This window comes from Pedobacter sp. GW460-11-11-14-TSB4 (assembly GCF_059423705.1).
This window is the reverse complement of the sequence record NZ_JBWKYI010000001.1, coordinates 448,255-563,597: the sequence shown is the minus strand read 5'-3', so window position 1 is coordinate 563,597 and position 115,343 is coordinate 448,255. Positions and strand designations below refer to the sequence as shown.

Sequence of the window (115,343 nt, the reverse complement as noted above, 5' to 3'; positions counted from 1 at the left end):
GGCGTGAATGTCGTCATCAATTACGATACATGTTAATTTCATTAGGTGTGTTTTAAGGTTAAGCGAAATTATAGCTTGCGTTTTAAATAAAGAAATTATTTTGGACCTGTAATCATGTTTAGTTGGTTTTTGTAGTAAATATGATACGTATATGTTTTTTCCTGCAAGAATTAAAATCAGTAAAATACAATGACAGCGCTTTTTACAAAATGAAATAAAACAAATTGATTTAATTGCTTGTATAACAATATATTGTATTTTGAAACGTAGTTATTAATGGATATATTTATTAACCAAAATAATCATCCCTAATTATCTAAAACAATATCCCATGAAAAATAGAATTCGCACCACCAATAGATTAAACGTGTCTATAACTAAAAAGGTTATTGAGCTGCAGGAGCAGGGTTACGACTGCGATTTTCTGCTGCTGGCCAATGGCAGTTTGCAATGCATGCAAACTAACTTAAATTACCCGCTAAGTACGGTGGCGATAAAACAAAGGGAACATGGTTACGATTTCTTCAGCCATTCGTACAAACACGTACATACCATAGAGACAGGTAACGGGGAAAGGGGAGTATTACTTACCGAAAAAGCATTTTAACCGATTGCTTTATGCGGCTGATCTATAATTAAATTTACCAGGTTTAATAGTAAGTATTTTTGATCTATGCGCAATTCCAATAGGAATAGCAGGCCATGCATTTAGGGTATTTAGTGAAAAAAACTTTTTCATTTTCTTTTTGTTTAGATTTTATTGAATATATTTAAACAAAATAATGAATTACTCCATTTCAGATCTTGAACAGCTTTCGGGCATTCATTCTCATACCATCAGGATCTGGGAGCAACGATACAATGCGCTGAATCCGATGCGATCTCAGGGTAATACACGTTTATATGATGATAAGCAGCTCAGAAAGCTATTAAACATCGTTAGTTTAAATAAAAGCGGCTTAAAAATTTCTAAAATCTGCAGTCTCTCTGATGCGGAGATGGATCAACTTATTGATCAACAGTTTTCATATTCAGCTGATGATGAGCAGGCCGATCATTATGTTTCTCAACTGATCAGTCATGGTTTAGCCTTTGATGAGCGCGCCTTTAATCAGTTAATAGATCAAGGCATTGATCAGTTAGGACTTTCAGACTGCTACCGGAAAATTATTTATCCATTGCTGGTTCGCTTGGGATTAATGTGGCAAAAAGATGATGTTTGCCCCGCTCACGAGCATTTTTTATCCAATATTATCCGTCAAAAAATATTTAGCCATATCAATAATCTTCCCTTAACAAGGCATTCTGGTGAAAGCTGGCTTCTTTTTTTACCAGAAGACGAAGATCATGATATCGGGCTGCTTTTTGCCAGTTATATGCTGAGGCTGCATCACCATCAGGTTATTTTTTTAGGTAGCAAAGTTCCGTTGGATTCGATCAAGCGCGTATTTTCTACCTTAAATGTAGGTCATGTGTTGCTTTTTATGATAAAATCCAGATTAGTGCCTGCCGCTCAAAAATATATAGATCAATTGTCTGAAATATGCTCATCCACTAAAATCCATCTTGCTGGAAACAGCCAGGTTATCGGTAAACTCAAGAATATCGATCACATCAACTGGTTTAAAACGCTCGATGAATTTGAAAAAACAATACAATATCCCGTTTTACATGAAAGAAATATTTGATCAACTATCTGCCGATTGTAGCCGGCTTACCACTAAGTTATATAGTACCAGCTTCTCTTATGGTATTTATTTTCTTGGTAAAGAACTGCGCCAACCTATACATGCTATTTATGGGTTTGTACGTTTAGCTGATGAAATTGTAGATAGTTTCCATCATTATGACAAGAAATTTTTATTAGATAAATTTAAACTCGATACTTTCGAGGCCCTCAACCTGGGCATTAGTTTAAACCCCATCTTAAATTCCTTTCAAAAGGTTGTCAATCAATACCAGATAGATCAGGAACTGATTGTTCTTTTTCTTAGGAGTATGGAGATGGATCTTTCGACACTAAAATATACTCCTGATCTTTACAACGAATATATCCTCGGCTCTGCAGAAGTGGTAGGCTTAATGTGTTTAAAGGTTTTTACCCATGGTAGCAGTGCAGATTACGAACAGTTGAAACCTTATGCCATGAAATTGGGTTCCGCATTCCAAAAGGTTAATTTTTTGAGGGATGTTAAGGCTGATCATCAAACACTTAGCCGGAATTATTTCCCTAACGTTAATTTAGCCCTTTTCTGTGATCATCAAAAAAAACAAATTGAAGAAGAAATTGAAGCAGAATTTGCAACCGCGTTAATCGGTATTAAGCTGTTGCCCACAGCTTCCAGAAATGGCGTATATTTGTCCTATATCTATTACAAAAAATTATTCGCGAAGATAAAGCGTTTAAGTGCTGAAAAAATTATGACTGAAAGGATCAGAATTTCGAACACATATAAAGTTGGTTTGATGTTTGATTCGATTATTCGTAATAAGTTAAATGTAATTTAAATGGAAGAGCAAGTTATTCTGGTTGATGAGGAGGATGTGCCGAAAGGGCAGATGGATAAAATGGAAGCACACGAAAAAGGCATATTACACCGTGCTTTTTCTGTTTTTATTTTTAATTCTAAACGCGAACTGTTGCTGCAACAAAGGGCAATGAGCAAATACCATTCGGCAGGTTTATGGACGAATACCTGTTGCAGTCACCCCCGGATTGGAGAAAGTAATATCCATGCAGCAAGAAGAAGGTTGATGGAAGAAATGGGAATGGATTGCGAATTGAATTACCTGTTTAAATTTACCTACAAGGCCATATTTGAGGACGGCTTAACGGAACATGAGGTAGACCATGTTTTTTTTGGCATGAGTGATGAATTGCCAGTGATAAACCGCGATGAAGTAGAAACTTTTAAGTATATGGATTTAGAGGCTTTGGCACAAGATATTGCCGTTAATCCGGGCGCTTACACGCCATGGTTAAGGATCTGTTTAGATAAAGTGGTCACACACGCATCAACGGCTAAAACAAAAAACGGGCATACAGCCTAAGCCATATACCCGTATCTAAATTAACGCTCTCGAGGACAAATATAGGACTAGTTTGCAAAATTCCTAAACGTTTAACATTTCTTTTACTTTAAGATTATAGTTCGCAGTTTGGATTGGTGTCGGCCTGTAAATTAAGGCATTAATATATAGCTATTTATAAGTATGGACGAAAATAAATGCCAGAAAATATTTTTTTTCTCTAAGTCAATTTGTTTCTGATATTTCATCTGGTTGTATTTTGTTGATCTGTTTTAAGCGGCTCTTTTTTTATCGTTCTGGCCATATCGCTGTGATATTATTCTTCCCCGAGTTTCTGAAATTCAAATTTATCTTTAATGTGCCTGTTAAAATATCTCCCTTTCGATCCCGAAGCCTTTAACATTTTATAAACGCGTTCAGGAACATTTTGATACAGATAAATCATATCGGTTACAAAGAGGATTTTCAATGTTGCTGTAGCCGCATCATAACTAAAATATTTGATCACTGACGATGGCATAATATCAGGTTATACCTTAAAAACAGCTACACTTACAAATGGTTTCACTCATTTTTGAGTGCTGATTCTTCTTTTTGAACTTTAATCTTTTCCTTTTTCAGATCGATACGGATGAGGTTGTACAGGCTCATATAAACGTTTGCAACCCATACTATCGAAAAGAAGGAAATAATGTAACCCCGCCAATCAGGATAAATTAAAGTGAATTTTGTAATCAAAAGCAGGATTATAGTTACATAATGACTAAAACAGTATTCACATGTAAATACATAAAAAAACTTTCTTTTCGCCAATTGGTTGCAGTTTTTAGAGCGGTTTACACAGAATTCACGCGCCTCTTTAAAAATTTCTTCCTTGGTAACTGTCCAGGCTATGCAAGCTACTGGTATGGCCATAATAAAGAGGTAATAGATATGTGTTTCCATAATAATCAAATCGGGGTATAAATACAACCTTAAACCCTTGAAAATGTTTACCTAAGCGATAAACATTTTGATTATATTTATGTTAATCATTATCTAATTATTTATTTTATGGAAAGATCAGAAATCATATCTCTACTTGAGGTAATCAATCAACAGGTTAGTTCTTCGGTTTTAGGTGGGATGGAAGAAGAGTACGAAGAATTAGAAAGCATGGGGCTGATTAAAATTAACCGTGAATCGGTACAATGGTCATCGGCTATGACGCCCGCCGGAAATGCTTATCTGGGGCACGATTAGTTAGGTTAAAAAATGCAGTAACATAATGCCGTTTCTGTAATCGTTGATCGGCTATGGAATATAGACTTCTGATGATGATTCGGAAAACAGGTTCCGGTTATTATCGGTTCAGGAAGTCCTGCACTTCACTTTATGCTGAAGAAAATCGGGACGATCAGGTTTATTCAAGCTGGGGTAGTGCTGCTATTTGAGGTTTATGGGGAGTGCACTTATGCGACAGATTTTCCGCGCGCGCTGTGCTTCCATGGCAAAATAAAAACAGCTAGCGGAGACACTAACGCGTTGACCTCCATTAGAATCTTTACGACTAAACTTTGACCAATTTATTGTTGGAATTCTGCTAAATTTGCAGCAAGTTTAGAATTGTGCCTAAATAAAATAAATGGCCCTTCTATCTGCAGATATGAACGATTTACAACTTAGAACGGTAAATGTAACCAGATATGTTACGCCTTTACGCGAGGGTGGCTCTATGCCCGCTATTGCTGAAGCTGACGATAACTTTTTATATGTACTGAAATTTAGAGGAGCAGGACAAGGTACCCGGGCTTTAATTGCTGAACTCATTGGTGGTGAAATAGCCCGCTATTTAGGTTTACGCGTACCTGAATTGGTTTTTGCCAACTTAGATGAAGCTTTTGGGAGAACAGAACCCGATGAAGAAATCCAGGATTTGCTAAAAGCCAGCGTAGGCTTAAACTTGGCCTTACACTATTTATCTGGTGCGATAACATTCGATCCAACCGTAACTACAGTTGATGCTAAACTAGCCTCGCAAATTGTATGGCTTGATTGTTTTTTAACCAACATGGACCGTACCTGCAGAAATACCAATATGTTGCTGTGGCATAAGGAACTTTGGTTAATCGATCATGGTGCTGCCTTATATTTTCATCATTCGTGGCAAAATTGGGAAGAACAGGCCATTAAACCATTCTTTTTGGTCAAAGACCATGTCTTATTACCATGGGCCACTGAACTGGAGCTTGTAAATGAAGCGTTTACTAAACTACTTAGTCCCGAAAAGATAAAAGCGGTAATTGATTTAATTCCCGACGACTGGCTGGAAGGTGAAACGAATTTCGAAAGCAAAGCAGCGCACCGCAATGCCTATACGCATTTCCTTACGACCAGATTATCCCATTCAACTATATTTTTAAAAGAAGCACAGCATGCAAGGGAAATTCTTATTTGAGTACGCTGTGATTCGCGTAATGCCCAGGGTAGAACGGGAAGAATTTATTAATGTGGGCATTATTTTGTTTTGTGCCAGGCAAAAATTTTTAAAAAGCATTTTTGCACTGGATGAAAAAAGAATAACGGCTTTTTCTGCTGATGTAGATTTGGAAGAGCTGAAAGAGAACTTGTGTGCTTTTGAAAGAATAAGTACAGCAGCAAAAGGATCAGGTCCCATTGGTTTATACGATCAGGCATCTCGTTTTAGGTGGCTTACCGCAACCAGAAGTACGGTAGTGCAATGCTCAAAAGTACATCCCGGCTTTTGTGATGATGCCGAAGCGACTTTGTTAAGGTTGCATCAAGAACTCGTTCTATAGTGAACAGTTTTCAGTTAAAAATTCTCAGTTTGCATTAGTCAATTAACCGATTAACCAATTTAAACAATTAACCCATCTAGTCTTGCCAAAAGAATATTTCAAAAAACTTCAGGATTTGCTCGATACCGAGCGCAATGAAGATTTACAATCATATTTAAAACTTACTGAAAATACTTCGGCAGCTGATAGGAGGGCCCTGGGTTTAACCTGGTACCCCATTGCCATCAGGAATACCGAAATAGGTCGTGGTGATTACTTAACCGTAGAGCTGGAAAGAACTACGCATCAGGATTTTTCTCATCAGTTCCGTTTTGGTTCTGCTGTGGTATTGTTTTCCAATCACGATGCCAAAGAAGACCGCGTAGAAGGGATTATTACGCATCAAAGCGGTAGCCGGATGAAAATCAGCTTCCGGGTGGATGAATTGCCAGACTGGACAAGAGATGGTAAACTCGGTGTAGACTTACTTTTTGATAATAATAGTTATGATGAAATGCAGAGTGCGCTTAAACAGGCTACGCATTTAGCAGAAAATGAATCAGAAAATAAACTGATCCGCATTTTAACGAAAGGAGAAAAACCATCATTTCAGGGAGAAGAGAAATTTATTATTCCAAATACGTTAAACGATTCGCAGCAATTAGCGGTCAATAAAATTATTGCAGCCGATCATTTGGCTGTGGTTCATGGTCCGCCGGGTACCGGAAAAACCACTACACTCGTACATGCCATAAAATCGTTGGCTAAACACAGCGATCAGAAAATTTTGGTGGTCGCACCCAGTAATACTGCTGTTGATTTACTTACCGAAAAATTAGCTGCTGAAGGCTTAAAAGTAATCCGGGTGGGTAATCCGGCAAGGGTTTCAGAAAGGTTGCTTGCCGCTACTCTTGATCATCAAATGGCCGATCATCCGGAGATGAAAACAATCAAGGCTTTAAAAAAACAAGCCAGTGAGTATAAAAACATGGCCCATAAATACAAACGCAGTTTTGGTAAAGCAGAACGCGACCAGCGTAAGGCACTGTTTGACGAAGCACATAAAATTGGAAAGGAAGTAGAAAAAACCGAGCAATACATCATGGATAATCTGTTTACCAAAGCACAGATTATTACGGCCACACTGGTCGGCGCTAACCACTATACCGTTCGGAATTTAAAGTATAATACCATAGTAATTGATGAGGCTGGCCAGGCTTTAGAACCAGCTTGCTGGATACCAATTTTAAAGGCGCAGAAAGTCATACTGGCTGGTGATCATTTTCAGCTTTCACCAACCATAAAATCAAATGAAGCAGCCAGAAATGGCTTAAGTAATACTTTATTAGAGAAAACGGTAAAGCTTCATCCAGAATCGGTTGTGTTGTTAAAAGAACAATACAGGATGAATGCAGCTATTATGGGGTATTCTGCTCAGGTGTTTTATCATAATGAATTAAAAGCCCATCACTCTGTAGCCGGTCATTTATTATTTCCCGGCGATCAACCGATTCAGTTTATTGATACGGCTGGTTGTAGTTTCGACGAAAAATTAGATGGAACAAGTACAACCAATCCTGATGAGGCCGCGTTTTTGATCAAGCATTTAACCCACCTGGTAGCTAATTTAGCAGCTAATCCTACCACAGATGGCTTTCCATCCATTGCAATTGTTTCGCCTTATAAACAGCAGGTTCAGATTTTAAATGCCCTGGCCCAGGAAAATGAAATTTTAAATCCTTATCGTAATCACATTGCAGTAAATACCATTGATAGCTTTCAGGGGCAGGAGCGTGATGTAGTTTATATTAGTTTAACCAGAAGTAACAGCGATGGAAGCATAGGCTTTTTATCAGATACGAGGAGAATGAATGTTGCCATGACGAGGGCCAGGAAAAAACTCGTAATTATCGGAGATAGTTCCACCTTATCGAAATCTGATTTTTATGCTGACTTTATTCAATACGCAGAACAACTGGATGCCTACCACAGCGCCTGGGAATTTATGGAGCTATAGCCATAAAACTGTTACTTATGATATTAAAAATAATAAATAAAATTATTATTTTTACATTAATCATCTCACATTAATGGTAAAATTCGGTGTTATTGTCAACCTGGATAGCACTTCTTTAAGAATGTTTAAACCGATAATAGATTAGATGGCTTGGTTTCAAATTTAACTTTACCATTTAGATGATTGAAAATATCAAAATTCTTATTGCCGATGACAGCGAATTGATGAGGCTTTTAATGAGACGTTTTTTTAGCAAATGCCTCATCTCACCCGATATCTCAGAAACCAAAGATTTACCAGATACCATTAATTACCTCAGGAAAGAAGTGATCGATTTTCTCCTGCTGGACATTAATATGCCACAAGGTGATAGCAATCCGGATACCATAAGGGAAATCCTGGCCATCCAGCCGGATATTAAAATCTGTATGTTTAGTGGAAATGACCGAACTACACTGGAGCAAGGGTATTTAGATGCCGGGGCTGTAGGTTTTATCCAGAAAGATGAAAATATGGGCTCTTCGCTCGAAAAAGTAATTAAAGGCGTTTATTGCTAAGCTTTTTCCAGTTTCTTTTCTTCTTCGAGTTTACCCGAGATACTTGCTCCTGCAATGAGCAGCTCGTGCGTAATGGTTTTGGTATATTCTGTAATTTCTGATTTAAAATCTTTTACCGATGAGCCGGAACGTATTTCCTCTAACCTTTTTTCCCACTGTCCGGTAAGCTCAGCCTGCGCAATCTGTTTATCCTTAACCACCTCATAAACAGCCAGACCTTTATTGGTTGGAACAAGATTTCTCTTTTCCCTTGTAATATATTCCCGGGTGATTAAGGTTTCGATAATGGATGCACGCGTTGCCGGCGTACCTAAACCACTATCTTTCATGGCATAACGTAATTCTTCATCTTCTATCTCCTTGCCGCATGTTTCGAGTGCTTTTAATAACGAAGCCTCGTTGTACATGGGTTTAGGTTTGGTCTGCTTTTCTAAAAGAGATTTTTCGGTTATAGCCAATTGTTCTCCAACGGCAACCTTTGGTAAAGCTGCATTGTCTTCATCCTTTTTATCGTCTTCAGGGTCGTTAAATACCGCCCGCCAGCCCGCAGAGCGGATGACCGTTCCATTGGCTACAAAAGTAACGCCTGATTGAATGGTTATTTTGGTTAATTCTTTAAGGCATTCCTGGTGAAAAGCCTCAATCATACGGCCAACAACCATATCGTACACCGCTTGTTTATCTGCACTTAGTCCATAAGCCTGTTCTCCGGTAGGTAAAACAGCATGGTGATCGGTTACTTTTTTTGCGTTAACACTTCGCTTATTTAACGTAATGCTTTGCAGAAATTGTGCTTGTTTTCCAAAATCGGGATGATCGGTAAATTTCGCAATCAAATCTGGAACGCCGGCAAAAACATCATCGCCAATATAACGCGATCCGGTACGGGGATAAGAAACCAGTTTACTCTCGTACAGGTTTTGCAAAATATTAAGTGTTTGATCGGCAGTATAGCCCTTTTTCTTATTGGCTTCTTGCTGCAAACTGCTTAAATCGTGCAATAGCGGAGGTGGTTCTTTTCTCGGTTTAGCTTCTACAGCGGTAATGTTACCACCTGTTGGAAAACCAGAAGCCACATCCTCTACAAGTGCAAACAACTTTTCTACTTCTTCCTTTTCCTTATAGTTCGAAGTGGATATGGCTTTAAAAACCTGCTCATCTTTAGAAAGTAAAATACTGATCTGATAATAGGTTTGCGGTACAAAGTTTTTGATTTCTAAAAAACGGGCGCAGATCATGGCCAGGGTGGGCGTTTGTACCCGTCCCAACGAAAGCACTGTTCTGTTGCCTGCTGAAATACTGAGTGCCTGCGTCGCATTCATTCCCACCAGCCAATCAGATTCTGAGCGGCAATGAGCCGAATTAAACAAGGTATCGTAATCTGTTCCGGGTTTTAGATTTCTGAATCCATCTTTTATCGCTTCATCTGTTTGCGAAGAGATCCAGAGGCGTTTGAAAGGTTTTTTGCATTTCAGGTAATAATAAATGTACCTGAAAATTAATTCACCCTCACGCCCGGCATCCGTTGCCACAATGATTTCGCTCGCCTCATCGAAGAGCTTTTTAATGGTGTCTAATTGTTTCCGAACAGCCGGATCTTCTACAAAACCGTCTTTTGTTTTAATCTTCCTGACAGCAAGTTTAAACTTTTGCGGAAGCATGGGTAAATGTTGCTTCCTCCAGCCAATAAAACCATAATCCTGAGGGGGAGCCAATTGTAATAAATGCCCGAATGCCCAGGTAAAAGAATATCCTTTACCTTCAATGTATCCATCTTTTCTGGTGGTTGCTCCGAAAACTTTAGCAAGTTCACGACCAACAGAGGGCTTTTCTGCAATTACAATCTTCATGAATGGGCTTATCTTTTCAAGCCCAAAGATGATTAAAATATCGGCAACAGCTTAAAAAAATTACTCACAATAGTACTTAACACTCGTTTTGGCAAACAATTATCAGATAACTTTGTCCAACATTTGGATCCGGAATTTTTATATCGAATTGATTAACAATCCGGTAATATCTCGATCTAACTGCTACAATTGATTTTTAATGAATGGATAAAGTTTACGAATTAGAAGGGAATAAAATTAAAGTCGGGCTCGAGCCTCAATTAATCCGTGTGTACAGTAATGCAGAACTTTGGGCTTATCTCGATGGAAAAGCAGATGCCAGATTTGAGCTAATGGCCAATACCATTAAAGCCGATTATGAACAGCATTTTGGCAAGAAACTGGCTATCTCTAACGCTTCGCTCATTGTAGAAATCCTCGTACACGTGTACTGCGATTACCTGGGTTTATCCTTCAACCGCATGGTACAAATAAAATGGATCCAGGCTTTGGTTAAAAAACTGCTCAAGCGTGCTGAGGTTGTTGATTGCGGCGAAAAAGGGGTAGACAGTAACCGTTGGGTTTGGGATTTACTTGCCAGTTGTAAATCGATTTTTACCAGAATACTACCTAAAAACCTAAATGCCAAAAATATTAAGCACTATTAATCCATTTGAGCGCTTAAAATCTGTTCCTGATTTAAAACAACACTTGCAGCCAGTGTTTCATTTAAAAATGATGAATTGTATTGCTGGTCTGAATTATTGATAAACAGCACCGTTCGGTCTGAAATGGTGTTGATCACTTGATCGGCCAGCTTAGCCGGAACAGCCGGGCAACCCTGGCTTCTGCCTAGTCTACCCAACTGATCAATACTTTTTTGGCTTACATAACTGGCTCCGTGTACCACGATAGACCTTTCGCGTGCATTACTGTTAAACCCCTGGTCCATGCCGTCTAGTTTCAGCGAACGGCCATGTTTTCCATAATAGATTTCGCCGGTTAAATAAAAGCCTAAACTGCTCTGATTGGAATTGATTTGGTTTGAAAAATAGGATGGTTTATCGCCACCACTGTTTTGCCCGTGCGCTACCCAGGTATTTAAGATTAGTTTTTTGCTCGCAAGATCGATAATGTATAAGCGTTTTTTACAGCTTTCCTGATCGAAATCGGCAATGGTTAAAATAGATTTGGCGTGTAATAGACCAGAATATTTTAAATTATAAAATCCGGTTATGGCCTTTTCGAAAACCTGTTCATTTAATCCGGCAGAATCTAAATGAACCTGGTGATAAATATTTGAGATGTATTGATTGTATAAACTATCTGCAGCGACATGTTTAACTATTTCTTGTTGTGTGTGGGGAAGCTCCACTGCTTTCCAACTTGTTCCGACAATGCTCATACCCACTAAAAAAATCGTAGCAATGTCCAGGATGTATTTCTTCATTCAGTATGGTTTAGTTTGATATTGAGCTATTTATACGGTTGTTTTACTCAAATGTTGCCCTAAATCATTTTGTAGTGTTTAAAATACAATTGGTTTTACATTGTTGTGACTTAAGGAAGGTGGATATAGCTTTTAAGAATGTGAATTTAATTTCGTGGAAATGAATCTTGCTAACAATCGTTTTCATTTAGTGTTATGTAATAAACCTGTACAGCATGAAAATTTTATTAACCGGAGCAAACGGTTATATTGGCACCCGACTACTCCCGCTATTACTAGAAGAAAAGCACGAAATCGTTTGTATGGTTAGGGATAAGCGCAGGTTTATTTCTGAGTCTGATTTAAGTGATCAGGTTAAGATTATCACAGGCGATTTACTCAATGCAGAAAGTTTAAACGAAATTCCGAAAGATATTGATGCCGCATATTACCTGGTTCATTCCATGTCTTCAAGCCAGACCGGTTTTTCAGATATGGAAAAGGCTTCGTCCGAAAACTTTTCAGCAGCCATCAGCAAAACCAATTGCAGGCAGATTATTTATTTAACCGGCATTGCCAATGATGAACATTTATCTAAACACCTGGGGTCGAGGTTAGCGGTGGAAGAAGAACTTAAATCATCGGGTAAAGCCTGTACCATTTTACGGGCAGCTATTATTATTGGATCAGGAAGTGCATCCTTCGAAATTATAAGAGATTTAACTGAAAAAATTCCCTTCATGATTACGCCCAAATGGGTAGAAACACGCTGTCAGCCAATTGGTATTCGCGATGTACTGGCTTATCTGCTTGGTGTTTTACAGCGTGAGCAAGCGTTTAACCAAACATTCGATATTGGTGGTCCTGATGTGCTAACCTATCGCGAAATGCTTTTAGGCTATGCTAAAGAACGCGGATTAAAACGATGGATCATTACGGTTCCGGTACTTACACCCCGATTATCGTCTTTATGGTTGAATATGATTACACCCGTACCTTATTCGTTAGCCCGTAGTTTGGTAGATAGTATGAAAAATGAAGTAATATGTAAAGATCACCGCATTCAGGAAGTTGTACCACGAAAATGTTTAAGTTATGCCGAATCTTTACACTTAGCCTTCGAGAAAATCGATCAGAATTCTATTGTTTCGAGCTGGAAAGATGCCCTTAACCGCGGTTATTTAAATTCGAATTTTATGGATCAGATTAAGGTTCCGCAGAATGGAACCTTGGCGTATAAAGTTAAAATGCCCTTTGAACGCAAGGCGGAAGAAGTTTTTGAAAACATCTGGAGCATTGGTGGCAATAGAGGCTGGTATTTTATGGACTGGCTCTGGCATTTACGTGGCTTTTTAGATAAAATGTTTGGTGGGGTAGGTACCAGAAGAGGAAGAACCAGTAATATTGATCTTCAGGCCGGAGATGTGCTCGATTTCTGGCGTGTATTGCTTGCCGACAGAAAGAGTAAAAGATTGTTATTGTATGCCGAGATGAAAGTGCCTGGTGAGGCATGGCTCGAACTGAAACTAGTAGAGTTTCATGGAAAAGCATTTTTATCGCAGATCGCTACCTTTAGGCCTAAAGGTTTGTGGGGCAGGATATATTGGTATGCCATGTGGCCATTTCATATTATCCTCTTTAAAGGCATGGCGCGGGAGATTACCACTTATAAACCCAATAATTAAATCTATTTCCCTATTTTTGCCGCATAAAGAATCTAAAATGCCAAACGAAGAAAATGATTACACTTTCTGGACCAAATACAAGAAATTTGCTTCAACAGAAATTTTGATGTACTTAATTATGATTATTGGTATCGGTCTCGGGATTATTTTTTTAAGCTAAGGGCTAACTTTAAATAATCCGCAGAATTTACATCATTAATAAATTTCGAGAACTCGTTATACTGCGCCGCAGGGAACGTACCATCATTTAGTATAAATTTCCGGTAATAGGTCAGTTTATTGCCCGCTAAACTTGCCTTACATACATATTCCCCAAAAGGACTTTTAAATGCTTTGTTTTGTGCAGTAATCAATTCTGTATTGATATTGTCTGGTAAGGTATAAACTATGGTATCTTCATCGGTATAACCACGGTTAATATAAACAGGCAGGGTTCTATTCTTGATTTCGGGAATCGATCTCCTCAGATTAAATGCATTAAGCTGCAAAAACATTTTATTTCCATTAACGGGGGCGTAATTTCTGATGTTAATGCTTATTTCTTCCGTTAATTTGGGTGATATATCTTTTTTCTGCGCAAAGGAAACCGCCTCGAAATCGATATTGTCGATGTTGTAAGTTTCTTTTAATAATTTATGCTGTTCGGTTATCGATTTACCAATCAGTGATTCCTGATTTTCATATTGCGAGCCGGCATAAACGGTATTCATCCTGCCCGATACACTTCCATCTAACTGAATGGTTAAATCGGCCTTACGGACCTGCAGGTTCTCAGCGGTTGTTAGTTTTGGTGTATGCAATAATTTCCCTCCTTCGGGGGTACAGGCTAGCACTAACCGGTCATCCGTAAAATCGCTTAAAAAACCAAAAGGGATTTTTTGGCTGGTGCACTCTAACCACGTCGTATCACCCTGTAATGGCATACACAGGATAATATGATTGCCTTGTACCATGCTGGCATACTTTGGATCCATGCTTTTCTTTTCAGAACCGGCCGATACGACACAGTAATAAGAATCTATATTTGCCGCACTGAGCAGGCTTTGCATGTAGTTTACTAAAGCTTTACAGTCGCCATATCCTAAACGGTCTACTTCGCTGGCTGCAATGGGCTGAAAACCTCCAATGCCAATTTGTACACTGATATACCTTGTTTTGTCCTGTAAATATTGATAAATTTTGCGTGCTTTATCTTTCTCTGTTTTCTCGTTTTTCACCAGATCCTTTACCATTTCAATGGTGGCAGGCGGCAGGGCTTTGCGCTCTGCCAGCAAATCATCATAAATCCATTTGCCGAGCTCTTGCCAGTTGGTATAACTGCCTTTATGGTTGTAATAATAAAACGCTTGAGGAGCAATCTGGATGTTGGTTGCATAAGTTTCGTGTGCCGGGCTATAGGGCTCAGTTCTAACAGCCAGGATATTATTGGCTTTCCAGATTGTTTTTTTCTGCTTTTCGTCTGTTAGTACTTCTGGTGTTCCACTATAATTCTGGGTTTTTATCCTGACCTGGTCTGTTGGCTTACAAATAAAGGTATAAGTACTTTTCTCTACCGAAACATCATCGGCTGGTTTCGGATTCCAGTCAGGTATAATCAGGTTTTGTTTGTTTCTAATTTCATAATTATAAACCAGGGTGTAAGGATACTGGTTAACCGATGGTAAATAATGTTTTATGCGGCTATCAACAAACAACGAGAAGCCATCGGCTGCGCTCATATCTGCAAAGTCGTTTTGAGAAAACTTACTGATGAGTTTGCCAACGCTATTGTAAACTTCTCCTTTTATACCTTTAATTGAGATGTTTTTATCGTAATAGATTACCAAACGTGCTTCATCCTCTCCATTTTGGTTAAATACCGTAATGGCTTTTTTTACATTGAGCATGACATTGTCGGGCGAGCGCATATCAACGGTAGTTTCTTCATTTCTGATACAGGCGTTTGCCCGGTTGCGCAGATTGGCAGGAATTAAATCTACATCATAATTATCTTGTGCAAAGCCAGTAACTGAAAGTAAAAGCAGGAAGAACACCGTGAATAAAAATCTCATTTAGTTTGCTTTTTTTAATAAAAATTCTGTTTTCTGGTTCTGGATAATCTTACTGTAGAATTCCTTTAAGAAAAGATATTCTTCCGGCTGATAAATAGCATTGTTAAACTGCAAAATTTGGTTTACCGAAATTGTGTCTCCATCTAAACCCGTTTGCAATAAATATTTTCCACCGGCATTGGGCAAAGCTATGGCCATGTCTTTTGGTTTCTCCAGCAATTGGTATTGCGCTGGTAAGGTTACGCTAATGATAATGCGCTCATCGGATGCTGCACCCAAATCAACAGGGTAGGTGCGCTCGTTTAAATTAAAGGGATTTTTCGAGATGGTATTAATAAAAAACGGACTGAAATAGAACTGCTCTTTATTGGTACCATCGTTTATGGTAAACTCGACCTCGTACTTTTCTATCAAAGCATTTTCTACACTATCCAGGTTCTCGATTTTATGATCCTGGATTTTAATTCTGGTTAGCCTTTCATCAAGTTTCTCTACATACTCGTCCGGAGAATTGTAACGAAGAATATCTTTACGCTTGCCCAATGCAGCATAACCCATGGTATGGGTGGTTAAAGTGCCAATGATTTTTCCATCGGTAGTCATTTTTCCCACCAGGATATAACTGGTAGTGGTTTTCTGACTGGCCTTTAAATCGATCCAGTAAGATGGTTTTTTTAAATTAATTACCCTTCCCTGGTCGTTAATGCACCGGAGCGGTAATAAACCGAAGGGTAGAAGGGGTTCGGTAGCGTCTAATAAATAACTTTTATCGGCAATATTTACTTTGGCAACCAGGTAATTAAAATCGCTCATTACCGGATAAAGCTTATTTACAGTACCGTTATCGCGGGTAGAAAGGATAACGGCCTCCGCATCTAGCCCTGCCGCAGAAAGTGCCGCAATTAGGCTCAGGTTCACATCTGCTACATTACCTGATCTGTTTTCCAGTGCCTTTTTTATGTTATCCTCTGAATATTTTCCATAATAATTATTCCACTTGATTTGTTTTTTGATGTAATGATAAACGGCTTTTGCTTTATCCAGATCAGTTGTACTCCCTTTTGTGATTTCGGGAATAAGATCTTTAAAAACATCTTTCCTTTTCATCTGATCGCCCAGAGTTTTATAAGACGATAACTCATAATCAACATCTTTCCAGGTTTTGGTATAAGATGTTTTACCACCATTTAAATTCTGAACATCAGAAAGCTCAAAATAAATGGCCGATTTGAAATTACTGGGCGCCGTCATGTTATCTTCCTCAATAAATGCAGGAATATTTTTCATCATGTAGTTGATTTTTGAACAATCGATCGCTACACCCGAAAGCCTTAAACATTCTTTGTTCAGCTCAACTTTTTGATCAGTTAGTTTTTGAAAACCACGCAAAGAAACATTGTAATTGTAAATGCCCGGAATATAAACCAAATACTCGCTGATTACCTTAGGAATGCTGCTTTGAAATTCCCATGTTTTGAAATTAAATAAGTTAGGCGATTTTAACCTGTAACTGTATTCGATGATCGAGCCTTCTTTGAGGTTTGGAAGCGTAAATTTGGTCAGCCTGGTGTATTTTGACCTGTTTTCGACGAAAATGGCCTTTTTATCCATAATCGTTTCCACAAAATTATTGTCGACATAATTAAAGGTAGAAGCTTTTAACTCGCTGATTGTTTCTTCGCGGGTTTCATCTTTATAGGTTGGAATAACAATATTGGCTTCCTTAAAGCCTTCTTTATTATATATTTTGATTTTTACATGGTGTTCAAAAATCAACTCTAAACTGCCGGTATTGTCGTCGCGTTGAATAGATGCTGTACCAAATTCTTTTAAAACAATAGCATTGGCATTACTGTCTAATTTTTTTCTGTCGAATTCGTAATCGTCGTAGGTAATGGCTCCAAAGTTAAAGTTTTGAGCCTGAGTGGTTAGTGATAAAAAGAGGAGGAATAGTATGGCTAATGTCTTATTCATTTGAGCGTATATAAATTGCCGCAATTTAAACCTACAAACTAACATTCTAAAATAATTTGACAATTAAATTTATAAATTAATAAAGCTGTTTTACAGAACTAATGAAACCTTTTTAGCACTTTTGAAAAAAAGAATTTGACATTCCGATTCAAATCTAATGTCGCCAATCTCACATCATAAGAAATGAAATTAAATTTAAAGCGCCCTTTAGCATTTTTTGATTTAGAAGCTACTGGAGTTAATGTTGGAGCTGACAGAATCGTTGAAATAGCGATTTTAAAAGCCATGCCAGATGGTTCTGAACTTGTTAAAACCTGGCGTGTAAATCCAGAAATGCCGATCCCGTTGCAAACTTCGTTAATACATGGTATTTATGATGAAGACATTGCAAATGAGCCTACATTTAAAACTTTGGCTGCAGAAATTGCCGAGTTTATAGGAGAAAGTGATCTGGCGGGATACAATTCGAATAAATTTGATATTCCAATGCTTTTAGAAGAATTTTTAAGGGCAGAAGTTGATTTCGACATGAGCAACCGCAAATTTGTGGATGTACAGAATATATTCCACCAAATGGAGCAACGTACATTAAAAGCGGCTTATAAATTCTATTGTCAGGAAGATTTAATTAATGCACACGCTGCAGAAGCGGATGTAATTGCGACCTATAAAGTTTTACTTGGACAGTTAGAAATGTACAAGGAAACCGAGTTCGAAAGCAAACAGGGTGTAAAAAGTATTCCGGTTGTAAATGATGTAGATGCGCTGCATATCTTTACCAATATTAATAAACCTGTAGATTTTGCCGGCCGTTTGGTTTACAATGATAACGATGAGGTATGTTTTAACTTTGGAAAACACAAGGGCAAAACCACCGCTCAGGTATTCTCTGTTGAGCCTAGTTATTATGCCTGGATGAAACAAGGTGATTTCCCTTTGTACACCAAGAAGAAATTAGATGAGGAGTGGGCAAAATTTAATGCCAAGAAAAATGAGAACAGGGCTCCCAGACCTCAAAATAATACACCGGCAAACAAACCTCAATATCAGCAAAAGCCTCAACCTAAGCCAGAAAAACCTGCACAGCCGATTAATACGGATATGTTGGAGCAATTGAAAATGAAGTTCGGTAAGTAAGGTTGGTTAATCGGTTAACTGTTAGGATTGGTTGGTTAAAGATAACATTACGCTAAACGCAAAGCGCTTTGCCCTAAAACTCAAAAAATGAAATCTATAAAAATATTTTGCCTTTTATGGTGTGTGGCATTTTATGCCAGCGCACAGATATCCTTGCCTATTGAACCTGTATTTCAGAAAGCCTATCAAAAGGAGACCAGAAATACGAACGGAAAGCCTGGTAAAAACTATTGGCAAAATACTTCAAAATACGATTTGAACGTAGATTTTAATCCTGTCAGCAGGTTTTTAAAAGGTAAGGTTCAGGTAACTTATACCAATAACAGTCCTGATACACTGAAGGAAATCTGGTTTAAGCTTTATCCAAATCTGTACAAAAAGGGAACGCCAAGAAAATCAAAACTGGCAGAATCTGATCTTGGTGACGGGGTTGCGATAGAAAAACTGGCAGCGAACGGAAAATCAATTACTGATTTTAAAATAGATGGAACCAACATGACCGTTAATGTCCCGTCTGTGCTGCCTGGCAAAACCATTAGCTTTAGTATTGATTATAGCTACACTTTAAATAAAGGCTCGCATATGCGTACAGGTCAGGTAGATGAGGGCTCACATTTTGTGGCTTACTTTTTTCCGCGCATTGCGGTTTATGATGATGTAGATGGCTGGAACAAATTCTCATATACCGGAGCTGAAGAGTTTTATAACGACTTCGACCAGTTTAATGCTTCGATTACGGTGCCGGGAGGGTATGGTGTTTGGGCAACCGGCGATTTGAAAAATCCTTCAGAGGTTTTCCAGAAAGATATTGTTTCGAGAATATTATCTGCAGAAAAAAACGATGCTGTAATTGATGTAATTACGGATAAAGACTTAGCCGGTAAAAAAGTAACACAACCTAATGCTTATAACACTTTTAAGTTCGAAGCTAAAAACGTGACCGATTTTGTATTTGCTTTGAGTGATCATTATTTATGGAAATCGAGCAGTTTAGTGGTTGATCCTAAAACGAAAAGAAGAACACGTGTTGATGCTGTTTTTAACCCGAAGCACAAAGATTATTACGAAGTGATCGATTTTGCCCGTAAAACGGTAGAATCAATGAGTTATACTTTCCCGAAATGGCCTTTCCCTTATAACCATGAAACCATATTTGATGGTTTAGATCAGATGGAATATCCAATGATGGTAAATGATAATCCGGTTGACAATCGCACAGATGCTATTACCTTAACTGACCATGAAATTTTTCATACCATGTTTCCGTTTTATATGGGCATCAACGAAACCAAGTATGGCTGGATGGATGAAGGCTGGGCCACCATAGGCGAGTGGTTGATTTCTCCGATGATTGATTCTACGATTGTTGATGAATACGGCGTTCAGCCTACTGCTTCCTCTTCAGGTGGGAAAGACGATACCCCCATTATGACCTTAACGCCTGATTTAAAAGGATCAGGATCATTTACCAACTCTTATCCTAAACCTGGTTTAGCTTATTTGTATGTAAAAGATTACCTGGGCGATGAATTGTTTACCAAAGCTTTACACACCTACATCCAAAACTGGAATGGCAAACACCCAATGCCCTACGATTTTTTTAATAGCATGAATGAAGGTAGTGGTAAAAATTTAAACTGGTTTTGGAAGGCCTGGTTTTTTGATGATGGTGTTACCGATATGGCTATAAGGGCAGTGGATAAAACTTCAGGCGGATACAGCGTTGTTGTGGAGAATAAAAGTGCTAAAGCCATGCCAGTTGATTTAACCTTAACTTATGAAGATGGTTCTGTTGAAAAGAATCACAGTACAATCGGCATTTGGGAAAAAGGCGACAAACAGGTTAAAATCAATATCACAACTACTAAAAAGTTAACTAAAGTAGTGATGGGAAATCCACATACACCAGATAAGGTTAAAAGTGATAATAGCTTTTCAGTGAATTAATAAGAGCTAAAAACAGGATAATAAGGTTGGTCGATCTTACCTTCATCACTAAAAATACGACATAACTCAGCATCTCTTAAAACCTTTTTAAGAGATGTTTTTTTATGATTGATATAAATCTTGTTTTGGGTTAATCTAACGCCATGGCTGTAATCAGCCCAGGTATTGGTGTGTTTGTTGTATACCGGCTGAATGGCCTTTCCATCTAATTTATGCCAACCATAAATGACTACCCTTGGTGTTGATTCCCCGTAAATCTTATTTGAAATAATAATATCTTTTTTATTACCTGCAGTAAGTTCTCCTGACTGATGATTAGCCATGACCGGCTTAAGCTGACTGAGTATAGAATCGGTGTGCGCAATAAAAACTGGTAAGCTTGTCATTGCTTTTGTAGGCGGTATAGGTTGGGGAGCCAGTTTTATTTTTGCTTCTTTATAAATCTGATCAACCAAAAGTTTGGTAGGTAATGAGCATTTGATTAGCCGGGCAACTTTCTGCGCTAAAATAGGCGTCATCGGAACATAAAAAAAATCGCTGCTGCTACCAATTGCAAAATAATCAGGCAATACGTAATAACGAACCTGATATGTTTTTTGATCACTTATTAAATCCATTTCGATTTTTACAAGTTTTCGTAAAAAATCAGGTACATTACCTTTTTTAATCTCCTTGAATATTATTTTTTCACGATTCATCAGGCTTAAGCTGCTATCACTGATGCTCAATGCAAATTCTTTTCCGCCTAAAGCATTTGGTTTTCTCTTATGGAGTTGAAGCTCTTGTGCATTCGCAAAAATGAAAGTAAAAGCCAATAAAAGAAATGCAGATAATCCTTTCATTTATTCAGGTTTAAGAAAATTGATATTTCTTTTTAGTCCGGTAAATTTGGTGCGCTTAACTGCCGATCCCTTAAAAACCCTTTTAAAAACATCATCTGTAATTTCGGTCAGGTCTTTTGCATTCAAATCCAGTAATCCTTCCGCGGGTTTAAAAGCTTCTTCATGGTGTGCTTTAGAGAAACGGTTCCAAGGGCAAACATCCTGACAGATATCGCAGCCAAACATCCAGTTGCTCATTTTATCTTTAAACTCATTTGGGATCTCATTTTTGAGCTCAATGGTGAGGTAGGATATACATTTCGTTCCATCTACCACCTGTGGCGCAATAATGGCATCAGTGGGGCAGGCATCCAAACAGCGGGTGCAACTTCCACAGTAGTCGGCCTGATAAGGATGATCGTAATCCAGTTCCAGATCAACAATCAGTTCGGCAAGGAAGAAAAAAGAACCATCGGTTTTGCTGATTAGATTAGAATTTTTACCGATCCATCCAATGCCTGATTTTTTGGCCCAGGCACGGTCTAAAACAGGAGCAGAGTCTACAAACGCCCTTCCGGAGACTTCTCCAATATTTTCTTCTATAAAATGAGTGAGTTCTTTTAGTTTATCTTTTATTACAGTATGGTAATCCTGTCCGTAAGCATATTTAGAAATTTTCGGCGCATTAGGATCTGACTGTTTTTCTTCGGTATAATAGTTTAGCGACAAGGAAATTACCGATTTGGCACCATCAACCAGTAATCTGGGATCGAGGCGTTTATCGAAATAATTTTCCATGTATTTCATTTCTCCATGCCGGTTCTGGTTCAGCCAGTTTTCCAATCTGGGTGCTTCTTCTTCCAGAAATTCAGCTTTGGAAATGCCACAGGCCATAAAGCCCAGGCGCAGGGCTTCATCTTTGATCAGCTGGCTATATTTTGCATAATTGTTGTACACCGATTTGCAAAGATAAGGCTTAAGATTTAAAACATTTTCATTAATCACTTGTTCTCCATACAGAAACTAAATTAATTGATTATGGTTCATCCAGCTTGGAGTAATAACCAGCGGGAGAGCTTTTAGAGTATTAGCCATGGAAAATATAGATCCACAACATACGGAATCAGGAGCAGCTCCGAAACCGATTGAAAAAGATTACGAAAGTCACAAAGAAGATCCGGGACCAGCAAAACCAGCCGTTACTGAAAAAGACGAAAACGGAGGTGGACAAGCCTTAAAATGGGTGTTACCACTGGCTGTAATTATTGGTCTGATTATATGGTTTGTGATGAGAAAATAATTAGCTTTAGATTAAAAATGAAAATGCCGGTACATTAATTTGACCGGCATTTTTTATGGGTATTTATTTTAACAATTTAACCTGATAAAGATCTTTCCGTCTGTCTTTTAACACCTTTACCGTTCCATAATGGTGCAGTTCGTCTAACAAATGCAAGTCAACATCGACCACCAACACCATTTCGGTATTTGGTGTGGCTTCAGCTTTGATGGCATTGGTTGGAAATGCGAAATCGGATGGCGTAAAAACTGCTGATTGGGCAAACTGGATGTCCATATTATTTACCTTAGGTAAATTGCCCACACAACCTGCAATGGCTACATAACATTCGTTTTCTATCGCCCGTGCCTGCGCGCAATGGCGAACGCGTGTATAACCATTTTGGGTATCGGTTAGGAATGGCACAAATAAAATCTGCATCCCCTGATCGGCATAAATGCGGCTCAATTCAGGGAACTCTACATCATAACAGATCAAAATGCCGACTTTACCACAATCGGTATCAAAAACCTGCACCTTATCGCCACCAATCATGCCATAATATTTTTGCTCGTTTGGTGTGATGTGGATTTTTCTATACTCATCTATTTTACCCGTGCGGTGACAAAGGTATGTGGCATTGTAAAGTTTACCATCCTCAATGAGCGGCATACTGCCCGTAATGATGTTGGTATTGTAGCTCAACGAATATTCATGCATTTTTTGTACAATCTCTTCCGTTTTTTCAGCAAGCTTGCGCATGGCTTCAATTTCTGGTAAGTGATTGTATGGTTGCAGCAGGGGGGTATTGAATAGCTCAGGGAACATCACAAAATCTGATTTGTAACCACTCAAAGCATCCACAAAAAATTCTACCTGCTCGTAAAACGCATCCATATTGGGGAATAAACGCATTTCCCATTGTACTAAACCTAAACGGATGGTCATTGCCGAACGGGCTGATGCATCAATACCCTGGTAATAAATGTTATTCCACTCGATTAAGGTGGCATATTCTTTCGATTCTTTATCGCCTGGTAAGTAATTCTTTAATACTTTTCTGACGTGAAAATCATTCGAAATCTGAAAAGTTAGCGTAGGATCGTAAATTTCTTTAGCTTTTACCTTGTCTATATATTGCCTCGGACTCAACTGCTCTGCGTATTGGTGATAACCAGGAATTCTACCACCGGCAATAATGCTTTTGAGGTTAAGGCTTTCGCAAAGTTCCTTTCTAGCCTCGTATAACCTTCTTCCTAAACGTAGTCCACGATAATCGGGGTGAACGAAAATTTCGATACCGTACAGGGTATCGCCATTAGGGTCGTGTGTAGTAAAAGAATAATCACCAGTAATTAATTTATAGGTGTGCCGATCGCCGTATTCATCGTATTCTACAATAATGGCGAGTGAGCAGGCTACCACTTTATCATCAACGGCGATACAAAGCTGTCCTTCGGGGAAAATATTTAAAAGTTTTGCAATACTTGATTTCGGCCAGATGGAACCACCCATACTGTCGTAGGCCTGTAGCATTGATTCTTTAAGATCGGCGTAATCTTCGAGCGTTAGTTTACGTAATTCAATATTCATACTGTTTGATTTGTACATTAATGAACACAGAAAGGACTTAAATGTTCAGATGGATTTTATTTTTTCGGCAGATCGTCATTGCGAACTGAAGAAGGAGGGCAGTGGGTTGTGTGAAGCAATCTATAAAAACAAGTCATTAGATTGCTTCGGCTCGCTTAATCCCTGCCTCGCAATGACGAAAAAACGTAGGGTTACACGAAACAATCTTACATTAAAACAACTTCCCCGTTTGCCCGGGATAATTCTTTTTTAAATGTTTGTAAGCGGCTTCGGTCACCTCGCGGCCGCGTGAAGTACGCATAATATAGCCTTCCTGGATTAAAAACGGTTCATAAACTTCTTCAATGGTGCCTTCATCTTCTCCAACGGCTGTGGCAATGGTTTTTAAACCGACGGGACCGCCTTTGAATTTATCGATAATGGTCACCAGAATCCTGTTATCCATTTCATCTAAACCATGCTCATCTACATTAAGTGCATTTAAGGCATAGCGGGCTATTTCCGTATCGATATTTCCGTTTCCTTTAATCTGTGCAAAATCTCTCGTTCTGCGTAAAAGTGCATTGGCAATACGGGGTGTGCCGCGACTACGGCGGGCAATTTCGTAAGCACCTTCATCACTGATTGGTGTTTTTAGGATGTCGGACGAGCGTAGCACAATTGTAGTAAGCAATTTGGCATCATAATAAGCCAAACGGGCGTTAATTCCGAAACGGGCCCTTAAAGGCGCAGTCAACAATCCCGAACGGGTTGTGGCTCCAACCAGTGTAAAAGGATTAAGCGATATCTGTACTGAACGGGCATTCGGGCCGGTCTCGAGCATAATATCGATTTTAAAATCCTCCATGGCAGAATACAAGTACTCTTCCACAAGAGGAGATAAACGGTGGATCTCATCAATAAAAAGGATATCACCTTCATCCAGACCAGTTAACAAACCAGCTAAATCGCCGGGTTTATCTAATACCGGACCAGAAGTTACTTTGATGCCAGTCGCCATTTCATTGGCAATGATATGAGAAAGGGTGGTTTTGCCTAATCCCGGAGGGCCGTGCAAAAGAACATGGTCTAAAGCCTCACCTCGGAGTTTTGCTGCCTGAACAAAAATTTTCAGGTTTTCCATCACTTTTTCCTGTCCCGTAAAATCTTCAAAAGCCTGTGGCCTTAAAACCCTTTCAATATCGCGATCGGTAGGGCTCAGGTTGCTTGCTTCAGGATCCAGATTCTCATTCATACAGCAAATATAAAATTAAATGCTAAAAAAATTAGGATTTTTTAAATTTATCAGCAACCATAAGATCTTTTGATCCCGCAGTGTATTTATAAAAACCTTCGCTGGTTTTAACACCTTTTTTACCTGCTGCAACCATATTTACCAATAACGGACAAGGTGCGTATTTAGGATTACCAAAACCATCGTTTAATACTTTTAAGATGGCCAAACAAACATCCAGACCAATAAAATCGGCTAATTGTAAGGGACCCATCGGGTGTGCCATTCCGAGTTTCATCACCGTATCGATTTCGTAAACACCTGCAACGCCTTCATATAAAGTATAAATGGCTTCGTTAATCATCGGCATTAAAATGCGGTTAGCCACAAAACCAGGATAATCATTTACCTCAACCGGAACTTTTTCCAAATTTTGAGATAACGTCATAATGGTACTGGTTGTTTCATCACTGGTGGCATAACCCCTGATTACTTCTACCAGTTTCATTACCGGAACGGGGTTCATGAAATGCATCCCGATTACCTTATCGCCCCTGTTGGTTACCGCTGCAATCTGGGTAATGGAAATAGAGGAGGTGTTGGAAGCGAGAATAGCATGTGCCGGAGCATAGTCATCTAAATCCCTGAAAATCTTCAGTTTTAAGTCTACATTTTCGGTAGCAGCCTCTACAATTAAATCAGCCTGCTGTACGCCATCCTTTGTTGAAGTATAGGTAGTAATGTTATTAAGCGTGGTCGCTTTCTGATCTGCTGTTAATGTTCCTTTGGCGACCTGTCTGTCTAGATTTTTGGTAATGGTTTGTATGGCCTTATCCAATGCATCCTGATTGATGTCGATCAGGTTGACTTGATAATTAAATTGCGCAAAGGTGTGGGCGATGCCATTTCCCATTGTGCCAGATCCTATAACTGCGATTTGTTTCATTTTTTAAGGGATTCTAAAAGGCGAATTTACAAGTAAACGATTAGTTAAAATAGAGATTTTGCCGGATAGCCAATCTCTATTTTTTTATAGACAACCTTATGGTGCCAACCTGGTTTTGGTCCAGATTCCTTTAACCTTTTCGAAATTTATTCTGTCGTGCAACCTGTTGCTTCTTCCTTGCCAAAACTCAATTCTGGTTGGTTTTACGATATAACCACCCCAGTGTGCAGGTTTAGCTACACCTTTATCGGCACTTTTAGCTTTTAATTCTTCAACTTTCTCTTCCAGATAAGCCCTGTTAGGAATAATCTGGCTTTGAGGAGAAGCTACCGCGCCAATCTGACTATCAACAGGTCTCGTATTGAAATATTCCTCTGAAGTTTCTTTGTCCAGTTTTTCTACCGTTCCTTCAATTCTAACCTGTCTTTCCAGTTCTGGCCAGAAAAATACCAACGCCGCATATGGATTTCGTTTCAGCTCTTTTCCTTTTGCACTCAGGTAATTGGTAAAGAACCTAAATCCATCTGTATCAACACCTTTAAGTAAAACGATACGGGCATCTGGCCTGCCAGCTTTATCGGCCGTCGCTAAGGTCATTACATTGGGTTCGTATAACTGGGCATCAACTGCGTGCTGAAACCACTTTTTAAACTGGATAACTGGGTCTTGATCAACGTCAGATTCGTCTAGCGAAGCGCTTTTGTAATCTTGGCGCAGGTTTTGTAGAAATTCATTTGTAACTTGCATTTAACAAAAATAGGCATCTTTTACGGTGTAACAAATGATTATCATCATGCTGAACAATATAAAACCAAAAACAGGCCGCTTGCTCATCTCAGAACCTTTTATGGCCGATCCGAATTTTAAAAGATCTGTGGTACTGTTAACCGAACATGGCGATGATGGCACTGTGGGGTATATCCTTAACCAGGTAGGAAATCTGATGCTGAACGATGTGATCCAAGATTTGTGGGATGCGAAAAATTACATTTACTTTGGCGGACCTGTGGCTGCAGATACCTTACATTTTATCCATAGGAGTTATGATAAATTACAGAGTGGCGAACCCATCGGGAATGGATTGTATTGGGGCGGGAATTTCGAAACCCTTAAAATCCTCCTAAATACCAACGCCATAAGCGCTGATGAAGTGAAATTTTTTATGGGCTATTCTGGTTGGGATAATGGACAGCTTGATCGCGAATTAGAGCAGAATGCCTGGATGGTGAGCGATATTTTTAATCCTGATCTCATTTTTAGTAACGATGATGAAAAGCTTTGGCGGGATGTAGTGGTAAACTTAGGCCCGAAATATGCACATATCAGTAATTTCCCTGCAGACCCGAGTTTGAACTAGTCAGTTTTCAGTTTGCAATTTTCAGTTAATAGTTAAGTAAATATGTGGTTTATTTAAAATAAAACGATAAATATTTATTGTTTTATTTTAAATAATATTTTATGTTTGTTTCGTATTTAAATTTATTAACTATGAAACTCTCAGAAAGTAAGGTAATTAAAGCGCTGAATGGTTTTGCCAGTTTTGCCTTGGTTTTATATATCATCATTTTAATCGTTTCTGTATTCAATTCTGGAGTGCCAAGTGCTACTAAAGGAATAAAATGGTACACTGTATTCAATGTAAAGGCAGAAAAAAAGGTTGAAAAGGGGACAGTCTCTGTTGACGACAGTTTAAATAATTGGTTTAATAGAGGATTCCTTGTAAGCGAAACAAAAATGTCATCAATATCTTTGCGTTTTAAATCTTATTCCGACTTATTTTCATTTTCGGCCATTATTTTTCAATTAGTTTATCTCTGCTATTTCTTGTGTATAGGCTTTTTAATCCTGCTAATTAAACGGTTTTTTAAATCACTTACCAAAGACGAGGTTTTTACCAGAAAAAATGTTTCAATTATAATATACAGCGGCGTGGTATTGATGTTATTACCCTTTTTACGATGGATGACACAAGAACTTTTAATTAATTGTATCAACAGATTAAAACTTAATGATTCGGGTTACGATATTAGTAATGGTGTAGGTTTTTTTGGGACCGAAACACTTATCGGACTGGTGTTATTGGCATTTGGCCTTGCTTTCAAAGTTGGCGTTGATATCAAACAAGAAAACGAATCATTCGTATAAACCTAAATTATGCCAATAATTATAAATTTAGATGTGATGCTGGCCAAACGAAAAATGTCGTTAACTGAGCTCTCAGAAAAGGTAGGTTTAACGATTGTAAACCTCTCCATATTAAAAACGGGTAAGGCAAAAGGTGTGAGGTTTGATACGCTGGAAGCGATTTGTAAAGTTTTAGATTGCAAACCAGGCGATATTATTGATATGGAATAAAAAGCAAGGGATGTAAGTTATATTAAGCCGTCATCTCGACTGAAGTGCAACGAAACGGAGAGATCTATCTGGAATATCTCTCTAGTTAGATTTCTCGACTCCGTTGCACTCCGCTCGAAATGACGAACTCTTGAGTTTAGTTATTGCCGTTTAGGACTCCAGACTATCTGCGCTTTCTTCAACTTTTTTTCTTAACTCATCTTTATAAGCCTGCATTTTAAGGGTTAAAGATTCATCAGCAGTAGCTAAAATCTGCGTAGCCAATAAACCAGCATTTTTAGCAGCGTTTAAAGCTACTGTAGCCACCGGAATGCCATTTGGCATTTGTAAGATAGATAAAATACTGTCCCAGCCATCAATAGAATTTGATGATTTAACCGGAACACCGATTACCGGTAATGTAGTAATAGAAGCGACCATGCCTGGCAAGTGAGCAGCACCACCGGCACCGGCTATAATTACCTTTAGGCCACGGCCTTGTGCTTCTTTAGCATAGTTAAACATACGTTCTGGCGTTCTGTGGGCAGAAACAACCGTAATCTCATAGTTTATTCCAAATTCTTTTAATACATCAGCAGCATCTTGCATAACAGGTAAATCTGATTTGCTTCCCATTATAATTCCTACCAATGCCCCTAAATCCCCTGAAGGAGACTTTGAATTTCCAGCGTTCATATATATCGTTTAATCTTTATTTATATTTTGTAGTGCTCTTTTAAGCATTTTGCATTTCCACCCTGCTTTTAGTTCCCCCTTCAGGAGGCTAGGGGGCTTATGCAATTACTTTTAATGTTTTTTGTACAAACCGTGCTTTTTCAATGGCTTTGTCCCTGTCAATATCTACTATGGTGACGTGTCCCATCTTGCGGAAAGGTTTAGTGTATTTTTTGCCGTATAAATGAACATAAACACCATCAATGCCTAATGTTTTCTCCAGATTTTCATATTTAGCTACCCCCTCAAAACCTTTTTCACCAAGAAGATTGATCATAATGGCATTGGTAATGCTGCTGGTGTCGCCTAGCGGTAAGTTATAAATAGATCGTAAATGTTGTTCGAACTGAGAAACATAATTGCCTTCTATGGTTTGATGACCGCTGTTGTGCGGGCGGGGAGCAACCTCGTTAACCAATAATTCGCCATCTTTACATACAAACATTTCTACCGCTAAAATTCCGGTAATGTTCATCGCCGAAGCAATATTTTTGGCAATGTTCTCGGCTTTTTGCTGTAAGCTTTCGGCAAAAGTAGATGGCGAAATCAGAAACTCCACCAAATTGGCTTCCGGATTGAATTCCATTTCTACCATTGGGAAAGTTTTTACATCACCATTGGCATTACGGGCAACAATTACCGCTACTTCTTTTTCGAAATCGACCAGTTTTTCAATAATACAAGGTGCATCAAAAGCTTTGTCCAGATCGGCAGCACTGTTGATTTTCATTACCCCCTTGCCATCGTAACCATCTTTCCGCAGTTTCAAAATATATGGAAAAGGGAAATTACTGTTTTCCATATCTTCCCTCGTATTTACAATCTGGAAAGGAGAGGTTGGGATATCGTTTTCTTTGAAAAACTGTTTCTGGACCCCTTTATCCTGGATTAAACGGATTACTCTCGATTGCGGGAACACTTTTTTACCTTCTTTTTCTAGTTGTTCAAGCGCATCGATATTTACTTTTTCAATTTCAATCGTAATGATGTCGGCTTTCTTTCCGAAGTTGTAAACGGTATCAAAATCGGTAATCGAGCCATTTTCGAAGTAATTGGAAATGTGTTTGCAGGGAGCATCAGGATCTGGGTCTAAAACTAATGTAGTTACATTGTAATTGATTGCTTGTTGAATGAGCATTCTGCCCAATTGTCCGCCACCTAAAATACCTAATTTTAATTCGCTAATCTGTTTTGCCATGCGCTTGAAAATAATGCTACTTTTGTGCAAAAGTAACCATAATAAATTTTATTGATGAATGCTGATGCAATAATTATTGGTGCAGGTGCTTGCGGATTGATGTGTGCGGTGCAGGCAGGCTATCTGGGTAAGAAAGTAATTGTGCTCGAAAAAAATGAAAAACCTGGTGCCAAAATTTTAATTTCAGGTGGAGGCCGCTGCAATTATACCAACCAATTTGCATCAGCTGAGCATTTTATATCGGCAAATCCACATTTTATCAAATCTGCCTTTACGCAGTGGACGGTTGATGATACCATTAGCTTTTTTGAAACTTATGGCATAACAGGTAAAGAAAAAACTTTAGGCCAATTATTTCCTGATGATAAAAATGCGAAAGATGTTGTTGAGGTTTTTACCTCCATTTGCGAAGATTTCGGACAGGAAATCAGGTGTAATGCCGATGTAAAGGGTATCGAAATATTGCCTGAAGGGTTTAAAGTAAGTTATGAGAAAAACGGAAAAACAATTGTTCTAACTGCAGAAAAACTGGTGATTACCACTGGTGGTTTACCCATTCCAAAAATGGGTGCAACCGACTTTGCCTTACGCTTTGCCAGAAAACACCACTTAAAAATCATTGAAACGGCTCCCGCTTTAGTTCCATTAACCATTACCGGAAAAGATGAAGAGTGGTTCGCACAGCTTTCGGGTAATTCTGTTTTTTGCGAAGTAAGCAATGATGAAATTTCGTTCGAAGAAAATATCCTCTTTACACATTGGGGATTAAGCGGCCCGGCTATTCTGCAGATTTCTTCTTTTTGGAGGAGGGGCGAGACGATTAATCTAAATCTGCTGCCACACCAGAATGTGCTTACCTTATTGGATGAGGAAAGAAAAAATAATGGTAAAACACTACTGTCGACATTGCTGAACAGGATTTATACCAAAAAGTTTACCGATGCATTAGGTAAGTTTTTGCCTTTAAGCAAGCCTGTGGCTGCATTAACAAAGGCTGAGATCGATTTAATTGAACAGACGGTCCACCATTTTAAAGTTAAACCTGCTGGCGATAAAGGTTATGATAAAGCGGAGGTAATGCGTGGTGGGATTGATACCAATGAGATATCTTCTAAAACTTTGGAGTGCAAAAAGATTCCAAACCTGTTTTTTGGTGGCGAATGTTTAGATGTTACTGGTTGGCTGGGCGGGTATAATTTTCAGTGGGCCTGGGCCAGTGGTTTTGTAATCGCACAAAATATTTAGTTTGTAAATATTAATTAAAGGTGGTCAATAATATTTTGAAAATGAGCGGCTGTAATACTTCGGATATTGCAGCCCTGCTATCCCTTCAAGTCCTCACTCATGCTTCGCTCCGGGCTTTTCGTTCTATCAGGTTTATTTAACCCGAAACAGTGGTTCTTCGGCGAAAGGCTAAGGGTATAAAACCTGTCCCTTAAAACTTATCATTAAATTTAGTAAATTTGATATGTTATGGAATCATTAAAAGATATTATATCAACTAACGCAGAGGTGTTAGGGGGGCTACCTGTTTTTGCAGGCACAAGAGTTCCCGTTGAAACCTTATTTTTCCATGTAGAGAAAGGAATCACTATCGATGAATTTTTAGAGGATTTTCCAAGTGTATCTAAGAAACAGGTAATTCGTGTGTTAGAAGTTGCGAACAAATTAATAACCTCAGGTCATATAGATAAAATGTATGAAATTGCTTCTTGATGAAAATCTTCCTAAAAGATTAAAAGAACATTTTATCGAACATGAAATTTATACTGTTAGAGACAAGGGATGGAATGGAGTTAAGAATGGTGAGTTGCTGAAGTTAATGATTGCTGATGACTTTCAGGTATTGATCACATTTGATAAAAATCTGCAATATCAACAGAATTTTGCAAAGTATACCTTACCTATCATTGTGTTAAATGCATTAGACAATACATATCTAACCCTAAAGGAATTGGTACCCCAAACCTTATTATTGTTAAAATCCAATCTAAAAGCAGGCGCTAACATAGTTACTTACAAATAAACATTCGGCATTACTTCCCATGCCCATGGTTTTTTAAAGGTTTTGAAAGTTCTGAGCTGCGAAAAATACAAAACTTCACTGGTTCTCCGGTTCGAAATATCCCGTCGGTGCAGATTACCTACGGTGGTAAATAACTCACGTGTTTTAAAATCGTAAACCCTTTCGGTCATGTCGCCACTGTTCTGGTTAAAGTACAGATTGATTGCGCTGGTTAAAAACCAGTCTTTATTTTCGAATTTAAAGGTATAACCCAATTCCCAGCGCCATTCAGAACCTCCCTGGAAACGCAAATAGAGTTGCTGGTCTTTAATGGCAATCTGCTGTAGCGGATCGCCCAGCTTTCCGCCTTCTTCTGAACGTAAAATGAAATCGTTGTTTTGTGTAGATAAGTTAAAAGCCCCGGTTGACTTATCTTTAAAAAAGATAGCCAGTATCCTCGGTTTTTGGGTCTCTTTTATAATGTCGGTATGGTTATCTCCATAAACACGTGTTTCATCTATTGTTTTATTACACTCAAAAACTACCGCTAAATCGTCTGAGGCATCGTTGTTTAAATCGCCATAAACCTGATCGATAACCGTCCAGTTGGCAGGAGTAAACTGTTCAACAGAAGCGCCTTGTGCTTTAATTTTAGGAAATACAAATGTTTTTTGCGCAAAGCTGATTTGCGCACAGAGCATCAGGATGTAAAAACAAAAAACTTTCATTCAGGTAGAAAACGTGTTGATGTAGGGTTAAAACGTTTGGATTGGTGTTTTAGTTTAAGATAGTTGCATATCTAGGTAAATTCGTCATGCTGAATTTATTTCAGCATCTTTTCTGCAGAATAGACCCTGAAATGAATTCAGGGTGACGACTCTATTAAAAATTCCCTTACTTTTGCAGAAAAAACAATTCCTTTTGAAAACCGAAATCTTTGCCATTACGCCGCCTTTTACCCAACTGAATACTCCATATCCAGCAACGGCGTATATAAAAGGTTTTCTGAATACTAAAAATATCAGTGCCACACAGGCAGATTTAGGTATTGAGGTCATTTTAGCGCTATTCTCAAAAAAAGGACTTCAAGATCTGTTTTGTCACACGGAGCCTAGTCGAAGTGCTGGCAATCAAAAAACAAAAAGCGACAATGCTAAACGCATTTTCGCTTTACAGGATGAATATTTAAAAACAATTGATGCGGTAATTGCCTTTTTACAAGGCAAGAATCCAACTTTGGCTTTGCAGATATGTAGCGACGATTTTCTTCCGCAAGCTTCGCGTTTTTCGCAATTAGAAGAGTTAGACTGGGCTTTTGGTGCGATGGGTACACAGGATAAAGCGAAACACCTGGCTACCCTTTATCTCGAAGATATATCTGATTACATTGTAGAATGTATTGATGAAAACTTTGGTTTCAGCCGTTATGCAGAGCGTTTGGGCAGAAGTGCAAATTCTTTTGATGAATTGTATGATGCTTTACTCAAAGAACCTACCTATATCGATCAGATCCTGATTTCGGTTTTAAAAGATAAAATTGAAACCGTTCAGCCTAAATTGTTTTTGATTTCTGTTCCGTTTCCAGGTAATTTATACAGTGCTTTCCGCTGTGCGCAATGGGTAAAGGCCAATTATCCGGAAATTAAAATTTCTATGGGTGGTGGTTTCCCCAACACCGAGTTAAGGTCTTTATCTGATGCAAGGGTTTTTGAATTTTTCGATTACATCACTTTAGATGACGGCGAATTGCCGATTGAACTTTTATACCATAATATTACACGTCCCGTTCCTGCTGAAGCCCATTTTTATAAAAGAACTTTTTTACTCGAAAATGGTCAGGTCGTTTACCGTAACGACGCTTTTAGAAATGATTACAAGCAGGCCGATGTGGGTACGCCTGATTACACAGGCTTATTATTGGATAAATACATTTCGGTAATTGAAATTGTAAATCCGATGCACCGCATGTGGAGCGATGGACGATGGAATAAACTCACCATGGCACATGGCTGCTACTGGGGGAAATGTACCTTCTGCGATATTTCATTAGATTATATTAAGGTTTACGAACCGGTTGCGGCTAAATTGATTGTAGACCGGATTGAAGACCTGTATGAAAAGACCGGGCAAAATGGTTTTCACTTCGTTGATGAAGCGGCACCACCTGCGTTAATGCGTGAGGTTGCTCTGGAAATCATCAGAAGAAAATTAGCGGTTACCTGGTGGACCAACATCCGTTTTGAAAAGAGCTTTACGCAAGATTTGTGTCTGTTATTAAAAGCATCAGGTTGTATTGCGGTTTCAGGTGGATTGGAAGTGGCCTCAGATCGTTTGTTGAAACTGATTGATAAGGGCGTAACGGTAGAACAGGTGGCTAAGGTTACCCGTAATTTTACCGAAGCAGGGATTATGGTGCATGCTTATCTGATGTATGGCTACCCCACCCAAACCGTACAGGAAACAATTGATAGTTTAGAGATGGTACGTCAGTTGTTTGAAGTTGGGATATTACAATCAGGCTTTTGGCATCAATTCGCCATGACTGCACATAGTCCGGTAGGCATGTATCCGGAAAAATTTGGTGTCGTAAAAGATACCGAAGTGATCGGAACTTTTGCCAATAACGACATCAACTATACCGATAATACAGGTATTGATCATAATAAATTCAGCTTTGGATTGAAAAAGTCACTCTTCAATTTTATGCATGGTATCTGTTTTGATTACGAACTGCAGGATTGGTTTGATTTTAAAATTCCTCGGACGAAAATTCCTGCCGATTTTATTGAAAAGGCTTTAAATGATGCCGATCAGTTCCATACCAAACCTACCGCAAAAGTTGTTTGGATAGGCGGAAAACCTTCTGCCGATTATTTTACCAAGTCGAAAAAAGGCAATAGCTGGGAAATGGCAGCACTCACTTTTCACGATAAAAAGGAATCGTTTACGGTTCAAACCAATAAAAAAGAAGGGGAGTGGTTAAGCGCTATTTTAAATAAAATTTCCATCTCGAATGAAAAGGTATTTACTTTTCAGGAGGTTAAAGCGGATTTTGAGAATGAAATGGAAAACTTTGAATTATTCTGGTATTCAAAAGCCATCAATACGCTCAGGGAATACGGCTTGTTGGTTTTATAAATTCTTACCATAAAATCGTCATTTCGAGCGAAGTGCAACGAAGTCGAGAACCACGTAATGCTCAGCGAAGCTAAATCTATCTAGATAGATCTCTCCATTCCGCTACACTGCAGTCGAGATGACGAATACTAATTAATAACTGGCATCAATACTACATCTTCATTTTAAAATGTGTCAGGAAATAAATGATGCAGATTAATACAATTGAATTTAAGATCAACAGCAACCAGGAAATAACTGATTTCCTATCTTTCATCACCGCTATAAAAGAAGTGATGTATGCCATAGCAATCAGCGCCAAAAACAAGTTTACGGTCTGGATGCCCAGAATGTAATATCCGCTGTACGAAAAAACCAGTGTGCTAAGGACCAGGAATACAACTGAGGCGGTAGTGTAAAGCTTATTCGGTTTCATATGGAGTGAATTTACTATAAAAGACATGAATTTGTATTTACATGTCTTTTATAGTGTAAAATATAGTTTAATCACAATGTGGAACAGTAAAAGTCCAGGTTTCTGAATCAGTAGCAGGAACAATATAACCGTTTCCTCTGGTATTTTCGAACCATAATTTACCCCTCAGCTTTTCTCTGGTTCCAACTTCATTTAAGGTTGCGCTATCATAAAGCCGCCCGTTGATCATCACATATTTGATTTTTTCCGAATTGCGGATATCATCTAAAGGATTGGCATCCATAATTACCATATCAGCCAGTTTACCCACTTCGAGCGAGCCAATTTCTTTGTTCATACCCAAATAGCTTGCGCCATTTAAGGTTGCTGCCCTAATGGCTTGCAGGGGCGTAAAACCGCCCTGAACAAACATCCATAATTCCCAGTGTGCACCTAAACCCTGAATCTGCCCGTGTGCACCAAGATTAACTTTCGTACCGCCATCAGCAATCTGTTTAGTGGCTTTGGCAATGTCGATATGGTTATAATCGCTGTACTCAGAAGTTGTTCTGCGTCTGGCTCTTGCATCAATAATAGAGCGTGGCGTATAGGTCATGAGTTTTTCGTTTTCCCAAACATTGGTTCTATCATACCAGTAATTTTCGCCCCACTGACCACCATAGGCCACAATTAGAGTAGGAGTATAACCAACTTCAGTATTGTTCCAGAGTGTGGTCACATCTTTATAAACCGGTAAAACAGGAATGCTGTGCTCAATTCCGGTATGCCCATCGGCAACCATATTCATGTTGGTGAAAAAGGTTGAGCCACCTTCAGGTACAACTTCCATATTTAACTGACGGGCTGCTTCTAAAATCTGCTGACGCTGCTCTCTGCGTGGTTGATTATACGATTTTACTGAAAAAGCTCCAACTGCTTTTAATCTGCGCAAATTGGCCAGCGCATCGTCCAGGCTATTAATTACAACTTTAAAATCGCCATCTGCACCATATAAAATACCACCGGTTGAATACACACGCGGACCAACCATTCTGCCGGCCTTAAGCATTTCGCTCTGGCTAAAAACCATTTCGGTATTGCTCGATGGATCGTGCGAAGTGGTTACGCCAAAAGCCAAATTAGCCATGTAACTCCAGTCACTCTGTGGTGTTATGCCATCCGGACTGGTACGTAAGTGAGCGTGAACATCAATAATACCCGGCATAATGGTTTTGCCATTTACATCAATTACTTTGGCATTGGCCGGAATGGTTACCGCATCTGCTTTTCCTATTGCCGTAATTTTATTTCCATCGGTAATAATGGTTCCATTTTCAATTACTTCATCGCCTTTCATCGAAATAATCCTAGCGCCTTTGAGTGCCACTATTCCGGTAGGGAGGTCAGACTTTAATACCAGATTGATGTCGATCGAAGATGCCTGAGTTTTAGGTGTGGTTCCATCAAAGTTGAAGGCATTATTTACATCAACTGTAAAGTATTTCGGTCCGAGGGTCCAATGCAGGCTTTTACTATCGGCGCTCCATTGAATATACGTTCCACCATCGGTAGTCACTTTTGTAACCGGAATGGCTTTATTGCCCGCTGATGCATCTTGTGCCGCACCAATATTGATCATCGGTGTGATGTACACGTTAAACAATTCGTTAAATGCCACCCATTTATTATCCGGACTAATAACGAACTGATTGGCATATTGAGAAGTAAAGTGTGTTCTTTCGTTTGCCCCGTTTAAATCGATACTTTTTAATGCTTTTTTACCATCAGCAAAACTCTGGAAATAAATGCGAGTATCGGTATTGTTAAACTGCGGACGGATTCCGTTATCCAAAATCAAAGTTTTAGCACCACCACTGGCTGGCATCATAAAAATACCTGTTCCTCGACCATAGTTATAACCTAAAACATCGTTGCCACTTCCTTTTCTAAAAACGATTTTATCACCTTTGGTTGAATATTGAGGAGAATAATAAAAACCTTTTTCATCAGTTAGCATAATGGTTTTTCCCGATTTTACATCCGTACGTTTTATTGCCCCCCGCAATTCATCGCTCCAGGTGGTATAAACAACGTATTTTCCGTCAGGACTAAAAGCAGGTTCAAATTCGAAATCCAATCCATTGGTTAGCCTTTCAGGTGTTCCAGCTGGTAATTCTTGCTTGTATAAGTATCCTGCGGCATTAAAAACAATTATTTTTCCGTCTGGTGAAGTGGTTAATTGTCTTAACATTTTGGCCGAAAACTCATTGCTGAAAACCTGTTGCTCAAAATGTAAGGCTTTTTGTACGGTTTGAATGGTGTTCGCTTGAAAAGGAATTGTGCTGTTGATTAAGGTTCCGATTTCTGTTTTTCTGATTTTTCCTTTTGCATAGAAAACAATGCTTTTGCTATCTGGAGTCCAGGCAAAATTTGGATAAACACCGAAAATTGCCCAGGTTTCCTGCTGATCATGAGATAAATCTTCATTTACCGGCCATTCTTCACCAGTTTTCAGGTTTTGTACATATAAAGTAGATTTCAACCTCACACGCTTTACAAAAGCGATTAAATTTCCATCAGGAGAAACCTGCGGACGGCAAGCGCCACCTTGCTCATTAATCAAAGTATTTAATTTTCCCGTTGTTAAGTCAAGCTGGCGGATGGCATAAATGGTTCCGTTGGGATCTTTGCTGTATTCAAAATTAGGACCAGGACTCACATCTTCACTAAAGTAAACATACTTGCCATCTGGCGAAACGTTGGGCTCGCCCGCGTCTTGCTGATCGTTTTTGCGTTTGGTTAACTGCACACCATCGCCACCGTTTATGTTGTACATCCACATTTCGCCGGCGCCTAAAGAACGACCTGCAGTAAAGTGTTTTCTTGCAATTACATATTCGCTATTTGGCATCCAGGTCGCATTATTCAATAACCTGAAATTTTCTTTGGTAACCTGTTTTTTGCCAGAACCATCACGGTTCATAATCCATATGTTATCGCCACCGCTTTTATCACTGGTATACGAAATGTATTTTCCGTTGGGACTAAAACGAGGCTGAACATCCCAGGCAGTACCGCCACTAATGAGTTTTGCAACCCCACCAGTAATTGGCATAACGTAAATATCGCCCAGTAAATCAAAAGCAATTTCCTGCCCGTCAGCACTAACATCAAGATTCATCCAGGTGCCTTCGTCGGTATTTAAGGTGAAGTTTTTTGTTGTGCCCTGGTATTTTTCAATGTCCCATTTTTTTTCCTGGGCATTTGAACTGAAGAATAATAAGGAAAGAGCGGATAGAAAATAGAGGTGTTTCATTATTTTGGGATGGTTATAATATTATTTGGGGATGGTTATAATATATGGGATAATTATTTAAACAATCGTGTATTTTTCTTTAGCGTAATTTTTTATCTGTTAGCCGGGTTTTATATTCGGCTATTAAAATAGGCTTGTATTTTGTATTCATAAGGTTCTGGAAGATTAAGGAATTCGAATTGTGCCCATTCGGAGCTTTTAATGCAGCATTTACAGTTTTTAAAGCAGCCGTTCGGGCATTTTTAATCAAACTAATCATATCTGCAAACTGCGTTTCTAACATGTACCTGTCTTATTGAGCAAAGTTAATAATCTTTTATAGATGATTTTTTCAATTTCTGGTAATAATAAATGGCGATTTTGGATTAAATGTATAGTTTTGATACCGCCGATTTATGACAGCAATAGAGATTTTACAAAAATATTGGGGACATCAAGCTTTTAGGCCATTACAGGAAGATATTATTTCCTCGGTTTTAGAAGGAAACGACAGTTTAGCCTTATTACCAACAGGTGGAGGTAAATCGATCTGCTTTCAGGTTCCCGCTTTGGTTAAAGAAGGCATTTGTATCGTTGTCTCGCCGTTAATAGCCCTGATGAAAGATCAAGTAGAGCACCTGAAATCAAAAGGGATTGAGGCCATTGCCATTTATGCTGGGATGGGTAAACGTGAAATTGATATCTTGCTGGATAACTGTATTTACGGAAAAATCAAATTTCTTTATTTATCTCCCGAGCGTTTATTGTCTGATTTAGTGCGGGTTCGTATTTCGTATATGAATGTAAACCTGATTGCGGTAGATGAAGCGCATTGTATTTCGCAATGGGGATACGATTTCCGTCCGCCTTACCAACAGCTTTCGAAGCTCCGCGAAATCTTGCCCAATGTTCCGGTTTTGGCACTTACTGCAACGGCTACTGCATTTGTGCGAAAAGATATTGTAGAAAAACTGGAAATGAAAGACCCCAAGGTTTTTGTTAAAAGTTTCGCAAGAGACAATTTAAGTTATGTGGTGTTCGGCAATGAAGATAAGTATAAAAAGCTGATTGATATTTGCAAGAATGTTAAGGGTACTGGTCTGGTGTATGTGCGTAACCGCAGGGAAACTGCCGAAGTATCGAATTTTATCAATAGAAACCAGATCAAAGCCGATTTTTATCATGCCGGATTGGAACGTGATACACGCTTCCTGAAACAGGAAGAATGGAAGAACAACAAAACCCGCATCATGGTGGCTACAAATGCTTTTGGGATGGGCATAGATAAGGCAGATGTTCGTTTTGTGGTGCATTTAGATTTACCCGAAAGTTTAGAGGCCTATTACCAGGAAGCAGGCAGGGCAGGGCGTGATGAAAAGCGAAGTTATGCCGTTCTTTTAGCCAATCAATCTGATGTTTTGGGACTGGAATCGAGATACCTCGATAGTTTTCCCAGTCCGGATGAAATCAGAAAAACCTATCATTACCTCGGCAATTATTTTCAATTGGCATTTGGCGCAGGTGAAGGTTTAACTTTTACTTTTGATATCGCTGATTTCTGTAAACGATTTAATATTAGTGTTTTAAAAACAATTTCAGCGCTGAAGTTTTTAGAACATGATGGTTATCTCACTTTATCTGAAAGTGTTTTTCTTCCATCGAGGATGATGTTTATTGCCAGTCATGAAGACATTTACCGCTTTCAGATTGAGAATAAGGCTTATGATGGCATTATAAAAACCATTCTACGCTCGCACGGTGGCGCATTCGACGGTTTTGTTAAAATTAATGAAGCCGATTTAGCCAAAAAAACCGGATTGTCGTATAAAGAGATTATCGCTCTGCTTAACAAATTACAAGCCATTGAATTACTTACGTATATTCAACAGACTGATCAGCCGCAATTGCAATACATTAGGCCGAGGGTAGATATGGACCATTTTGATCTGGATGTGAAATACCTGGAGCTAAGGAAGGAAATCCTGCATAAACAGATTAATGCTGTGGTAGGTTATGCTTCGTCTAACTTGTGCAGAAGTGTTCAATTGCTCAATTATTTTGATGAACATCATGCTACGAAATGTGGTGTTTGCGATGTTTGCCTTGCCGAAAAAAGAACCGAAAACCAGAGCCAGATAGGCGAAGCGCTTGAATTTGAGATTGTTTCTTTGCTGCAACAACAAGCACTAAGTCTTGATGATTTGGTTACCAATATTAAAAACGGTGCAGAAGCCGAAAGAATTGATGCCATTCGGGAATTATTAGATGCCGGTAAGATTAAATCTGATGGGAAGAAGTATTATCTTTAGATGTGAGATGTGAGATGTGAGATGTGAGATGTGAGATGTGAGATGTGAGATGTGAGATGTGAGATGTGAGATGTGAGAAAAATGCCAGTCAAGTTACCAATAAAGTATTAGTTTTGTAATGAACTATTTAATCGGTTTAATCAAATTAATCAACGCAATCACCTGCGAAGCAAAAAATAAATGATAGCAAAAAACAATAAGAAAACCATCCGTTCGTGGGCATTCTTCGATTGGGCAAACTCTGCCTATAACTTAGTCATCACCTCTACCATTTTTCCGGCTTATTATACCATTATTACCACCACTAAAGAGCATGGCGATAAAGTGGAGTTCTTTGGTCGGACCTATGTAAATACTTCGCTTTCCAATTACGCATTATCATTTGCGTACCTGATTATGGCTTTTGCTTTGCCGATGCTTTCATCCATTGCTGATAGAAGGGGGAATAAGAAATCGTTTATGAAATTCTTTACCTATGTTGGTGGAGCGGCCTGTATTGGTTTATACTTCTTTAAATTGGATACGCTCGAAATGAGTGTGATTTTGTTTGCCTTAGCCGCAATGGGTTATATCGGCGGCGTATTGTTTAGTAATTCGTACCTGCCAGAAATCGCGACAGAAGAACATCAGGATCGTGTGAGTGCACAAGGTTTTTCATATGGGTACATTGGTTCGGTTTTACTGCAACTGATTTGTTTTCTGTTTGTACTAAAACCAGAATGGTTTGGTATTACTGATGCCTCATTCCCGCCAAGATTATCTTTTTTATTGGTTGGGGTATGGTGGATCGGTTTCTCTCAGATTCCTTTTTCTGCACTTCCAAATGGAACGCCTCAGCACGATAAAGTAAAAACGAATATTCTTAAAGATGGCTTTAGTGAGCTATCTAAAGTCTGGGCACAAGTAAAAGAAATGAAGGTTTTAAAAGGATTTTTAGTTTCTTTCTTTTTCTACTCCATGGGGGTGCAAACCATTATGCTGGCAGCAGCAGGTTTCGCCGAAAAAACATTAAAACTAGGCACTGCAAAACTGATTGCCGTGATACTAATCATTCAGCTTGTGGCTATTCCAGGTGCTATGCTCATGTCGTATTTAGCCAAAAAAATCGGGAATATAAACGTGTTAATTATGGTGGTTGTGGTATGGGTTGGCTGTTGTGTTTTTGGTTATTACATTACTAACGAATATCAGTTTTATTCATTGGCCGCCATTGTAGGCTTAATTATGGGCGGAATCCAATCTTTATCGCGTTCTACTTATTCTAAATATTTACCGGTTGATACAAAAGACAGCACTTCATTTTTCAGTTTTTATGATGTAACGGAGAAACTGGCAATTGTAATTGGCCTTTTCAGTTTTGCTTACATTGAAGATTTAACCGGAAATATTCGCTACTCAATTATCGCTTTGGCATCATTTTTTATCGTTGGATTAGTTCTTTTAGTGCTTCTCAGAAAAAACGAACATAAAGAATCGCTAAAATTGTAAGTTTGCAGTCGTTAAGAATATTATGAAAGTAGAATTATTTGTGCCTTGTTTTGTAGATCAGCTCTATCCGGAAACCGCTTTTAATACGTTAAGGTTATTAGAAAAATCGGGATGTGACGTGACCTACAATTCAAAACAAACCTGTTGTGGGCAACCTGCGTATAATGCAGGTTATTGGGATGAGGCTAAGGAAGTAGGTACAAAATTTTTAAATGATTTTACCGAAAACACCTATGTGGTTGCACCATCGGCATCGTGTGTAGGCATGGTAAAAGGTGGCTTTAACGATCTGTTTACCAATACCATTGTGCACAATAAATGTCGTAGCCTGCAGTCAAATATTTGGGAACTTTCTGATTTTCTGATCAATGTGGCCAAAAGGGATTATTTCGGCGCAGAGTTAGAAGGAAAAGCTGTTTACCACGATTCGTGCAGTGCCTTACGCGAATGCAAAATCAAAGACGAACCACGCCAGTTGCTTTCGAAAGTTCATGGATTGGAAATGATCGAAATGGAGGATACCGATATGTGTTGTGGCTTTGGCGGAACCTTCGCGGTTAAGTTTGATGCGATTTCATCTGCAATGGCCGAGCAGAAAGTTAATCATGCCCTGGCACAGCAGGCAGATTATATCATTTCGACCGATTTATCTTGTTTACTCCATCTTCAGGGCTATATCGAAAAGAATAATTTACCCATCAAAACCATGCACATTGCTGATGTGCTTTGTAATGGTTGGTTAGAGAGTACGGAATATTAAGCCCTGGCCCTTAAAGGGGAGAAGATACTTTAAACCTATCAGGTTCTGAAACCTGATAGGTTTTTTTTAAAAAGAACCACAGTCTTTTGTTAAATAAACCCGACCGACAGCGTTTCCCGATAGCAGTCTGGTTTTAATTCATCAAGTTTTCTATCGGGATTAAGCAAAGGGCGGGACTGTGACAACAAAAGAACCACAGGCACTGCTTTTCTAATAAAAGGGATTGGATATTGTAATATTTAAATTACTTTGAGCGCAAATCTGCGTTTAAAGGATTTAAGCACAATCTTTAACACAATTTAACACGTTTTACGTTACAATCTATAATATCTTTGTTAAACCTTTTTAAGGCTTTCATATCTAAACAACAAAACAAAATCATAATGAAAACAATATTCATCGCTTTATTAGGAGTAATGTCCATTGCATCAGTAGCCAATGCACAGCAGAAAAAAACTTCTGGAGCCATACAATTTGAAAGTATTATCGACCCTGCGGCAATGGCTTCAGCAAGTGGTATCCAGTTAACGGACCAAATGAAAGCCAGGATGCCTTCTACAAGTAAAAGTAATTTCGAGTTATTATTTACAGCTACAAATGCCAGTTATATGCCAGTTGAAGAAACTGAAGATAGCAACGGAGCTGGTGGTGGTGGCGGCGGAATGGGTCGTATGATGATGCGTTTTGGTGGCGCTGGTGGTAACCGTGAATATTATTATGTTTTTGCTGACAAAAGCTTAACAGAAGTTTTCGACTTAAACGATACGACTTATTATATGCCAAGTAAACTAACCTTGTCTACTTCGGGCCCGATCAGCTCATTCAGAATGGGTGGTGGTAATCCTAACGATACCACTAAAGCAAAACCTGCTCCGGCACCAAAAATAGAAGTGGTGAAAACGGATTCTACCAAACAGATTTTAGGTTTTACCTGTCACCAGGCCATTGTAAGATCGACAAGAGCAATCAAAATCTTAGACATGGATAAGAATGTGGTTGAAGAAACCAAAATCTGGTATACCAAAGATTTAGGCTTCGATTTTTCTCCAAACCCAAATATGTGGACAGAAGGTGCTGTTTTGGCCATTGAAGGGAGAGGAAGCAGTTCAATTGCTAAAAGTATTGAGTATAGAAATGTAAGTTCAAAAGACGTAACTGCGCCTAAAAAAGCAAAACTGATTACTGCTGAAGAATATAAAGCTAAAATGGATAACATGATGAAACGTTTTAGACAAAACAGACCAGGCGGCGGTCAGGTAAGATCATTTGGAATGAATTAATTGAGTGCATAGCCAGATATCAGAAGTTTTGCCCGGGCTTGTGCCTTGTGTTAACTTCGGATGTCTGGCATCAAAAGCCCTGAAAGCGTAAGCTGTCAGGGCTTTTTTTGTGTATCATTTTTGAAAGGCTTGGGTTTACTTTTTGCAACTAAAATTAGAATAACTATTATTGGGATTAATTAAAAACCTAACCAGCGTGATTACAGCACAGAACGACAGTAACCTATTAGCAACTAAACAGCATTTTGAAATTTTAGATGGATTAAGAGGCCTAGCCGCAGTAATAGTCGTGATATACCATTTCATGGAAATTGCGATTACCGATTATAATAAAAATTTTCTCTCCCATGGCTTTCTGGCGGTCGATTTCTTTTTCTGTTTGTCGGGTTTTGTAATTGCCTACGCTTATGATACACGTGCCGCAAATATCAGCCTAATGCAGTTTTTTAAACTAAGATTGATCCGTTTGCATCCTTTAGTCATCATCGGTTCAATTTTAGGACTGTTAACTTTTCTGTTCGATCCTTACAGTGATTTATATGCCGTTTACGGCTTCGGGAAAACATTACTGATGTTTTTGGCCTCTGCATTTTTGATTCCATATCCGGTTATGCCAGAGCGTTATACCAATCTATTCTGTTTAAATGCTCCTGCGTGGTCTTTATTCTGGGAATACATCGCCAATATTTTCTATATCCTTATGCTTTACAGATTGAATAAAAAAGTATTGCCTGTATTGGTTTTGCTTGGCGCAATAGCCATCTGTTATGTGGCTTTAAAAGTGCCTAATGCTAATTTAAGTGGTGGCTGGGGTGGACAAAACTTTTGGGATGGTGGTGTGAGGGTACTATATTCTTTCTCAGCCGGCATGTTGGTTTATCGTTTCAACTGGATCATTAAAAATAAACTGGGTTTCCTCGGCGTGAGTCTGCTATTACTTGTGGCTTTCCTTTTCCCTTACAGAGATGCATATAACTGGATTACCGAAACCATCATTGTATTGTTTTATTTCCCGCTTTTAGTGGCTTTAGGTGCCGGGGCAATAATTAGCGAACCTTTAAAGAAACTGTGCACCTTATCCGGAGAAATATCGTACCCGCTGTATATGACACATTATCCTTTCGTTTGGATATTTCTGACTTATGTTGCCGTGGTTAAACCTGCAATGTCGACCTTATGGGTGGTTATCCCGGTTTCGGTAGCCGTGCTGGTACTACTGGCTTATCTGATCATGAAGTTTGTCGATATCCCATTGCGTAAATATTTGAAGGCTAAATTTTTATAAGTCTGACTTGCATTTTTTTAGCCAAGGGGAGACAGACTAATAGACCGTAATGTATAAAACACCTGGACTTACTTTTCTGTGGCAATCCGCGCCGCTGTGGCTTATTTTATGTTGTTTTCCTGATTAAAAATCGTATCTTTGCACAAAATAAAATCACATTGTAGGTGATCTTTACTCACATTTTATAAAAATTAAATCATAGTTGTAGATGATTAACATTACTTTACCTGACGGTTCTGTCCGTCAGTATGAAAAGGGCACTTCTGCCCACCAAATTGCATTGTCAATTTCTGAGGGTTTAGCCCGTAACGTATTAGCCGCAGAGGTTAATGGCGAAGTTTGGGATTCAACAAGACCAATCGAATCTGATTCATCAGTGAAATTATTGACCTGGAATGATACTGCCGGAAAATCGACTTTTTGGCACTCATCAGCTCACTTAATGGCTGAGGCTTTAGAAGCACTTTATCCGGGTACCAAATTTGGTATCGGTCCGGCTATCGAAACTGGCTTTTATTATGATGTAGACTTTGGCGACCGCGAATTTTCTTCGGACGATTTCAAAGCCATCGAAACCAAAATGATCGAGCTGGCTAAACAGAAGGAAACTTTTGTACGCGAAAGTGTTAGCAAAGCTGATGCGGTAAAATATTTCACCGAAAAAGGCGATGAGTATAAATTAGATCTAATTGATGGCCTGGAGGATGGTAAAATTACTTTCTATACCCAGGGTTCATTTACCGATTTATGCCGTGGTCCGCATATTCCAAATACTGGTTTTGTAAAAGCAGTAAAACTGATGAATGTGGCTGGTGCTTACTGGCGTGGCGATGAAACTAAAAAACAGTTAACCCGTATTTATGGTGTAACTTTTCCTAAGGCTAGCGAGCTTACCGAATATCTTTTAATGATTGAGGAAGCAAAAAAACGCGATCACCGTAAATTAGGAAAAGAATTAGAGCTGTTTGCTTTCTCAGAAAAAGTAGGCATGGGCTTGCCATTATGGTTACCTAAAGGAACTGCTTTGCGCGAACGTTTGGTCAACTTTTTAACTAAAGCACAGGCTAAAGCAGGTTACGAACAAGTAGTAACGCCGCATATCGGTCATAAAAATTTATATGTAACCTCAGGTCACTGGGAGAAATACGGTAAAGATTCGTTCCAGCCGATTAAAACCCCGCAGGAAGGAGAGGAGTTCTTCTTAAAACCGATGAACTGCCCGCACCACTGTGAGATTTACAAAACAAAACCACGTTCTTACAAAGATCTTCCGGTTCGTTTTGCAGAGTTTGGTACAGTTTATCGCTATGAGCAAAGCGGCGAATTACATGGTTTAACCCGTGTACGTGGCTTTACTCAAGATGATGCTCACTTATTCTGTATGCCAGAGCAGGTGAAAGAAGAGTTTAAAAAAGTAATTGATTTAGTGCTTTACGTATTTAAATCATTGGGTTTTGATAACTATACTGCTCAGGTTTCATTAAGAGATCCGGAAAACAAATCGAAGTACATTGGTTCTGACGAAAACTGGAGACTATCTGAGAATGCTATTATTGAAGCAGCTGCAGAAAAAGGCTTAAATACCGTTGTAGAATATGGCGAAGCCGCTTTCTATGGTCCTAAGCTCGATTTTATGGTGAAAGATGCTTTAGGTCGGAAATGGCAGCTGGGTACCATCCAGGTTGATTACAACTTACCAGAGCGTTTCGAATTGGAATATACCGGTAGCGATAACCAAAAGCACAGACCAGTAATGATTCACCGTGCGCCATTTGGTTCATTGGAAAGATTTATTGCAGTTTTGATCGAACATTGTGCCGGAAATTTCCCATTATGGTTAAGTCCGGAGCAATTTATTGTTCTTCCTATTTCAGAAAAATATGAAGAATATGCAAAAAAAGTTTTAGATGAACTAAATAATTCCGATATTCGCGGGCTGATTGACTTTCGTGATGAGAAAATCGGTCGCAAAATACGCGATTCGGAAGTTAAAAAGATCCCATACATGCTCATTATCGGTGATAAAGAAATGGCAGAAGGAAAAGTTTCTGTCCGTAAACATGGTGAGGGAGATTTAGGCGAAATGACGTTGGAAGAGTTCAACAATTTATTAAGAAAAGAAATAACAGTTTAAATTAAATAGTACAAATTTGGCATTAGGAAGACCAGGATTTAACAGGGGACCACGTCCACCTTTTAAGAAAAAAGAAGCAGAGCATAACATTAATCAGTATATTAAATCGCCCGAAGTGCGTTTAGCTGGCGATAATGTTGAACCGGGGATTTATCCTTTGGCAAAAGCTTTGGCACTTGCTGATGAACTGGAATTGGATTTGGTAGAAATATCTCCAAATGCCGTACCACCAGTTTGTAGAATTATTGATTATAGTAAATTTGTTTACGAGCAAAAGAAAAAGCAGAAAGAAATTAAAGCTAATGCGAAACAAACTGTAATTAAGGAGATCCGTTTTGGTCCTAACACCAACGATCACGATTTCCAGTTTAAATTGAAACATGCAGTAAGCTTTTTAGAGAACGGTGAAAAAGTTAGGGCTTACGTGCATTTTAAAGGTAGAGCAATTGTTTACAAAGAGCAGGGAGAGATTTTATTGTTAAAATTTGCCCAGGCTTTAGAAGATGTAGGAAAAGTAGAGTTATTACCTAAGTTAGAAGGTAAACGTATGTTCCTGACAGTTGCGCCTAAAGTAGCAAAAAAATAAAAATAGGTTTATAAATTAAAAAACAGGTTATGCCAAAAATGAAAACCAATTCCAGTGCTAAAAAGCGTTTTTCGCTTACTGGAACAGGTAAAATCAAAAGAAACAACGCATACAAAAGTCACATCTTAACCAAGATGAGTACTAAACGTAAACGTGCCTTAGGTCAAGCAAGTATCGTATCTGATGCTGATATGGGTAACGTTAAACGTATGCTTTGTATCGGAAAGTAATTTATTAATTCACCAGGTATCAGGCTTTAAGTTTCCGGTTAAAAGGAACGCCGCTTGCCAAAAAACAACAACAACATGCCACGTTCGGTAAACGCAGTAGCTTCGAGAAGAAGAAGAAAAAAAATCCTTAATCTAGCCAAAGGCTATTGGGGAGCAAGAAGTAAGGTTTATACTGTTGCTAAAAACACAGTAGAAAAAGGTTTGCAATATGCATACCGTGACCGTAAAGTTAAGAAAAGAGAATTCCGCGGATTATGGATCCAACGTATTAATGCAGGTGCTCGTCAGCACGGTATTTCTTACTCTCAATTAATTGGTAAACTAGCTTCTAAAGAAATCGGTTTAAACCGTAAAGTATTGGCTGATTTAGCAATGAATCACCCAGAAGCTTTCAAAGCTGTAATTGATGCAGTAAAATAGAAATTTTCGCCTAGGCGATAATCATATTTAAAAAGGTCCCGATGTAAATCGGGACCTTTTTTTTGTTGTTTGGTTTTGAAGATCTAATATAATCCTAATTCTGCTAAACAGGCAAACTGCTGACCATCATGTGCAGATTTAGCAATGATTTTATAATAGAGGAAGGTTTGTGCCGAAGCAAAATCAAAGTACTGCACGCCACTAATGTTTTTTGCTACATAGTTGCCTTGCGAGGTGAAATTAACACCATCCGTACTCGTTAAGATTTCGAAATCTTTAACGGCTCTGCTTAAGCTGCTGCGCTGCAATAAACTTACGCCACTTGCTGTTTTAGAAGTCGTACCTACTTTAATTACCACATTGTGTGGGTAGGAAGTAGCCGAAGTTCTCCATCGCGAATGCCAAACAGTAGTCGCATTACCATCAATTAAGCTGGACGCTTTACCATCAGAGCTTTCTTCAGAACTAAATGAATTGATCGTCCATCCTGTTTTGCTTAACTCATTTTTGGTTGAGAAGGTTAATATCGGTAAACCTCCCGAAAAAGTATAGGCATAAATTTGTTCGGTTACTGTTCCGTTATCGTGAACCAGTTTAACTTTCAGTTCGTATGGAATACCATCAGCTTTTTCCTGCAGATCGGCAATTGGCATAACCACCCTAAAACTATCAGTGCCGATTTTTTTTGATTCCCAGGTAATGGCATTGTAATCATGGTTAACGCCGGTACCTTCATTATTTACATTAGGGTCATTGTAGTATATAATACTGGTTACATTACCGGTAGAAGTAAACTTGCCGGATACTACTATAGACGCTAAAGTACTCGAATAGCTGGCATATATCTTATTAATGCTACTGGTTACGGCGCCATAATAGGTATTGGAATTGTTATTGAAAACCTGATTTACATTTAAAATCGCCGCATCTGCAGCCGTTAAAAATGTAGGGCTTTTACCTAAAGTTCCGTTACCCGCCCACATTAAGGCCATCCCTAAGGTTGAGTTTTCGGAAACTTTTTGCCTGTTGTGCGGCAGATTTAATCCATGACCCAGCTCATGTACCATACCGCCAAACCACACACTAAAGCGATTGCCTACGGTAGTGCTTAAGCCCAGGTTTGCAATGTCCATTTCTTCATAATCCAAAGCATAACACCACCTGCCGGTACCATAAAACGGACCTCCGCTTGGTGTGCCATTCGAACCGATGGAATACCTTGGAATAATGATCAGAGTATGATCGCTGGTTTTATCTGCCGGATGTGCAGCAAAATAAGCATTTACCTCACTTGCTACTGCGCCGTTTCCTCCCGAGTAGGGATAACTGGCTTTTGGAAGTGTTCCTCTAATGGTTAAGATTTTTACATTTCCGGCGCCATCATCAGCAAGACCAAATGTTTTGTTGCCGTAACCGTTGCGATTCATTTCTTGTCTGTACCAGTCTTGGGTCCATAATAAAAGATCACTCAATCTTTTTCTGTAACCGGCAAGGGTATCGAGATCGTTAGGTACAAAATACACAATATTTACATTGCGACTTTGTGTAATAATGTTAGTGGTAGCCTGTTTTTTGCTAATAGAGAGGGTTTTTTCCTCAGGTTGCAATACTTCGGCTTTTTTACAAGACAGGGTAAATAAGCAGGCGCAGAATAGCCCTGTTAAAAGTAGACTGTTTTTTTTCATACGATAATTTTAGGTTTAGGTTGATAATATAGGGAATTGGTTATTGTTGCTATCTTATATGCTGTACTCAGCCTCTTTGCCTAATCTTATCGGTTTTATACCAAGATTATACCACCATAGTTTGCCAGTCGCGGCCGCTATCCCAAATCTTAAAAAGCGCGTATTGTAAGTAGATTTTTATCTTATCCAGATTTAAGTTACACACAAACTTATACAGTAGGAGGAATTAAAACCGCGCAAACGTTTGTGTTACATCAAACGTAATAGATTTAAACAATAGCGTATAAATGCCATTCAAACAGGTTTTTACGGCTATTTGATTACTTTTTTATATGACATTAAAATTTATGAAGCGCAAACGTTTGATTGACTTGTATTAACTGTTTGATTTGCCTGTAGATGGATGTGTACAGCTGAATGTAGTGCGCTACAAAGGAGAATTAAATCTTTGCCTAAAAGGTAGGCTTAAAAGGGGGAGGGCAATGTTATTATTTGTCGTCATTTCGAGCGGAGTGCAACGTAACCGAGAATTCTAAGAGGAGTAAATCTCTCCCCCAAATGTTCGGGGCTGCGCTACAGTCGAGATGACGACTTTTTTATTGAAATTATCACGATTAGCTCTGATCGTCAGTATCTGCGTCAGGTGCATTCTTTTGAACCGATTCGATGCCGTTATCTCTGGCAGAACTACTTTCGTACATCTCGCTGGAGCCAATCAACTGGCCATTTGTAGCCTTCAAAGTGAAATAGTACTTGCCATTAGATGAGGTCTTTTTTTCAAACTTTGAATCATCCTGTGCATTTTTTTTAACCGATTCGATCCCGTTTTCGCAGCTCGATTTGGCTGAATAGCCTTCGCTTGTTAAAATGGTCTGGCCATTGCCGGCTTTAAGATTAAACTGGAATTCTCCGTTCGATCTTTTAGTAATTACAAATTTTCCCATAGGTCTGATTTTAATTTATTACCTGGTTAGCATTTTAACCTAAATAACTAGGTATTATTCCTAAAGTTATTAAAGTTTGTAACCAATTACAATAAGCAGATAAGAGAATTAATGAAAATTTAACCCAGACTATTGGTAAATTTCATACGGATGCCGCTTTGGAAGTTTTGGATAATTTTGAAAATTTCGATCAAGGTTACTTTTTCGATTTTAGTTAAACTATCAATTTCAATAAAATTATTCGGCGCTGCCTGATCATTGATAATCAGATTGGCCTGATGTTTTAATCTCAACCCCATCAGATAATAATAGGACTGTGAAAGTTCGTTAAACTGCTCTTCACTAAAAACACCTAATTCCCTGAGCGCTTTTAAACGCTCGCCGGTATTTTCTTTTTGAAAAATCCTGTTTTGTAAAGCATAAACCCTTGCTAAATCTACAATAGGGGTCATGGCTGTTTTAATATCGAATACTTCTTTTTTATGGATTTTTTGCGTTCTGATATTTCTAAAATAAGTGAGCGGTGGCTCATAAAGTAAAGCATTTTTGGCCAGGTATACATAGAATTTTTCGATAGGCTTCTGCAGTTCTTCATCAACAAAAGATCTCAGACTTTCCATAATGGTTAAGTCACCATAAATGGCCCTGCAATCGAAAAATGCTGCAAATTTTACAGCAGCTTCAGGCAAAGCTTCTTCTATCCAGTTTTTATAATTGTATTTCCAGTGGGAAAGTGAATGGGTCCAGTTTGGGTTGGTTGCCATATAATCGCCATCGCAGTATACAAAACCAACAAAATTTAGTTTGTCAGAAACCTGTGTAGCCAGGTCTAGAAAATAGGAGCGTACGGCTGCTCTTTTATCTTCTCCGGTATCTTCGTAAATAATGGCATTGTCCTGATCGGTTTTGAGGCTCAGTTCTTTTCGTCCCTCGCTGCCCAAAACCATAAACACAAACTTTGCAGGTGGCGGACCCAGTTTTGCAATTACTTCTTCGATAATTTTAAAAGAAATGGTATCAGCAATGGTCGTTACGACTTCGTTCACAATTTTCGAATGAACGCCTCTTGCCAGTAACTGCGCAACAATATTGGGTACCTTTTGCCATTTTAGTTTTAAATCGCTGGTGTTTACAGCCGATTTTACAGATTGAATGAAAACTAATGGCGATTCTGCCTGTTCGCTTAAAAGGCGGTTCCTGCTCAGAAAACCAACATAATTACCATTGTCGTTTACCAATAAATATCTGGATTTTTTGCTGAACATCATCAATATCGCCTCATACACATAAGCATCCGGACTTATGGTAACAATATGGGTGTCCATCACTTCATCAATCGGCAAATTTGGATTCAGTTGTTTAGCGATGACATTATCCCTTAAAGTAATATCGGTTACGAAACCCAGGTAAACATCCTGATCATTTTTAATAAAAAGACAACTGGTTTTTTGTTCTGACATTTTAATTGCCGCCTCGAAAATAGGCGTGCCTGGGCTGCAACTCACTATCTTTTTGAAAGTAATGTCTCCAATGCGGGCGGTATAAATTTGATCGGCTAATTTATCTTCCATTAAAAAGTCCCTGTAAAATTCTTTTAAACGAAAATTCTTTTGTCTTTTTCTGTTCCAGGTTAAAAGTATGCTCCTGATGGTAGGCTGAAGTTAAGGTAATTTTGTCTGTTTTTAAAAGATGAAAGAAAATCTTTGCCGTATTTGATGCGTCTGATAAGGCATTGTGGGCATTTTCAGGTATTTCATTAAATAATATAGTGTAAAATTTATCCAGTTTTAAATGACTGATTACCGTATTGGTGATATAGGGTGCACTCGCTTTCATGGTACAGAAAAAAGCAAGATTTTTAAATATGTTTTCCCTTCCAATGCGGTATAATTCAACATTCACCATGTGATAATCGAGCTCAATGAAATGTCCGATAACCAAGGGCTGGTATTTTTCGATATCTTCAGCAAACTGCAACATCACCTTTTCCTTGTTTTCGCCATGCGTATGCAAATATTCAGGGCTAATTTTGTGAATTTTTAAGGCCGCTTTATCAATGATGAAATCGGTATTTTTAATGTAGTGATTCTCGCGCTTAACTTCCTGGTAAGATTGATCATAAATAATCCAGGCAATTTGGACAATATGCGGCCAGTTCTTTTCTTTAGAATAAGGTGCTGTCCAGTTTTTAGGCAGACCTGAAGTTTCGGTATCAACAACGAGGAAGTATTCTTGCAATTTTAAATGGTTAGCGTTTAAGATTGAACGATTTCAAAGGTAATTAATTAAGAATGTAAACTATAATTATTCCTAAATCCTTCCCGGAAAAGCAATTTATAAATAAAGCGTTATTTATTTGTTAAAGTGAAAGATTTGCAGTTATTTGGTGCCAAAATTTAATTAAAATATGCGCTCTCTATTATTTAGCTCCCTAGCCTGTATATTGTGCCTGAGTTCTGCCTTTGCTCAGCAAAAGCTCGGAGAAAACATGCATTTCAAAAAACTTGATAACGGTTTAGAAGTGCTGGTGGTTGTAGACCGGACTGTGCCGCTGGTGACCATCGAAATGGCTTGTAGAAATGGTTCTTTTACCGAAACCGACGAATTTAATGGCTTAAGTCACCTTTACGAACATTTGTTTTTTAAGGCCAATAAAGATTATCCCGATTTCGAACGTTTAAACTCGAGAATGAACGATCTGGATATCAATTCGAATGCCACGACCAGAGAAGAGGTGGTGAATTATTTTTTTACACTTCCGGCTGCTAATTTAAAGCCAGGGTTAAGTTTAATGAATTCCTCCATTCGTTATCCAAAATTCATAAAAGAAGATATGGCTTTGGAAAATGAAGTGGTAAATGCTGAATTTACCAGGCACGAATCGAGTCCGATATTTGCTTTGATAGAAGCCAATTCGCGGCACATGTGGGGCGCAAATTATTCCCGTAAAAATGTAATCGGGAGTCATGAGGTGATTTTATCAGCTACTCCATCAAAAATGGATTCCATTAAAAATAAATATTACTGGCCAAACAACGCTGTGCTGGTAATTGCAGGTGATGTTAAGGTAGATGAAGCTTTTAGCTATGTAAATTCTGTTTTCGGAAGCTGGAAACGCTCGCCGGTTGATCCTTTTGTGAAATGGCCAATTCCGGAGTTTAAACCGCTTCAAAAAAACGATTATTATTTTGTAGAATCGAATAAAAGCCCTGTTCCGTTTATGCTTTTTAGCTGGCATGGTCCCGATACCAGGAACGATATTCCAGCTACCTATGCTGCTGACGTTTTCTCTTTCATTGTGAATCAAAACGGTTCTAAAATGAAACAGGCACTTATTAATTCAGGATTAGCGCAACAGGCCGATGTGAATTATTACACGCAAAAATATACAGGGCCAATTAGTTTGATGGTGAGCCCTAATCCGGCAAAAATAAAGGAATGTTATGAGGAAGTGCTGAAGCAGATTTCGCTTTGGGCCAATGAAGATTATTTGTCTGATTTACAGATTGAAAGAGCCAAAAGGTTATTGTCTATCGAACAGGTAGAAAGGAGAGAAGTTACTTCCGATTATGCACATTTACTTTCCTTTTGGTGGGCTTCAGCATCAATTGATTATTATACGCATTACGAAGAAAATGTAAATAAAGTAACCAGGAAGGATTTGCTCGATTATGTACGCAAGTATATTAAAGATAAACCTTATTGTGCTGGCCTGATGATGGATAAAGCAGGTATGAATGAAGTGAAGCCGGCAACATTTTTTAAATCATCTAAATAACCTTACGCTCCATGAAACGATTTATATTTTTAATCAACTTTATTTTAGTTTTTCATCTTGCCAACGCGCAAACCAAAGCCATTTCATTTGATGTGAATGGTTTAAAGGTGATTTTAAAATCTACTCAGAAAGAAACAGTTAGTATGAGCATGTTTTTTAAAGGTGGAGTGATGAATTATAACGCTGAAAGGGCTGGAATTGAAAACCTGGCTTTGGCTGCTGCAGCTACCTGTGGTACTAAAAATTACAGCGTTGTTGATTATCAGGAGCTGGCTGATGAGTACGGAATTGATATTTCTGGTTCATCGAGAACAGACTATGGCACCATTAGCATGGATTGTATTTCCAAGTATCTTGATCAGGGCTGGAAACTTTTTTCAGATGCCGTAATTAATCCGGCCTTTGATAAAACGGAGTTTCAGACGACTAAAGAGCGGATGATTACGGGGATTTATCACAGTCAATCTGATCCTGAAACAAGGATTGAGCAGCTGACCATGGAAAGCATGTTTAAAGATTCGCCTTACAGCATTAATCCTTTGGGTACAAGCAAAACCGTAGGCGGTTTTACCGCCGAAATGGTGAGTAATTATTACCATAGCGAATTGTTGAACAAGAATAAAATGTTTCTGGTTGTAGCTGGAAACATTACGAAGGAAGAACTGGAAAAGAAGATTCAGGCTTCTTTTAGCGGCCTTAAAGGAAAAACCTACACGCCACCCGTTTACGATCGCAAGACTTTAACAGGAGAGCATCTGGTAATTGAACAAAGAGATATTGCGACCAATTACATGAGTTGTATTATGAATGCACCAACCATGACAAATGCCGATTATTATGCTTTTGTGCTAACCATTAATGCATTAAGTGGGAGTATGAATTATGAGCTGAGAACTAAATTGGGTTTATCATATGCGCCGGGTGCAACCGTTAAAGTACAACAGATTCCATATACTTCTATGTTTGTAAGCACTACACAACCTAAAAAAGCTTTTAAAGCGATGATTTCGGTTTATAATAATATTAGGGAAGGGAAATATGGAGAGCGTTATCTTGAGGCCTTAAAAAAAGAGCATCGTGACCGCTACTACAGGCATCAGGAAAGTGCAAGTTCGATTGTGAAAGATTTAGGTGAAGCTGAAGTGCTGGGCGATTACAGTATTACGGAGAATATGGTCGCCAATTTTAACAAAGTAAGCTTGCAGGACATGAAAGATTCTTTTGCAAAGTATTTAAAAGGTGCCATTTGGATATACCTGGGCGATGAACAAGTAGGTAGAGCTGCTTTTCAGTAGCTCTTTTGGTCGTCATTTCGAGCGAAGTGCAACGCAGCCGAGAAATCTGTTAGATAGTTCTCTCCCGAACGTTCGGGACTGCACTTCAGTCGAGATGACGACTTTTTCTATTTTATTCGCACTATTTACTAATCAACAAAAATGCAACTGCAGCTAATACCGACCCGATTATTGGCCCAACAATGGGTACCCAGGCATAACTCCAGTCGCTACCTCCTTTTCCTTTCATTGGGATTAAAAAATGAATAATCCGCGGTCCTAAATCTCTTGCCGGATTTATGGCATATCCGGTGGTTCCACCTAAGGCCAAACCAATTACCCATACTAAAAATGCGACCGGAATGGCGCCCATCGAACCTAAACCGATAGGCGTGGTCACCGTTTCTTTGGTGCCCATACTGGCATCAGTAAAATAAAAGATGACAAATATTAAAACGAAAGTGCCGATAATTTCTGACAACAAATTGGACGAGATATTTCTGATGGCTGGAGCGGTTGCAAAAGGAGCAGCCTTTAAACCCTGATCATCTGTGGCATCGAAATGATCTTTGTAAATAAGCCAAACCAGAAAAGATCCAGTCATTGCACCCGCGAGTTGTGCGATAATATAAAACGGAGCCAATGCCCAGCTAAAGCCTTTTCCGATGGCAAGTCCGAGGGTTACAATTGGATTTAAGTGCGCTCCGCTGTACGGACCGGCTACCACAACCCCAACAAATACGGCAAGTGCCCAGGCGGTAGTAATGACAATCCATCCGCTATTATTTCCTTTAGTACCTTTAAGCACTACGTTAGCTACTACACCATTTCCTAAAAGAATCATTAGTGCTGTACCAATAAATTCTGCAAGATATACATTCATATAATTAAATTCTTATCCGATTAAAATTTGTTCAATTAGTCTTCTGCGTTTACTCTTGCCGCTTTTATGGCTCTATTCCAGCCCTTTATTCTTTCTGTATTATCAATTCCCTCCTCGGCAACAAAAGTCCTGTTGATTTTCCATTGCGAACGGATCTGATCGATGCTTTTCCAGAAACCTGTGGCTAATCCGGCCAGGTAAGCAGCACCAATAGCGGTCACTTCTGTTACATCTGGTCTGATTACTTTACAGTTTAACAGGTCGGCCTGAAACTGCATTAATAAATCGTTGGCTGTAGCACCACCATCTACCCTTAATTCGGCAATATTTACGCCTGCATCTGCTTCCATCGCTTTTAAAACATCCATGGTTTGATAGGCAATACTTTCCAGGGCTGCCCTGGCGATATGCGATTTGTTTGTGCCGCGGGTTAACCCGGTGATGGTCCCTCGTGCATGTTGATCCCAGTGTGGCGCACCTAAACCAGCAAAAGCAGGAACAACATAAACCCCATCGGTATCTTTTACTTTTTTAGCTAAGGTTTCTACATCTGCCGATTTGGAAATGAGTCCCATTTCATCGCGAAGCCACTGAACAACCGCGCCGCCGATAAAAATACTACCCTCCAGGGCATAGTTTACTTCTCCATTGATTTGCCAGGCGATAGTGGTTAACAGGTTGTTGGCAGAAATTTTTGGCTTCGATCCAATATTCATCAACATAAAACAGCCGGTACCGTAGGTATTTTTGACCATCCCGGTTTCGGTACACATTTGCCCGAATAAAGCTGATTGCTGATCGCCTGCTATACCTGCAATAGGAATTTTTGCGGCCAGTATACGGCCAGCGGTTTCACCATAAACCTCGCTCGACGATTTTACCTCCGGCAGCATGGCTTTTGGTATAGAAAAAAGTTCAAGCAATTCGTCATCCCAGCTTAAGGTGTGGATGTTATAGAGCATTGTTCGAGATGCATTACTGACATCGGTTACATGTTTTTCGCCTGCTGTTAGTTTCCAGATTAACCAGGTATCAATGGTTCCGAAGGCAAGTTTTCCGGCTTCAGCTTTTTCCCTTGCACCGGCAACATTTTGTAAGATCCATCTGGCTTTGGTCGCCGAAAAATAAGAATCTATAATCAGTCCGGTTTTTTCCTGTATTTTACTGGCCAGTCCTTGTGCTTTAATTTCATCGCAATAAGCAGATGTACGCCTGTCTTGCCAAACAATGGCATTGTAAATCGGTTGTCCGGTTTCTTTATCCCAAACCACAGTGGTTTCGCGCTGATTGGTAATACCGATAGAATCGATATCACCTACGGTTAAGCCTGCTTTAACAATCACTTCGGTTACAACAGCCAATTGTGTCGACCAGATTTCCATTGGATCGTGTTCTACCCAACCTGCTTTGGGATAAATCTGTGTGAATTCTCGTTGTGCAATGGCAACAATTTCGCCATTGTGATTAAAAATAATTGCTCTCGAACTTGTGGTTCCCTGATCGATAGACAAGATGTATTTACTCATAATTAGGAATTTGGTTAATTGGCTAAAGCCGATTCGGTTATTTTAGGTGTTGAATGGTAAATATAACCATCGGCTAATTTATTAAAAGTTTCGATTTGGTTAGTTTCCCAGTTTTTATCGGCAGATAATTCTTGGGCCAGGAGGGAAGCTACTCTGGGCGCCATATCTTTGGCTGCCTGCGCATTAATAAATAGTATCCTTAATCGTCTGCTTAAAATATCTTCTACCGTTTCGGCCATTTCATTTCGTGCAGACCAAATCACTTCAGCTTCAGTAAAAGGGAATGCCGGATTTAATTTATTTCCAAGGCCTGGATCTTGCACAATTAAAGCTTCAATTTTACTGCGATCAGTGCCATATATAGCTAAATGATGATCTCCGGTAGTGGTTGAACTGCCGTGTATGCTTAAATTTTGAGTTACACATGCTTTCGATTCTAAACCGCCATGGGTGATGGCTAAATCTACAGTTTCTTCTGCCATTCGGCGATAGGTCGTCCATTTCCCACCGGTAATGGTTATCAATCCCTTTGCTGAAACAATCAGTTTATGGTCTCTGCTAATTTCTTTCGTACTGTTTCCATCGCCGTTGGTAGGAGCAGCCAAAGGACGTAAACCTGAGAATACACTTAAAATATCTTTTTCCAAAGGTTTGCGGTTAAAATAACTCGCCGCAGTACTCATAATAAAATCTACTTCTTTTTTAAGTGCCCTGGGTTCTAAACTATGTTCGTCTAATGGCGTGTCTGTTGTGCCCACCAACAAATGATCGTGCCATGGAACAGCAAATAAAACACGTCCATCAGAGGTTTTGGGTATCATTAAGGCCGATTCGCTATTTAAAAAACTTTTATCTAACACCACATGTACACCCTGGCTGGGGCGCACCATTTTTTTTGAATTCGGGTTATTCATTTGAAGGATATCATCCACAAACACTCCCGTGGCATTAATCACTATTTTGCCATTATATTTTGCCGTTAAACCAGTGATGGTGTCTTCTGTTTCAATACCAGTAACCTGATCACCACTTTTTAATAAGCCGGTTACCTTTGTATAATTCAATAACGATGCACCGTTTTCAATAGCGGTTTGTGCAATGTTTATCGCTAAACGGGCATCATCAAACTTGCCGTCGTAATACCTGATGCTTCCTTTTAATCCCTTCTCCTTAATGCCAGGCATCATGGTTAGAGTTTCTTTTTTAGAGAAAAACTTAGATTTGCCAAAGCTATATTTGCCTGCTAACCAATCGTAAAGCGTAAGTCCGGTTAAATATTTTACAACAGAGAACCAATCGTAGCAGGGAATCAGAAATTCTTCTTTATTTACCAGGTGTTTCGCATTTTGTTGTAACAGGCCACGTTCTTTTAATGCATGTTTAACCAAACCGATATCACCCTGGGCAAGATAGCGCACACCACCATGTACCAGTTTAGTACTCCTGCTGGATGTTCCTTTGGCAAAATCTGATTGCTCTACGAGTAAAGTTTTAAAACCCCGGCTTGCAGCGTCTAATGCAGTGCCCAAACCTGTAGCACCTCCGCCAATAATAATGAAGTCCCAATTTATGTTTTCTGCGATATGATGCGGGTGTAATCTTTTCATTTAAATCTATAAAAATAATAAAACGAAACAATACGCAATTATAAGAAATCATAATCGAAATAATATAATATGTGTGTTAAAAATTTATTAAATATTTGTGTAAAATATTTTAAAGAATGTTTTTATTGCTAATTTGCAGCACGCTAATTAAATATACTATGATGAATTTGGCTGAGAGGCACCAGTTTATTTTAAGTCGCCTGCAACGTGATCAGTACATAAATGTAGTCGATTTATGTAAGGAATTGAAAGTATCGTCTGTAACAATAAGAAAGGACTTAAAACTACTGGAAGATAAAAGTCTTCTATTTAGAACACATGGAGGTGCTACTGTAAACAATCCATATACGGTAGATCGCCCGGTTAATGAGAAAGAGAAAATCCAATCTATTGAGAAGAATAAAATAGGTATTGCTGCTGCTGCATTGTTAAATGATAACGATTCGATTGTGATTGCATCAGGTACCACAGTCCTGTATTTTGCGAAAAATATTGTGCCTGCAACAAATTTAACAGTGGTTACGTCTGCATTAAATGTAGCACTCGAATTAATGCGCGAGCCCAGTATTGAAGTGATACAATTGGGGGGATTGCTTAGAAAAAGTTCTTCATCGGTAATGGGTGCTTATGCCGAACAAGTATTGCAGGATTTTTATTTCAATAAACTGTTTTTAGGTGTTGACGGGATTGATCTTGATTTTGGTTTAACCACTACAAATGCCATGGAGGCGCATTTAAACCGTAAAATGATCGGTGTTTCGCAAAAAACAATTGTACTGGCCGATTCTACTAAATTTGGAAAAAGAGGCTTCGGAAAAATATGCGGATTAGAAGAAATTGATCATATTATTACCGATAAAGGAATTTCTGAACAAATTGTTAAACATTTAGAGAGTTTAGGTGTTACTGTTACTATCGTATAGCGAATTCCACGCTAACGGTATATCCCAAACATTATAATTTGAACATGGAAAGAAAACGAATACACATTTTAGAGGATGATCAGGAGATCAGAAACGTTATTGAAATTCTATTAAAAGATGAGGGTTTTGAGTTACAGCTTTCATCATCATTTGCTGAGTTAAAGAAAAATATTCAGGATGCAATGCCTGATCTTTTCTTGCTGGATGTAATGTTGCCAGATGGAAACGGCGCAGAGATTTGTGAAGATTTAAAAACCGATATTTTTACTAAACACATCCCGATTATTGTAATGTCTGCGCAGAATAATAGCGAACAAAAAGCTATTGATGCATTTGCGGATGATTATATCAGTAAACCTTTTGATATTTATGATGTTTTGGCGCGTATCAATGCACAGCTAAAACGCAGTACAGAAAACAGAACAAAAGTTTAATTACAATCAGGTTAAATAAAAAAAGGGAAGTCAAAAAATGGCTTCCCTTTTTTATGAATTAAATATTTTCTTAGGTCTGCTTAACATCCTGTGCTTTGTTGAACATGACAAAACGTTTAGAATCGCCTACGCGTTGTGGTACTGTCGCGTTAGAAACAATAGCATAATCTTCGGTATGCTTGTTAATAAAAACACCTGCACCAATAATATTGTGGCCGCCAATGGTAATATCTTCTTTAACAGCGGAGTTAATACCTAAAAAGGAATTATTGCCTATAGTTACATTACCGGCTAATATATTACCAGATAACAGCACATTATTTCCTAAGGTAGAGTGGTGGCCAATCCGGGCACCGATAAGCATACAATTGTTGCCTATGGTTACAAAAGGCTGTATGTCGCAGCACTGATCAATAAAAGTATTGTGGCCAAATACCAAATCGGGCCATACATTAGCTTTCGAAGAAATATAATTTGCAAAGCTGTAACCAGTTTCACTTACCTTTTGATATACACTTTCCCTGGCACTGTTTCTACCAATGGCAATATGCATTTTATGGCTTTCTGGAGGAAAATCTTTAAGCACCTGTGCGAAGCTTAAAATGGGTAATCCCAATAGTGTATCGCCTGCAGGAGGCACATAGGCATCATCAACACAAAATGCGACAACATTATAATCACTGTCATTCATAAATGAATAACAGATAAACTCAGCCATTTTTCCAGTTCCATAAATAATAACTTTCATATTTCATTCTTTGTTTTTAGGTTAGTTACGAATTTATACATAAAACAGGCTTTTAAACCCTTTAAAAGCATACTGTACACATATTGCTAATCCAGGTTTACAGCATGCACAGTTGCGCATTTTCTTGCTTTTTACCCCGGTTTAAGGGGATATGGCTTTTATGTTAATCGTTTTATCAGGGCGAATGGCTACCGGCGAACCACTGCAGATGAAATCTCAATACGATGAAGTAAAATGTTAGTTGGCGTTCATTAAAAATATATTGTAAAATATGTTTCACAGAAAGATGCGAAGCGCAACCTGTTGGCTGCTGATGAGAGAAAAATAATCCATCAATCCACAAATTTAAGTTTGTTGATCAGCGGTTTTGCTTTGAAATTTTATAAAAATCATTTTTTACCCCCTATAAAATGTAGTATTAAACAGCTTTTTTAAATGTTAAAACATTTTCTGATGTTTTTTGAGTTTTCGCCGATAAGTTCTTATTGAAAAACAGGCTTTTTTGAGTGAAAATACGGCCAGAAGATTATACATGTTATGCGTTGTAAAATTTACAAATGATGTGCATTTTATGGGCACAGTAGCTAAAATGCTGTGCATGCTGGTCGTATTTTATACAATTTAAATACAACCCCGATCTGCCTATAAAACATTGACGCTTAATTGCATAGCTTAGTTCTCAATAAATCCAAACAAAAAACTAAACATTACTTAAGCTATGAAGAAAGTAATATTATTTATCGCAATATATACAAGCATTATCACCGGATGCGCTCCCAGAAGAGATCTTGTATACTTTAGTAACCTGGCTAAACAAACTAGCGAAGTAAAGCTTCAAGGTCAGGAAGTTAAAATTCAGCAGAACGATCTTTTAAGTGTAAGCATAAACAGCTTAAATCAAGAATCAAATGTATTATTTGCAGTTAATACCCGAAATGCAAGTGCCGACAATAATTATAAAATAGAAGGTTACCGGGTAAGTAAAGACGGAATGATTAACCTGCCCGTTGTAGGCAACGTTCGATTAGAAGGTTTAACCATTGAGCAGGCACAGGCCACCATCTCCAAAGAGTTAGATAAATACGTTAAAAAACCGGTAGTTGATGTTCAGTTAGTCAATTTTAAGGTAACAGTAATTGGCGAAGTAAACCGGCCATCAACCTTTACCGTACAGGGAGATAATATTAACCTCCTGGAAGCATTGGGGATGGCAGGCGACATGACTGTTTATGGTAAACGGGAAAATATTTTAGTGATCAGACAACAGAATGGTCAAAGGGTAATGAAAAGACTTAATCTGAATAATCAGGATGTGATGGATTCTCCATTCTTCTACCTGAAACAAAACGATGTGGTTTATGTAGAACCCGATAAATCAAAAGCAATTGAATATAGCCCGAATACACGTATAATGCCAGTGGTAATTGCTTCTATATCAGCAGTTGCGGTATTAATCACAGCAGTTCTTCGTCGATAACGTCTCTTAAAACATGATATCATGCTTAAACAAAGTATAAATGGTGGCGCAAAAGATTTTGCAGAAACTATGAACAGGTTTGCCAGAAACTGGCACTATTTCTTAATCAGTATCATTATTTCTATGGCTGCTGTATATGGCTTTCTGTACATCACCCCACCCAAATATAAAGTGAGCAGTACACTATTAATCTCTGATGATAAAAATGGTGCTGCAATGTCTAACAGTACCGCTTTCAGTGATCTTAATATGTTTCAAACGGTTAAAACGGTTGATAATGAAATTGAGATTTTACGGTCGAGAGATTTGATTTTTAAAGTATTGAAAAAACTAAACTTAGAAACAGCTTACTTTAAAAAAGAGGGGATTAGAGAAAAAGAACTTTATGGAAAAACCTCTCCGCTTGTTGTTACTGCCATCAGTTTAAAAAATGGTGCTTATGCCCGGAAAATTAATGTTTCTTATCTGGATGACATCTCGTACATCATTCAGGATAGCCTAAAGACCAATATCGTAAAGTATGGTGATACCATTAGCACTAAAAACTACGCCATTAAAATAAATAAAGGTCCGGCCTTCAAAGCCGAATTTGGTAAAATTAAACTCCAGTTTAAAAACCTGTATAAAATGACAGAGGCTTATAACCTGGTTTCGTTAAAAATAGTTCCGGTTGTTAAAGACGCCAACACCATTACCATTAGTTTGAACGATGTAGTGCCACAACGCGGAATTGACATTCTTAACGATCTGATTGAAACCTATAATATTAATAACGTTAATAATAAAAATACCATTGCCCGTAATACCATTAAATTTATCGATAACCGACTAAAATACCTCGTTGCAGATCTTTCTGGTACCGAGGAGGATGTGGAGAGCTACAAACAGCAAAACCGTGTTACCGATGTAAATATGGATGCGCAGATGAATGCTGCACGCTCAGGACAGTACAATCAGTTATTGGAAGAATCGTCGGTGCAACTGAGGTTATTGCGGTCTATCGAAAATTATTTCAGGGGCAAACAAAGCCAATACAACCTAGCTCCAAGTGCAATGGGCTTAAAAGATCCGATTTTGAATTCATTGATTTCGAAATTTAACGATCTCCAGTTGGAGCGGAACCGGATGTTGCGTACTGCGAATGCTGAAAACCCTTTGGTACTCAACCTGAACGAGCAAATAGCAACCTTAAAAACCAATATTTTAGAAAACCTATCCAGCATTAAACAAGGTTTCGTTATTGAAAGAAACAACCTGAGCTCCAATTACGCTCAATTCGATAATAAAATTAAATCTGTGCCTACCATAGAACGTGGCTTGTTAGAAAGAAGCCGTGAACAAAGCGTAAAATCAGGTTTATATAAATATTTGCTGCAAAAAAGAGAGGAAACGGCTTTATCGCTTTCAGCTACAGTGCCCACCTCGCAAGTGGTAGATAAACCGGCATACAACACTATACCGAATAGCCCTAAGCAACCACTGTTGTACCTGTGTGGATTTATTTTCGGCTTTTTTGTTCCGGCCGGAGTAATTTACGCCAAAGGATTTTTCAATAACAAAGTACAGGATGCCAGTACGATTGAGCTTACAGGTGCAAAAATGCTTGGCGAACTTTCTCATAACCTGGATAAAAGTACCATCGTGTTTCAAAAAGATAACCGTTCTACCATATCAGAATTGTTTAGGTACATCAGAATGAATTTAGGACTGATGTCTAACAATATCGAAAATAAGGTAATGCTGGTAACCTCGAGTATGAAAGGAGAGGGTAAAACATTCTTCAGCGTAAACCTGGCTACTACTTTAGGTATGCTCGATAAAAAAGTGGTTGTATTGGAGTTCGATTTAAGAAAACCTGATCTTTTGAATAAGGTGGGGTTAAAACAAACGATCGGCTTAACTGACTATTTAATTGGTGAATCTTTGTTAGATGATATTATCAAACCGACCAGTGTTTCTGACAATATTTCGGTTATTGGCTGTGGTCAATCACCTGAAAATCCTGCCGAAGTAATGATGAGTCCTAAAATGGATCTGTTATTTGATGAACTGAAAGAAAGGTTCGATTACATCATTATCGATACTTCGCCGGTTGGCCAGGTGGCCGATGCCTTTAGTTTAGCAGAATATGCCGATGTAAGCATTTACCTGGTGCGATACAATTACACCAATAAATACCAGTTGGCCATATTGAAAGATATTTGTGAAAACAATAAACTCAAAAATCCGATGGTCGTTTTTAACGATGCCAAAAGAGAAAAGAGCCAAAAATACAGCTACGGTGGTTACGGTTATGCCATGGCAAACTAAAACTACCATGTTTTAAAAGAGAATACCAATACCCTTTACCAAATAAACGTCCCCAAACGATTTAATTCTGTTTACAAACAATAAAGTGAGGATGCTTAAACTGAGCATCGTATTAAGGCATTATCAGCTTGTAAACTACTCTTAATTAGATTGCCCATTTGCCCCAAAAAGCAAAATAAGATTAAAAAATAAAATTGTCATGTAAGTGATATAGCGAAGCTGTATCCGGCCGACTAAAAGGCGCTTTAGCAGACAGTTTTAAAGATAATGCCCAATACCTGTCATGTAAGTGATATAGCGAAGCTGTATCAAATGGCCTAGAAAATAAACGATAAACTCATTAAAATAAAATGGAATCTATAATTAACATCAAGCCCTCGTTCGCAAAAAAATGGTTTGTGATTTATACCCGTCCCCGTTGGGAGAAAAAAGTTGACCGTTTGCTGCAAGAGCAAGGTTTCGAATCTTTTTGTCCTGTGCGGAATGTAGAAAATCAATGGGCCGATAGAAAGAAAATCGTTAGTCTTCCACTTTTTACCGGATATGTTTTTGTGAAAATAGATGAACGGGAAGGCTACAAAATCAGGTATACACTGGGGGTTTTAAACTTCATTAATTACATGGGGAAACCTGCAGTAGTTCGCGATAGTGAGATTGAAAAGCTGAAACACATCATGGATACCTATAACGATGTAGATGTAGTGAGTTTAACCGGTGTTTCGAAAGGAGACCGTGTTCGGATCAGTAATGGTCTTTTTCATAACCAGGAAGGAGAGGTGATCCAGATTCAAGGTAAGCACGTTTTAATGTCTTTCGATCATTTAGACTGTGCTTTAGTTACCAGAGTGCCTATAAGCAACTTAACATTAACCGTAAATACACAACAACACTATGTATAACGCTGAAGATAATCTGAAAATGGCCGTAATTGGCCTTGGCTACGTTGGCTTACCATTGGCAGTAGAATTTGCAAAAAAATACAAGGTATTTGGCTTTGATATTAACGAGACCAGGATAGCAGAATTAAAAGCCGGATACGACAATACACTGGAAGTTAACGAATCTGAATTAAATGAGGTTTTAACATTCGAATGCACAACTTTAAAAGGCTTGTACTGTACCAATGAAATCGAAAAATTACGCAGCTCGTCGGTTTACATTGTTACAGTGCCAACGCCTGTTGATAAAAACAACCGGCCAGATTTAACCCCGCTGATTAAAGCAAGTGCAGTTGTTGCTAAAGTTTTAAAGAAAGGAGATATAGTGGTTTATGAATCAACTGTATACCCTGGCGTAACTGAAGATGAATGTGTACCGATTTTAGAAAAAGGATCAGGTTTGGTTTTCAATAAGGATTTTTTTGCCGGTTATTCTCCGGAACGTATTAATCCTGGAGATAAACAACATACAGTTGCCAATATCTTAAAAATAACCTCGGGTTCTACCCCTGAAGCCGCCGAAAAAATCGATGAACTCTACCGTTCGGTCATTACAGCCGGAACTTATAAAGCTTCGTCTATTAAAGTGGCCGAAGCAGCGAAAGTAATTGAAAATGCCCAGCGCGATATCAATATTGCTTTTGTAAACGAATTGGCAATGATTTTTAACCAGATCGGTATTGATACTTCCGAAGTTTTAGCCGCAGCCGGAACCAAGTGGAATTTTCTAAATTTCAAACCAGGTTTAGTTGGCGGGCATTGTATTGGCGTAGATCCTTATTATTTGGCCCAAAAAGCACAAGAAGCGGGTTACCACCCCGAAATTATTTTAGCCGGCCGACGTGTAAACGATGGTATGGGTAAATATGTGGCCGATCAGGTCATCAAAAAAATGATTGCGCAAAACATCCACATTGTGGGCGCAGAAGTATTGGTGTTGGGCTTTACGTTTAAAGAAAACTGTCCGGATGTACGAAATACCAAAGTAATTGATATTGTAAGGCGACTGGAAGAATACAAAGTTAAAGTAACCATCCATGATCCCTGGGCAAATGCCGATCAGGCCAACCACAACTATGGTATTATCTGCGAAAATGGCTCGTCGAAAACCAGAAAGTACGATGGAATTATACTGGCCGTAGCACACGAAGCTTTCAATAATTTAAATATTACAGCATTACGTAAACCAGCCTGTGTGGTGTACGATATAAAAGCGGTATTGCCACAATCAATGGAAACGGTTCGATTGTAAGATCATGAATTTAACATATAAAGCGCGATCGGGCATTATATGGTCGATCGGACAGCAGTTTAGTGTTAAATTCATAAACCTGTTCGTTACCATCATACTGGCCCGCCTGTTAAGCCCTGCAGAATTTGGCTTAATCGCAATGCTCTCTATTTTTATCGCTGTTGGCAATTCATTAATGGATAGCGGTTTAACATCATCGCTAATCCGCACAAGAACGGCAGGACAAAAAGATTTTTCTACTATATTTTTTTTTAACCTGTTTGGAAGCATCATTGTTTATGGTGTTTTGTTCTTTACAGCACCTTTAATCGCTGATTTTTACAGACAGCCCTTACTGACCAATATTGTTAGGGTCTACGGATTAACCTTTTTAATCAATGCCTTTTTCAGCATTCAGAGTACTTTATTAACGAAGGAAATGAAATTTAAACTGCAAACGGTAATTCAGATACCAGCAGTAATACTGGGCGGTTGTTTAGGCATTTACCTGGCGAAAAAAGGTTATGGAACCTGGAGTTTGGTGTGGATGAGTTTACTGAGTGCAAGTGTTTCTACAGCATTACACTGGTTTTACTCCGATTGGCGGCCACGACTGATTTTCAATAAAAGAAGCTTCAGAAAGCATTTTCATTTTGGATACAAGATGACGCTTTCCGGTCTGCTGGATACGATTTATCAAAATTTATACACGGTTATTATAGGTCGCTTTTACGCTGCAGCTCAATTGGGCTTTTATGCCAGGGCAGATAGTTTAAGTCAGTTGCCCATTGGAATTATTTCTACAGCAATTAGTAAAGTAACCTATCCGATGTTTTCGAACATCAGCAATGACGATGTAAAACTTAAAATGGTTTACCGAAGGTTAATGCAGCAGGTATTATTCTGGAATGCACCAAGCCTGATTTTTTTGGCACTTATTGCCCAACCTTTAATTTCCTTACTGTTAACCGATAAATGGCTGCCTTCAGTACCCTATTTTCAGATTTTATGTATTGCGGGTATTCTATATCCTGTACATGCATACAACCTGAACATTTTGAAAGTTAAGGGACATAGCGGACAGTTTTTAAGATTAGAAATTATAAAAAAGGTGCTGAGTGTAGTCGGAATTATTTGTGTAATTCCATTTGGCATTATGGGGTTGTTATATTTTCAACTCTTCTTTACCGTTTTTGCCTATTATATCAATTCAACATATAGTGGCAAATTAATCAATTATCCACTTAAAGAACAACTTCAGGATATTGCACCTATTTTAATGTTATCTAGCTTATTAGGTGTAGCATGTTATTGCCTCGATACCTGGTGTTTATCGCATTACCATATTAACAATATTCTTCGCATTGCTGGCATAAGCATTATTTATGGCAGTTTTTACCTCGGCATCAGTAGCAGCATTAAAATGGCTGCACTCGTTGATTTTAAACAATTAATCCTCAAACAATGATACCTGTAACTAAACCCTTTTTGCCAAAACAGGCAGAATTTAAAAGCTATGTAAGTAGCATTTGGGCCAGACAGTGGCTCACCAATAATGGTCCTTTAGTAAATGAGCTGGAGTTAAAGTTACAGCAATACTTAGGCCTGCCGCATTTGTTATACGTAACCAATGGCACTATTGCATTACAGCTGGCCATTCAGGCTTTAGAAGTTAAAGGTGAAATTATTACCACACCATTTTCTTTCGTAGCCACCACCAGTAGTATTGTTTGGCAAGGCTGCAAGCCAGTTTTTGTGGATATAGATGAAGATACCCTCAATATAGATCCCAATAAAATTGAAGCGGCCATTACGCCTGATACCTCAGCAATTTTAGCTACACATGTTTTTGGAAATCCTTGCGATGTCGAAGCGATAGATCGTATTGCTAAAAAACACGGGCTAAAAGTAATATACGATGCTGCTCATTGTTTTGGGACAAAATATAAAGGTAAATCTATTTTCGCTTATGGCGATGTAAGCACAACAAGCTTCCATGCTACAAAACTCTTTCACACCATTGAAGGTGGGGCTGTTTTTACTCAAAATCCAGAAATTTTAAAGCGAATGGCGCTGATGCGGAATTTCGGTTATAGCGGGGTAGATACTTTTTCAGAGATCGGTACCAATGCTAAAAACTCCGAATTTCATGCCGCTATGGGCCTTTGCAATTTAAAACATATCGATCAGATTTTAAGTAAACGCAAAGAACTATCACAGCATTACGAAATGCGCCTGAATAAAATAGAAGCGCAGTTTCAGATTATCCAGGCCGATACAGATTTTAATTACGCTTACTATCCTGTAATATTCCGTTCGGAAGAAGTTATGCTCGATTGCATGAAAGAATTAGAACTGGTTCAGGTGTATTGCAGGCGATATTTTTATCCGTCTTTATCGGCTTTACCCTATATCGATAAGGTAAATATGCCTATTTGTGATTCTATTTCTAAACGCATTATGTGTTTACCGCTTTACCATACCTTAACCAGTGCTGATCAGGATTTAGTGGTCAGGATTATTTTAAGAACTCAGAATTACCGCAAAAAACAAGTGCTTAAGCTCGCTGATTATGGCAAGCTGGTTAATGGCAGCATAGGCATGGTAGTTAATGGCAACTAAATGACAGCTTCAATTATGAAACAAGATGATACAGATGTAATGGTTAGCATTTTTTGCATCACTTATAACCACAGTAAATTTATTGCAAAAGCCCTGGATGGATTTCTGATGCAGCAATGCAATTTTAATACAGAAATTATTATTGGCGATGATTGTTCTACTGATGGAACCACTGAGATTATTGACGAATATGTTGCCAAGTATCCTGGCAAAATTAAGCGCTTAAAAGCACCTAAAAATATCGGGGCCACGAAAAATGTTATTCGCGTAGCCTTAGAAACCAGAGGAAAATATGTGGCCACCTGCGATGGAGACGATTATTGGACAGACCCCTACAAGTTGCAAAAACAGGTTGATTTTTTAGAAAACAACCCTGATTATGTAATGTGCTGCCATTATACCCGCGAAATTAATTTTGATGATACAGAGCTGATTTACATGGATTTTAGCCCGGTTCCGTTACAGTATAGCTTTAACGACTTGATTGTTAATAAACAGGCTGAAACCTGTACCGCAACCATTGTTTATCGCAATATCGACGCCATTAGAAATCTGTATAAAAACGACTGGCTTTTAAAATGTTATGCCTGCGATAAGATATTGAAACTTTACTGCACCTGGGTAACAGGTAAAAAAGTATACGTTATGCCAGAAGTAATGAGCTGTTACAGGCGTCATCCCGGCGGTATCTGGAGTCCCATATCGTATGTTCCATTAAAAAAAATGCAACTGAGCGATTTCTATATCATTATTAAAATCTTCACCTATACCGGTTTGCAAAAAGCTAAACTTTTGTACTTCTACTTTAGAAGATACTTCTTTTTCGAAGTGAAATATAAAAACTTCAGAAACGCTTTCCAGACCATTAAAACGATAGTAAACTAATTCGAAATGGCTACTAAATTATGCTTCGTAATCAACAGTTTAGAAGGTGGTGGTGCTGAGCGGGTAATTAGCAATCTGGCTAATCACTTCAGCGATAAAAATTGCAGTGTTACCATGATTTGTCTCAATACAGCAGAAGTTAGGTATGAAATAAATAAAAAAGTTAAAATCGTAAACCTGGTGGAGCGAAAAGGTCGTCATAATCTTTTCAACAGACTTAAATATGCTTACCTGACTTTTTACCGGTTACTCACGGTATTAAAGAAAGAAAAGCCAGTTTGTACCATTTGTTTTATGACATCTGCAAACATTTGGGCAGGTTTATGTTGTGTGATTTTAGGCTTACCCTATCTGGTTTCGGAAAGAACAGCGCCGGTTTACACCTTAGATCAATACAATAGATTATTGCAGTGGATGGTGTTTCATATTTATAGAAAATCAAAAGCCATTGTATTGCCCGCATTTGAGATGTTTAAAGGATTTAAAAGAATTAAACAGTTCGAAACGCTGTATAATTTTAAAACCATACACAATCCCATTCATCACTTTTCTCATGCGAATACAGGCGCTGTTAACAGTAAACGATTTATTCTCTCTGTTGGGAGGTTATGTTATGAAAAAGGCTTCGATAACCTTATAGAAGCCTATAGCAAACTGGAATTGACTGATGTTGATCTTTTAATCTCCGGAGAAGGACCGGATAGAGCAAGTCTTGAAAAACAGATCGCCGATTTAAACTTAAAAAACAAAGTCAAGCTGATTGGTTTTAAATCAAACCTGCAGGATTATTATGCACAGGCTGAAGTTTTTGTGCTTTCATCCAGGAGCGAAGGTTATCCTAATGTACTGGTAGAAGCCATGGGAATGGGCTGTGCCTGTGTAGCCATGGACTGTGAGTTTGGTCCTTCAGAGATTATCAAACACGGAATTAACGGACTTCTGGTTGACAAAGAAGATATAGTTGGACTTTCATTGTCTATCGATAAAATGCTTAATAACAGTTTTTTAAGAAGTGAATTTTCAGAAAAAGCAAAATCGATCAACGAAACAAATTCTATTGAACGCATTTCTGCCAACTGGGAGCAACTCATCATGTCATGACAAAAAAAATAATGTTTCTTTTTTTGTTGTTTGCCTACGTTTACGCAACAACATTCAATATCTTCATGACTGGGGTTTTCAGAATTCCGGCACCAATGGTTTTCCTGGCGCCGTTAATCTATTTCTACCGGACAGAAGAAACCGGCTTTCTATATGGCAAAGAGTTATTTATTTTCTTTATTGCTGCACTGTTTTTTTATCTCATAGGTCAGGAAGATGTTACCGGTTTTTTTGCCCTGTTAATTGTTGCGACCTGTTTTGCCTTGTTATTCAACTATGTTATCGGCACTAATTTAAAGCGAATGAACATCGCTGTCGGGTTTTTCTTCGGCTTGTTGCTGCTTTCAGGAATCATCATGTTTATCGATCACCAGATCAACATGGCACCTATACGCTCGCTTTTGGTGCAGGAAGATGTATTGCAGGCACCAGCTGGCATATCGACCACAATTTTTACATTCGGTTACCAGATGGCTGCTTTAACACCATTTCTGGTTATCAATGCTATACTATTTAAAAGAAGCTGGCTAATTAACCTTCTCTTATTTGGATTATCGCTCTCTCTTATTTTCTTTGGTATGCAAAGATCGGTTCTGGTGGCTTTTGCAGTAGTAACCGGATTATTTTTCCTCAGTTATTATAAAGCCAAATCAATTTTAATATTCGGTGTGTTTTGTGCCATATTTTTTATTGCTCAAAGCTCGATTGAACAATTTTCTGAAGGTAAAAAGCAACAGAATATTTTAAATAAGAGCGCTGAAAATGCTAAGGGTAAAGAAGAACGTGGTGACTTGATGGGAGAGAACATCCAGATTATAACCGAGTATCCTTTTGGCTTACTGTTTTATGGGAAAACCTGGAATGATGTGGTACAGCACAACTTTGTTTATAAAAAAGGACCCATCGTAATTACCTCTCATAATGCTTATTTAATGTTTATTACCTATTTAGGCCCTTTGCTGGGCTTTATTTTACTCGTGTTGTTATATCGAAAAGTAGGGAAGATTATTTTTTATGCCTTTCTCCATATCAAAGATAAGAAGAATGCACTGCTGGTCTGTTTAAGCTGCTCTTTTCTGGCCATTTCCATCAATTCCTTTTTTCATAACGAATGGCTCCTGGCTACAAGCGGTCCTACCTTGTTCCTCTACTTTGCCATTTTACAACTTTCCAAAATCAAAATGGAAGATCCCATTCTGGTTGAATACAATTAACAGTTCTGGTTATCCCAAAGCTACAGGTTATTAAATTCTCACAATTAAATTGACGAATATGAACATTCCATTTTCACCACCGTTTATCGATCAATCTGTGGTTGATCAGGTATTAGATACCCTTAACAATAAGTGGATCACCACTGGGCCTAAAGTGAAAGCCCTTGAGCAAGAAATTAAAAGCATCACCGGAACAAAAGAAGTGGTTTGTGTAAACTCATGGACATCAGGCGCTATTTTAATGTTAAAGTGGTTTGGCGTTAAAGCTGGTGATGAAGTAATTATTCCAGCCTATACGTACAGCGCTACTGCTTTGGCGGTTCTTCATTGCGGTGCCGTACCTGTTATGGTTGATATCTTAGATGATTTTAACATCGATCCGGATAAGGTTAAAGCCGCAATTACCACTAAAACAAAAGCCATCATTGCCGTAGATATTGCTGGATGGCCTTGTGATTATACTGCTTTAAAAGAGTTGATTACAGATCATAAAGTGCAGAAAAAGTTTAAGTGCGAATCAGATAAACAATCGATCTTAAAAAGAATCCTGCTCATCTCTGATGCGGCCCATTCAATTGGTAGTTTATTTCACGATGAACCTGCTGCTCTAAAATGTGATGTGACGATATTTTCTTTTCATGCGGTTAAAAATATCACGACAGCAGAAGGTGGTGCGATATGTTTAAATCTTCCATATCCATTTGATTCAGAGGCAGAATACAGTTATTTAAAAATGTATACGCTCAATGGACAAAATAAAGATGCACTTGCAAAATCAAGAGGTGGCGGCTGGCGTTACGATATTTTATTCCAGGGATTAAAAATTAATATGCCCGATATATGCGCAGCCATTGGTCTGGCGCAGATCAGAAAGTACAATCATGAACTTTTACCCCAAAGGAAAAAAATTGCCCTTCAATATTGTGATGGTTTTCAGCATGAGGATTGGTTTGTTGCCCCACCTTTGGTAAGTACACAAAGAGAATCGTGCTATCATCTTTTTCCGATGCGGGTTAAGGGACTCACTGAAGAACAAAGAGATCAGGTTATTGACGACCTGGCATCCTTGGGTATCGCCAGTAATGTACACTTCATTCCAATGCCCATGCTTACCCTCTTTAAAAACCTGGGTTATAAAATTGAAGATTACCCAATGGCTTATCAGAATTATGCAAACGAAATTTCATTGCCGATTTACCCGCAATTAACGGAAACAGAGATAGAGTTCATTATCAATTCGGTGATCAGCTGTGTGAATATACAATTGAATAACCGCATCAAAACAATGGAAGAAACTTTTATTGTACACAAACAAATGGCAGTAGCATCATGAAAAAAAATAAAAAAAGAGTGTTCGACGTGGTACTCGCAAGTTTGTGCCTAATCCTTTTTAGTCCGCTTTTAATCCTGATTGCGATTTTGGTTAAACTCGATTCTAAAGGGCCGGTCATCTTTAAACAGATCAGGGTGGGGCGAAATATGAAAGATTTTCACCTGGTAAAATTCAGAACCATGTGTGTAACGCAGAGTAACCACAGTTTGCTCACCATCGGGAACCACGATAACCGAATTACCAGACTGGGTTATTGGTTAAGGAAATACAAACTGGATGAACTGCCTCAGTTATTAAACGTTTTAAAAGGGCAAATGAGTTTTGTAGGGCCTAGGCCTGAAGTTAGAAAATACGTAAACCTGTATAATGACGAACAACGTTATGTTTTATCGGTTAAACCTGGTATTACTGATTGGGCTTCAGTAGAGTTTTGTAACGAGAACGAACTTCTTAAACATGCTGAAGATCCTGAAAGTTATTATGTGGAACGCATTATTCCCGCAAAAATAAAACAGAACATGAGGTATATCAACCATAATGATATCCTAACCGATTTCAAAATTATTTGGTTAACGATTAACAGAATTGTCATCAACTAAAATAACATGTACGCTCCTCAAATAACTATAAAAGAAGAAGTTAATCTTAAAAAGAAAGTTTTCTTTGTACTTAGCTCATTAACTTCAGGAGGCTCAGAACGGGTGTTCTGGAACCTGGCTCAGGGATTTAATAAAGATAAGTTTGATGTGACCATTGTGATTTTAGATTCAACCGTGAATTGTTTCTCCATGGACTTGCCTGGCGTCCGTTTTATCGACCTGAAAACCAAAAAAGCATCAAAATCTTTTTTCGCGCTTTATAGCCTGTTAAAAAAGGAAGCACCTTATGCTGTTTTTTCCACTACCGATCACATTAATATTTTGGTCTCGCTAGTAGGGCGGTTTTTAAAAATTCCGATGCTTATTGCAAGGGCTTCCAATATTCCACACGAACAAAGATTGTTTGAAGGATTTAAATCGAGGTTTTACGAACTTTTTGCCAGCGCAAGTTACCGAGGTTACAAACAGATCGTTTGCCAGTCGGAAGAAATGAAACAATCATTGATCGATACTTATAATGTCAATCATGAACTGATCAGGGTAATTGCCAATCCGGTATTGAAAACCAATAAGTTAAAGGAAGATAAAACACCTGATAAAATTTATCGGTTACTAGTTGTCGCCCGTTTTGCACTGGAAAAAGGCTTGGAAAGGCTGGTTGATATTATGGCACATTTGCCTGAAAACTATCACCTCGATTTTGTGGGCACGGGGGTACTGAAAGAACAGATAAATACCAAAATTAAAAACCTTGGACTCGATCACAGGCTTAAAATTTTAGGGGAAATTAAAAACATCCACGAAGTAATGGTTCAGCACGATTTAATGGTGCTGAGTTCTTACACCGAAGGTTTCCCGAATGTGGTTTTAGAAGCACTTACGGTAGGCTTACCGGTTGTAACCTTCAAAGTGAGCGGAATCCCGGGATTAATTATCGACGGTTTTAACGGTTTTGTTTTAGAACAGGGTGATTTGGCAGGCTTTAGGCGCCGAATTATCCAGGCCTGTACCCAAGGCCAATGGAACCCGGCAGAAATCAGAAGAAATGTATATCAGAAATGTGCGCTCGATAAAATCAGTGCCCAATATGAAGAATTAATCAGTTAATCATCTAAAATATTATCGCTATGTGTGGAATATACGGCACAACCATACCTTACTCAGACGGAATTGTCCGCGAGAAAATGGCAAGAATCAGTTTTCGGGGTCCGGATTATACCGGCGTTCAACGTTACGATCAGGTTATTTTTGCGCACAATAGATTGGCCATTATCGATCTCGATGCCCGTTCTAATCAACCCTTTTCGTATATGCACCTCCATATTGTTTTTAACGGAGAAATATACAATTACAAGGACATTAGAAGGGAGCTGGAACGGAAAAACTACCAGTTTAACACCAGTTCTGATACCGAAGTCATATGTGCAGCTTATCTGGAATATGGTGCCGGTTGTTTAACCCGTTTTAACGGGATGTTTGCTTTTGTAATTTATGATACCCGTAAAAATGAACTGTTTGGTGCAAGAGACCGCTTTGGCAAAAAACCTTTCTATTATGCCCACGATCATTCATCGTTCGAATTTGCAAGTCAACCTTCACAAATCAATATAGATAGGGGCCTTAGTGTTAATGAGGAAGCCATTAATCAATATTTGATTTGGGGTTATGTGCCAGAGCCACAGTCTATTTATGCAGAGGTGAAACAGTTACCTGCAGCCCACTATTTTAAATACGATCTTAAATCCCATAAGCTTAAAATTACCGAATACTGGACTTTAGATTATGGCTGGAAGAACAAGTTTGAGGGCAGTTACGAAGAAGCTAAAGAAGCTTTAGCACTTATTTTGGCCGATGCGGTTAAAATCAGGATGAATGCCGATGTACCACTGGGCGTATTTTTGTCAGGTGGTATTGATTCTTCGTTAATTGCTGCTTTAGCCACAAAAGAAATCGACCATGTTAAAACGTTCTCTATAAAATTTAATGAGAAAGGTTTTGATGAAAGTGCTTATGCCAGTCAGGTAGCTAAACATTTGGGTACCGATCATTATACTATTGAGTGTAATTACAATGACGGTATTGAGTTAATTGAAAACTTTAACCGTTTTTATGATGAGCCCTTTGCCGATTCGAGTGCTATACCCACTATGTTGCTCAGTAAAAATACCAGAAAGCACGTAACTGTTGCATTGAGTGGTGATGCGGGCGACGAAGCTTTTTTAGGTTATCACCGTTACAAATGGATTAAACAGGTAAACAGTTTGTTTTACGCGCCACATGGCGTTAGAAAAGCACTGGCAGGCTTGATTAACCAATCGCCAAGTTACCGCCATAAATTGATTGCCATGGGCATTTCTATGGAAGACGTAGAAAAACTATATGTCAAGATGTTTGGTAATATGGAAAACTCCTGGGTAAAACAACCCGATTTGGCGAAGTATAACCCATTGATGCATATTTTAGCCAATCCGTCTAAGCCTTTATTAGAACGCATTTCTGATTTTGATATCAAAACCTATTTAAATGGCGACATCAATACAAAGGTCGATCGCGCATCGATGGCCTTTTCGCTGGAATCGCGCTCGCCTTTAATGGATTATCGGGTAATGGAATTTTCGAGAAGCCTGCCCACAGCGTTTAAATATACCAACGGAAACCAAAAACGGATATTAAAAGATTTATTGTTCGACCACGTTCCGGCGCATATGTTCGACCGGCCAAAGGCCGGTTTTACCATGCCATTTCAGCATTGGTTCAGAAATGAGTTAAAAGATTATGTGATGGACAATTTATCTGCCGATAATCTGAAAAACATTCCAGGCATTCATTTGAAAAGAACACAGGAAATTATTAATGAGCATATGACCGGAAAGTGGAACAGGTATCCACAGATCTGGAAATTGCTGGTGCTCTCTCAATGGTTAATTAAAAATAAATCAACGACACATAAAGTTTCATTAGTAGCCTAACAGGATGAATGCAACAGTTAACCTCTTTAATAAAATATTTACCGCCGATAAATGGAACATTGGTTTCGTTTATCAAACACGGGAAGAGCTGATCAGTACAAAAAAACTTGGTGCGGCCATAAACTGGTTGCAGGAAGATAACATCGATTATGCAGCTGATCCTTTTGTGGTGAATGTAAATAATGCACCAAGAATTTATTACGAAGAACTGGATTTTTGGAAGGGGAAAGGCGAGATTATGATGATGGATGGATTCGACTTCAAAAACAAGAAGAAAGTGCAGGGCATTAAACCAGAAGCAATCCATTTATCTTATCCTTATCTTATTGAAGAAAATGGTGGTTTATACTGCATTCCGGAAACATCAGAAGCAAAAGAAATATCACTTTATCAGGTAGATCAGGAGCATCCAAGTCAGTTAACCAAAATAAAAGTATTGGTGAGCGGAAAGGCTTTTGTAGACAGTTCGATTATTTATCACGAAAATAAATACTGGCTTTTTACCAGTGTATCCGGAGATCATGATCACCTCTACATTTACCATTCAAAAACTTTAGATGGTCAGTATACCGGGCATTATCAGAACCCTGTTCCTGTAGAAAAAGAATTTTGCAGGGCTGCAGGGAGTTTATTTAAAGTGGGTCAATCGCTGTATCGGCCAACACAAAACCCCATTAACCGTTATGGTGGTTCAATTATCATTAACGAAATTGAAACACTCAGCGAAAAAGAATTTAAAACCACCAATAAATTCGAAATATTACCCGATAAACCGTACAGCAGAGGACTCCATAACATCAGTTTCGCTAAAAACATTATTGTAATAGATGGCAAGCGGAAAGTATTAAGCCTGATGATGCCATTCAAAAAAATAGTTCGAAATCTTAAAAGATAAATCACCATTCGAAATGAGCATAACCAACAAAAAAATGATTTTCATTTCGTTAACCGATGCCCCAAATGGCGCTGAAAATGTGCTGCTGATGATGGCGACTGCTGTTAATGGCGAAATATACTTTTTAAAAAAACATGCTTTTACCGGACTTAAAATTTCTGAAGGCATTTCTAAAAGATACCTGTCTAGGAAAACAATTTTCTGGGGTTTTGTAAAACTGATACCGCTACTCCGGAAATATAAAAAGGAAGATGTGATCATGAGTACACACCCGTATCTAAATGCTTTTTTGGGCTTTTTGAAACGTATAGGTTACCTCAGATCTAAATTAATTGTACGCGAATGTACTTCTGTTTTTACCCGTTTCAGCGGAATTAAAAAACGCATTTATCAGCTCATTTACCGCATGGGTTATCCGGCTGTAGATTTAGTGGTTTGCCAAACCGCTTTAATGAAAACACAGTTGTTTGATCATAACCGGTTTTTATCGGAGCAAAATATATTGGTTCAACCCAATCCCATTGATTTTAATAAGATCATTGCTAAATCTGCTCAGCCTTTAATTAATGGCGATGCCAAACTCGATTTTATCTGCTCCGCAGGAAGGTTAATCCCTGAAAAAGGATTTCCGGTTCTGATTAAAGCTTTTAAACTGCTTCAGCAGGAGCATCCGAAACTAAAATTGCTCGTGCTGGGAGAGGGAAAAGAAAGAACGTTATTGAGCAGTATGATTCAGGAGAACAATTTAAGCGATTCTGTTTTCTTAAAGGGACAGATAGATAATCCGGCTCCATATTTTAAACAGGCAAAACTTTGCGTGGTATCCTCGATAAAGGAGGGTTTCCCGAATGTACTGTTAGAAATGATGTCGGTAAACAACGCAGTAGTATCTACACTTTGCGCAGGTGGTATTAGCGAAATTCCGGCTATCGCCACAGTTGAAGTCAACAATGTAGAAGCCCTTGCCGAGGCGATGCGCAAAAAATTAAAGCAAAACCAGCATCAGGCTTCTGAAACTGCGATGCAATATTTATATAACCGCAGACCAGAAATATTTGCCCAATCTATTTTAAGCGCTTTACAGCGCCAAAACTAAGCCTAAAATATAAACAAACTTTTACCGCATAACTAATGGGATGCTTTGCTGTATCCTAAAAACAAACAAGCAAGCCTTTTCGGGGCGATTTTTAACTGTTTCTCAAACTTAAATTTTATGAAAATTTTAATTACCGGTACAGCCGGATTTATTGGTTTCCATTTAGCAAAACGCTTATTGGAAAGAGGAGATGTTGTTGTTGGCATTGATAACATCAACGATTACTACGATGTAAACCTAAAACACGCCCGTTTGGCTCAAACTGGTATTAACCATGCCGATTTGGTTTATGGTGTTCCTCAGGTAAGTGATAAATATGATAATTATACTTTCATTAAGTTGGATATCTGTGATAAAGAAAGTTTAGAAAATTGTTTCAAAACTTACCAATTCGATGCGGTTTGCAATTTGGCTGCGCAGGCAGGGGTGCGATACAGCTTAACTAATCCAGATGCTTACATAGAAGCCAACATTAAAGGCTTTTTAAATATCCTGGAGTGCAGCCGCCATTTTAAAGTTGGCCATTTATTGTATGCCAGCTCCTCGAGTGTTTATGGGTTAAATAAAAAAATGCCATTTTCTGCACACGATAATGTAGATCATCCGGTTTCATTATATGCTGCTTCGAAAAAAAGTAACGAATTAATGGCTCATGCTTATAGCCATTTATTTAATTTACCAACTACAGGTTTACGTTTCTTTACAGTTTATGGTCCATGGGGCCGCCCAGATATGGCCTTGTTCTTATTTACAAAAGCAATTTTAGAAGGCAAACCTATTGAAGTTTTTAATAACGGAGAAATGAAAAGAGATTTTACCTATGTAGATGATATTATTGAAGGTATTGTTAGGGTATTTGATCAGCCGGCACAGGCCAATCCAAACTGGAATAACCAAAATCCTGATCCTGCTACATCTGCAGCACCTTTTGCCGTGTTTAATATTGGCAGAGGCGCACCAGTAAACCTGTTGGATTTTGTAGAGGAAATTGAAAAAGAAACAGGATTAACGGCAAAAAAAATATTTATGCCCATGCAAGATGGTGATGTAGCAGAAACATCAGCAGATATAGATGATTTAAAAAACCTGTTAAATTATGAACCTGCTGTTTCTGTGCAAAAAGGTGTAAAGAATTTTGTGAACTGGTTTACAACATTTTACCACCCAAATTTACAGTTGGTTTCTAAAACAGCTGATATTACCATTTAGTTTGTCATCACTGTGTAAACTAGTTGTATTATAAGTTTTATTTACCTGAATTATTAAACTGTCATTTTACTATCTGTAAGCAATTGGTTTACAGTATAAATAATACCGAATATTAAGCCTATTATTTAATTATCAGCGTTTTAACTGCATTTTATTAAATGTACTCATTTATCGCATATAGCGTTAAGTTGTAAATTTAAAAAAAATAAAAAATGCAGAGAACGACAAAATTGTTTAAAAAAGTGAGTTTAATTGGTTTAATGTTAACGACGATTATTTTCTTTAGTAATTGTAAAAAAAGTGTAAAGGCTGATGATGCATTGGCCGACAGTACAGAATTGTTTTCAGGCGATTCAACATCAGTATTAGCCGCCACCAGTGGCAGTACTGGTAAATTAAGCCTTTCAGGAGTAAAATCTGAGGGAGGTTATGCTTATAAAATTTCACAATCAATTTCAGGCGGCGACAATTCTACTTCAAAAGAGCAATCGATTTTAAGGTTATTTGAAGACGGAGTAGAAATTGGTCCTGCCCATAGTTTACACGATGATATCAGGAATTTAGGAAAAGGCAGGTTTAGCCATTGGGGTAGTACAGTAATATTTTCAGCATCTGACAATACCGACCCAAGAACCAATGGCCGTTCATATACTTATTTAATGGGCGGTACAAGTGCTGCTTTACCACCGGCAGAAACGGTAACTCCTCCTCCAACAAATACAACTATTAATGCAGCCTTAGTAGGTTATGCTTTGGTAAATGGTAAAACAACAGGTGGCCAGGGTGGTGTTGAAACTACGGTAACCACGCTTGACCAGTTAAAAGCTGCCGTTGGTGATAACGTTACACGTACTATTTATGTGAGCGGTACCATTAAAGGTGCTGGTAAAGATATCGTATATGTAAAATCAAATAAATCTATTATTGGCAGATCTGGTGCTGTTATCGAAGGTGTGAATTTATTCATTTACACAGTAAGTAACATCATCATCCAGAACATTACCTTTAAAAATTACGTAGAACAGGCAGCCGTGCAAATTAAAGATGCTGCTCACCACGTTTGGGTTGACCATTGCGATTTCTCTACAGACCGTAGCCATGGCTGGGAATATTGGGGTAAAGATATTTGCATTACCAGAGAATCTGATTATGTAACGGTTTCCTGGAGCAAATTTCACGATACCAATTTATCGGTGCTAATTAGTGGAGGTATCGAAGGTCACGAAGCTGATAAAGGTAAATTACACGTAACGATGCACCATAACATGTGGTACAACATTACAGAGAGAGAGCCATCAATGAACTATGGTAGTGTGCACATGTTTAACAACTATCACCTTAACAACTCTGGTTACTCTATCGGTACAAGAGCAGGTGGTATAGTAAGAACAGATAATGAGTATTTCTCAAATTGTGTTAAACCATTAACTACAAAAGTGGCAAGTGATCCGGAAGGATATTTTAGCGGTATTACCACCAACATTTACGATAAATGTGGTGCAAACAATATAACGACGGCAGTTTCTACCTGGGTTCCAGAGTATGATTACAAATCATTCCTTAACGATGCAGCAAGTGTGCCTGCTATTGTTACGGCAAATGCTGGTGCCAGATAGGTAAACCAAAACCTTCATATTTTTTCTGCAATAAGCCACCTGGATAGGTGGCTTTGCAGTTTAAATTAAAATTTTGACATGATGAATATAACTAGGAAAAAGATTTTTATCGTCTGCGACTCTTCCAGATCTCTGCTCGATTTCAGAGGGAAGCTGATCGAAAAGATGCAACAACATAACCAGGTTTATGTGTTTACGCCAAAAATTGAACAAGAATCGGTTCGGAGTAAACTGAAAGCGCTAAATGTAATTACCTACGAAAGTAAATTAGATGGCAGTAACGTTTCTATCTTATCCGATTTAAGGTTTATCTTTTCGCTGTATAAACTCATCAAACAAATTAAACCTGACATTTTTTTTCCTTACACCTTTAAACCTGTTATTTATGGTTCTTTCCTGGCTAAAATATGTAAGGTTAAATTAATAGCCCCCATGCTTACCGGATTAGGGTATAACTTTACCGATAACGCCTCCAGTAATAAACTCATTGTTAAAATAACGAGGTTGTTATTAAAGCTGAGTCTGAAACCCAATCCGCATTTAAATATTATTTTTCAGAACAAAGACGATTCTCAACGTTTAGTTGATCTGAAAATCCTGAATAAAAAACACCAGGTTTATGTGGTCAACGGATCAGGAGTAGATCTAAGCCACTATCACTATTCCAAACCCAGTACTTCGCCCATAACTTTTTTAATGGTGTCGAGGCTCATCAATGCAAAAGGCATCAAAGAATATTATGATGCAGCTAAACAGCTCAAACAGCGGTTTCCACAAGCCGTTTTTAAACTGATTGGACCATATGGTCCTAATATCGATGCTATAGCACCCGATTTATATCAAAAAATTGCTGATGGCGATACCATTCAATATATGGGGCAGGTTGATGATGTGCGGCCAGATATTGAACGCTCTTCGGTCATGGTGCTTCCTTCTTATTACGGGGAAGGCGTTCCACGATGTGTACTCGAAGGAATGGCTATTGGAAGGGCAGTAATTACCTGCGACTCTGTAGGCTGCCGGGAAACCATTAATAACGACCCTGAGCAAGCCAATGGATTTCTTATTCCGGTAAAAGATGCGGGTGCACTGGCCAATAAAATGGAATATTTTATTAATAACAGCGAAGATATTATTGCCTTTGGAAACAAAGGACACGAATTTGCAAAAACAAAATTTGATGTGAATATCGTAAATGCAGAACTCTTTAAGATTATGCATTTACAGGCTTAACCACCCTTTGCACATCAAGAACTAACCAAATAAATAAATTAAACTAAACCTAAAATTGTGAACAATACATTTATTTACAAACGAGCCACTTTAGCCGACTTTAGGGAAGCTATAGAGGAGTATGGATGGGTTGTATATGAAAAGGCAATCAATCAGAAATTAATTTCAGAAATAACCACAGGTTTCGAAACTTCATATCTTTTGAGAAGGGAAATACAGGTTTTAAATGGAATTGATGAAAATATGGAAGGAACATTACATCATTTGCTGGAGAAAGATAATTTCGCTATCGAGCTTTTGAGTAAGTTGTACTGCCACAGGGAAATCCGCGATTTTTTGGGCGGAAACTATATCCTTAATGGAATAAACGGCGTAATTAACACCAAAAAGACCAAATCTTACATCCAGAATATCCATCGCGATGTACGTACATTTTCCGCTGAATCTAAATTTATGATCCAGATGATTATCGTACTCGATGATTTTACCATATTTAATGGCGCCACACATTTTTTGTCGGGCTCTCATAAACTGGATATTAAACCCGAAGAAAAACATTTTAAAGCTTTTGCTAAACAAGCCATTGCCAAAAAAGGAAGCATTATCTTATTCGATTCCAATATCTGGCATGCAGGTGGTATCAATTTCACCCGAAAACAGCGTAGGGCCTTAACCTTAGGTTTTACCAAACCTTACATTAAGCAACAATTCGATTATCCCAGATTTTTAGGATATGAATTCGGCGAAAAAATAGATAACGATTTAAGACAGATTATCGGTTATAATGCAAGGGTGCCGGCCAGTTTACAGGAATATTACAGGCCTGTGGAAAACAGGATGTATAAAGCGGATCAAGGCTAACAGATAAAACGATGGAAACAGGAACGCACTCACCCAAAACCATTGGTGGCTACATACCGCTCGAATTATCAAAAGGCGAGCTTTATTATCCTGATTTAATTGCACTCAATACAGGCAGAAATGCACTGGAGTATGTGTTAAGGATAAGAAAATATACCACCATATACCTTCCATATTATACGTGCGAGGTTTTGTTAGAACCGCTCAGAAAACTAAATGTACATTATCACTTTTATCATATAGACGAGGATTTAGACCCAATTATAGATTTTGAAATAGGCGAACGTTGTTGCCTGCTTTACACCAATTACTTTGGCCTTAAAACAGAAACCATTAAAAAATTAGCCAAAGAAATCAGGAATCTGATTGTCGATAATGCACAGGCATTTTTTTGTAAACCGATTAATAACTGCGATACCTTCTATTCCTGCCGGAAATTTTTCGGTGTACCCGATGGTGCTTATCTTAATATCTCTACCACATTGGGTTTAAATTTAAAACAGGACCAATCAACAGATCGGTTCTCGCACCTGATTAAAAGTATCGATATCAATATTGAAGAAGGTTATACCGATTATATAGAAAATAATAAACAGCTGTGCAATAACGAAATCAAAAAGATGTCGCTATTAACAGAAAGCATTCTTTCAGGTATAAACTACGATGAGTGCGCCAATAGCAGAAGAACAAACTTTGCTTACCTGGACGAACAATTGGGACAGGAAAATCTTTTGAGGTTAAACTTTTCGGCAGAAGATGTGCCAATGGTTTACCCGCTTTTGGTGGAAGATCCATCTGTTAAACAACAGCTCATCAATCAAAAAATATTCGTGGCCACCTATTGGCCTAATGTTTACGAATGGGCGCATGCAGATAGTTATGAATACTTTCTGACTAAACATCTTGTTTCATTACCAATCGATCATCGCTATAGCATAGCCGATATGAAAGTAATTGTTAAAGCTTTAAAACCGCTCATATGAATACTCAAATTTATTTAAGGCCATTAGAATTAAAGGATGCTGATGTGTCTTACAAGTGGAGAAACGATCCTGAAGTATGGTCGTATACCAAATTTGTGTTAAAAGATCCCATCACAGCCGAAATCGAAAAACAATGGTTGTTAAATAAACTCAATCTGGCTAATGAAAAACGTTTTGCCATCTGCGTAAAAAACACGAATGAATATATTGGCAATATTCAGCTGCTTGATATCGACAACGAAAGTGCAGAATTTCACCTCTTTATTGGGGAAAAGAAATACTGGGGAAAGGGGATAGGTTATAATGCCTCTTTAATGTTATTAAAATATGCTTTTTATAACCTTAATCTTAAACACATCTTTTTAGAAGTACATTCAGATAACCTTGCTGCTTATTCCATTTATAAAAAAGTAGGCTTTCAACGCGTTTCGCAACAAGAGGATTTTATTAAAATGGTAATTAACTCTTCTGTTTTACTTGCTGCAAATTGACCTGTTTACTTTAAATCTACCCTAATTTAATAGCTCAAAATGAGAAAAATAATTACAATTGATGATAAACAAGAATGGTCTGCATATGTAAAGCGCGCTTTGCATTACGATTTTTATCACACCTGGTATTACCATTCACTAGATAAAAGTGGTTTACCCATGTTGTTTGTGTATGAGGAAGGCGAAAATTACATTGCCTTTCCGCTTTTGAAGCGAAATATCCCCGGTTCCGACTTTTTCGATTTTACATCGGTTTATGGATATACAGGGCCCATTTCGAACATGGATTTTAATGCGCTGGATGATACTTTCATGGAGAATTTTAAAAGTACATTCATTGCGTTTCTAGAAACCGGTCAAAATGTAACTGTGTTTTCCAGGTTGCATCCCTTTTTTAACCAGGAAAGGTTAATGGAGAAGTTTTCAGGCGTACATGCTAATGGAAAAACAGTAGCCATTGATTTAACCACAACCATTGAGAGCCAGCGGGCCGGTTACAGGAAAAGCGTAAAAGAAAAAATCAGGCGATTGCGAAAGCGCGATTATGAAGTCAGGATTTCTACTGATATTAACGATGCCAGTATATTTTCTGAAATATATACCGAAAACATGATTCGCATAGGTGCTAAAGACCATTATCTTTTTAATAATGCCTATTTCGTTGCGCTACTTTCTTCTGATGAATTTGATAGCAAGCTTTTTTTGGTGTATAAAGATGGAATAGCCATATCAGGCGCCATTGTTGTTTGCACAAAAGAAATTATGCAGGTACATCTTTTGGCCACCAGGACCACCTACCTGTTCGAATCGCCAGCCAAATTATTAACTGATGAAATTACGGTAATTGGCAGGCAACTGGGGTATAAATATTTTAACCTCGGCGGTGGTGTTAATTTTAAAGAAGATAATCTTTTCGGTTGGAAAATGGGTTTCTCTAATTTATGCTTCGAATTTAATAGCTGGCGATACATTGCCAATAACGAATTATACCATACACTTTTAAACGAAAGATCACTTGATCCCTTTTCAAATATTGATTTTTTTCCCCTCTACCGTAGTCCTGTAATTGCTTCATAATTAATTGTTATTTCTTTTTTAAAAAATGGATATGCTGATTGAAAATAATGCTACAGGCACTACTTTGCAATTAACTTTAAAACAAAAAGATGATTGGGTAAAGTATATTAGCCTGGCTGCCGATTATGATTTTTATCATACCTGGCATTACCATGCTATGGCAACCAATGGGACGCCTATTTTATTTGTGTATTGCGAAGGCCTTAATTTTATCGCTATACCTCTATTATCACGCGCAATACAGGATACCCCATATTACGATTTGCATTGCGTTTATGGTTATTCGGGCCCGGTTTCAAACCTGAAGTTTACCGATATGAGCGACAGCTTGAAAACGAATTTTCTTAGCGCTTTTACGGCCTTTTTACAAAAGGGGAGTTATGTTTCTGTTTTTTGCAGGCTTCATCCTTTTTTCGATCAGAATATACTGTTGCAAAAGGCCGATGGCATCTATGAAAATGGCAAAACGATTGCCATTAACTTACAGCAAAGTATAGAAGAACAACGGAAACAGTACCGGCAAACCACGAGAGATAGCATCAAAAAGTGTAGAAGGTTTGGTTATGTTGCTGTGGAAACTACTGCTCAGGAAGATATTGCTGCTTTTGCTAAACTCTATCAATCGAATATGAACCGCATCAGTGCTACAGATTTCTATCTTTTTACTGAAGAATATTTTACAAAGCTGGTGCGGTCAACAGAATTCGATTGTAAGCTCATCCTGGTTTATTCAAATGATGATATTGTTTGTGGCAGTATCATAATGTGCACCAAAGGCATTATTCAGGGCCACCTGATTGCCACCAATGCAAATTACCTTAGAAATTCTCCAGCTAAATTTTTGGTTGATGAGATTAGTGAATTAGGCCGAAAATGGAACATGAAATACTATCATTTAGGAGGCGGACTTGGTTTTAAAGAAGATTCGCTTTTTGAATGGAAACAGGGTTTTTCAAATATACTTTTAAACTATTATAGCTGGCGTTTTATTGCCAATAAACCTATTTACAATCAGTTAGTAGAAAAATCGGGCAACCAATTACATGAGGGTGCAGATTTTTTTCCCCTTTATAGAATGCTACCACAATAAATTGTACACAATATTTAATGATTCTCAATTATGAAAAAGTTCTTTTTCCCAGATACAGCACACTCCAGGTGGTTAATTTTATTGATCGATCAGATGATCGTTGTTTGGACATTGTTCATATCCATCGTATTAACCAATACCTTAAGTTATACTGAAGTTTTTAACGCGGGCAATGCGGTTTATGTAGCGCTTTATTGTTTTATCGCAGCAGGTGTTTTCATTTCTTTAAGAATACACACCGGTATTATACGTTACTCCAATACTGAAGATATGCTGAGGGTTTTTCTTGCCGTTTTTGTAACCAGCTTACTCTTTGTCAGCGTAAACAAGATACTTTCGCAACGTTTTCAATTGCTTTGGCATCAGATGGATAAAGCATTGATATTGAACTTTTTCATCTCCTCATCGTTGCTTATTCTCATGCGTATTTTGGTAAAAGGGGTATTTTTCTTTTTTAAAGAACTCAAATCAGAAACCAAGGAAAATATTCTAATCTACGGATCGGAAAAAAAAGCGATCCTCATCAAAAAAGCAATAGAACAGAATGAAGATTCTAACCTCAGCATTGTTGGCTTTATTGATGATAACAGAGACCGCGTTGATAAATACCTCGAACAGAAAAAGGTATATCATTCTTGCTCAGTTGAACTGTTAAAAGAAAAACACAATATCAAAAAAATACTTTTTGCCGAAGATGCACTAAACACTTTAAACAAAAAGAAGATCATTGATATCTGTGTTAACGAAGGTATTAAGGTAATTATGGTGCCACCATCAGATAAATGGCTGTACGGTAAGTTAGATTCGCACCAGTTGCGCGACCTGAAAATTGAAGATTTATTGGAACGTGAACCCATTAAGCTCAATAAAAAGAATATCCTGAAAGATTTAAGTGGTAAATGTATTTTAGTTACAGGTGCTGCGGGCTCTATCGGATCGGAGATTGTCAGGCAGGCCTTACAGTATAATCCTAAATCGGTAATTCTATGCGACCAGGCGGAAACACCGCTTCACGATTTAAAACTCGAACTGGAAGATAATTTCCAGTCGGCGAACGTGAAGATATTTATGGCCAATGTGCAGAATGTAAACCGGATCAGGACACTATTCGAACTCTATAAACCTGAAATTGTTTTCCATGCTGCGGCTTACAAACATGTGCCCATGATGGAAAATAACCCCGCTGAAGCCATTTTAACAAATGTGCTGGGGACTAAAAATATGGCGGATATCTCAATGGAGTTTGGCGTAGAAAAGTTTGTCATGATTTCTACCGATAAAGCCGTTAAGCCAACCAATGTAATGGGTGCATCTAAACGTTTGGCCGAAATTTATATTCAGTCGCTAAACAGCCCTGAGATTATTTCGACAGGTGAAATTACCACACAAGCTTCGCGTACGCGTTTTGTGACCACCCGTTTTGGAAATGTTTTGGGCTCAAATGGCTCTGTTATCCCAAGATTTAAAAGCCAGATTGAAAAAAGAGGCCCCATTACCGTCACCGATCCTGAAATAACCCGTTACTTTATGACTATTCCTGAAGCGGTACAATTGGTGATGGAAGCCGGAGCAATGGGAAAAGGAGGAGAAATATATCTTTTCGATATGGGCAAGCCGGTTAAGATTGTCGACCTGGCTGTAAATATGATCAAATTAGCGGGTTTAACCCCTTATGTGGATGTCGATGTCGTTTTCACTGGTTTGAGGCCGGGAGAGAAGCTGTATGAAGAACTCTTGCTCATGGAAGAAGAGATTATCCCTACCCATCATCCAAAAATTAAAATATCACAAAAAGTAGCCTACAATTATTTGTACGTTAATCAGATTATTAAAGACCTGATTGTACTGAACAACGATGGCAACGATTTGAATATGGTGAAGAAAATGAAAGAAATTATACCCGATTATATCAGTAATAACTCAAGGTTTGAAGAGTTAGATCTGTTGGTTGCCAATTAATTACCGTAAAAATACCCTAATACAATTATTTTACTTTTGTTCCCGAAATAATTGTTAAATTGCATTAAATAGTAGAAGTCGTCCCAGATTGTTGATCGAATTTAAATGTTTTATTTTAAATTAAATTAACTGCTATGAGTTTAAATGTAGGCCAGGTTCTTGAGCGTGTTGTACGCAGAGACAGAATGGGGATAAGTGAGTTATCCCGGAAATTAAATGTAAGTAGAAGAACTATTTACAATTGGTTTGATCAGAAAAGTCTAAATCCCGAAATTATCTGGAAAGTAGGTACCGTAATTGGTCACGATTTTTCTGTTGAGTTACCCGAAACTTTTTCTAAAAACAGTCACTATATTCATGAAGCTTTTGATGCACATACCGAGGATCAAACCAAAGGTGATGCGAATTCAGTATACTTCTGGATGAATAAATACATCAAGTTACTTGAAAAATACAACGAAATATTAAGCCATAACAATATAGAAAAGAGTGTTTCTGAAACCGTTGCACATCATACTATGCCAAGAAATAACAACAGGTCTATTTCTTAAGCCATTGCTGGTATTTTAATTTATTTTAAACCAATATCTTCTTAGGGTTTACCATTCCGGTGAACGCTCCCTTTTTTTATAGTATCTCTCTAAATAATTCGCCATAAGCACGTTTTATGGTGATGGATTTCTATTCACTAATTTTTTGAAATCATGAAAACAATTAACGCATTAACTCTACTGTTACCATTGTTTGTTTTTCAAGGCGCCAAAGCACAATCGCAGGTGTATGGTGGTACAGGCATTCGGTATTCAGTTGGTATCGAAACAGGTTTAGCGACTGGTTACTTAGCTAAAAAGTACGAAGCCCCGCTTGGTGTATCCGTTCAGGCCGAATTTCCCATTACCGAAAGCATTTTATATGCCTCGGTAAATACAGGGTTCAACAACATTTTTGTATCGGGCAATTACTCCCGTTTGGTTGACGACTTACAGCTTGTACCAGTTAAAGCAGGCTTAAAATATTTCTACAGAAGTAATCTTTACCTGCAGTCGGAAATCGGTTTTTCCTTTCTTTTAAACAAAACAAACTGTGTTGAGGGGAAAAAAGCCGCATTTGTATACGCACCGCAGGCGGGAATGATCTTTTATCTGCACAACAATAATTACATTGATGCCGGATTACGCTATGAAAGCAATGGCAAATTCTATCACTGCGATCATACAAACAACTTTGTAGGCTTCAGAATCGCCTGGGGCTTTAGTTTATAAAACGGGTATTCCTTAGTAGTCATCTTTAATAGCTTCATAAATGAAAGCAAGTATACAATACAATACGATGAACGGATTGTGGATCCTTTTTATTGATTGTAAATATGAGGATTCTCCGAAATACATCAGGATGATTACGAAAATTATAATCAAAATGTTATCTGGAACGATCATTCCCGGTAATCGCCGGAGGGTTAGATCGGGCAGGCACTACCTCATCCATGAGCATGTTGTAGAATTACATACCGACGAATGGTTTCCATTGGTACTGGCAAGTGAGCGAAAAGAGCTTCTGGAAGGAATTAAATCCATTTTTATGGATATGAGCGGGAAAAAATAAGCCGCTCAATCAGCTAATCAGCCAAAAATTACGGGAAGGTTGCTCCGAAAGGAGTGGCCTTTTCTTGTTTTGTGACTGTTGCAAATGGTAATACGGCAAGAGTATATCAGCCGTATTACCATTAACCACTTAATATTCGATTACTACCTTACCAATCGTTTTTCCGCTTTCCAGCAAACGGTGTGCTTCTTTCAGGTTTTCAGCTGTGAAGCCTTTCAGCGTGGTATTTAAAGTGGTTTTAAGCGTGCCGTCATCAAAAAGTCTGGCAAGTTTATTTAAAATATGATGCTGTTCTTCCATGTCGTCGGTTTGGTACATCGAACGGGTGTACATGAATTCCCACGAAAAAGTAACACTTTTATTTTTTAACTTATTCAGCGCAATTGGAGTAGCCGAACCCGTAATCGAAACGATATGGCCTTGTGGTTTGATCAATTTTGCTATGGCATCCCAATAAACATTTAAGTCAACAAAATCGAGTATAAAATCTACTTCCTGATAACCTGCTGCACGTATTTCTTCTACCAGGTTTTTATGGTCTACCACCAAATCCGCTCCCATAGCCAGGCACCATGCTTTGGTTTCAGCACGCGAAGCGGTAGTAATTACCTTTAGCCCGCTTATTTTTTTTGCGAGCTGTATCGCAACTGAACCTACACCACCGGCACCTCCAATAATGAGTATTGTTTTTCCCTTATCTTTTTGATTGTTAATGCGGATGCGGTCGTACAACGATTCCCATGCTGTAAGTGCGGTTAGGGGCATAGCGGCAGCTTCGGCATTGCTAAATGTGTTAGGTTTTAAGCCTACAATCCGCTCATCAATCAATTGATATTCGGCATTGCTACCACTGCGGGTAAGATCGCCAGCGTAATAAACCGCATCACCCGGTTTAAAAAAGGTAACCGACTCTCCAACAGCTTCTACTATTCCGGAAGCATCCCATCCAATCACCTTCGGACTTTCCAAAACTGTATCTTTAGCACTATTCTGGCGTATTTTATAATCAACCGGATTTACACTGATTGCATTTATCTTCACCAGGATATCACGTCCGCCTGGTTGGGGAACAGCTGTTTCAAATTCGATAAAACTTTCTTGCTCTGTAATGGGTAATGAGGTTTTAAATCCTATAGCTTTCATAGTTTTTTTATATGGATATACAATTTTTATGATTCTTATAAGGCAAATATAAACTGATATTATGTTATTATTCAGTATAAATTTGCTTTTAATTGGTAAATTTGCGCTACGCTTAGCACATCATGAATAGAGAAACTTTACACGAACCTTTTGAAATTGTTTATAAGAAGTTAGACGAATGCCCAAAGGAAGGTCATAAACATTTGTTTTTCGAACTCGTATACATTTTATCGGGTACTGGAAAACAATGTATCAATAATAATAAATTTGATTATTATGCTGGCCATATGTTTCTGATTACGCCGGAAGATTGCCATTCGTTTGAGATAGAAAGCACTACCGAATTTTTCTTTCTGCGTTTTGGAAATGTATATATCCGTTCGAAAGAATTCCGTACCGATGATGTGCAGCGGATGGAATATATTCTGCAGAATGCCAGTCACCAGCCTGGTTGTATTCTTAAAAACTTTTCAGACAAACCGTTTATCCGGTCGCTTATTGATGCGATGATGGCCGAGTATATAAACCGCGACTTGTATAACAAGGAGTTAATTGCAAAAATGGTAGATACGATGATTGTGATGGTGGCGCGGAATATTGCCAAATACCTGCCTGCTGCCATTAAGGAAGATGCCGAGGAGAAAACCCTGGCCTTATTAAACTATATTCAGGCAAATATTTATCATCCTGAGAAGTTAAGGGCTGAAAAACTAAGCAGCCAGTTTGGTATTTCTGAGCATTATTTTGGTAAATATTTCAAGAAACATACCCACGAAACCCTGCAGCAATATATTGCCAATTTAAGGATTAAACTTATCGAAGCACGTTTGCGTTTCAGTAATATGCGCATCAACGAAATTGCCTATGAGCTGGGCTTTACAGATGAAAGTCATTTGAACAAATTTTTCAAATCGCAAAGAGGATTAAGCCTTAAAGCGTTCAGGAATTCGCTTGCGGCTTAAAATACAACTGCCAGTTGCTAAAAGGCAACAATAAGTAGCGTAATTACAACTATGATGATCGGCTGATTTGCGGAATCTGGCTAATTGGGGGGCTACATTTGCAATGTCGAATGATTAAAAAAAGACAGTACATATGGATGCAAAAATGATCGGTAATAAAATTGCCGGAGCACGAAAAAAAATAAATATGTCTCAGGCCGGACTTGCCAGACATGTATTTGTAAGCCCGCAGGCCGTTGGAAAATGGGAGCGGGGAGAATCGATGCCAGACATTATCACCTTGAACCAACTCGCCAAGATTCTGGATGTAGATCTCAATTATTTTTCAGCAAACCCGGCTGCTGCAAATGCCATTAGTGAAAAGGAACAGGAAAAAATAGCGGTAAAGGGTTTAACAGATTCATCTCAGCCACAACTGCTGACTAATTTCAGTGGCAACGATCTTGCCAGTACCGATTTTGCAGGTGTTGTGGCGCATCAGCTGAAATTTAACGGGAGTAATTTACGCAGCTCAGATTTTAGTGGCGCCGACCTGACTGGAAGTTCGTTTCTGGGTAGCGATGCCCGTGAAGCGAATTTTACAGGTGCAAACCTTACCGATTGCAGCCTGTCGGCTACTGATCTGACAGCTGCTAATTTTGATCAGGCCATTTTGCTGCGTACAAAGTTTTATGCCTTAGAACTGGCCGGAGCAAAAATCAGCAATACCAAACTAAGGGAGGTTAAACTCAGCAAGACCGATTTGAGGAAGACCGTTTTTGAAAACTGCATATTTGAGGGTGTAGACTTTGACTATTCCGATTTGCGCGGACTTAGTTTGGACGGGCAGACTTTTACAGGCGTGCTGTTTCACAATGCAGCGCTCAACGATACTACATTTAAAGGTGCAACACTTAAAAATGTATCTTTCCGCTCTACCTTCGCCCTTACCAATAAATATTACCGGGCCATTAAAACAATCTGCTTTGAAGGGGCAACGATGGATAAATTAACCTATGCTTCACTCAAAGGTTTGGGTGCTGATTTATTTAAGGTTAACCTGATGTAATATCAGTACATCTGGCTTCTGTAATGCTTAAAGCTGCAAGTTTATTTGATTTTTTATAAGTTTGGTATGAGGGCTGGGAAATTTGAGCATGGTGTTATCAGAATTTTCGCTAGCTTGAGGCTATCTCAATCCATCAGCGTTTATCTTATTAGATCTGCGGGATAGGTATTCATAAATTTCCCGCAGATTACGCTAATTGCGCAGGTAAATACAGTTTGCATTTTCAAGCAATAATAACCTCATAATGACAATCCATAATACAGATCGGTTGAAGCAATCTTATCACACCAGGAAAGATTGCTTCCCCGAAAAGACGGGGCAGGCTATCGTTCCTCCTCGCAATGACGACTGATTTTACAAGCTGTCAATCAAAACCAGTTAACCCTCAGGTATTTCCGGTTCCACCAGCTTGATCAGTTTTTCTAACGATTCCTGCCAACCCAGATAACACATTTCGGCAGGTATAGCTGCTGGTATATTTTCCTGTAAAATTTCCAATTCTGTACCTACAGAAGTCTTTTTTAACCGAATCGTATTCGTAAGTGTTCCAGGCAGCTTAGGATCGTCAAACTTATCGGTGAATATAAGCAGTTCATTCGGCCGAACCTCGATGTACTCTCCACCGAAAGAATTACTGTTGCCGGTGGTGAAATTCTGGAACGACATTTTAAAAGTACCGCCCACCTTTACCTCCATCTGGTGTACTGTACCCAGGAAACCGTAAGGCGGCATCCAGGAAGCGAGTGCTACTGGCTCAACGAAAGCGCGATATACTTTTTCTGGAGATGCTTTAATTACCCTGTGCAATGAAACTTGGTTGTTAGACATAAAATAGATTTTTTCTGATCCTACTCATCTGGCTTTTCGGTTCGCCCGTTTTTTTGTGGTTGCTGCTCCACCTTCTTAACAAAGATGGAAGTAAAAAGTTAAAACGGATAGGGGCTAATGCGACTTTATTAGGGGTTAGTTGCGATACTGATATTGGGTAGGATTAACGTATGAATGCATCATTTATGATAAACTACCTTCGGCGATAAAACTTGCGCTGGAATGCGAAAGTTAATTTTTCTCCGCTCTCTGCCGCGGGGCATCAAACTTTTGATGCATCAAAAGTATGCAAAAATGCTTTGTCAATCCGGCAAGGGGCCTTTTACACAATCCCTAACACATCAAAAAAACAGCGGCACTTTGTTTTGTGCAGCAAGTGCTAAGTAAAAGGTTTTGCAGAACGTGCACAAAACCACTGCGTTTTAGGTTTGGAATGGGGTAAGGGGAGCTGTATTACATCTGTTTTTTTGATTTTCCTGGCCCTTGGGATTGACGATGTTCTTCTACAAAACCTGTGGTTTATTAAAGCAAGCTAGCAAAACGCCTAAAAGATGCATCTTCCTATTGTTTACCCGCGTCCTCAAATTTGATGACCTTTGTTAATGACTTATCAAAATAAAATACAGCCTGTCGATCGACCTGAAAACCGAAATTATTGTTAGCCTTAAAATGATGTTCCATTTTCCATCCATTGAAGAAAGGCTTATGATGGGCTCTTATAAATTTGAGCTTTTTCGAATAGAAGTCGGCGTTATCGTTGTACATTCTTTGGGTATCGGATGCTGAGAGCATCTGTTTCCACAATTTTTCTTTTTTAATTTTATCGGTAGTAGCATCTGTGCGGTAGCCAATATCCGCCACCCTTCCAAAAGCAGTAGTTCCTTGGTCTAAATAATAAGAAACACTGTCCTGGAATACTTTGTATTGCTCATCATCGTGGTAGCTGGAATAGGAACTGTCGAGTTTTCCGAATATGCCAGCCTCATAACGATAAGTGTGGTTAGTTGGCGCATCAAACATGGCCGTAATCAAAGCTTCTGCTTTATCTTTCGGCGTCTTGGGTGCAGTATGGCAAGCCGCTAAAAAGAGCAGCGCGATGACTAACACAAGTAGGGTATGTCTTAATTTAAACAAAACGTTTTCAATAGGTGGTGTAATTCAAACATACAAAAAAAACTTTCAGGAAGTTTAGCTTTCTGAGTCGTCTTAGCAGCAAGTTATAATGTCAGCTGCCTATTGCCAAAATATTTTTCAGGCTTCATATTCAAGAAAAGCTGTAAAATCCTCACCCAAATTTCACAATTAACGGCACAATTCACCAGAATGGCGTGATTGCCCTTTGTGTTATAGTTATATTGAAGATAAAAAAGCCTTATGAAAAAATCCATGTTAATCTTATGCACGATAGTACTGATGCTATCGGCATGTATAAAATTCCCCGGCGAACCTGTAGTGACGATCAGGAATTATAAAATTGATTTTAAGATTGGGGGGCTCAACCATACTGTAGGTGAAGCAAATGTTGGCTTCCCAACCGAGCCCATTCAAAATTTCATCCAACAGTTAAGCATTGTAGCTTACAACACACAAACCGGTGCCGAAGTAGCGCGGCAAACCCAGCTGCCCGGCGCACCGAACTTTGGGCAAATCAGTTTCGAACTTCCCACTGGTACTTATAATTTTGTAGCTATTGGCTCGCAAACCGAGTTTGGTATTAGCCAATTTTACGAAGCCGATAAAAACTCGCCGGTTTATGCTGCCTATGCACAGGCAAATTTTCAGTATTGGCAACCGTCTTTCTCTTCTTTAGATAAACGTTATAAAACATCAGATACCTTTTTTGCCAAACAAACAGGGGTATCCATTACAAAAAATCAAACTTTAGAGGTAATGATGGAACGCATTGTAGGATTGTTAAATGTGATTGTAACAGATAGATCAGATTACAGTATTGAAATTACCAGCGAGTTCAGCGGCTTCAGGTTTGATACCGCAGTACCTTTTAGTACAATAGAAAATGATTTTTCATCTGCAGTGAAACATAGTAAAGATGGCCCAATCAGCTTTTATATCCTCAAAAACCAAACGCCTGTGAATTTACACCTGGGTGTAGGTGCAGAACCAACTTTTCAGATTCTTGTCGCTAAAAACAAGCGCACAACCGTTAGGGTACAATGGGAAACCAAAACTTATAGTACTACCGTAGAATAATTACACTATATAGTCTTGGCTTTTCGCTGGAACCATATTACCTAAAATTTGTTTATCCCTTAACACTTACTAGCGCAAGTCTTAGTGTGCCTGACGTGGGCTGGGTTGACTTGTGCTTTCACAACACCTTAACTAATTGAGATTTTTAGCGCGATTAATGTAATGGTATATCTAAAGCACGTTTAGGCGATGGCTTATGCCCAGGATGCTAAGATTTGCACTAAGCAGTAGTTCTGCGGAATTGCACGAAGAAGTCTTTATCCTTCAAGATTTTTCAGTAAGTTTATCTTAAACGCAGCTTCGCAAAGCTCGGGAACGTTGTACGTAATAATCGAATTTTTTATAGTAGTATGAAGATGTATATTTTAGTTAAAAGAGAGATTCCTGATAAAATGGTACCGGTAATAACCGCACATGCTTCCCTCGCTTGTTTTAGAAAGTTTGAAAATACAAATAACATGCAGGCATGGATTAATGGAATATTTAAAAAAGTGGTGTGTGTCGTTTCAGAAACGGAGTTTACGAATGCTAAAAAAGAAACAGACCATATCGTGCTTACAGAATCAACATTAGATAATCAGGAAGTCTGCATAGCGTTTTCGCCCAGAGCAGAATATTCCAAAATGTTTAAATTTTTCCGAATGTGGACACCACAAAACAGCTAAAAAGTAAGCATGATCAAGAACCAGATTGATGAATGAATGCTATAAAGAAGTATTTGTTATTAGCCCGATTATAAATTTCGCTTGTTACTTTCGATGGTAATGAATTCCGGTAAATAATTAGGCGTACAGCCTTTTGATACCATTTCACCTTTATAAAGACCTGTTTTCTCTCCGAGCGTAATACACCGGTTTCGGTATTGTTTATCATAAATTCCAATCCACCCGGCTGTGAAATTCATTGCCCATTGAACTTCTGGTTCTTCTTTGGCCAGGTTAGCTTCTATTTTACCTAATAATGCTGGTGTATTCGCAGGCGGTATTTGTCCTACCCACCTCAAACGGCCCTGATAATACCAGAATACACGTCTCTGAAGCGCAGAATGACTTTTTTCCCATGATTCGATCAGGGCAATTGTTTTCTTGTCTTTAACAAGCTGGTTAGCCATAAACCAGTCCATTAGCTGGTTTCGCTCATCGAATGCATGCGTTTGCATATCCTGATCAAGCATATTAATAAGATCTTGTGAAACCTGCTTATTGTCCATAATCAGGATGGCCAGTAATCTGGGAAGCAAACTCCCGGTAGACCATAACTCCATAGCCAGCTCATGATCCTTTTTGATATCTTTAGCGATTTTTCTTAAGTCTCCGAGCTTTGTTTTGGTATTAATCTGATCCAAAACATTCTTTGCTTTTGAAGCGTATTCCATAACCATCACTTTTTATGGTTCAAAATAACTAAAAATCTGAACTTAATAAAGTGATTTCGGCTACAAACGTAAGTCTTGGTGTAAGGGATGTTTCAAAAACTCAATTAATGAAATTCGTTACATGGGGAGTTTCTGGAAACGAAAAAAGCCTGAAATCTTATGATTTCAGGCTTTAAATTTTCGGCGGAAAGCGAGGGATTCGAACCCCCGGACCTGTTACAGTCAACAGTTTTCAAGACTGCCGCATTCGACCACTCTGCCAGCTTTCCGGAGGCAAAAGTACGAACTCCGGTTAAATCTGCAAACTATGAATGCTTTTTTTTTATATAAACTTGATAATTACTTAACACAGAGGGAGAAAAAATTATTTCTTCTGTATATTTTCCTCAATTGGCTCCGATTTTTTGAACAAATTGAAGGTAGGACGGATAATTTTTACACTTCTTTTGCTGACATCAACGCTGGCATTTAGCTCAAAACCGATCAATAAAATTAAAGAATTGAGGTAAAGCCAGATCATCACCACGATTAATGTTCCGATAGAACCATACACCTTGTTGTAAGAACCAAAGTGATTAATATAAAAAGAAAAGCCCCAGATGGTGATGAATGCAAGTATAGTGGCCAGCCAGGAGCCAGCACTGAACAAGCGCCATTTTTTAGTATGTGAAGGGCCATAACGGTATAAAATTGAAATGGTAATAAAGTATAAGATGGCTAGTAATGCCCAGCGCGTAAACTTTACCGCGAAAACCAGAAAACTGTCTTTAATGTGCAGTTCGTTGGTAATCTTATTCAGTAAAACTTCACCCAAGGCCATCGCACTGATGCAGATGATGATCGAAAAGCAGATAATGATTGTTAAAACGAGTGCAATTAAACGTTGTTTTATCCATCCTCTGGTTTCGATAATCAGTGATGATTTATTAAAAGCCTTCATTAAATTTTTAACGCCATTGGTGGCAAAAAATATGGCCGATAAAAAACCGAAAGATAATAAGCCTCTGTTCTGGTTTTTAATAATGTCCTTTAATGTGGTTTCGAAGGCATCAAAAGCATTATGTGGCAATACAAGTTGTATCAAATTTAAGAGTTGATCCTGGAAACCTTTGATTGGAATAAAGGGAATTAAGGTAAACAGGAAGATGATGCCAGGAAAGATGGCCAGCATGAAACTGTAAGCCAAAGACGATGACTTGTTTACCAAAGCATCTTTTCCGATTTCACGAAAGAAGAAAGTAGCTACAGTGTATAATGGGAGGGGGCTAAAACCAGGCAAAACACATCCCTTCGTCCATTCGATAAACCTAGAATAGAGTTTAAGATGTAATAATTGCCGGTGTAACCATTCCATTGTATTTGTTAATTAAAAAACACCGATAATTTTTTCATAAAATTTTCGGGTGGGCTTGTTGGTTTATTTTTCTTCATATCGACAAAAACCAGGGTAGTTTCCCCAATATTGATCAGTTCTTCTTTTTCGTTATACAGTTCGTATTCGAAAAAGATCCTGATACCGGGTAAGGTTTTGATGATTGTTTTTACTGTAATTTCCTGATCGTAAAGGGCAGGTTTAATATATTTACATTTTAATTCCAGAACCGGCATCATAATACCATCGGCTTCCATCGAGCTATAACTCATACCCAAACTGCGCAACATTTCTACCCGGCCTACTTCGTAATACTGTGCGTAATTGCCGTAATACATATAACCCATCTGATCGGTTTCGCCATACCGAACCCTGATTTTTGTACTGTGGCTATACATTATTTAAATATATTTCTTTTGTTTAAAGCTTCACGGTATTTCTTCGCATTGATTTCGTGCTGCGCTTTGTTTTCTGCAAAATTATGGTAGCCAGAAAAATCTTCTTTGGCACACATGTAAATATAATTGTTGTTGTCGCGGTTTAGTACAGCATCAATGGCATTAATACTCGGCATCATAATCGGTCCCGGAGGCAAACCTGCATATTTATAAGTATTGTAAAGCGATTGTACCTGTAATAATTTTCCAGTTACCCTTTTCACGGTGAAATCGTTATTGGCGAAAATTACTGTTGGATCAGCTTGTAACAGTATCCCTTTATTCAAACGGTTTAAATACAAACCTGCTATAATGGGCATCTCTTTGTCGTAAAGTGCCTCTGCATCCACAATAGAAGCTAAGGTGTATACTTGTACCGGACTCAGATTTAAACTTGCTGCTTTTTGTTTGCGATCGGCTGTCCAGAATTTATCATATTCCTTGTGCATGCGCTCGAAGAAATCAACCGGCGAAATATTCCAGTACATCTCGTAAGTATTCGGGATAAACATGGCATAAACATTATCCTGGTTAAAACCATATTTGCTAATCAGGGCAGTAGAATCTAAAACATTGATAAAGCTTAACGAATCGGCTTCCAGGTTGCTGGCCAGGTATGCTGCAAAATTTTCCTTCTTACGGATGTTATGGAATTTTAATTTAACAGGATCCTGATTTCCGGCTTTAATTAAGTTAATTAAACTGCGGTTGGTCATTCCTTTAGTTAAACGGTAACGTCCGGGTTTAACACTCGCAGGTAAATTCATTTTTCCGGCAGCTGCAGTAAAAGTAGAGATGCTTTTTACCAGATCTTTCTTTTTAATCTCTGCAACCAGATCATCGTAACTGCTTCCGGTTTTGATATATAAATATTTTTGATTTTCGGTAACGTTAGGGGCAAAGTATAGCCTGTAAATATTTAATGCAAAGTAACCAGCAATTAAAATAACAGCAAGTGCAATTACAATTGCCACTTTTTTGCCAGTACTCATGTTCTTTTTTTCTACTTCAGTCATTTGTAATGTAATACGTGTTTATTGTTGTTTGTTAGATAGTGTAATGTTAATCTTGGTTCCTATAGCCACCTTGGTTAACGAATCAACCAGCATAGGATCTTGTTTAATAATAATAGCGGCAGCACTATCGGTAATAGGTCCATCGTAAATAATGGTACCTAAACTCAGGTTCGAACCCCTTAAGCTAAATTTAGCTTCATCCATGGTTAATCCCATAAGCTGTGGAATATCTACTTCTTCGTTTCCGCGCCCATCACCTAATACCAGGTTAATCCTCGAACCAACAGGTACAATTTGTCCGGCCGCTATCGGCTGACCGCCAAAAGAAGCTTCCAGAACCACATCGCGACTTACATCCGGTTTATAGGTCGTATCTCCAAGTTTTAATCTCGAACTCTCTATAATGGCTTGTGCTTCACGTAAGGTTTTAAACGCAATATCCGGGAATTTTGTATTCGGTGTTTTTCCGGCATTAATGGTTAAGTAAATGGTACGGTTATCTTTTACAAAGGTATTGGGGTCAGGATCCTGGTCAATCACAATCCCGGCAGGCTGATCCATAATAAAAACAGAATCTACTTCATATTTTAATCCGGCGTCTTCGAGTTTCTTAACGGCTTGCTCAAAAGATAAGCCCTTTACCATCGGTACATTCAAACCTTGTCCGTGTTTGGTATAATATCTTAAACTAAAAAAAGCAATCAGCAGCAACACAACAACGGTTACAATTGCAGCTAAAATGTTGTTCCTAAACGACTTGGTTTTTAAATAATCTATAAATTTAGACATGAATCTTAAATTTGGGTTATGCGTACAAGCTCAAATGTAACTATTTTAATGATTGATTGAATTATAGAATCGATTTCCCCATTCCATCATTCGCTAATTTCTTCATTCCAGCATTGAATAAATTCTCTCAATCAATATCACTAAAGCACAAAGATATTTATATTTTTGAGGATATATTTATATTCAATTTCTATTTATAAAAGGATTTTTAACATGAAGAAAACGATAGCATTGTTAACAGGCGGTACCACAGGCGAATGGGTTGTTTCGGTGAAAAGCGCGGCCACTATTGCCCAGAATATCGACCCGGATTTATACGATGTGTATAAGATTATGCTGAACGAAAAGGGCTGGTTTTATGAACCTGCTGACTCTGTTAAAATTGAAATTGATAAAAATGATTTTTCCTTAACACTGGAAGGCCGAAAAATTAAGTTTGATGGTGTTTTTATTGCCATACATGGTTCTCCTGGCGAGGATGGAAAATTACAGGGCTATTTTGATATGTTAGGTATTCCATACACCGCCTGTGATGCATTAACTTCATCAATTACTATGAATAAAGGCTATACCAAAGCGGTTGTAGAAGGTATAAATAACCTATATACAGCAAAATCTGTTCAGATTTTTAAGGGTGGAAACCATAATTTAAATCAAATTAAACAGGATTTAAGGTTGCCTTATTTTGTTAAACCCAATAGCGGGGGCAGCAGCATTGGCATGAGTAAAGTGAAACATGCTGATGATCTTGAAGAAGCGGTTGAAAAAGCATTTAAGGAAGATACTCAGATCTTAATAGAAGAGTTTGTGAGCGGCAGGGAGTTTTCGATCGGCGTTTTTGGCGCGGAAGGAAAAATTATTGTTTTGCCAACAACAGAGGTTATCCCGGCAAATGAGTTTTTTGATTTCGAAGCAAAGTATACTCCAGGCGCAACGGAAGAAATTACACCGGGCAGGATGAATGAAGAAGAGCTAAGTCGTGTGCAGCAGGTGGTAAAAGATGTATACAAAAAACTAAACTGCAGGGGAGTAGTGCGTGTCGATTACTTTCTGGAAGAAGGAACCGGTAAGTTTTATTTTATCGAAATTAATACCATTCCTGGTCAAACCGCAACCAGTTTTATTCCGCAACAGGTAGCTGCAATGGGGATAACATTGAAAGAGTTTTATACCCGCTTAATGAAGGAGACCTTAGGGTAGTTTTCCTAAATCTTGTCATTAGCGTCATTCCCAACTGCGCAGGAATGATGAACGATTAAGCGGATTAAACTACTATAAGCAACGATGAATATCCAAAAACTGATTGATAAAGGCTTAAAAGTTAAAAGTTACCTAAAAGATTCGGTTATTTATGAGCCGGATATGCAGCCCCGGTATGTGTATTTTATCAAATCGGGTGAGGTGAGAATGGTTACCGTGAGCGATGAAGGAAAGGAATTTATTCAGGGCGTTTTTAAAACGGGACAGTATTTTGGCGAACCCGCCTTATTAATAGACCGGCCTTATTTAGCTTTTACCATTACCAATAAAGATTCGCAGCTAATTGCTGTCAATAAAGAAGATTTCTTCGACCTAATCATAAACGAGCCTGATTTTAGCATGGATTTGATCCGGACCTTAAGTCACCGCCTTTTTTATAAATCGATGATGCTGGAAGAACTGGCCAGCGAAAAGGCTGATCATCGCTTGTTAACGATTATCAATTACCTTCTTAATGATATAGCCACAGGTGAAAATTTAAAGGTAACGCGACAAGAATTAGCCGATATGACTGGTTTACGGGTAGAAACAGTAATCCGTGGCACTAAAATACTAGCCGAAAAAGGACTGATCAAAACCCTAAAAGGAAAAATAGTAAAGGTTTAGTGTTTTTTGTATTAAACAAGAACCAATGAACTAATGACTAATTACCAGTGAACTAATGAACCAGTGAACCAATCCTCAAACATGATGTAGATCATAATTAGTCTTTAATTTTAGACTTACCTTTGTACAATTAAATTAGAAGATTATGGCTGAGTTATCTAAATTCCAGGCTTTTATGCAGTGTAAATGTCCGCGCTGCCGCAAAGGTGAGATTTTTACCGGAAGTGCTTATTCTTTCAGACTGCAAAAAACAAATGTTAGCTGTCCGCATTGTAACTTAAAATTTGAGCGTGAACCAGGGTTTTTCTATGTTGCGATGTTTGTAAGTTATGCAATGAATGTTGCAGAAATTATTACGATTGGAGTAGCATCGTATGTTTTGGGCTTACCTTTAATTTATGAAAACCTGTGGTATTATGTTGGTTTAATCTTAACCGGTGTTTTATTGTTATCACCCATTAATTACCGTTATTCGAGGGTTATTCTGCTTCATTACCTTACACCAGGCTTGCATTATGTTCCGGGAAGTGGGGATTAATAGATTATAGATAGCAGAGCGGACAATTTTAATAGTCCGCCCGCCCTTTTTTAGTTATTTCTTCATTGGGTGTTGAATATATTCTGATAATCGGACAACCTTTCCGTTTCTCAATTGAATATCATTAAATAAGGCCACCGTATCGGTTTTGCCATCTTTTGTGGTAGAAACCTGGTTGTACCACAAGCTTACCCATTCTTCACTTTTATCTTTGTTCACTACCGATTCCATATCCTGCATTTCGATTTTAAAGCCCTTCATTTTATTAAACTCACCTTGTACTTCTTTAAGGAACTGCGCTTTTGTACCTTTAAATTGGTAGCCATCTACGGCTAAGGACATACTGTCGGCAAGTACCTTGCTCATACTGGCCGTATCTAAATTTTCGAATGTTTTAATCAGTGTCATGGCGGTTACTGCATTTTTGGTATCGGGGTTCATTTCCCAATTTTGCACCTGTTTAATGGTATATGGATACTTGGTGCTGTCTGCTGTTGCAGTATCAGTAGTTTTAGCTTCCTTGTTCTCACATGCTGCAAAAAGTAAGGTAGCCACGATTAGGGTTGATAATTTCTTCATGATAATTAGTTTATTGGTTACTTAAATATAACTAATTACTTGAATATTAAATAAATGTGAATCGTTTTTGTTCGTGACTTTACATAGCGAAATAGTAGTGATCAGGCAGATAGCGGCGCCGAACGTTTTCGTTTTATTAAACCAATTATAAGATTGATGATGGGTAATAGCTGGACAAGCAGAAACCCAAGCACCATTGCAGCGCTGCTTGCATTAAATCCTTGTGAATAATCTAAAGAATCTGCATTGGTTAGCTCAACAAGGGAGAATGACCTGTTGAAATTATAAGCGGAATAATAAGCACCAAAAAAGAATAAAACAGACAACAAAATGTGAAACCAGCTCAGCTTATTTGAAGCTAAAAATGGTCTTAATAATTTATAGTATAATGCGAATATGAATAAAAATATAGCAAACCACCTGATGAGTGGAATATTATCGATCATATAATAAGTGTCGTGAATATTGAAAGCGAGATTGTTTGCTGGTACCAATAATGAAGTAGCCAAAAGTAGGGTGGCAAGTAAAACCAGGAAGTTATAGGTTTTGAAGATTATTTTCATTTTTTTGAGCTTGATGGTTTATTTAGCTAAGTATGCAATGGTTTCGCGAGCCATTTCCCGTGTTTTATATTTATTTTTATTAGAAAATGAGCGTTCAATAGTGCTTCGGAAACGGTAGTCCCGTTATCCGCTATAGCTCCGATAAACCTGTGAAACAAGCAAGCGCACAATAAAAAGGCAAAAAATAGTGCTTAAATCGGAGGCTGCCGCTTCTACCGGGTTTATGGAACAGGGGTTTGTATAAAATACATCAATTTTTCCTGCTTAGCTAAATAATTATTTTTAGCAATCGTCCTCGTTTGTAACGAGGATGAAGGAGAAAGGCGATTTTATCGCCATTAAACTGCTCATTTTGCATTATGAATGCGAATCTCGCCAATCCTCGTTGCAAACGAGGACTATTTTAACTAACGGCCTCATTTATACAATCAATCAAAGCCTTCACTTTTATTTCGGAAGTGAGCTCGTAGCGATATTCATCTTCTATACTGCCCATTTTGGTTTCGGTATTTCTGAATTCCATTTTACTCGGAACAAATTCTTTGGCAGAGGCATGGAATTGTGTGGCACCGGTTTGATCAATAAGGTTTTTGATGTTATTTTCATTGATCCCTGCACCCGGCATAATGATAATCCGGCCATTGGCTTTTTTTACCAGCTGCGCTAGTTTTTCTGCCCCTAAAATGGCAGAAGAAGCGCCGCCAGAGGTGAGTACCCTTTTTATGTTGAGTTCGATTAAATCTTCCAGTGCCTGGTCCATATCGTTACTCATATCAAATGCCCTGTGGAAAGCTACCTCCATAGGTTTGGCCAGCTCAATCAGTTCAGCGCATCTCTCTTTGTCGATAGTGCCATCTGCTTTAAGTATTCCGGTAACTATGCCTTCACAATTTAATGATTTGCAGATTTTTATATCTTCTTTCATTAATTCAAATTCAATTTCAGAATACAAAAAATCGCCTCCACGCGGACGTATAATGGGCCAAACTTCGATAGATAGGTTTTTCTTGGCCAATGAAATCTGGGCATAACTTGGTGTAGTACCACCTTCTGCCAGGTTATCGCAAAACTCTACTCTTTTCGCGCCGCCATTTTGGGCAGCTACTGCCGATTGATACGAATTAGCGCATACTTCCAGGCAACCCGTTGCCATTTCACTCATGATGTTAGATTTAATTAATTTATATTATTCCTGCGGACCTGCCGGTCCTAAAACTACCCATCCCTTCGGGGATTTGTAGGTATTAAGTAATTGCACCGACTTTCCGCCATCCGGATACCAGCATACTTCTGTAATGACCCAGTGGGTTTCGTCAACCTTTTTACGCTCAGGAAAAGCATTCTGGACAGTTGAAAAATCAGGAAATCCGTGTTCTTCTATATTATTAATGAAAGATAGTTTAAGTACTTCGGCGGTTTCATTGATTATATCCTGATCAATCTCCATTTTCATTACAGAAAGTAAAGATTTGGCTTCTTCATCAAAATCCTTACAGGCAATAGCGGCATCAATATCTTTATCGTTATATGCTTTTTCGATGGCCAGTATAGCGCCTTCCGGCGTTTCTAAATTGGCTTTAAAATAATCAACACCTTCATCAATATATAAACCTATACTGTTATCAAATGCTGCCTTCTCTTTTTCTGCTACACCATCTCTAATGGCCCTTATGGTATATCCGCCAATTAACCTGCCGTTTTCGATAATCATCCAATCTGAAATTAAATCACGCTCTATGCCGATTTTTTGGTTGAATTTTACGGATCTAATGTTTACCGGTTCGTTGCCAACGGTGCCAAATAAGTTCCCTTCATCGTCAAAATTTGGGTCTGTTAACCAAATATGTTCACCCTCATCACCATCTGTAATGAGTACTTTAATGGAAAAATAGTTCTGGTAAGGTTGTGGGTTTTCTAAACTTTCTTCGAAATACCAAAGGGTTAACCTGGCTTTTTCGATCGCCCAGTTCATCCGCTCGTCTTCATCGGGCACATAAACCATATCAGGCTCGCCCTTGCGTTCCGCTACATTTTTCTTTCCGAAAATTTTAGATAATAATCCCATTTACCGGTTTCCTTTTTGTTTATCGTTTGGGAAAATTCAACATATTAATAATAGCTTTTGCCTTTGATTAAAAGATCCTGTTTTTCTGCGTTACACACAGCATAACTAAAACCTTTCTGAATGGCATAAGCACCATACTCGCCTTTTTTGTTGATGGCTAAAAATCCCACCTGTATGTTCTTGGCAGTTTCAGGTTTCTTTTTAATGATGCGCATTACCGCTTCTTTACAGGCGGCTTCGGGGGTATAACCCTGACGCATTAATTCTACCACCAGGAAAGAGCCAACATTTCTGACCACTTCTTCACCTACGCCGGTTGAGGTTGCACCACCAACTTCATTATCGACATAAAGGCCAGCCCCAATAATCGGACTATCACCAATCCTTCCATGTAATTTATAGGCCATGCCGCTGGTTGTACAGGCGCCCGAAATATTTCCTTTGGCATCAATAGCGAGCATGCCAATGGTATCGTGGTTATATTGGTTTCCCGGAAGTTTTTGCGGTGCAGCTTTTTGATAGAGCTGATTTTCGATATTCATTACCGGCGCATATTTTGCCGTTTTTAGCCATTCCTTCCACGCTTTTTCACTGGCAGGCGTAAGCAGGTTTTCCTTTTTAAAACCTTGCTCTAGCGCAAACTGCAATGCACCATCGCCAGCTAACATTACATGCGGTGTTTTTTCCATCACTTTACGCGCTACCGAGATAGGGTGTTTAATATGTTCAAGCGCTAACACAGCACCACAGTTACCCAGTTCGTCCATTATGCAGGCATCGAGGGTTACGTGGCCATCGCGGTCTGGTAAACCGCCATACCCAACCGATTGGTTGTGTTCATCAGCTTCAGGTACCCAAACCCCTTGCTCTACAGCATCTAACGCACTTCCGCCGGTTGATAATACTTTCCAGGCATCGGCATTTGCAGCAATCCCAAAATCCCAGGTCGAAATGACAATGGGAAAATTTTTTGCTGCTGTTTCCTCCTGCGGAATAACATTGGCGATACTGCTTTTATCAATGGCCAGCAATCCAGCCGACAGGGCTGATGCTTTTATAAATTTACGGCGGTTAAACATTTTGATGGTTAATGGTTTGAATGGGTTAATCGTTTAATTGCTCAACGCTATTTAAATATTGGTTATTTTAATTGTTAGATTGTTGTGATTGCTAAATTGTTGAATGATGGCTCCAATTTGATCATTGCAATTTGAATATTGATTATTAACTTAACTAATCGTAAACCGGTCTGCATCCTTTAAAAACGGAAATTGCCTTCTTACTTTAACCAGCTCTTCGTAATTGATACTAAAGGTATATAAATCTTCATCTTCAGGTTTATAGTACACCGTATTGCCATAAGGATCTAAACACATGGATAATCCACTGTGGTAAATCTGATTTCCATCATGCCCAACACGGTTAACTGCAATCACATAACTTTGGTTTTCTATTGCCCTGGCCGGAATTAATGCCTTCCAGTGTGCCGATCGTTTATCTGGCCAGTTGGCCACCAAAAGTAAGATGTCGTATTCCTGATCCACATTGCGTAACCAAACCGGAAAGCGTAAATCATAACAAATAGCCAGTCTGATTTTCCAACCCTTCAGTTCGACAATAAGTTTTTCTTTACCTGGACTAAAGTGCTCATCCTCATCACCCATGCCAAACAGGTGGCGTTTGTCGTAATGCTGATTTTTGCCATCTGGCTCCATCCAGATCAGACGGTTAAAATATTGATTGTTTTCTTTTATAATAATGCTTCCCGTAACTACGCAATTGTACTGGTGCGCCATTTTCTGCATCCACTGCATCGTTTTTCCACCCATTTCTTCTGCTAAGGCTTCAGAATTCATGCTAAAACCTGTATTGAACATTTCGGGTAAAACAATAATATCGGTTTTCTCCCTTACACCCATCGATAGTCTAAGTGCCAGATTTAAGAGGTTTTTCTCAATGTTTTCCCAAAAAAGATAGGCCTGAAAGACTGTTACTTTCAGGTTTTCTATTTGAGTATAAACAGGTGCTTCCATTTTTATTTAGTTGGGATGGTTAAACGTTTTTTAATTTCTCGGCCGCTAGGGCAAGTGTGGCGTTTTCTTTAGCAAAGCAGAACCTGATAATTTTATGATCGATTCCTTTTTGGTAAAATGCAGAAACCGGAATGGTGGCCACTCCAAATTCTTTAATCAGTCTCATGCTAAAATCGGTATCCTTTTCATCGCTAATGCTGCTATAGCTTACGCATTGAAAATATGAACCGTTGCAAGGCAAAAGTTTAAAACGGCTTTCGGCCAGGAGGCTTCTGAAATAATCTCTCTTCTGCTGAAAAAAGCTGCCTATTTCAGTATAATTTTTTGGCTCTTTAATGTAATGGGCAATAGCTTGCTGCATGGGACTATTAACGCTGAAAACATTAAATTGGTGTACTTTTCTAAATTCTTTGGTTAATTTCTCCGGAGCTAAACAATAACCGAGCTTCCAGCCTGTAGCGTGCAAAAGCTTCCCAAAGGAGGCTATAATGAAGCTTCGTTGTTTTAATTCAGGGTAGAGCATTACACTTTGGTGTTTTTGTTCATCATAAATTAAATGTTCGTAAACTTCGTCGCTCAAGATTAAAATATCGGTACCACTGATGAGCTTAATCAGCGATTTCATATCATCTGACGATAAAATACTACCCGTTGGATTTTGTGGTGTATTTAAGATAATCATTCTGGTTTTGGCCGTAAATAACTTTTTAACCATATCCCAGTCAATAGCATAGTTTGGCGGGGCAAGTTCATAGGTTTTAACCAGACCGCCTAATAGTTTAATGGTAGGTGCGTAGCTATCGTAAGCCGGTTCGAAAATAATAACTTCATCACCTGCATTTATAATGGACGCCAATGCGGTAAAAATCGCTTGCGTTCCACCTGCTGTAACCGTAATTTCGGTTTCGGGATTGTATTTGATGTTGTATAGGTTTTCAACTTTCTCTGCGATGGTTTCTTTTAAAAAAGTAGAACCAGGCATAGGGGCATATTGATTAAAACCATCCTGCATGGCTTTATTGACCAATTCAACTAGTTTTGGATCGCAGGCATAGTCAGGAAATCCCTGAGAAAGATTAATGGCATTGTGTTCTGCTGCAAGTTTACTCATCACCGAAAAAATGGTGGTACTTACGCCAGGGAGTTTAGATTGTATATTAAGCATCTTATAAGCGAAAATAGGAAAAAAAAGCTTAAAGCGTAAAAAGCGATGCTAAATGCCCGGTTACTGAACCCCATGATAGCAATTGTGCCCGATTAAAACTTTTTCGGCCCCATTAAACCCTTGCGCTAAATTAACGTCATAAACAACGCAATACCAGGGTGGCTGTGCACGGATTTTAGGCCAAGAAATTTGTATTATTTCAAATATATTTCTTCTTATTTAAAATTATTCCAGATAAAGCCCTTTCTTTGCATTTTAAAATCTCAATTATCCATTAAATATGAAGTTTAAACACTTAACCGCTGCCTTTTTATTGGTAATAAGTGCCTCTGCATTTGTTAGCCCGAAAAAAGCTTTAAGAACATTTGTTTCCAACTACGAAAATGTATTGGGCACATCTTTAGAATTAAAATTTAAAACAGTTAGCCAGGCTGATGCAGATTTAGCCGAAGCATGTGCATTAAACGAAATAGATAGGCTTGATGATATTTTAAGTGCTTATAAAGCAAACAGCGAGTTTAGCAGATGGATGAATAATGGTAAACAAACCACCAAGGTTTCAACAGATTTGTTTGAGGTTTTAAAGCAGTTCGAAAATTATAAAGTGTTAACCAATGGTGCCCTTGATGCATCAGCTAAAGTTATTGGTGATGTTTGGAAAAAGGCAGCTGCCGAAGGCCGTTTACCATCTGCCACAACATTACAAAATGCAGTCGCTTTGGTGAAACAAAAACATTATGTGCTCAATGAGCAGGATAAAACGGTTACACGTTTGGATGATGTGCCATTAGCTTTAAATTCTTTTGCAAAAAGTTATATCATTAATAAAGCGGCTGAGAAGGCTGTTCAAAGCCCTGGAATTGAAAACGTAGTCGTAAATATTG

111 protein-coding genes and 1 tRNA gene (2 of these 112 only partly in view) are annotated in these 115,343 nt (G+C 38.4%); 69 read left to right on the top strand and 43 right to left on the bottom strand.

All coding sequences use genetic code 11. From position 1 onward, the window contains the following. Nucleotides 1-42, bottom strand: partial view of a LytR/AlgR family response regulator transcription factor gene (locus AC07YT_RS02480; RefSeq protein ID WP_086545959.1) — the beginning only. It extends 699 nt beyond the left edge of the window; 42 of the gene's 741 nt are visible here — the first part of the coding sequence; the start codon lies at nt 40-42; its stop codon lies off the left edge, out of view. Between the two features lie 289 nt (nt 43-331). Between AC07YT_RS02480 and AC07YT_RS02475 the strand changes: the two genes are divergently transcribed. From AC07YT_RS02475 to idi, 4 genes are all read left to right on the top strand, one after another. Continuing rightward, a complete protein-coding gene (locus tag AC07YT_RS02475) occupies nt 332-607 on the top strand; it encodes a hypothetical protein (protein ID WP_086545960.1) in 276 nt (91 codons plus the stop codon). A gap of 175 nt (nt 608-782) precedes the next feature. Continuing rightward, nucleotides 783-1,688 (top strand): MerR family transcriptional regulator, encoded by a 906-nt coding sequence (locus tag AC07YT_RS02470; RefSeq protein WP_086545961.1) that lies wholly within the window; start codon nt 783-785, stop codon nt 1,686-1,688. Then, a complete protein-coding gene (locus AC07YT_RS02465; RefSeq protein WP_086545962.1) occupies nt 1,672-2,508 on the top strand; it encodes a phytoene/squalene synthase family protein in 837 nt (278 codons plus the stop codon). The genes AC07YT_RS02470 and AC07YT_RS02465 overlap by 17 nt, the downstream gene beginning before the upstream one ends. Continuing rightward, on the top strand, nt 2,509-3,051 hold the full coding sequence (gene idi / locus AC07YT_RS02460; protein ID WP_086545963.1) for an isopentenyl-diphosphate Delta-isomerase: 543 nt from the start codon (nt 2,509-2,511) through the stop codon (nt 3,049-3,051). Nucleotides 3,052-3,346: 295 nt separating this feature from the next. Here idi and AC07YT_RS02455 read toward each other — a convergent pair whose 3' ends face one another. Next, nucleotides 3,347-3,550: a KTSC domain-containing protein gene (locus AC07YT_RS02455; protein ID WP_086545964.1), complete on the bottom strand. Its 204-nt coding sequence runs from the start codon at nt 3,548-3,550 to the stop codon at nt 3,347-3,349. A gap of 44 nt (nt 3,551-3,594) precedes the next feature. Then, nucleotides 3,595-3,975 (bottom strand): hypothetical protein, encoded by a 381-nt coding sequence (locus AC07YT_RS02450; RefSeq protein ID WP_086545965.1) that lies wholly within the window; start codon nt 3,973-3,975, stop codon nt 3,595-3,597. A 108-nt stretch (nt 3,976-4,083) separates the two neighbouring features. Between AC07YT_RS02450 and AC07YT_RS02445 the strand changes: the two genes are divergently transcribed. The 5 genes from AC07YT_RS02445 (at nt 4,084) to AC07YT_RS02425 (ending at nt 8,381) form a co-directional block, all read left to right on the top strand. Next, complete coding sequence (locus AC07YT_RS02445) at nt 4,084-4,272, top strand: hypothetical protein (RefSeq protein WP_057934571.1); 189 nt, start codon at nt 4,084-4,086, stop codon at nt 4,270-4,272. Between the two features lie 382 nt (nt 4,273-4,654). Then, nucleotides 4,655-5,467, top strand: a complete 813-nt coding sequence (locus AC07YT_RS02440) for a HipA family kinase (RefSeq protein WP_494945151.1) — start codon at nt 4,655-4,657, stop codon at nt 5,465-5,467. Next, nucleotides 5,445-5,828: a DUF3037 domain-containing protein gene (locus AC07YT_RS02435; RefSeq protein WP_086545967.1), complete on the top strand. Its 384-nt coding sequence runs from the start codon at nt 5,445-5,447 to the stop codon at nt 5,826-5,828. Before AC07YT_RS02440 ends, AC07YT_RS02435 begins: the two co-directional genes overlap by 23 nt. Before the next feature lie 82 nt (nt 5,829-5,910). Next, nucleotides 5,911-7,824, top strand: a complete 1,914-nt coding sequence (locus AC07YT_RS02430) for an AAA domain-containing protein (protein ID WP_086545968.1) — start codon at nt 5,911-5,913, stop codon at nt 7,822-7,824. A 179-nt stretch (nt 7,825-8,003) separates the two neighbouring features. Further along, nucleotides 8,004-8,381, top strand: coding sequence for a response regulator (locus tag AC07YT_RS02425; protein ID WP_086545969.1), 378 nt, complete (start codon nt 8,004-8,006; stop codon nt 8,379-8,381). Here AC07YT_RS02425 and AC07YT_RS02420 read toward each other — a convergent pair. Beyond that, nucleotides 8,378-10,231, bottom strand: coding sequence for a DNA topoisomerase 3 (locus AC07YT_RS02420; RefSeq protein ID WP_086545970.1), 1,854 nt, complete (start codon nt 10,229-10,231; stop codon nt 8,378-8,380). The two genes, AC07YT_RS02425 and AC07YT_RS02420, sit on opposite strands and share 4 nt — an antisense overlap. A 203-nt stretch (nt 10,232-10,434) precedes the next feature. Here AC07YT_RS02420 and AC07YT_RS02415 point away from each other — a divergent pair, with 203 nt between their 5' ends. After that, nucleotides 10,435-10,878, top strand: coding sequence for a hypothetical protein (locus AC07YT_RS02415; RefSeq protein WP_086545971.1), 444 nt, complete (start codon nt 10,435-10,437; stop codon nt 10,876-10,878). Here AC07YT_RS02415 and AC07YT_RS02410 read toward each other — a convergent pair. Then, nucleotides 10,875-11,660, bottom strand: a complete 786-nt coding sequence (locus AC07YT_RS02410) for a murein L,D-transpeptidase catalytic domain family protein (protein ID WP_086545972.1) — start codon at nt 11,658-11,660, stop codon at nt 10,875-10,877. The genes AC07YT_RS02415 and AC07YT_RS02410 overlap by 4 nt on opposite strands. 215 nt (nt 11,661-11,875) lie before the next feature. Between AC07YT_RS02410 and AC07YT_RS02405 the strand changes: the two genes are divergently transcribed. Next, entirely contained in the window at nt 11,876-13,324 is a 1,449-nt protein-coding gene (locus AC07YT_RS02405) for an SDR family oxidoreductase (RefSeq protein WP_086545973.1), read from the top strand. A gap of 143 nt (nt 13,325-13,467) precedes the next feature. Here AC07YT_RS02405 and AC07YT_RS02400 read toward each other — a convergent pair whose 3' ends face one another. Next, nucleotides 13,468-15,375 (bottom strand): DUF3857 domain-containing transglutaminase family protein, encoded by a 1,908-nt coding sequence (locus tag AC07YT_RS02400; RefSeq protein WP_086545974.1) that lies wholly within the window; start codon nt 15,373-15,375, stop codon nt 13,468-13,470. Continuing rightward, nucleotides 15,376-17,349 (bottom strand): transglutaminase family protein, encoded by a 1,974-nt coding sequence (locus AC07YT_RS02395; protein ID WP_086545975.1) that lies wholly within the window; start codon nt 17,347-17,349, stop codon nt 15,376-15,378. Between the two features lie 183 nt (nt 17,350-17,532). Here AC07YT_RS02395 and AC07YT_RS02390 point away from each other — a divergent pair, with 183 nt between their 5' ends. After that, nucleotides 17,533-18,486: an exonuclease domain-containing protein gene (locus AC07YT_RS02390; RefSeq protein WP_086545976.1), complete on the top strand. Its 954-nt coding sequence runs from the start codon at nt 17,533-17,535 to the stop codon at nt 18,484-18,486. An 87-nt stretch (nt 18,487-18,573) separates the two neighbouring features. After that, nucleotides 18,574-20,433: a M1 family metallopeptidase gene (locus tag AC07YT_RS02385; RefSeq protein ID WP_086545977.1), complete on the top strand. Its 1,860-nt coding sequence runs from the start codon at nt 18,574-18,576 to the stop codon at nt 20,431-20,433. On the opposite strand, the gene AC07YT_RS02380 is transcribed toward AC07YT_RS02385, so the two are convergent. Both AC07YT_RS02380 and queG read right to left on the bottom strand, forming a co-directional pair. After that, the gene (locus tag AC07YT_RS02380; protein WP_086545978.1) at nt 20,430-21,275 is read right to left on the bottom strand and encodes a hypothetical protein; all 846 of its coding nucleotides are present in this window, start codon (nt 21,273-21,275) and stop codon (nt 20,430-20,432) included. The two genes, AC07YT_RS02385 and AC07YT_RS02380, sit on opposite strands and share 4 nt — an antisense overlap. Further along, entirely contained in the window at nt 21,276-22,211 is a 936-nt protein-coding gene (gene queG, locus AC07YT_RS02375) for a tRNA epoxyqueuosine(34) reductase QueG (protein ID WP_086549299.1), read from the bottom strand. Nucleotides 22,212-22,347: 136 nt separating this feature from the next. On the opposite strand from queG, the gene AC07YT_RS02370 reads away from it, so the two are divergent. Next, nucleotides 22,348-22,554, top strand: a complete 207-nt coding sequence (locus tag AC07YT_RS02370) for a hypothetical protein (protein WP_086545979.1) — start codon at nt 22,348-22,350, stop codon at nt 22,552-22,554. Nucleotides 22,555-22,617: 63 nt separating this feature from the next. Here AC07YT_RS02370 and AC07YT_RS02365 read toward each other — a convergent pair whose 3' ends face one another. From AC07YT_RS02365 to pdxH, 4 genes are all read right to left on the bottom strand, one after another. After that, on the bottom strand, nt 22,618-24,126 hold the full coding sequence (locus tag AC07YT_RS02365) for a bifunctional GNAT family N-acetyltransferase/carbon-nitrogen hydrolase family protein (RefSeq protein ID WP_086549300.1): 1,509 nt from the start codon (nt 24,124-24,126) through the stop codon (nt 22,618-22,620). Between the two features lie 211 nt (nt 24,127-24,337). Continuing rightward, nucleotides 24,338-25,360 carry a Holliday junction branch migration DNA helicase RuvB gene (gene ruvB, locus AC07YT_RS02360; protein ID WP_029277907.1) on the bottom strand — a complete coding sequence of 341 codons (1,023 nt, stop codon included), beginning with the start codon at nt 25,358-25,360 and terminating at the stop codon, nt 24,338-24,340. A 31-nt stretch (nt 25,361-25,391) separates the two neighbouring features. Next, nucleotides 25,392-26,285: a 3-hydroxyacyl-CoA dehydrogenase family protein gene (locus tag AC07YT_RS02355; protein WP_086545980.1), complete on the bottom strand. Its 894-nt coding sequence runs from the start codon at nt 26,283-26,285 to the stop codon at nt 25,392-25,394. A 96-nt stretch (nt 26,286-26,381) separates the two neighbouring features. Beyond that, nucleotides 26,382-27,032: a pyridoxamine 5'-phosphate oxidase gene (gene pdxH, locus AC07YT_RS02350; RefSeq protein WP_086545981.1), complete on the bottom strand. Its 651-nt coding sequence runs from the start codon at nt 27,030-27,032 to the stop codon at nt 26,382-26,384. Between the two features lie 46 nt (nt 27,033-27,078). Here pdxH and AC07YT_RS02345 point away from each other — a divergent pair, with 46 nt between their 5' ends. The 3 genes from AC07YT_RS02345 (at nt 27,079) to AC07YT_RS02335 (ending at nt 28,640) form a co-directional block, all read left to right on the top strand. Continuing rightward, nucleotides 27,079-27,642: a YqgE/AlgH family protein gene (locus AC07YT_RS02345; RefSeq protein WP_086549301.1), complete on the top strand. Its 564-nt coding sequence runs from the start codon at nt 27,079-27,081 to the stop codon at nt 27,640-27,642. Nucleotides 27,643-27,743: 101 nt separating this feature from the next. Continuing rightward, nucleotides 27,744-28,430 carry a DUF2975 domain-containing protein gene (locus AC07YT_RS02340; RefSeq protein ID WP_086545982.1) on the top strand — a complete coding sequence of 229 codons (687 nt, stop codon included), beginning with the start codon at nt 27,744-27,746 and terminating at the stop codon, nt 28,428-28,430. A 9-nt stretch (nt 28,431-28,439) separates the two neighbouring features. Next, a complete protein-coding gene (locus AC07YT_RS02335) occupies nt 28,440-28,640 on the top strand; it encodes a helix-turn-helix domain-containing protein (RefSeq protein ID WP_086545983.1) in 201 nt (66 codons plus the stop codon). 150 nt (nt 28,641-28,790) lie between these two features. On the opposite strand, the gene purE is transcribed toward AC07YT_RS02335, so the two are convergent. Further along, nucleotides 28,791-29,315, bottom strand: coding sequence for a 5-(carboxyamino)imidazole ribonucleotide mutase (gene purE, locus AC07YT_RS02330; protein WP_086545984.1), 525 nt, complete (start codon nt 29,313-29,315; stop codon nt 28,791-28,793). Between the two features lie 97 nt (nt 29,316-29,412). After that, entirely contained in the window at nt 29,413-30,552 is a 1,140-nt protein-coding gene (locus AC07YT_RS02325; protein ID WP_086545985.1) for a 5-(carboxyamino)imidazole ribonucleotide synthase, read from the bottom strand. 54 nt (nt 30,553-30,606) lie between these two features. Here AC07YT_RS02325 and AC07YT_RS02320 point away from each other — a divergent pair, with 54 nt between their 5' ends. The 3 genes from AC07YT_RS02320 (at nt 30,607) to AC07YT_RS02310 (ending at nt 32,578) form a co-directional block, all read left to right on the top strand. Further along, the gene (locus AC07YT_RS02320; protein ID WP_086545986.1) at nt 30,607-31,797 is read left to right on the top strand and encodes a BaiN/RdsA family NAD(P)/FAD-dependent oxidoreductase; all 1,191 of its coding nucleotides are present in this window, start codon (nt 30,607-30,609) and stop codon (nt 31,795-31,797) included. Nucleotides 31,798-32,025: 228 nt separating this feature from the next. Next, complete coding sequence (locus AC07YT_RS02315; protein ID WP_086545987.1) at nt 32,026-32,268, top strand: DUF433 domain-containing protein; 243 nt, start codon at nt 32,026-32,028, stop codon at nt 32,266-32,268. Next, a complete protein-coding gene (locus tag AC07YT_RS02310; protein ID WP_086545988.1) occupies nt 32,252-32,578 on the top strand; it encodes a DUF5615 family PIN-like protein in 327 nt (108 codons plus the stop codon). Before AC07YT_RS02315 ends, AC07YT_RS02310 begins: the two co-directional genes overlap by 17 nt. Here the strand turns inward: AC07YT_RS02310 and AC07YT_RS02305 are convergent. Continuing rightward, a complete protein-coding gene (locus AC07YT_RS02305) occupies nt 32,569-33,285 on the bottom strand; it encodes a hypothetical protein (RefSeq protein WP_086545989.1) in 717 nt (238 codons plus the stop codon). The genes AC07YT_RS02310 and AC07YT_RS02305 overlap by 10 nt on opposite strands. A gap of 193 nt (nt 33,286-33,478) precedes the next feature. Here AC07YT_RS02305 and AC07YT_RS02300 point away from each other — a divergent pair, with 193 nt between their 5' ends. After that, nucleotides 33,479-35,695, top strand: coding sequence for a B12-binding domain-containing radical SAM protein (locus tag AC07YT_RS02300; protein WP_086545990.1), 2,217 nt, complete (start codon nt 33,479-33,481; stop codon nt 35,693-35,695). Nucleotides 35,696-35,846: 151 nt separating this feature from the next. Here AC07YT_RS02300 and AC07YT_RS02295 read toward each other — a convergent pair whose 3' ends face one another. The 3 genes from AC07YT_RS02295 to AC07YT_RS02285 all read right to left on the bottom strand — a co-directional run bounded on the left by AC07YT_RS02295 (nt 35,847) and on the right by AC07YT_RS02285 (nt 39,688). Further along, nucleotides 35,847-36,110 (bottom strand): hypothetical protein, encoded by a 264-nt coding sequence (locus tag AC07YT_RS02295; RefSeq protein WP_086545991.1) that lies wholly within the window; start codon nt 36,108-36,110, stop codon nt 35,847-35,849. 67 nt (nt 36,111-36,177) lie between these two features. Next, nucleotides 36,178-39,405 (bottom strand): amidohydrolase family protein, encoded by a 3,228-nt coding sequence (locus AC07YT_RS02290; RefSeq protein WP_494945150.1) that lies wholly within the window; start codon nt 39,403-39,405, stop codon nt 36,178-36,180. 79 nt (nt 39,406-39,484) lie between these two features. Beyond that, nucleotides 39,485-39,688, bottom strand: coding sequence for a hypothetical protein (locus tag AC07YT_RS02285; protein WP_086545992.1), 204 nt, complete (start codon nt 39,686-39,688; stop codon nt 39,485-39,487). 112 nt (nt 39,689-39,800) lie between these two features. Between AC07YT_RS02285 and AC07YT_RS02280 the strand changes: the two genes are divergently transcribed. The 9 genes from AC07YT_RS02280 (at nt 39,801) to rplT (ending at nt 49,876) form a co-directional block, all read left to right on the top strand. Then, a complete protein-coding gene (locus AC07YT_RS02280; RefSeq protein ID WP_086545993.1) occupies nt 39,801-41,693 on the top strand; it encodes a RecQ family ATP-dependent DNA helicase in 1,893 nt (630 codons plus the stop codon). Between the two features lie 180 nt (nt 41,694-41,873). After that, a complete protein-coding gene (locus AC07YT_RS02275; protein WP_086545994.1) occupies nt 41,874-43,181 on the top strand; it encodes an MFS transporter in 1,308 nt (435 codons plus the stop codon). Nucleotides 43,182-43,203: 22 nt separating this feature from the next. Next, nucleotides 43,204-43,941 carry a (Fe-S)-binding protein gene (locus tag AC07YT_RS02270; protein WP_086545995.1) on the top strand — a complete coding sequence of 246 codons (738 nt, stop codon included), beginning with the start codon at nt 43,204-43,206 and terminating at the stop codon, nt 43,939-43,941. A gap of 383 nt (nt 43,942-44,324) precedes the next feature. Then, nucleotides 44,325-45,221, top strand: coding sequence for a hypothetical protein (locus AC07YT_RS02265; protein WP_145954231.1), 897 nt, complete (start codon nt 44,325-44,327; stop codon nt 45,219-45,221). A gap of 196 nt (nt 45,222-45,417) precedes the next feature. Then, nucleotides 45,418-46,506, top strand: coding sequence for an acyltransferase family protein (locus AC07YT_RS02260; RefSeq protein WP_494945149.1), 1,089 nt, complete (start codon nt 45,418-45,420; stop codon nt 46,504-46,506). 208 nt (nt 46,507-46,714) lie between these two features. Beyond that, entirely contained in the window at nt 46,715-48,640 is a 1,926-nt protein-coding gene (gene thrS / locus AC07YT_RS02255; RefSeq protein WP_057934170.1) for a threonine--tRNA ligase, read from the top strand. Nucleotides 48,641-48,656: 16 nt separating this feature from the next. Then, a complete protein-coding gene (gene infC, locus AC07YT_RS02250; RefSeq protein ID WP_051691975.1) occupies nt 48,657-49,226 on the top strand; it encodes a translation initiation factor IF-3 in 570 nt (189 codons plus the stop codon). Between the two features lie 29 nt (nt 49,227-49,255). Then, the gene (gene rpmI, locus AC07YT_RS02245; RefSeq protein ID WP_029279105.1) at nt 49,256-49,456 is read left to right on the top strand and encodes a 50S ribosomal protein L35; all 201 of its coding nucleotides are present in this window, start codon (nt 49,256-49,258) and stop codon (nt 49,454-49,456) included. Nucleotides 49,457-49,531: 75 nt separating this feature from the next. After that, nucleotides 49,532-49,876, top strand: a complete 345-nt coding sequence (rplT, locus tag AC07YT_RS02240; RefSeq protein WP_025144714.1) for a 50S ribosomal protein L20 — start codon at nt 49,532-49,534, stop codon at nt 49,874-49,876. Between the two features lie 83 nt (nt 49,877-49,959). Here rplT and AC07YT_RS02235 read toward each other — a convergent pair whose 3' ends face one another. The 4 genes from AC07YT_RS02235 to AC07YT_RS02220 form a co-directional block, all read right to left on the bottom strand. Further along, complete coding sequence (locus tag AC07YT_RS02235) at nt 49,960-51,561, bottom strand: discoidin domain-containing protein (RefSeq protein WP_086545997.1); 1,602 nt, start codon at nt 51,559-51,561, stop codon at nt 49,960-49,962. A 614-nt stretch (nt 51,562-52,175) separates the two neighbouring features. Further along, complete coding sequence (locus tag AC07YT_RS02230; protein ID WP_086545998.1) at nt 52,176-52,505, bottom strand: YegP family protein; 330 nt, start codon at nt 52,503-52,505, stop codon at nt 52,176-52,178. Between the two features lie 119 nt (nt 52,506-52,624). Continuing rightward, nucleotides 52,625-54,076: a DUF294 nucleotidyltransferase-like domain-containing protein gene (locus AC07YT_RS02225; RefSeq protein WP_086545999.1), complete on the bottom strand. Its 1,452-nt coding sequence runs from the start codon at nt 54,074-54,076 to the stop codon at nt 52,625-52,627. Continuing rightward, entirely contained in the window at nt 54,066-54,743 is a 678-nt protein-coding gene (locus tag AC07YT_RS02220) for a 3'-5' exonuclease (RefSeq protein ID WP_494945148.1), read from the bottom strand. Before AC07YT_RS02220 ends, AC07YT_RS02225 begins: the two co-directional genes overlap by 11 nt. Nucleotides 54,744-54,993: 250 nt before the next feature. Between AC07YT_RS02220 and AC07YT_RS02215 the strand changes: the two genes are divergently transcribed. Together AC07YT_RS02215 and AC07YT_RS02210 are read left to right on the top strand one after the other, a co-directional pair. After that, nucleotides 54,994-56,283 carry a M16 family metallopeptidase gene (locus AC07YT_RS02215; RefSeq protein ID WP_494945147.1) on the top strand — a complete coding sequence of 430 codons (1,290 nt, stop codon included), beginning with the start codon at nt 54,994-54,996 and terminating at the stop codon, nt 56,281-56,283. An 11-nt stretch (nt 56,284-56,294) separates the two neighbouring features. Then, complete coding sequence (locus AC07YT_RS02210) at nt 56,295-57,578, top strand: M16 family metallopeptidase (RefSeq protein ID WP_086546002.1); 1,284 nt, start codon at nt 56,295-56,297, stop codon at nt 57,576-57,578. 121 nt (nt 57,579-57,699) lie between these two features. Here the strand turns inward: AC07YT_RS02210 and AC07YT_RS02205 are convergent, their stop codons facing one another. From AC07YT_RS02205 to AC07YT_RS02195, 3 genes are read right to left on the bottom strand one after another with little or no spacing between them, the layout of a single operon-like run. Further along, nucleotides 57,700-58,440 (bottom strand): MIP/aquaporin family protein, encoded by a 741-nt coding sequence (locus AC07YT_RS02205; RefSeq protein ID WP_086546003.1) that lies wholly within the window; start codon nt 58,438-58,440, stop codon nt 57,700-57,702. A 35-nt stretch (nt 58,441-58,475) separates the two neighbouring features. Further along, complete coding sequence (gene glpK, locus AC07YT_RS02200) at nt 58,476-59,966, bottom strand: glycerol kinase GlpK (RefSeq protein WP_086546004.1); 1,491 nt, start codon at nt 59,964-59,966, stop codon at nt 58,476-58,478. A 14-nt stretch (nt 59,967-59,980) separates the two neighbouring features. Further along, entirely contained in the window at nt 59,981-61,573 is a 1,593-nt protein-coding gene (locus tag AC07YT_RS02195; protein WP_086546005.1) for a glycerol-3-phosphate dehydrogenase/oxidase, read from the bottom strand. Nucleotides 61,574-61,731: 158 nt separating this feature from the next. Here AC07YT_RS02195 and AC07YT_RS02190 point away from each other — a divergent pair, with 158 nt between their 5' ends. Continuing rightward, entirely contained in the window at nt 61,732-62,496 is a 765-nt protein-coding gene (locus AC07YT_RS02190) for a DeoR/GlpR family DNA-binding transcription regulator (RefSeq protein WP_086546006.1), read from the top strand. 44 nt (nt 62,497-62,540) lie between these two features. Next, entirely contained in the window at nt 62,541-62,930 is a 390-nt protein-coding gene (locus AC07YT_RS02185; RefSeq protein ID WP_086546007.1) for a response regulator transcription factor, read from the top strand. Nucleotides 62,931-63,000: 70 nt separating this feature from the next. Here AC07YT_RS02185 and AC07YT_RS02180 read toward each other — a convergent pair whose 3' ends face one another. Then, nucleotides 63,001-63,678, bottom strand: coding sequence for a PglD-related sugar-binding protein (locus AC07YT_RS02180; protein ID WP_086546008.1), 678 nt, complete (start codon nt 63,676-63,678; stop codon nt 63,001-63,003). A 718-nt stretch (nt 63,679-64,396) separates the two neighbouring features. Here AC07YT_RS02180 and AC07YT_RS02175 point away from each other — a divergent pair. The 27 genes from AC07YT_RS02175 to AC07YT_RS02045 all read left to right on the top strand — a co-directional run bounded on the left by AC07YT_RS02175 (nt 64,397) and on the right by AC07YT_RS02045 (nt 94,469). Continuing rightward, nucleotides 64,397-65,155: a polysaccharide biosynthesis/export family protein gene (locus AC07YT_RS02175; RefSeq protein ID WP_086546009.1), complete on the top strand. Its 759-nt coding sequence runs from the start codon at nt 64,397-64,399 to the stop codon at nt 65,153-65,155. A gap of 21 nt (nt 65,156-65,176) precedes the next feature. Continuing rightward, nucleotides 65,177-67,465 carry a GumC family protein gene (locus AC07YT_RS02170; RefSeq protein WP_086546010.1) on the top strand — a complete coding sequence of 763 codons (2,289 nt, stop codon included), beginning with the start codon at nt 65,177-65,179 and terminating at the stop codon, nt 67,463-67,465. A 350-nt stretch (nt 67,466-67,815) separates the two neighbouring features. After that, entirely contained in the window at nt 67,816-68,364 is a 549-nt protein-coding gene (locus AC07YT_RS02165; protein ID WP_086546011.1) for a UpxY family transcription antiterminator, read from the top strand. Further along, nucleotides 68,357-69,655 carry a nucleotide sugar dehydrogenase gene (locus tag AC07YT_RS02160; RefSeq protein ID WP_086546012.1) on the top strand — a complete coding sequence of 433 codons (1,299 nt, stop codon included), beginning with the start codon at nt 68,357-68,359 and terminating at the stop codon, nt 69,653-69,655. Before AC07YT_RS02165 ends, AC07YT_RS02160 begins: the two co-directional genes overlap by 8 nt. Nucleotides 69,656-69,659: 4 nt before the next feature. Then, the gene (locus AC07YT_RS02155) at nt 69,660-71,102 is read left to right on the top strand and encodes a lipopolysaccharide biosynthesis protein (protein ID WP_086546013.1); all 1,443 of its coding nucleotides are present in this window, start codon (nt 69,660-69,662) and stop codon (nt 71,100-71,102) included. Continuing rightward, on the top strand, nt 71,099-72,256 hold the full coding sequence (locus AC07YT_RS02150) for a DegT/DnrJ/EryC1/StrS family aminotransferase (RefSeq protein ID WP_086546014.1): 1,158 nt from the start codon (nt 71,099-71,101) through the stop codon (nt 72,254-72,256). Before AC07YT_RS02155 ends, AC07YT_RS02150 begins: the two co-directional genes overlap by 4 nt. A gap of 15 nt (nt 72,257-72,271) precedes the next feature. Further along, entirely contained in the window at nt 72,272-73,141 is an 870-nt protein-coding gene (locus AC07YT_RS02145) for a glycosyltransferase (RefSeq protein WP_494945146.1), read from the top strand. 6 nt (nt 73,142-73,147) lie between these two features. Continuing rightward, entirely contained in the window at nt 73,148-74,242 is a 1,095-nt protein-coding gene (locus tag AC07YT_RS02140; protein WP_086546016.1) for a glycosyltransferase family 4 protein, read from the top strand. Nucleotides 74,243-74,307: 65 nt separating this feature from the next. Further along, nucleotides 74,308-75,456 (top strand): hypothetical protein, encoded by a 1,149-nt coding sequence (locus AC07YT_RS02135; protein ID WP_494945145.1) that lies wholly within the window; start codon nt 74,308-74,310, stop codon nt 75,454-75,456. Between the two features lie 58 nt (nt 75,457-75,514). Next, nucleotides 75,515-76,789 (top strand): DegT/DnrJ/EryC1/StrS family aminotransferase, encoded by a 1,275-nt coding sequence (locus AC07YT_RS02130; protein ID WP_086546018.1) that lies wholly within the window; start codon nt 75,515-75,517, stop codon nt 76,787-76,789. Next, nucleotides 76,786-77,388, top strand: a complete 603-nt coding sequence (locus AC07YT_RS02125; RefSeq protein WP_086546019.1) for a sugar transferase — start codon at nt 76,786-76,788, stop codon at nt 77,386-77,388. The genes AC07YT_RS02130 and AC07YT_RS02125 overlap by 4 nt, the downstream gene beginning before the upstream one ends. A gap of 6 nt (nt 77,389-77,394) precedes the next feature. Continuing rightward, on the top strand, nt 77,395-78,495 hold the full coding sequence (locus tag AC07YT_RS02120) for a glycosyltransferase (protein WP_086546020.1): 1,101 nt from the start codon (nt 77,395-77,397) through the stop codon (nt 78,493-78,495). Nucleotides 78,496-78,515: 20 nt separating this feature from the next. Next, entirely contained in the window at nt 78,516-80,357 is a 1,842-nt protein-coding gene (gene asnB / locus AC07YT_RS02115; protein WP_086546021.1) for an asparagine synthase (glutamine-hydrolyzing), read from the top strand. Nucleotides 80,358-80,361: 4 nt separating this feature from the next. After that, nucleotides 80,362-81,252, top strand: coding sequence for a glucosamine inositolphosphorylceramide transferase family protein (locus AC07YT_RS02110; protein WP_086546022.1), 891 nt, complete (start codon nt 80,362-80,364; stop codon nt 81,250-81,252). A gap of 13 nt (nt 81,253-81,265) precedes the next feature. Beyond that, nucleotides 81,266-82,348 carry a glycosyltransferase gene (locus AC07YT_RS02105; RefSeq protein WP_086546023.1) on the top strand — a complete coding sequence of 361 codons (1,083 nt, stop codon included), beginning with the start codon at nt 81,266-81,268 and terminating at the stop codon, nt 82,346-82,348. 117 nt (nt 82,349-82,465) lie between these two features. Then, complete coding sequence (locus AC07YT_RS02100) at nt 82,466-83,557, top strand: NAD-dependent epimerase (RefSeq protein ID WP_086549304.1); 1,092 nt, start codon at nt 82,466-82,468, stop codon at nt 83,555-83,557. Between the two features lie 212 nt (nt 83,558-83,769). After that, nucleotides 83,770-85,173: a pectate lyase family protein gene (locus tag AC07YT_RS02095; protein ID WP_494945144.1), complete on the top strand. Its 1,404-nt coding sequence runs from the start codon at nt 83,770-83,772 to the stop codon at nt 85,171-85,173. A gap of 78 nt (nt 85,174-85,251) precedes the next feature. After that, nucleotides 85,252-86,406 (top strand): glycosyltransferase family 4 protein, encoded by a 1,155-nt coding sequence (locus AC07YT_RS02090; protein ID WP_494945143.1) that lies wholly within the window; start codon nt 85,252-85,254, stop codon nt 86,404-86,406. A gap of 57 nt (nt 86,407-86,463) precedes the next feature. Then, on the top strand, nt 86,464-87,267 hold the full coding sequence (locus AC07YT_RS02085) for a phytanoyl-CoA dioxygenase family protein (protein WP_086546025.1): 804 nt from the start codon (nt 86,464-86,466) through the stop codon (nt 87,265-87,267). An 11-nt stretch (nt 87,268-87,278) separates the two neighbouring features. Further along, nucleotides 87,279-88,250, top strand: coding sequence for a hypothetical protein (locus AC07YT_RS02080; RefSeq protein ID WP_086546026.1), 972 nt, complete (start codon nt 87,279-87,281; stop codon nt 88,248-88,250). Then, nucleotides 88,247-88,741, top strand: coding sequence for a GNAT family N-acetyltransferase (locus AC07YT_RS02075; protein ID WP_086546027.1), 495 nt, complete (start codon nt 88,247-88,249; stop codon nt 88,739-88,741). The genes AC07YT_RS02080 and AC07YT_RS02075 overlap by 4 nt, the downstream gene beginning before the upstream one ends. Before the next feature lie 39 nt (nt 88,742-88,780). After that, nucleotides 88,781-89,818 carry a GNAT family N-acetyltransferase gene (locus tag AC07YT_RS02070; RefSeq protein ID WP_086546028.1) on the top strand — a complete coding sequence of 346 codons (1,038 nt, stop codon included), beginning with the start codon at nt 88,781-88,783 and terminating at the stop codon, nt 89,816-89,818. A 25-nt stretch (nt 89,819-89,843) separates the two neighbouring features. Continuing rightward, nucleotides 89,844-90,908 carry a GNAT family N-acetyltransferase gene (locus AC07YT_RS02065; RefSeq protein ID WP_494945142.1) on the top strand — a complete coding sequence of 355 codons (1,065 nt, stop codon included), beginning with the start codon at nt 89,844-89,846 and terminating at the stop codon, nt 90,906-90,908. A 30-nt stretch (nt 90,909-90,938) separates the two neighbouring features. Beyond that, nucleotides 90,939-92,867 carry a polysaccharide biosynthesis protein gene (locus tag AC07YT_RS02060; protein WP_086546029.1) on the top strand — a complete coding sequence of 643 codons (1,929 nt, stop codon included), beginning with the start codon at nt 90,939-90,941 and terminating at the stop codon, nt 92,865-92,867. A 134-nt stretch (nt 92,868-93,001) separates the two neighbouring features. After that, a complete protein-coding gene (locus AC07YT_RS02055) occupies nt 93,002-93,418 on the top strand; it encodes a helix-turn-helix domain-containing protein (protein ID WP_086546030.1) in 417 nt (138 codons plus the stop codon). 153 nt (nt 93,419-93,571) lie between these two features. Further along, nucleotides 93,572-94,129, top strand: coding sequence for a hypothetical protein (locus AC07YT_RS02050; RefSeq protein ID WP_086546031.1), 558 nt, complete (start codon nt 93,572-93,574; stop codon nt 94,127-94,129). A gap of 40 nt (nt 94,130-94,169) precedes the next feature. Beyond that, the gene (locus AC07YT_RS02045; protein ID WP_086546032.1) at nt 94,170-94,469 is read left to right on the top strand and encodes a hypothetical protein; all 300 of its coding nucleotides are present in this window, start codon (nt 94,170-94,172) and stop codon (nt 94,467-94,469) included. Nucleotides 94,470-94,598: 129 nt separating this feature from the next. Here AC07YT_RS02045 and AC07YT_RS02040 read toward each other — a convergent pair whose 3' ends face one another. Continuing rightward, nucleotides 94,599-95,612, bottom strand: coding sequence for a zinc-binding alcohol dehydrogenase family protein (locus AC07YT_RS02040; RefSeq protein WP_086546033.1), 1,014 nt, complete (start codon nt 95,610-95,612; stop codon nt 94,599-94,601). Nucleotides 95,613-95,734: 122 nt separating this feature from the next. On the opposite strand from AC07YT_RS02040, the gene AC07YT_RS02035 reads away from it, so the two are divergent. After that, entirely contained in the window at nt 95,735-96,574 is an 840-nt protein-coding gene (locus AC07YT_RS02035; RefSeq protein WP_086546034.1) for an AraC family transcriptional regulator, read from the top strand. 133 nt (nt 96,575-96,707) lie between these two features. After that, complete coding sequence (locus AC07YT_RS02030) at nt 96,708-97,622, top strand: pentapeptide repeat-containing protein (protein ID WP_086546035.1); 915 nt, start codon at nt 96,708-96,710, stop codon at nt 97,620-97,622. 378 nt (nt 97,623-98,000) lie between these two features. On the opposite strand, the gene AC07YT_RS02025 is transcribed toward AC07YT_RS02030, so the two are convergent. Next, entirely contained in the window at nt 98,001-98,450 is a 450-nt protein-coding gene (locus tag AC07YT_RS02025; RefSeq protein WP_086546036.1) for an SRPBCC family protein, read from the bottom strand. Nucleotides 98,451-99,011: 561 nt separating this feature from the next. Further along, nucleotides 99,012-99,584: a hypothetical protein gene (locus tag AC07YT_RS02020; protein WP_145954232.1), complete on the bottom strand. Its 573-nt coding sequence runs from the start codon at nt 99,582-99,584 to the stop codon at nt 99,012-99,014. Nucleotides 99,585-99,824: 240 nt separating this feature from the next. Here AC07YT_RS02020 and AC07YT_RS02015 point away from each other — a divergent pair, with 240 nt between their 5' ends. Together AC07YT_RS02015 and AC07YT_RS02010 are read left to right on the top strand one after the other, a co-directional pair. Then, nucleotides 99,825-100,661: a FimB/Mfa2 family fimbrial subunit gene (locus AC07YT_RS02015; protein WP_086546038.1), complete on the top strand. Its 837-nt coding sequence runs from the start codon at nt 99,825-99,827 to the stop codon at nt 100,659-100,661. Between the two features lie 350 nt (nt 100,662-101,011). After that, nucleotides 101,012-101,326: an aminoacyl-tRNA hydrolase gene (locus tag AC07YT_RS02010; protein WP_086546039.1), complete on the top strand. Its 315-nt coding sequence runs from the start codon at nt 101,012-101,014 to the stop codon at nt 101,324-101,326. Nucleotides 101,327-101,394: 68 nt separating this feature from the next. On the opposite strand, the gene AC07YT_RS02005 is transcribed toward AC07YT_RS02010, so the two are convergent. The 6 genes from AC07YT_RS02005 to AC07YT_RS01980 form a co-directional block, all read right to left on the bottom strand. Next, nucleotides 101,395-102,036, bottom strand: coding sequence for a DNA alkylation repair protein (locus AC07YT_RS02005; protein ID WP_494945141.1), 642 nt, complete (start codon nt 102,034-102,036; stop codon nt 101,395-101,397). Nucleotides 102,037-102,220: 184 nt separating this feature from the next. Further along, nucleotides 102,221-102,305: transfer RNA gene (locus AC07YT_RS02000), tRNA-Ser, on the bottom strand. A gap of 95 nt (nt 102,306-102,400) precedes the next feature. Next, nucleotides 102,401-103,390: a YihY/virulence factor BrkB family protein gene (locus AC07YT_RS01995; RefSeq protein WP_086546041.1), complete on the bottom strand. Its 990-nt coding sequence runs from the start codon at nt 103,388-103,390 to the stop codon at nt 102,401-102,403. Between the two features lie 8 nt (nt 103,391-103,398). After that, complete coding sequence (locus tag AC07YT_RS01990; protein WP_086546042.1) at nt 103,399-103,806, bottom strand: acyl-CoA thioesterase; 408 nt, start codon at nt 103,804-103,806, stop codon at nt 103,399-103,401. Continuing rightward, complete coding sequence (mltG, locus tag AC07YT_RS01985; RefSeq protein ID WP_086546043.1) at nt 103,806-104,861, bottom strand: endolytic transglycosylase MltG; 1,056 nt, start codon at nt 104,859-104,861, stop codon at nt 103,806-103,808. Before mltG ends, AC07YT_RS01990 begins: the two co-directional genes overlap by 1 nt. 18 nt (nt 104,862-104,879) lie before the next feature. Next, nucleotides 104,880-105,650 (bottom strand): PASTA domain-containing protein, encoded by a 771-nt coding sequence (locus tag AC07YT_RS01980; protein WP_086546044.1) that lies wholly within the window; start codon nt 105,648-105,650, stop codon nt 104,880-104,882. Nucleotides 105,651-105,863: 213 nt separating this feature from the next. Between AC07YT_RS01980 and AC07YT_RS01975 the strand changes: the two genes are divergently transcribed. From AC07YT_RS01975 to AC07YT_RS01965, 3 genes are all read left to right on the top strand, one after another. Beyond that, nucleotides 105,864-106,850 (top strand): D-alanine--D-alanine ligase, encoded by a 987-nt coding sequence (locus AC07YT_RS01975; RefSeq protein ID WP_086546045.1) that lies wholly within the window; start codon nt 105,864-105,866, stop codon nt 106,848-106,850. An 84-nt stretch (nt 106,851-106,934) separates the two neighbouring features. Beyond that, nucleotides 106,935-107,516: a Crp/Fnr family transcriptional regulator gene (locus tag AC07YT_RS01970; protein ID WP_086546046.1), complete on the top strand. Its 582-nt coding sequence runs from the start codon at nt 106,935-106,937 to the stop codon at nt 107,514-107,516. 145 nt (nt 107,517-107,661) lie between these two features. Next, nucleotides 107,662-108,054, top strand: a complete 393-nt coding sequence (locus AC07YT_RS01965) for a DUF983 domain-containing protein (protein WP_086546047.1) — start codon at nt 107,662-107,664, stop codon at nt 108,052-108,054. A gap of 54 nt (nt 108,055-108,108) precedes the next feature. On the opposite strand, the gene AC07YT_RS01960 is transcribed toward AC07YT_RS01965, so the two are convergent. From AC07YT_RS01960 to AC07YT_RS01930, 7 genes are all read right to left on the bottom strand, one after another. Further along, nucleotides 108,109-108,633, bottom strand: a complete 525-nt coding sequence (locus AC07YT_RS01960; protein ID WP_086546048.1) for a hypothetical protein — start codon at nt 108,631-108,633, stop codon at nt 108,109-108,111. Nucleotides 108,634-108,734: 101 nt separating this feature from the next. Beyond that, a complete protein-coding gene (locus AC07YT_RS01955; protein WP_086546049.1) occupies nt 108,735-109,196 on the bottom strand; it encodes a hypothetical protein in 462 nt (153 codons plus the stop codon). Between the two features lie 403 nt (nt 109,197-109,599). Further along, nucleotides 109,600-110,358: a copper homeostasis protein CutC gene (locus AC07YT_RS01950; protein ID WP_494945140.1), complete on the bottom strand. Its 759-nt coding sequence runs from the start codon at nt 110,356-110,358 to the stop codon at nt 109,600-109,602. A 24-nt stretch (nt 110,359-110,382) separates the two neighbouring features. Next, complete coding sequence (locus AC07YT_RS01945) at nt 110,383-111,261, bottom strand: YegJ family protein (RefSeq protein ID WP_086546050.1); 879 nt, start codon at nt 111,259-111,261, stop codon at nt 110,383-110,385. 44 nt (nt 111,262-111,305) lie between these two features. Then, nucleotides 111,306-112,340, bottom strand: a complete 1,035-nt coding sequence (locus AC07YT_RS01940; RefSeq protein WP_145954233.1) for a glycosylasparaginase — start codon at nt 112,338-112,340, stop codon at nt 111,306-111,308. Nucleotides 112,341-112,490: 150 nt separating this feature from the next. Next, a complete protein-coding gene (locus AC07YT_RS01935) occupies nt 112,491-113,294 on the bottom strand; it encodes an amidohydrolase (protein WP_478356427.1) in 804 nt (267 codons plus the stop codon). Between the two features lie 19 nt (nt 113,295-113,313). Then, nucleotides 113,314-114,459, bottom strand: a complete 1,146-nt coding sequence (locus AC07YT_RS01930) for a methionine aminotransferase (protein WP_086546051.1) — start codon at nt 114,457-114,459, stop codon at nt 113,314-113,316. Nucleotides 114,460-114,739: 280 nt separating this feature from the next. Between AC07YT_RS01930 and AC07YT_RS01925 the strand changes: the two genes are divergently transcribed. Continuing rightward, on the top strand, nt 114,740-115,343 hold the start of the coding sequence (locus AC07YT_RS01925) for a DUF2271 domain-containing protein (protein WP_086546052.1). The gene runs 929 nt beyond the window's last position; 604 of the gene's 1,533 nt are visible here — the first part of the coding sequence; the start codon lies at nt 114,740-114,742; the stop codon falls past the right edge of the window.

Coding starts and splice junctions, on each gene's coding strand:
- AC07YT_RS02075 (WP_086546027.1), top strand. CDS start 88,247: ATGAATACTCAAATTTATTTAAGGCCATTAGAATTAAAGGATGCTGAT.
- AC07YT_RS02230 (WP_086545998.1), bottom strand. CDS start 52,505: ATGGGAAAATTTGTAATTACTAAAAGATCGAACGGAGAATTCCAGTTT.
- AC07YT_RS02050 (WP_086546031.1), top strand. CDS start 93,572: ATGAAAACAATTAACGCATTAACTCTACTGTTACCATTGTTTGTTTTT.
- AC07YT_RS02340 (WP_086545982.1), top strand. CDS start 27,744: ATGTTTGTTTCGTATTTAAATTTATTAACTATGAAACTCTCAGAAAGT.
- AC07YT_RS02065 (WP_494945142.1), top strand. CDS start 89,844: ATGGATATGCTGATTGAAAATAATGCTACAGGCACTACTTTGCAATTA.
- AC07YT_RS02185 (WP_086546007.1), top strand. CDS start 62,541: ATGGAAAGAAAACGAATACACATTTTAGAGGATGATCAGGAGATCAGA.
- AC07YT_RS02150 (WP_086546014.1), top strand. CDS start 71,099: ATGATACCTGTAACTAAACCCTTTTTGCCAAAACAGGCAGAATTTAAA.
- AC07YT_RS02305 (WP_086545989.1), bottom strand. CDS start 33,285: ATGAAAGTTTTTTGTTTTTACATCCTGATGCTCTGTGCGCAAATCAGC.
- AC07YT_RS02025 (WP_086546036.1), bottom strand. CDS start 98,450: ATGTCTAACAACCAAGTTTCATTGCACAGGGTAATTAAAGCATCTCCA.
- AC07YT_RS02400 (WP_086545974.1), bottom strand. CDS start 15,375: ATGAGATTTTTATTCACGGTGTTCTTCCTGCTTTTACTTTCAGTTACT.
- AC07YT_RS02415 (WP_086545971.1), top strand. CDS start 10,435: ATGGATAAAGTTTACGAATTAGAAGGGAATAAAATTAAAGTCGGGCTC.
- AC07YT_RS02205 (WP_086546003.1), bottom strand. CDS start 58,440: ATGAATGTATATCTTGCAGAATTTATTGGTACAGCACTAATGATTCTT.
- AC07YT_RS02475 (WP_086545960.1), top strand. CDS start 332: ATGAAAAATAGAATTCGCACCACCAATAGATTAAACGTGTCTATAACT.
- AC07YT_RS01970 (WP_086546046.1), top strand. CDS start 106,935: ATGAATATCCAAAAACTGATTGATAAAGGCTTAAAAGTTAAAAGTTAC.
- AC07YT_RS02190 (WP_086546006.1), top strand. CDS start 61,732: ATGATGAATTTGGCTGAGAGGCACCAGTTTATTTTAAGTCGCCTGCAA.
- AC07YT_RS02280 (WP_086545993.1), top strand. CDS start 39,801: ATGACAGCAATAGAGATTTTACAAAAATATTGGGGACATCAAGCTTTT.
- AC07YT_RS02370 (WP_086545979.1), top strand. CDS start 22,348: ATGGAAAATATAGATCCACAACATACGGAATCAGGAGCAGCTCCGAAA.
- glpK (WP_086546004.1), bottom strand. CDS start 59,966: ATGAGTAAATACATCTTGTCTATCGATCAGGGAACCACAAGTTCGAGA.
- AC07YT_RS01995 (WP_086546041.1), bottom strand. CDS start 103,390: ATGGAATGGTTACACCGGCAATTATTACATCTTAAACTCTATTCTAGG.
- AC07YT_RS02015 (WP_086546038.1), top strand. CDS start 99,825: ATGAAAAAATCCATGTTAATCTTATGCACGATAGTACTGATGCTATCG.
- AC07YT_RS02180 (WP_086546008.1), bottom strand. CDS start 63,678: ATGAAAGTTATTATTTATGGAACTGGAAAAATGGCTGAGTTTATCTGT.
- AC07YT_RS02135 (WP_494945145.1), top strand. CDS start 74,308: ATGACTGGGGTTTTCAGAATTCCGGCACCAATGGTTTTCCTGGCGCCG.
- rplT (WP_025144714.1), top strand. CDS start 49,532: ATGCCACGTTCGGTAAACGCAGTAGCTTCGAGAAGAAGAAGAAAAAAA.
- AC07YT_RS02145 (WP_494945146.1), top strand. CDS start 72,272: ATGAAACAAGATGATACAGATGTAATGGTTAGCATTTTTTGCATCACT.
- AC07YT_RS02315 (WP_086545987.1), top strand. CDS start 32,026: ATGGAATCATTAAAAGATATTATATCAACTAACGCAGAGGTGTTAGGG.
- AC07YT_RS02160 (WP_086546012.1), top strand. CDS start 68,357: ATGTATAACGCTGAAGATAATCTGAAAATGGCCGTAATTGGCCTTGGC.
- AC07YT_RS02045 (WP_086546032.1), top strand. CDS start 94,170: ATGAAAGCAAGTATACAATACAATACGATGAACGGATTGTGGATCCTT.
- AC07YT_RS01960 (WP_086546048.1), bottom strand. CDS start 108,633: ATGAAGAAATTATCAACCCTAATCGTGGCTACCTTACTTTTTGCAGCA.
- AC07YT_RS02030 (WP_086546035.1), top strand. CDS start 96,708: ATGGATGCAAAAATGATCGGTAATAAAATTGCCGGAGCACGAAAAAAA.
- AC07YT_RS02125 (WP_086546019.1), top strand. CDS start 76,786: ATGAAAAAAAATAAAAAAAGAGTGTTCGACGTGGTACTCGCAAGTTTG.
- AC07YT_RS01980 (WP_086546044.1), bottom strand. CDS start 105,650: ATGTCTAAATTTATAGATTATTTAAAAACCAAGTCGTTTAGGAACAAC.
- AC07YT_RS02130 (WP_086546018.1), top strand. CDS start 75,515: ATGAACATTCCATTTTCACCACCGTTTATCGATCAATCTGTGGTTGAT.
- AC07YT_RS01950 (WP_494945140.1), bottom strand. CDS start 110,358: ATGAGTGAAATGGCAACGGGTTGCCTGGAAGTATGCGCTAATTCGTAT.
- AC07YT_RS02215 (WP_494945147.1), top strand. CDS start 54,994: ATGCATTTCAAAAAACTTGATAACGGTTTAGAAGTGCTGGTGGTTGTA.
- AC07YT_RS02010 (WP_086546039.1), top strand. CDS start 101,012: ATGAAGATGTATATTTTAGTTAAAAGAGAGATTCCTGATAAAATGGTA.
- AC07YT_RS02410 (WP_086545972.1), bottom strand. CDS start 11,660: ATGAAGAAATACATCCTGGACATTGCTACGATTTTTTTAGTGGGTATG.
- AC07YT_RS02425 (WP_086545969.1), top strand. CDS start 8,004: ATGATTGAAAATATCAAAATTCTTATTGCCGATGACAGCGAATTGATG.
- AC07YT_RS02355 (WP_086545980.1), bottom strand. CDS start 26,285: ATGAAACAAATCGCAGTTATAGGATCTGGCACAATGGGAAATGGCATC.
- AC07YT_RS02060 (WP_086546029.1), top strand. CDS start 90,939: ATGAAAAAGTTCTTTTTCCCAGATACAGCACACTCCAGGTGGTTAATT.
- AC07YT_RS02105 (WP_086546023.1), top strand. CDS start 81,266: ATGAGCATAACCAACAAAAAAATGATTTTCATTTCGTTAACCGATGCC.
- AC07YT_RS02440 (WP_494945151.1), top strand. CDS start 4,655: ATGGCCCTTCTATCTGCAGATATGAACGATTTACAACTTAGAACGGTA.
- AC07YT_RS02195 (WP_086546005.1), bottom strand. CDS start 61,573: ATGAAAAGATTACACCCGCATCATATCGCAGAAAACATAAATTGGGAC.
- AC07YT_RS02120 (WP_086546020.1), top strand. CDS start 77,395: ATGTACGCTCCTCAAATAACTATAAAAGAAGAAGTTAATCTTAAAAAG.
- AC07YT_RS02175 (WP_086546009.1), top strand. CDS start 64,397: ATGAAGAAAGTAATATTATTTATCGCAATATATACAAGCATTATCACC.
- purE (WP_086545984.1), bottom strand. CDS start 29,315: ATGAACGCTGGAAATTCAAAGTCTCCTTCAGGGGATTTAGGGGCATTG.
- AC07YT_RS02465 (WP_086545962.1), top strand. CDS start 1,672: ATGAAAGAAATATTTGATCAACTATCTGCCGATTGTAGCCGGCTTACC.
- AC07YT_RS02365 (WP_086549300.1), bottom strand. CDS start 24,126: ATGAATATTGAATTACGTAAACTAACGCTCGAAGATTACGCCGATCTT.
- AC07YT_RS02455 (WP_086545964.1), bottom strand. CDS start 3,550: ATGCCATCGTCAGTGATCAAATATTTTAGTTATGATGCGGCTACAGCA.
- AC07YT_RS02275 (WP_086545994.1), top strand. CDS start 41,874: ATGATAGCAAAAAACAATAAGAAAACCATCCGTTCGTGGGCATTCTTC.
- AC07YT_RS02405 (WP_086545973.1), top strand. CDS start 11,876: ATGAAAATTTTATTAACCGGAGCAAACGGTTATATTGGCACCCGACTA.
- AC07YT_RS02395 (WP_086545975.1), bottom strand. CDS start 17,349: ATGAATAAGACATTAGCCATACTATTCCTCCTCTTTTTATCACTAACC.
- AC07YT_RS02295 (WP_086545991.1), bottom strand. CDS start 36,110: ATGAAACCGAATAAGCTTTACACTACCGCCTCAGTTGTATTCCTGGTC.
- AC07YT_RS02210 (WP_086546002.1), top strand. CDS start 56,295: ATGAAACGATTTATATTTTTAATCAACTTTATTTTAGTTTTTCATCTT.
- AC07YT_RS02235 (WP_086545997.1), bottom strand. CDS start 51,561: ATGAAAAAAAACAGTCTACTTTTAACAGGGCTATTCTGCGCCTGCTTA.
- AC07YT_RS02155 (WP_086546013.1), top strand. CDS start 69,660: ATGAATTTAACATATAAAGCGCGATCGGGCATTATATGGTCGATCGGA.
- AC07YT_RS02285 (WP_086545992.1), bottom strand. CDS start 39,688: ATGTTAGAAACGCAGTTTGCAGATATGATTAGTTTGATTAAAAATGCC.
- AC07YT_RS02035 (WP_086546034.1), top strand. CDS start 95,735: ATGAATAGAGAAACTTTACACGAACCTTTTGAAATTGTTTATAAGAAG.
- AC07YT_RS02335 (WP_086545983.1), top strand. CDS start 28,440: ATGCCAATAATTATAAATTTAGATGTGATGCTGGCCAAACGAAAAATG.
- AC07YT_RS01945 (WP_086546050.1), bottom strand. CDS start 111,261: ATGGGATTATTATCTAAAATTTTCGGAAAGAAAAATGTAGCGGAACGC.
- AC07YT_RS01930 (WP_086546051.1), bottom strand. CDS start 114,459: ATGCTTAATATACAATCTAAACTCCCTGGCGTAAGTACCACCATTTTT.
- AC07YT_RS01965 (WP_086546047.1), top strand. CDS start 107,662: ATGGCTGAGTTATCTAAATTCCAGGCTTTTATGCAGTGTAAATGTCCG.
- ruvB (WP_029277907.1), bottom strand. CDS start 25,360: ATGAATGAGAATCTGGATCCTGAAGCAAGCAACCTGAGCCCTACCGAT.
- rpmI (WP_029279105.1), top strand. CDS start 49,256: ATGCCAAAAATGAAAACCAATTCCAGTGCTAAAAAGCGTTTTTCGCTT.
- AC07YT_RS02090 (WP_494945143.1), top strand. CDS start 85,252: ATGATGAATATAACTAGGAAAAAGATTTTTATCGTCTGCGACTCTTCC.
- AC07YT_RS02435 (WP_086545967.1), top strand. CDS start 5,445: ATGCAAGGGAAATTCTTATTTGAGTACGCTGTGATTCGCGTAATGCCC.
- AC07YT_RS01975 (WP_086546045.1), top strand. CDS start 105,864: ATGAAGAAAACGATAGCATTGTTAACAGGCGGTACCACAGGCGAATGG.
- AC07YT_RS02290 (WP_494945150.1), bottom strand. CDS start 39,405: ATGAAACACCTCTATTTTCTATCCGCTCTTTCCTTATTATTCTTCAGT.
- AC07YT_RS02110 (WP_086546022.1), top strand. CDS start 80,362: ATGAATGCAACAGTTAACCTCTTTAATAAAATATTTACCGCCGATAAA.
- AC07YT_RS01990 (WP_086546042.1), bottom strand. CDS start 103,806: ATGTATAGCCACAGTACAAAAATCAGGGTTCGGTATGGCGAAACCGAT.
- AC07YT_RS02005 (WP_494945141.1), bottom strand. CDS start 102,036: ATGGAATACGCTTCAAAAGCAAAGAATGTTTTGGATCAGATTAATACC.
- AC07YT_RS02040 (WP_086546033.1), bottom strand. CDS start 95,612: ATGAAAGCTATAGGATTTAAAACCTCATTACCCATTACAGAGCAAGAA.
- AC07YT_RS02345 (WP_086549301.1), top strand. CDS start 27,079: ATGCTGAACAATATAAAACCAAAAACAGGCCGCTTGCTCATCTCAGAA.
- thrS (WP_057934170.1), top strand. CDS start 46,715: ATGATTAACATTACTTTACCTGACGGTTCTGTCCGTCAGTATGAAAAG.
- AC07YT_RS02095 (WP_494945144.1), top strand. CDS start 83,770: ATGCAGAGAACGACAAAATTGTTTAAAAAAGTGAGTTTAATTGGTTTA.
- AC07YT_RS02390 (WP_086545976.1), top strand. CDS start 17,533: ATGAAATTAAATTTAAAGCGCCCTTTAGCATTTTTTGATTTAGAAGCT.
- AC07YT_RS02470 (WP_086545961.1), top strand. CDS start 783: ATGAATTACTCCATTTCAGATCTTGAACAGCTTTCGGGCATTCATTCT.
- AC07YT_RS02055 (WP_086546030.1), top strand. CDS start 93,002: ATGAGTTTAAATGTAGGCCAGGTTCTTGAGCGTGTTGTACGCAGAGAC.
- AC07YT_RS02420 (WP_086545970.1), bottom strand. CDS start 10,231: ATGAAGATTGTAATTGCAGAAAAGCCCTCTGTTGGTCGTGAACTTGCT.
- AC07YT_RS01940 (WP_145954233.1), bottom strand. CDS start 112,340: ATGTTTAACCGCCGTAAATTTATAAAAGCATCAGCCCTGTCGGCTGGA.
- AC07YT_RS02070 (WP_086546028.1), top strand. CDS start 88,781: ATGAGAAAAATAATTACAATTGATGATAAACAAGAATGGTCTGCATAT.
- idi (WP_086545963.1), top strand. CDS start 2,509: ATGGAAGAGCAAGTTATTCTGGTTGATGAGGAGGATGTGCCGAAAGGG.
- AC07YT_RS01935 (WP_478356427.1), bottom strand. CDS start 113,294: ATGGAAGCACCTGTTTATACTCAAATAGAAAACCTGAAAGTAACAGTC.
- AC07YT_RS02445 (WP_057934571.1), top strand. CDS start 4,084: ATGGAAAGATCAGAAATCATATCTCTACTTGAGGTAATCAATCAACAG.
- AC07YT_RS02170 (WP_086546010.1), top strand. CDS start 65,177: ATGCTTAAACAAAGTATAAATGGTGGCGCAAAAGATTTTGCAGAAACT.
- AC07YT_RS02270 (WP_086545995.1), top strand. CDS start 43,204: ATGAAAGTAGAATTATTTGTGCCTTGTTTTGTAGATCAGCTCTATCCG.
- AC07YT_RS02225 (WP_086545999.1), bottom strand. CDS start 54,076: ATGGAAGATAAATTAGCCGATCAAATTTATACCGCCCGCATTGGAGAC.
- AC07YT_RS02320 (WP_086545986.1), top strand. CDS start 30,607: ATGAATGCTGATGCAATAATTATTGGTGCAGGTGCTTGCGGATTGATG.
- AC07YT_RS02140 (WP_086546016.1), top strand. CDS start 73,148: ATGGCTACTAAATTATGCTTCGTAATCAACAGTTTAGAAGGTGGTGGT.
- AC07YT_RS02165 (WP_086546011.1), top strand. CDS start 67,816: ATGGAATCTATAATTAACATCAAGCCCTCGTTCGCAAAAAAATGGTTT.
- AC07YT_RS01955 (WP_086546049.1), bottom strand. CDS start 109,196: ATGAAAATAATCTTCAAAACCTATAACTTCCTGGTTTTACTTGCCACC.
- mltG (WP_086546043.1), bottom strand. CDS start 104,861: ATGACTGAAGTAGAAAAAAAGAACATGAGTACTGGCAAAAAAGTGGCA.
- pdxH (WP_086545981.1), bottom strand. CDS start 27,032: ATGCAAGTTACAAATGAATTTCTACAAAACCTGCGCCAAGATTACAAA.
- AC07YT_RS02080 (WP_086546026.1), top strand. CDS start 87,279: ATGGAAACAGGAACGCACTCACCCAAAACCATTGGTGGCTACATACCG.
- AC07YT_RS02380 (WP_086545978.1), bottom strand. CDS start 21,275: ATGAAAGGATTATCTGCATTTCTTTTATTGGCTTTTACTTTCATTTTT.
- asnB (WP_086546021.1), top strand. CDS start 78,516: ATGTGTGGAATATACGGCACAACCATACCTTACTCAGACGGAATTGTC.
- AC07YT_RS02310 (WP_086545988.1), top strand. CDS start 32,252: ATGAAATTGCTTCTTGATGAAAATCTTCCTAAAAGATTAAAAGAACAT.
- AC07YT_RS02100 (WP_086549304.1), top strand. CDS start 82,466: ATGAAAATTTTAATTACCGGTACAGCCGGATTTATTGGTTTCCATTTA.
- AC07YT_RS02265 (WP_145954231.1), top strand. CDS start 44,325: ATGAAAACAATATTCATCGCTTTATTAGGAGTAATGTCCATTGCATCA.
- AC07YT_RS02325 (WP_086545985.1), bottom strand. CDS start 30,552: ATGGCAAAACAGATTAGCGAATTAAAATTAGGTATTTTAGGTGGCGGA.
- AC07YT_RS02385 (WP_086545977.1), top strand. CDS start 18,574: ATGAAATCTATAAAAATATTTTGCCTTTTATGGTGTGTGGCATTTTAT.
- AC07YT_RS02450 (WP_086545965.1), bottom strand. CDS start 3,975: ATGGAAACACATATCTATTACCTCTTTATTATGGCCATACCAGTAGCT.